This is a genomic window from Puia sp. (genome assembly GCF_036500295.1).
Classification (GTDB): domain Bacteria; phylum Bacteroidota; class Bacteroidia; order Chitinophagales; family Chitinophagaceae; genus Puia.
In genome coordinates, this window is sequence record NZ_DASYCH010000087.1 from 1 (window position 1) to 97012 (window position 97012).

73 protein-coding genes, 1 tRNA gene and 1 pseudogene are annotated in these 97012 nt (G+C 54.0%); 37 read left to right on the plus strand and 38 right to left on the minus strand.

Annotated elements, in window-relative coordinates; translation table 11 throughout:
* Positions 1-841: 841 nt before the first annotated feature.
* Together VGM48_RS16475 and dnaA are read right to left on the minus strand one after the other, a co-directional pair.
* A tRNA-Ser gene (locus VGM48_RS16475) sits at positions 842-932 on the minus strand.
* Positions 933-1252: 320 nt separating this feature from the next.
* Positions 1253-2686, minus strand: coding sequence for a chromosomal replication initiator protein DnaA (gene dnaA / locus VGM48_RS16480; protein ID WP_331581074.1), 1434 nt, complete (start codon positions 2684-2686; stop codon positions 1253-1255).
* 638 nt (positions 2687-3324) lie between these two features.
* On the opposite strand from dnaA, the gene VGM48_RS16485 reads away from it, so the two are divergent.
* The 3 genes from VGM48_RS16485 to VGM48_RS16495 all read left to right on the plus strand — a co-directional run bounded on the left by VGM48_RS16485 (position 3325) and on the right by VGM48_RS16495 (position 7255).
* Positions 3325-4872, plus strand: a complete 1548-nt coding sequence (locus tag VGM48_RS16485; RefSeq protein WP_331581076.1) for an NAD(P)/FAD-dependent oxidoreductase — start codon at positions 3325-3327, stop codon at positions 4870-4872.
* 104 nt (positions 4873-4976) lie between these two features.
* Positions 4977-5924, plus strand: a complete 948-nt coding sequence (locus VGM48_RS16490) for an ABC transporter ATP-binding protein (protein WP_331581078.1) — start codon at positions 4977-4979, stop codon at positions 5922-5924.
* Positions 5921-7255 carry an ABC transporter permease gene (locus tag VGM48_RS16495; RefSeq protein WP_331581080.1) on the plus strand — a complete coding sequence of 445 codons (1335 nt, stop codon included), beginning with the start codon at positions 5921-5923 and terminating at the stop codon, positions 7253-7255. The genes VGM48_RS16490 and VGM48_RS16495 overlap by 4 nt, the downstream gene beginning before the upstream one ends.
* Before the next feature lie 328 nt (positions 7256-7583).
* Here VGM48_RS16495 and VGM48_RS16500 read toward each other — a convergent pair whose 3' ends face one another.
* Positions 7584-7991 (minus strand): carboxypeptidase-like regulatory domain-containing protein, encoded by a 408-nt coding sequence (locus VGM48_RS16500; RefSeq protein ID WP_331581082.1) that lies wholly within the window; start codon positions 7989-7991, stop codon positions 7584-7586.
* Between the two features lie 140 nt (positions 7992-8131).
* Positions 8132-9130 (minus strand): sugar phosphate nucleotidyltransferase, encoded by a 999-nt coding sequence (locus tag VGM48_RS16505; protein ID WP_331581084.1) that lies wholly within the window; start codon positions 9128-9130, stop codon positions 8132-8134.
* Between the two features lie 86 nt (positions 9131-9216).
* Between VGM48_RS16505 and glyA the strand changes: the two genes are divergently transcribed.
* From glyA to VGM48_RS16535, 6 genes are all read left to right on the plus strand, one after another.
* Positions 9217-10494 (plus strand): serine hydroxymethyltransferase, encoded by a 1278-nt coding sequence (gene glyA, locus VGM48_RS16510; RefSeq protein WP_331581085.1) that lies wholly within the window; start codon positions 9217-9219, stop codon positions 10492-10494.
* Between the two features lie 3 nt (positions 10495-10497).
* Entirely contained in the window at positions 10498-10959 is a 462-nt protein-coding gene (locus VGM48_RS16515; protein ID WP_331581087.1) for a DUF4293 domain-containing protein, read from the plus strand.
* A 245-nt stretch (positions 10960-11204) separates the two neighbouring features.
* A complete protein-coding gene (locus tag VGM48_RS16520; RefSeq protein ID WP_331581089.1) occupies positions 11205-11834 on the plus strand; it encodes a TetR/AcrR family transcriptional regulator in 630 nt (209 codons plus the stop codon).
* A gap of 236 nt (positions 11835-12070) precedes the next feature.
* Complete coding sequence (locus tag VGM48_RS16525) at positions 12071-13225, plus strand: efflux RND transporter periplasmic adaptor subunit (RefSeq protein ID WP_331581091.1); 1155 nt, start codon at positions 12071-12073, stop codon at positions 13223-13225.
* Positions 13226-13293: 68 nt separating this feature from the next.
* Complete coding sequence (locus tag VGM48_RS16530; protein WP_331581093.1) at positions 13294-16467, plus strand: efflux RND transporter permease subunit; 3174 nt, start codon at positions 13294-13296, stop codon at positions 16465-16467.
* Between the two features lie 19 nt (positions 16468-16486).
* Positions 16487-17899: an efflux transporter outer membrane subunit gene (locus VGM48_RS16535; RefSeq protein ID WP_331581095.1), complete on the plus strand. Its 1413-nt coding sequence runs from the start codon at positions 16487-16489 to the stop codon at positions 17897-17899.
* A 63-nt stretch (positions 17900-17962) separates the two neighbouring features.
* Here the strand turns inward: VGM48_RS16535 and VGM48_RS16540 are convergent, their stop codons facing one another.
* Together VGM48_RS16540 and uvrA are read right to left on the minus strand one after the other, a co-directional pair.
* Positions 17963-19351 carry a hypothetical protein gene (locus tag VGM48_RS16540; RefSeq protein ID WP_331581097.1) on the minus strand — a complete coding sequence of 463 codons (1389 nt, stop codon included), beginning with the start codon at positions 19349-19351 and terminating at the stop codon, positions 17963-17965.
* Positions 19352-19385: 34 nt separating this feature from the next.
* Positions 19386-22238 (minus strand): excinuclease ABC subunit UvrA, encoded by a 2853-nt coding sequence (gene uvrA, locus VGM48_RS16545; RefSeq protein WP_414711254.1) that lies wholly within the window; start codon positions 22236-22238, stop codon positions 19386-19388.
* A 350-nt stretch (positions 22239-22588) separates the two neighbouring features.
* On the opposite strand from uvrA, the gene VGM48_RS16550 reads away from it, so the two are divergent.
* Positions 22589-23170, plus strand: coding sequence for an RNA polymerase sigma factor (locus VGM48_RS16550; protein WP_331581101.1), 582 nt, complete (start codon positions 22589-22591; stop codon positions 23168-23170).
* Positions 23171-23509: 339 nt separating this feature from the next.
* Here the strand turns inward: VGM48_RS16550 and VGM48_RS16555 are convergent, their stop codons facing one another.
* The 5 genes from VGM48_RS16555 to VGM48_RS16575 form a co-directional block, all read right to left on the minus strand.
* The gene (locus VGM48_RS16555) at positions 23510-25534 is read right to left on the minus strand and encodes a protein-disulfide reductase DsbD family protein (RefSeq protein WP_331581103.1); all 2025 of its coding nucleotides are present in this window, start codon (positions 25532-25534) and stop codon (positions 23510-23512) included.
* Positions 25535-25540: 6 nt separating this feature from the next.
* On the minus strand, positions 25541-25996 hold the full coding sequence (locus VGM48_RS16560; RefSeq protein WP_331581105.1) for a protein-disulfide reductase DsbD domain-containing protein: 456 nt from the start codon (positions 25994-25996) through the stop codon (positions 25541-25543).
* A gap of 39 nt (positions 25997-26035) precedes the next feature.
* The gene (gene purQ, locus VGM48_RS16565) at positions 26036-26743 is read right to left on the minus strand and encodes a phosphoribosylformylglycinamidine synthase subunit PurQ (RefSeq protein ID WP_331581107.1); all 708 of its coding nucleotides are present in this window, start codon (positions 26741-26743) and stop codon (positions 26036-26038) included.
* Positions 26744-26807: 64 nt separating this feature from the next.
* Positions 26808-27788 (minus strand): DUF6427 family protein, encoded by a 981-nt coding sequence (locus VGM48_RS16570; RefSeq protein WP_331581110.1) that lies wholly within the window; start codon positions 27786-27788, stop codon positions 26808-26810.
* Between the two features lie 42 nt (positions 27789-27830).
* Complete coding sequence (locus VGM48_RS16575; protein ID WP_331581112.1) at positions 27831-29357, minus strand: hypothetical protein; 1527 nt, start codon at positions 29355-29357, stop codon at positions 27831-27833.
* A gap of 150 nt (positions 29358-29507) precedes the next feature.
* On the opposite strand from VGM48_RS16575, the gene VGM48_RS16580 reads away from it, so the two are divergent.
* A complete protein-coding gene (locus VGM48_RS16580; RefSeq protein WP_331581114.1) occupies positions 29508-31469 on the plus strand; it encodes a KUP/HAK/KT family potassium transporter in 1962 nt (653 codons plus the stop codon).
* Between the two features lie 6 nt (positions 31470-31475).
* Positions 31476-32192, plus strand: coding sequence for an alpha/beta hydrolase (locus VGM48_RS16585; protein WP_331581116.1), 717 nt, complete (start codon positions 31476-31478; stop codon positions 32190-32192).
* Positions 32193-32196: 4 nt separating this feature from the next.
* Here the strand turns inward: VGM48_RS16585 and VGM48_RS16590 are convergent, their stop codons facing one another.
* The 3 genes from VGM48_RS16590 to VGM48_RS16600 all read right to left on the minus strand — a co-directional run bounded on the left by VGM48_RS16590 (position 32197) and on the right by VGM48_RS16600 (position 35221).
* A complete protein-coding gene (locus VGM48_RS16590) occupies positions 32197-33132 on the minus strand; it encodes a hydrogen peroxide-inducible genes activator (protein WP_331581118.1) in 936 nt (311 codons plus the stop codon).
* Positions 33133-33201: 69 nt separating this feature from the next.
* A complete protein-coding gene (locus tag VGM48_RS16595) occupies positions 33202-34119 on the minus strand; it encodes an LD-carboxypeptidase (protein WP_331581119.1) in 918 nt (305 codons plus the stop codon).
* Positions 34120-34129: 10 nt separating this feature from the next.
* Entirely contained in the window at positions 34130-35221 is a 1092-nt protein-coding gene (locus VGM48_RS16600) for an LD-carboxypeptidase (protein ID WP_331581121.1), read from the minus strand.
* Positions 35222-35286: 65 nt separating this feature from the next.
* On the opposite strand from VGM48_RS16600, the gene VGM48_RS16605 reads away from it, so the two are divergent.
* The 7 genes from VGM48_RS16605 to VGM48_RS16635 all read left to right on the plus strand — a co-directional run bounded on the left by VGM48_RS16605 (position 35287) and on the right by VGM48_RS16635 (position 43944).
* Positions 35287-36150: a hypothetical protein gene (locus VGM48_RS16605; RefSeq protein WP_331581123.1), complete on the plus strand. Its 864-nt coding sequence runs from the start codon at positions 35287-35289 to the stop codon at positions 36148-36150.
* 54 nt (positions 36151-36204) lie between these two features.
* Positions 36205-38367 (plus strand): methionine--tRNA ligase, encoded by a 2163-nt coding sequence (metG, locus tag VGM48_RS16610; protein ID WP_331581125.1) that lies wholly within the window; start codon positions 36205-36207, stop codon positions 38365-38367.
* A gap of 120 nt (positions 38368-38487) precedes the next feature.
* Positions 38488-38913, plus strand: a complete 426-nt coding sequence (locus VGM48_RS16615; RefSeq protein ID WP_331581127.1) for an OB-fold protein — start codon at positions 38488-38490, stop codon at positions 38911-38913.
* 161 nt (positions 38914-39074) lie between these two features.
* Entirely contained in the window at positions 39075-39713 is a 639-nt protein-coding gene (locus VGM48_RS16620; RefSeq protein ID WP_331581129.1) for a hypothetical protein, read from the plus strand.
* Positions 39714-39822: 109 nt separating this feature from the next.
* On the plus strand, positions 39823-42225 hold the full coding sequence (locus VGM48_RS16625) for a 3-hydroxyacyl-CoA dehydrogenase/enoyl-CoA hydratase family protein (protein WP_331581131.1): 2403 nt from the start codon (positions 39823-39825) through the stop codon (positions 42223-42225).
* Positions 42226-42241: 16 nt separating this feature from the next.
* Positions 42242-43282, plus strand: a complete 1041-nt coding sequence (locus tag VGM48_RS16630) for a TlpA disulfide reductase family protein (RefSeq protein ID WP_331581133.1) — start codon at positions 42242-42244, stop codon at positions 43280-43282.
* Between the two features lie 2 nt (positions 43283-43284).
* Entirely contained in the window at positions 43285-43944 is a 660-nt protein-coding gene (locus tag VGM48_RS16635; RefSeq protein ID WP_331581135.1) for a peptidase M10, read from the plus strand.
* Between the two features lie 2 nt (positions 43945-43946).
* Here the strand turns inward: VGM48_RS16635 and VGM48_RS16640 are convergent, their stop codons facing one another.
* The 15 genes from VGM48_RS16640 to mraZ form a co-directional block, all read right to left on the minus strand.
* Positions 43947-44867 carry a TIGR01777 family oxidoreductase gene (locus VGM48_RS16640; RefSeq protein ID WP_331581137.1) on the minus strand — a complete coding sequence of 307 codons (921 nt, stop codon included), beginning with the start codon at positions 44865-44867 and terminating at the stop codon, positions 43947-43949.
* A 2-nt stretch (positions 44868-44869) separates the two neighbouring features.
* The gene (locus VGM48_RS16645; protein WP_331581139.1) at positions 44870-46186 is read right to left on the minus strand and encodes a gluconate:H+ symporter; all 1317 of its coding nucleotides are present in this window, start codon (positions 46184-46186) and stop codon (positions 44870-44872) included.
* A gap of 93 nt (positions 46187-46279) precedes the next feature.
* On the minus strand, positions 46280-48229 hold the full coding sequence (gene ftsZ, locus VGM48_RS16650) for a cell division protein FtsZ (RefSeq protein WP_331581141.1): 1950 nt from the start codon (positions 48227-48229) through the stop codon (positions 46280-46282).
* Between the two features lie 49 nt (positions 48230-48278).
* Positions 48279-49661 (minus strand): cell division protein FtsA, encoded by a 1383-nt coding sequence (gene ftsA / locus VGM48_RS16655; protein WP_331581143.1) that lies wholly within the window; start codon positions 49659-49661, stop codon positions 48279-48281.
* A gap of 8 nt (positions 49662-49669) precedes the next feature.
* Entirely contained in the window at positions 49670-50737 is a 1068-nt protein-coding gene (locus VGM48_RS16660; RefSeq protein WP_331581145.1) for a hypothetical protein, read from the minus strand.
* Positions 50738-50873: 136 nt separating this feature from the next.
* Entirely contained in the window at positions 50874-52244 is a 1371-nt protein-coding gene (murC, locus tag VGM48_RS16665; protein WP_331581147.1) for a UDP-N-acetylmuramate--L-alanine ligase, read from the minus strand.
* The gene (gene murG / locus VGM48_RS16670; protein ID WP_331581149.1) at positions 52241-53335 is read right to left on the minus strand and encodes an undecaprenyldiphospho-muramoylpentapeptide beta-N-acetylglucosaminyltransferase; all 1095 of its coding nucleotides are present in this window, start codon (positions 53333-53335) and stop codon (positions 52241-52243) included. The genes murC and murG overlap by 4 nt, the downstream gene beginning before the upstream one ends.
* Positions 53332-54636: an FtsW/RodA/SpoVE family cell cycle protein gene (locus tag VGM48_RS16675; RefSeq protein WP_331581152.1), complete on the minus strand. Its 1305-nt coding sequence runs from the start codon at positions 54634-54636 to the stop codon at positions 53332-53334. The genes murG and VGM48_RS16675 overlap by 4 nt, the downstream gene beginning before the upstream one ends.
* Positions 54633-55973, minus strand: a complete 1341-nt coding sequence (gene murD, locus VGM48_RS16680) for a UDP-N-acetylmuramoyl-L-alanine--D-glutamate ligase (protein WP_331581154.1) — start codon at positions 55971-55973, stop codon at positions 54633-54635. The genes VGM48_RS16675 and murD overlap by 4 nt, the downstream gene beginning before the upstream one ends.
* Positions 55974-56108: 135 nt before the next feature.
* A complete protein-coding gene (gene mraY, locus VGM48_RS16685) occupies positions 56109-57389 on the minus strand; it encodes a phospho-N-acetylmuramoyl-pentapeptide-transferase (RefSeq protein WP_331581156.1) in 1281 nt (426 codons plus the stop codon).
* Between the two features lie 9 nt (positions 57390-57398).
* Entirely contained in the window at positions 57399-58865 is a 1467-nt protein-coding gene (locus VGM48_RS16690) for a UDP-N-acetylmuramoyl-L-alanyl-D-glutamate--2,6-diaminopimelate ligase (protein ID WP_331581158.1), read from the minus strand.
* A 7-nt stretch (positions 58866-58872) separates the two neighbouring features.
* Positions 58873-60882, minus strand: coding sequence for a penicillin-binding protein (locus tag VGM48_RS16695; RefSeq protein ID WP_331581160.1), 2010 nt, complete (start codon positions 60880-60882; stop codon positions 58873-58875).
* A 27-nt stretch (positions 60883-60909) separates the two neighbouring features.
* Positions 60910-61218, minus strand: coding sequence for an FtsL-like putative cell division protein (locus VGM48_RS16700; protein WP_331581162.1), 309 nt, complete (start codon positions 61216-61218; stop codon positions 60910-60912).
* A 53-nt stretch (positions 61219-61271) separates the two neighbouring features.
* Entirely contained in the window at positions 61272-62210 is a 939-nt protein-coding gene (rsmH, locus tag VGM48_RS16705; RefSeq protein ID WP_331581164.1) for a 16S rRNA (cytosine(1402)-N(4))-methyltransferase RsmH, read from the minus strand.
* The gene (gene mraZ, locus VGM48_RS16710; protein ID WP_331581166.1) at positions 62207-62668 is read right to left on the minus strand and encodes a division/cell wall cluster transcriptional repressor MraZ; all 462 of its coding nucleotides are present in this window, start codon (positions 62666-62668) and stop codon (positions 62207-62209) included. The genes rsmH and mraZ overlap by 4 nt, the downstream gene beginning before the upstream one ends.
* A gap of 277 nt (positions 62669-62945) precedes the next feature.
* Here mraZ and VGM48_RS16715 point away from each other — a divergent pair, with 277 nt between their 5' ends.
* The gene (locus VGM48_RS16715; RefSeq protein ID WP_331581168.1) at positions 62946-64172 is read left to right on the plus strand and encodes an S-adenosylmethionine:tRNA ribosyltransferase-isomerase; all 1227 of its coding nucleotides are present in this window, start codon (positions 62946-62948) and stop codon (positions 64170-64172) included.
* Here the strand turns inward: VGM48_RS16715 and VGM48_RS16720 are convergent.
* Complete coding sequence (locus VGM48_RS16720) at positions 64141-65463, minus strand: HAMP domain-containing sensor histidine kinase (RefSeq protein ID WP_331581170.1); 1323 nt, start codon at positions 65461-65463, stop codon at positions 64141-64143. The genes VGM48_RS16715 and VGM48_RS16720 overlap by 32 nt on opposite strands.
* A 268-nt stretch (positions 65464-65731) precedes the next feature.
* Between VGM48_RS16720 and VGM48_RS16725 the strand changes: the two genes are divergently transcribed.
* Complete coding sequence (locus VGM48_RS16725) at positions 65732-66286, plus strand: YqgE/AlgH family protein (protein ID WP_331581172.1); 555 nt, start codon at positions 65732-65734, stop codon at positions 66284-66286.
* Between the two features lie 71 nt (positions 66287-66357).
* Here VGM48_RS16725 and VGM48_RS16730 read toward each other — a convergent pair whose 3' ends face one another.
* The 4 genes from VGM48_RS16730 to atpD form a co-directional block, all read right to left on the minus strand.
* Entirely contained in the window at positions 66358-66993 is a 636-nt protein-coding gene (locus tag VGM48_RS16730; RefSeq protein WP_331581174.1) for an outer membrane beta-barrel protein, read from the minus strand.
* A gap of 17 nt (positions 66994-67010) precedes the next feature.
* Positions 67011-67649 carry a DUF4136 domain-containing protein gene (locus tag VGM48_RS16735; RefSeq protein WP_331581176.1) on the minus strand — a complete coding sequence of 213 codons (639 nt, stop codon included), beginning with the start codon at positions 67647-67649 and terminating at the stop codon, positions 67011-67013.
* Between the two features lie 117 nt (positions 67650-67766).
* On the minus strand, positions 67767-68033 hold the full coding sequence (gene atpC, locus VGM48_RS16740; RefSeq protein WP_331581178.1) for an ATP synthase F1 subunit epsilon: 267 nt from the start codon (positions 68031-68033) through the stop codon (positions 67767-67769).
* A gap of 28 nt (positions 68034-68061) precedes the next feature.
* On the minus strand, positions 68062-69561 hold the full coding sequence (gene atpD, locus VGM48_RS16745; RefSeq protein ID WP_331581180.1) for a F0F1 ATP synthase subunit beta: 1500 nt from the start codon (positions 69559-69561) through the stop codon (positions 68062-68064).
* Between the two features lie 80 nt (positions 69562-69641).
* Between atpD and VGM48_RS16750 the strand changes: the two genes are divergently transcribed.
* Complete coding sequence (locus VGM48_RS16750) at positions 69642-70811, plus strand: hypothetical protein (RefSeq protein WP_331581182.1); 1170 nt, start codon at positions 69642-69644, stop codon at positions 70809-70811.
* Here VGM48_RS16750 and VGM48_RS16755 read toward each other — a convergent pair.
* From VGM48_RS16755 to VGM48_RS16770, 4 genes are all read right to left on the minus strand, one after another.
* Positions 70783-73845, minus strand: coding sequence for an efflux RND transporter permease subunit (locus VGM48_RS16755; RefSeq protein WP_331581184.1), 3063 nt, complete (start codon positions 73843-73845; stop codon positions 70783-70785). The genes VGM48_RS16750 and VGM48_RS16755 overlap by 29 nt on opposite strands.
* Positions 73846-73855: 10 nt before the next feature.
* A complete protein-coding gene (locus tag VGM48_RS16760) occupies positions 73856-74917 on the minus strand; it encodes an efflux RND transporter periplasmic adaptor subunit (RefSeq protein WP_331581186.1) in 1062 nt (353 codons plus the stop codon).
* A 37-nt stretch (positions 74918-74954) separates the two neighbouring features.
* The gene (locus VGM48_RS16765) at positions 74955-76382 is read right to left on the minus strand and encodes a TolC family protein (RefSeq protein WP_331581188.1); all 1428 of its coding nucleotides are present in this window, start codon (positions 76380-76382) and stop codon (positions 74955-74957) included.
* A 104-nt stretch (positions 76383-76486) separates the two neighbouring features.
* Positions 76487-77128 carry a TetR/AcrR family transcriptional regulator gene (locus VGM48_RS16770; RefSeq protein ID WP_331581190.1) on the minus strand — a complete coding sequence of 214 codons (642 nt, stop codon included), beginning with the start codon at positions 77126-77128 and terminating at the stop codon, positions 76487-76489.
* A gap of 207 nt (positions 77129-77335) precedes the next feature.
* Between VGM48_RS16770 and VGM48_RS16775 the strand changes: the two genes are divergently transcribed.
* The 15 genes and pseudogenes from VGM48_RS16775 to VGM48_RS16845 form a co-directional block, all read left to right on the plus strand.
* Positions 77336-79150, plus strand: a complete 1815-nt coding sequence (locus VGM48_RS16775) for a DNA polymerase III subunit gamma/tau (protein ID WP_331581192.1) — start codon at positions 77336-77338, stop codon at positions 79148-79150.
* 45 nt (positions 79151-79195) lie between these two features.
* Positions 79196-82699 carry a polysaccharide deacetylase family protein gene (locus VGM48_RS16780; RefSeq protein ID WP_331581194.1) on the plus strand — a complete coding sequence of 1168 codons (3504 nt, stop codon included), beginning with the start codon at positions 79196-79198 and terminating at the stop codon, positions 82697-82699.
* Between the two features lie 72 nt (positions 82700-82771).
* Positions 82772-84442, plus strand: a complete 1671-nt coding sequence (locus tag VGM48_RS16785; protein WP_331581196.1) for a pyruvate dehydrogenase complex dihydrolipoamide acetyltransferase — start codon at positions 82772-82774, stop codon at positions 84440-84442.
* Positions 84443-84633: 191 nt separating this feature from the next.
* A complete protein-coding gene (locus tag VGM48_RS16790; RefSeq protein WP_331581198.1) occupies positions 84634-84855 on the plus strand; it encodes an HTH domain-containing protein in 222 nt (73 codons plus the stop codon).
* A gap of 612 nt (positions 84856-85467) precedes the next feature.
* On the plus strand, positions 85468-87213 hold the full coding sequence (locus tag VGM48_RS16795; RefSeq protein ID WP_331581200.1) for a DEAD/DEAH box helicase: 1746 nt from the start codon (positions 85468-85470) through the stop codon (positions 87211-87213).
* 22 nt (positions 87214-87235) lie between these two features.
* Entirely contained in the window at positions 87236-88045 is an 810-nt protein-coding gene (locus VGM48_RS16800) for a chitinase (RefSeq protein WP_331581202.1), read from the plus strand.
* A gap of 8 nt (positions 88046-88053) precedes the next feature.
* Positions 88054-89247 (plus strand): glycosyltransferase family 87 protein, encoded by a 1194-nt coding sequence (locus tag VGM48_RS16805; RefSeq protein ID WP_331581204.1) that lies wholly within the window; start codon positions 88054-88056, stop codon positions 89245-89247.
* A gap of 1 nt (position 89248) precedes the next feature.
* Complete coding sequence (locus tag VGM48_RS16810) at positions 89249-90118, plus strand: UbiA family prenyltransferase (protein WP_331581206.1); 870 nt, start codon at positions 89249-89251, stop codon at positions 90116-90118.
* 61 nt (positions 90119-90179) lie between these two features.
* Complete coding sequence (locus tag VGM48_RS16815) at positions 90180-91271, plus strand: type III polyketide synthase (protein ID WP_331581208.1); 1092 nt, start codon at positions 90180-90182, stop codon at positions 91269-91271.
* Between the two features lie 9 nt (positions 91272-91280).
* Complete coding sequence (locus tag VGM48_RS16820) at positions 91281-92000, plus strand: methyltransferase domain-containing protein (protein WP_331581210.1); 720 nt, start codon at positions 91281-91283, stop codon at positions 91998-92000.
* Positions 91993-93117 carry an NAD(P)/FAD-dependent oxidoreductase gene (locus tag VGM48_RS16825; RefSeq protein WP_331581212.1) on the plus strand — a complete coding sequence of 375 codons (1125 nt, stop codon included), beginning with the start codon at positions 91993-91995 and terminating at the stop codon, positions 93115-93117. The genes VGM48_RS16820 and VGM48_RS16825 overlap by 8 nt, the downstream gene beginning before the upstream one ends.
* Before the next feature lie 129 nt (positions 93118-93246).
* The gene (locus tag VGM48_RS16830; protein ID WP_331581214.1) at positions 93247-94683 is read left to right on the plus strand and encodes a hypothetical protein; all 1437 of its coding nucleotides are present in this window, start codon (positions 93247-93249) and stop codon (positions 94681-94683) included.
* 248 nt (positions 94684-94931) lie between these two features.
* Positions 94932-95447 (plus strand): transcriptional regulator, encoded by a 516-nt coding sequence (locus VGM48_RS16835; RefSeq protein WP_331581216.1) that lies wholly within the window; start codon positions 94932-94934, stop codon positions 95445-95447.
* An 80-nt stretch (positions 95448-95527) separates the two neighbouring features.
* Positions 95528-96493 carry a TIGR01777 family oxidoreductase gene (locus VGM48_RS16840; RefSeq protein WP_331581218.1) on the plus strand — a complete coding sequence of 322 codons (966 nt, stop codon included), beginning with the start codon at positions 95528-95530 and terminating at the stop codon, positions 96491-96493.
* 10 nt (positions 96494-96503) lie between these two features.
* Positions 96504-97012 (plus strand): annotated as a pseudogene (locus VGM48_RS16845) (hypothetical protein); the annotation flags it as partial.

Genomic DNA, 97012 nt, shown 5'->3' on the forward strand with positions numbered 1-97012 from the left:
CCTTATTACCTGCTTCAGGGCTTTTTGTACATTCCGATAATCGAGTATTTCTTCCAGCATACTACTAAAAAAAAAGGTTTACACCGGGCGTTGTCCTTATTGGTCGCATAACTCCGCTCAACTCCTCCCGCATGGCTTCCGCTTCCGGCGTCCGCTCAATCCGGAAGTTCTCTTACGTGGTTCCGTTGTTTCCGCTTCGCTACAGACTGCTTAATTACTTCGCCATGCTAACATTCGGCCCTTCGGTTTGTCTGTGAGGCTTCCGTCTTTACCCTTTGCTTCGGGAGACGGCTCGTTCCCTTCCTACTACGGCTTCGGCTGACTTCTGCCTTGAACGAGGATTCGTTCGCAGACCTCCCAGGGTAAGTGTATCCGCTTTCCGTTCATGTAGCCTCTGCATTTACGTAATTGCTTTCTGTACAGTATCGGACTTCTGTTTCTTATGCAACATTATCCATGCAATCCCGCCTTATATGCAGTTTCTGTTCGTAGGCTCGAACGTTTGCCGCCTGCTTCCTTCAGATTCGTGGTCCCCCACGACACCCTTGCTCTTGGCTAAAGCTCCCTACTGTAAAGCGCTTTCGGGACTTGCACCCTATAGCTGATACACATGCCTGGCGCACATAAAAAATGCCCCGGCAAAGCCGGGGCCATTGAATCGCTTGCGGAGAGGGAGGGATTGGCTTCGCCGATCCCTTTGTGGGGGGCTTAAGACTAATTCAATGCCCGTTCGCTTCGCTCACTTTCATTGTCATTTTTTGCGCTTTTGTTCGAGCCAAGCTCGACAACGCTCCAAAAATGACAATGCCCCGCCTTAGGGCGGGGCATTGAATTAGTCTTGCGGAGAGGGAGGGATTCGAACCCTCGATACAAGTTTAAGCTCGTATAACGGTTTAGCAAACCGGCCCTTTCGGCCACTCAGGCACCTCTCCATCATCCCTTTCACCATAAATAGTCCAAAAATCGAAAGGGGAGGCAAAAATAAAGATTAATTGCGGTTTTGCCCAAAATGCCCTCCGGTTTTTTTGTTGAGCCTTGACAGACAGCGAATGGCGGCGGATCGACCGACCCTGGCAACACGACAACCAAACCGGCTTGAAGTTCAGGCCAGGCGCCGCCGCGCGAACCAGTCGCGCCCCACTGCGCAGCCGCCTAAGCCCACCAGGCGCCGCCTGCCCCCAGCCATCCCCCAACAAAAAAACCCATCCCGCTAGGGGATGGGCATGTATCCTTGGGTCTATAAGCAAAATTTTTACATCGCGGCAAGCTGAACCTTCTGTTGTAATTCCATCACATTCTCCCGAAAGAGACTGTCCGTATCCATAAGATCCTTCACCGTCTGGCAGGAATGGATGACGGTAGTATGATCCCTGCCGCCAAAATGCTCGCCGATCGTCTTGAGAGAATTCTTCGTAAAAGCCTTGGCCAGGTACATAGTGATCTGCCTCGCCTGAACGATCTCTCGTTTGCGGGTTTTCTGCAGTAATTTATCATAGGAGACATCGAAATATTCACATACCATCCGCTGTATTGTTTCGATGGTAATCTCCTTGCTGCTAGTTTTCACGAAATTACGGAGCACCTTTTTTGCCAATTCCAGGTCGATTTCCCTCTTATTGAGCGAAGATTGTGCCAAAAGTGAGATCAATGCCCCCTCCAACTCGCGGACATTCGTGTTGATATTATAAGCAAGATACTTGACCACTTCCTTTGGCATCTCAAGCCCGTCATTCTTCATCTTCCGCTCCAGGATGTCGATCCGGACATCATAGTCGGGGATCTGAAGATCGGCACTGAGCCCCCAGCGAAAACGACTGAGCAGCCTTTCCTGCAGTCCGTCGAGATCCTTGGGCGGCTTATCGGAAGAAAGGATAAGCTGCTTCCCCGACTGATGAAGATGGTTGAAGATCGCAAAGAAAGCATCCTGGGATTTCTCGGCCCGGCTGAAGAATTGAACGTCGTCGATGATCAAAACATCCACCAGCTGATAGAAATGAATAAAGTCGTTGATGGCATTGTTGCGGCTGTGATCCACAAACTGGTTGATGAACTTCTCTGAGCTCACGTATAAAACCACCTTGTTTTGATGAAGCCGCTTTACCTCGTTGCCGATCGCCTGAGCCAGATGGGTCTTCCCCAGCCCAACCCCACCATAAATAACCAGGGGATTGAAGGAATTGGCGCCCGGCTTTTCCGCAACCGTCTTACCCGCCCGGCGTGCAACACGGTTGCAATCGCCCTCGACGAAAGAATCAAAGGTGTACACCGGGTTCAGCTGAGCATCGATCTGCATCTTCTTCAGCCCTGGGATCACAAAGGGATTCTTGACGGGATTGTTTATGATAAGCGGAAAATCCATTTCGTTGTTGGAAAAGGTTTTGTACCCATGAGCCGGAACGTCCATTGTCAAAGGCTTGTTCTGATGATTCCCGCTATCCACCATGATCCTGTACTCCAGCATCGCATCCTTTCCCAAGATCCGTCTCAGGGTCTTTGCTAATAAATTTACATAGTGCTCTTCGAGGTATTCGTAAAAGAACTGGCTGGGGACCTGTATCACCAGGACGTTGTTCTTTAATTCAACAGGCTTAATCGGCTCGAACCACGTTTTATAATGCTGCCACTCCACTATATCCTTGATTATCTCCAAGCAACTGTTCCAAACTTTGTCAAACGATTTTGCCATTATTCAGTAACCAATTTTTATGCCGATTTATGAATTGTAATTTCTAAACTGTTCTAAGGAACCGGATTCTAAAAAGTTGCGCAGGGCGGCGAATATCAAAACTTTTACTGAAATAAAAAATTTTTTATTCACTTGTTTTTTTTGCTTTGGATACAGTTTTGATAGTCGAAAAATTCAAGTCATTTTTTTTCTACAAAACTCATGTCCAGCTTGACTAAAACAATAACTGTGCAAAAGAATCTGACACCCCGTCGAGGCCTTTTTTATTCTTTTCGAAAACCGTTTCTTTTGGACTTATTCACATCGATGCGAGTTGGAGACGATTGCAAAGCAACCACCTCCGCGGGGCATAGAACGACAGTAGTAGTGGATCCAGGCGTAATGCGGCAGTTGACCCTGCCGGGATGTTTTAAACCTACTTTGTATGAAGAAGGAAGACGTGAGCTTCGATGTAAACGAACCTTTCTTCATATATGTAGAGTTTGTTGTGAGGTGATTGAAGATACAAATAATTTGATTGCATATTCCAATCCGGGATTTTTTTTTTCAAAGAATAGACCCCACATTTTTCGTATTAAAACGATTAGGATTATATCTCAAACAGGCAGAACTATTTATCTTATTTTTGAACCTGCAACATGCAGCAAACACTCCAACTCAAGTTACTGCCGGCGGAAGCGGCCGACGATACCACTCTCCGGGAATACATTGCCCGGGCTACCGCAAGACGGGGGGAAGAGATCAACGGTTATCAATTGATAAAGCGATCGATAGACGCCAGGGGCCGTCAGCCTCACATTCTCCTAACGGTGAAGGTATTTATCAATGAGCCTTTTCGGGAAGAAAGCTTTGAACCGATTGCTTTCCCCGATGTGTCAAAAGCCCATCGGCAGGTAGTGATTATCGGCGCCGGTCCGGCAGGTCTTTTCGCCGCATTGCGACTCATCGGGAATGGCATCCGGCCTATTCTCCTGGAGAGAGGAAAAGATGTTCGCGCCCGACGCCGTGATCTCGCCGCATTGAACAAAGATGGGGTCATCAACCCGGAAAGTAATTATTGTTTTGGCGAAGGCGGAGCCGGAACGTACAGCGATGGCAAATTGTACACCCGAAGCAACAAACGCGGGGATATCCGCAGAATCCTGCAACTGCTGGTCCAGTTTGGCGCAGACGCTTCGATAATGGTCGACGCGCATCCGCATATCGGCACCAACAAACTTCCACAGATTATTCAGGCGATGCGTCAACAGATCGTGGAATGCGGCGGCATTTTTCTTTTTGGGAAAAAAGTTGTAGATATTCTTCTACAGGATCAACGCATCCACCAGGTGCGAACGGCAGACGGCGACAGCTTCGATGGCGATGCCGTTATCCTGGCCACCGGCCACTCCGCAAGAGACATCTTCCACCTGCTGCATCAAAAACATATTCTCATAGAGGCCAAATCCTTTGCGCTTGGCGTACGCATCGAACATCCCCAGCAGTTGATCGACAATATCCAATACCGGACACCTTCACCTTTCCTTCCACCCGCCGCCTATAGCCTCGTGGAACAAGTCGACCACAAAGGCGTTTTCTCCTTTTGCATGTGTCCCGGCGGTATTATTGCACCGGCGGCAACCGCGGAGGGAGAAGTGGTGGTCAACGGCTGGTCGCCTTCCCGCCGCAACAATCCCTATGCTAACTCAGGCATCGTCGTAAGCGTCGGAGAGATGGACCTGGCGCCCTTCCACCGGTTCGGCCCACTGGCCGGTCTCGCCTTTCAACAAAGCGTGGAACAAAAAGCATACACGGCCGGTGGCGGCAAATTCGCGGCGCCCGCACAACGAATGGCCGATTTTGTTGCGCGCCGGGTCTCGGCCGATCTCCCCTCCTGCTCCTATCTGCCGGGACTCCATTCCGTGCCGTTGGAAAAAGTGCTGCCACCGACTATCTTTGAAGACCTTCGGGGCGGCTTCAAGGCGTTTGGGGATAAGATGAGAGGTTATTTCACCAATGAAGCCGTTATCGTAGCCACAGAGTCGCGAACCTCATCCCCGGTCCGTATCCCCCGCAATCCGGAAACCCTTTGTCATCCGCAAATCGAAAATTTCTTCCCTTGCGGCGAAGGAGCAGGTTATGCCGGCGGGATCGTCAGCGCCGCCATGGACGGGGAAAGAGTCGCCGATCGGGTGGCCGGCCTGTAACGGTCGCCAAAATGTAAAGGTCGTCAGCCCGTAAGAGTCGCCGGCCTGTAACAATCAAAGGTCATTTGCGACAAACCTCTCAAATAAGTAATAAATCTTCTATTATGAATATCCTGGAAGTAAACGACCTGCAAAAGACATTCGCGACGCAAACCGCCGTGGACAAGGTCAGTTTCCAGCTTGGCAAAGGCTCCATCTTCGGCCTGCTGGGACCGAACGGCGCCGGCAAGACGACGCTCATCCGGATGATCACCGGGATCTTCTATCCCGATTCCGGAAACATCCAGTTCGAAGGCCGGCCTTTCGATCCTATGAGCGATGTCCTGCGCATCGGCTATATGCCCGAAGAACGGGGACTCTATAAGAAGATGAAGATCGGCGAACAAGCCGTCTACCTCGCTCAACTAAAAGGTCTCAGCCGGAGCGATGCGCTCCAAAAGGCAAAGCAATGGTTTATCAAATTCGAGATGCAAAGCTGGTGGAACAAAAAGGTGGAAGATCTCAGCAAGGGCATGGGCCAAAAACTGCAATTCGTTACCACAGTGATGCATGATCCGCGACTGATCATCCTCGATGAACCCTTCAGCGGCCTCGACCCCGTCAACTCCAATCTTATAAAGGACGAGATCTACAATCTCGCGCGCAATGGCGCGACCATCATCTTCAGCACCCACCGCATGGAACAGGTGGAAGAGATCTGTGACCACATCATCCTGATGAATAAAGGAAAGAAAATTCTCGACGGCACCGTACACGGCGTGAAACAACAGTTCAAGGAAAACCTTTTCCGCATCGGCCTGGAACGGCTCGTCGCCGCCGATGCAAACGCCGCCACCGCGTCACCCGCCTTCTCCGTCGTAGGCCAGATGGACGGTCAGCTCGTGGTAAAGATCGCCGATGGCCACCGGCCCAATGACGTACTAAGCTATTTTATCCAAAAAGGCGAAAGCATCACCTCCTTTATGGAGATCCTGCCTTCCCTGAGTGATATCTTTATCCGGCTGGTCGAGGGCACCCCACTGGCCAGACAGTTTCAAAACATCAACTTATGAGTAAGATCTGGCTGATCACACGGCGGGAATACCTGACCCGCGTTCGTAACAGAACGTTCCTGCTTTCCACCTTTCTCTTTCCACTGGTGATCATTCTGTTCATCGCCGGGTCGGTGGCGATCTCCATGCAAACCCATTCCCGTAACCGGATCGCCGTGATAGATGCCAACGGGTATTTTAAGGACTATCTCAAAAGCGATAGCGCGCTCAGCTTCGATTTCTCTCCGGGGATCGACACGCTCAACTACGGCCAGAAGGGCTTTTCCGCCGTGCTGATCATCCCCCTCCTGCACGAAGGTCAAAAGACGGATTGCAGGTTGAAGTATAAGAAACAATTGGGACTGGCGGGCATGGATGACCTGGACCATCGGATCAGCAATGCCATCACCGACCGGCTTATTTTCGAAAAGACCGCCGTCAGCCGGGCCAAACTGGATAGCATCCGCAAAAATTCCGACCTGGCTAACATCAAATCCTATGAAGACAACGGCAAGCTGTCAAAAGCCTCCAACCAGGGACTTTCCTTCGGCATCGGTTATGTCAGCGGGATACTTATCTATATCCTCACCTTTGTATATGGAGCGATGGTGATGCGGGGTGTCATGGAAGAAAAAACCAACCGCATCGCGGAAGTGGTCATCAGCTCGGTAAAGCCCTTCCAACTGATGATGGGCAAGATCACCGGCATCGGAGCGGTAGGCCTGACCCAATTCCTGCTATGGGTCGTGCTGCTCGGCGGGTTAGCCCTCGTCGCACAGGGATTCATCCCCCATGATACAATGAAAGAAGTGCAACAGCTGCAACAAGCCGGGGCGATGACCAATGGCGCTTCCGTCGCCAGGGCGGGGGATGCCGCACAGAAGATCGCCCAATTCCAGAACACCCTCGACACCGCCAACTGGGCCTTCATCCTTTTTTGCTTTCTCTTTTACTTCATAGGCGGCTATCTCTTCTACTCCGCACTTTTCGCAGCCGTCGGCAGCGCCGTCAACGAAGACCCGCAGGAAGCCCAATCGCTGATGATGCCGATCACGCTTCCCGTCATCTTCTCCTTTTTCATTATGACTGCCGCCATCCAGGATCCTACCGGACCACTGGCCGTTTGGGCCAGCATCATCCCCTTCAGCAGTCCGATCGTTATGATGGCGCGGATCCCCTTTGGCGTCCCATCCACGGTCGAGTATTGGCAGCTGGGGCTTTCGATGCTGTTCCTCGTTCTCGGGTTCCTGGGAACCACCTGGCTGGCCGGTAAGATCTATCGAACGGGCATCCTCATGTACGGGAAAAAACCCACCTGGAAGACGATGTGGAAATGGGCATTCCGTAAGTAGGCAGACCACCTCTCCCCGGGGAGACGGACACGTTTTGCCCAAAGTTTGCCCAAAGGATGAATGGTAAAAAAAGACTGGGGTTCGGTGCAACATTCCGGCCCCTGCTGCGTACTTTTATACGAAAGGTGTCGTAAAGCGCCGGGCCCGGTAAAACCCGCCCGGATAGAAGGATGCGGAGCATCAACAATTGCTGGAAACCTATCGGTTTTCCGGCCCCAAAATTTCGGCAGGCATTATTATCAGATAGATTTTAAGCCTCATGTGTAGTAGAAAAACGGGACTGTTCTCAGTCCCGTTTCTTTATTCGTTCATATATGTCCGATGATCCTTAGCTGGCTTCAAGCATTCGAAGAATGGGGAATTCGCTTTTGCCCGACTCATATTGCATCTCCGCTGGAGTGAATTCGATGTTGACCGTTATCGGCGGGGCCTTTTCCTTTATCGAAATATTCGGTTTCCGGCAAGGCTGATAGCCCTTCTTATTAAACTCAACAGTAACCTGGGAGGCAGGAAGTTCCGGAAACCGGAAATAGCCATCCGCATCCGTGAGGACCGCTTTGAGATTATTCGTACCGGGGACAAAGGCGGAGACAGTAACGCCGGACAACGGCTTCTTGGTAATGGCATCCGTCACATAGCCATTCAGCACACCCTCCAATTTACCTGAATTGGCCTTCGCCATCAGCGACAGCGGAGCCAGCAGGAGGAGGAACAATAATTTTCGAGGGGTGCCCATATGTCAGTTTTGCGCAAGACCAATTTAGCTCAATTTTTGCAGTTGAGCAAATTCGCTTTCCGCGGTAAATGGGGATTTTTCCGGCCGGTCGCAACTCCCGATCTGTGGCCCGCTAAGTCTCCCGGGGATCCAATGTCCCCTCAGGACTCCCCCAGATCGATCTCGGTATTGTCCCCGATATTCAGACTGCGGGATTCGCCCTTTACCTCCGTATCACTGCCGATGAGGGAATGGGTCAGCACGATATCATACAGGTCGGCAAAAGAGCCGATGATAGAGTCTTTTAGGATGGAATAGTTCACCCGGGTCTTTTCCCCGATAGCCACATTGGGCCCCACGATGGAATTCCGGATATCGCAGCCCGGAGCGATGCTTACCGGCTGAATGATAATGGTATTCTCGAACTGGTGCTCCGGGGCGATCGTCCCCCCGAATTTCTTGAGCAGCTTGGCATTGGATTCCAGCAAGGTCTCCTTCTTGCCGCAGTCGAACCAGTTTTGCACTTTGAACGCCCGGAATTTGACGTTGTTCCGGATCATGCATTCGATCGCGTCGGTAAGATTGTATTCGCCATAACTCGTGACCTGATTGGCGATATTGGTTTCCAGACAATTGAAAAGCACTTCCGTCTCTTTTATCCGGTAAATGCCGACCAGGGCCATATTCGATTTGGGGATCTGCGGTTTCTCCACCACCCGGTCGATGCTGCCGTCGTCCTCCAGCTCGGCAACCCCGAAATTACGCGGGTCATCCACCCGCTTCACTCCCAGCAGGGAATGCGGCTGGCTCAGCACGTCTTTCACATCGTATTCGCAGATCGTGTCACCCAGCACGATAAATATCTCATCACCGCCGACGATGCCCCGGGTGAGCAAGACGGCATGCCCGATACCGTGACGTTCGTTCTGATAAACGAAATGCGCCGTCAGGTGGGGATACTTTTGCTTTACAAAATCCTGGATCTTTTCGCCGAGATATCCAATGATGAAGATGAATTCGGTGATTCCGGCTTCCATCAACTGGTCGACAATAATGGAGAGGATAGTCTTGCCAGCTAAAGGGATCAATGCCTTAGGTTGCGTATACGTATGCGGACGTAATTTAGTTCCAGCGCCTGCTACGGGAATGATCGCTTTCATGTCGTATGAGTGCCCGGACTGTGCTACTGTGTCCGGTTGCGCGTGTAAAATAGTGAAAATTATTCTTTTTGACTTATTTTTGCGCCATGCAAAACGATACCTTGGTCTTTGATCTCATCCGGAAAGAATTGGAACGTCAGCGTCATGGAATAGAATTGATCGCCTCCGAGAACTTCACTTCCCAGGCGGTGATGCAGGCCATGGGTACCGTACTCACCAATAAATATGCAGAAGGCTATCCCGGCCGCAGATATTATGGTGGCTGTGAGATCGTAGACCAGATAGAGCAGTTGGCGATCGATCGGCTGAAACAGATCTTCTCCTGTGAATATGCCAATGTTCAACCGCATAGCGGCGCCCAGGCAAATGCCGCACTGATGCTGGCCATCCTCCAACCCGGCGATACCATCCTGGGGCTCGATCTCAGCATGGGCGGACATCTGACACACGGCTCGCCCGTAAACTTCTCCGGCAAACTGTATCGCCCCGTCTTTTATGGGGTTCGCAAATCGGACGAAAAGGTCGACTATGAAATGATGGAGTCCGTGGCCAAAAAAGAAAAGCCAAAGTTGATCATCTGCGGCGCCAGCGCTTATAGCCGTGAGTGGGATTACGCCCGGATCAGAGCTATCGCCGACAGCATCGGCGCCTTTGTGATGTGCGATATGGCGCACCCCGCCGGGCTCATCGCAAAAGGACTGCTCAACAGCCCCTTCGACCATTGCCATTTCGTAACGTCGACTACCCATAAGACCCTCCGCGGCCCCCGCGGCGGTATCATCTTGATGAAAAAGGATTTCGAAAATCCATTTGGACTGAAGGATGTAAAAGGCAATATCCGCCCGATGAGCAATCTCATCGACATGGCCGTGTTCCCCGGTACCCAGGGTGGCCCCCTCGAGCATGTCATCGCAGCCAAAGCCATCGCCTTCGGTGAGATCCTGTCGGATGATTTCACCGTCTATGCCAAACAGATTATCGCCAATGCCCAGTCGATGGCCGGCGCCTTCCTCGCAAAAGGCTATCATATCGTCTCCGGCGGCACGGATAACCACCTGCTGCTGATCGACCTCAGGAACAAGAATATCAGCGGCAAGAAGGCGGAGATCGCGCTTGGTAAAGCGGAGATCACCGTCAATAAGAATATGGTCCCCTACGATGACAAGAGCGCCTTTATCACTTCGGGTATCCGGGTCGGTGTGCCGGCCATCACTACCCGCGGGATGAAAGAAACACATATGGCGACCGTGGTGGAGATGATCGACAAGGCAATTATCAACGCGGAAAAAGAAGAGGTGCTCACTTCGATGCGTGGGGACGTGAATGCGTTCATGAAACAATTCCCATTATACCCGGAACTTTAACCTATGCTGCAACGAAAACAAACGCTTTGGATGCTGCTGGCGCTTATCTGCGCCGCGCTGACTTTTAAATTCGCCTTCTACTTCGGAAATATGAAAGTAGGCCTCAACGGGATAGCCCCGCTGGAGGTGAAAGCCCTGCCGACCTTTGGCGCCGGTTCGGTCAGTGCCGGCTCGGGCAGCGTTCTGATCCTGATCGTCACGGTGATCCTCATAATTGGGACCCTTATCAATATCTTCAACTTCAAGGTGAGAAAGAAACAACTCTGGATCACCATCGGCCTTCTCTTCCTGTCCCTGCTCAATATCCTCCTCTACTGGTGGAAAAGCGGCGTTCCCCCGTTCGAATCCGGCAGCTATAGCCTCGGCGCGCTCCTGTCCCTGGCAATCCCGGTTTTGCTGTTCATGGCCGCCCGCGGGATCCGCAAAGACGAAAAGCTCGTTAAAAGCACCGACCGGCTACGGTGAGTTCGCCGTCAGCGCTCAACATCATCGGTCAGGTCACTCCAGGTCTGTTAATTATTGATTTTCAATATATTAAGTCGGAAATTCCGAGCTCCGTCAAGAGCTTGCATGCCACCTAACCCGCCCCCGAAGGGGTACGCGGACGCCATAAAACCATCCGGTCTCCCAAAAAAATATTTGGAAGGAATCAAAAAATCGTACTAATTTTACAGTGTTAAATAATTTACGCCAGTAAAACCCATCGGGAGGTGGGGACCCGAAAGGCGGGAATAAACCACATGGGGAGTAAGGAGAGAATTCATCGGTTAAAAGAGCAAACCCGGGTAAACATCCTGGATGCTGCACACGACATCGTAAAAGATGAAGGATGGCAGGCGCTAAGTATGCGCAAGATCGCGGACAAAATAGAATATACCGCCCCGATCATCTACGAATACTACGCCAATAAAGAAGCCATCCTGCTCGAACTGACAAAGAAAGGATTTATGCTGCTGTCCTGCAGAATGAACGAGGCTAAGAACAAACACGAAAAACTGGAAGATCAACTCGAAGCCATGTGGCTGGCGTACTGGAATTTTGCCTTCGCAGAAAAGGAATATTACCAGCTGATGTTCGGAGTGGAAATGAACTGTTGTATTATGGACGAACTACTCCCGCCGGGATCAACCCCCTATGATATCGCCGCCGGCCCCATCGCCGAACTGATGGGCATCGGCGATATCGAAGACGATCGGGTCTGTACCAAATATTATACGTACTGGTCGATCATCCACGGTCTGGTCTCTATCAATATCGTCCGCCAGGGCACCTCTGATGAAATAAACCGGCAGATCTTAAAAGATGCCATCACCGGCATCACCCGTAGCCTGAAGAACTAGCCCCTCTAAGGTAGCCGCTGAAACCGGCGCACAACTTGCCAGGCGCCGTGCCGAAACATTTTTACCCGCGATTGTCCCAAAAACGACGGTTCAACTGTCTTGTTGAAAGAAGCCCGTTCGTCATTGCTGTAGGAAACCAAAAATTTTTTTCTTTTTTATTTAACAGTGGTAGATATTATGAACAAAAGTCTTTTCCTAGCGTTTGATTTAACACCATTAAACAATTTAATAAGGTTATGAGAAAGTATCTAGTGTTTTCCGCAATTTTAATAGCCGCTGCCATATATATCAGCGGTTGTAACCAGGCCCAGGGTACACAGGCCACCCCCCCGCCACAGACATTACCAGTGCTCCCGATCAATACAGCTCCGGCCACCACCTACCTCACCTACTCGGCCACGGTAGAAGGCAAGACAAACGTTGAGATCCGCCCCCAGGTAAGCGGTTACCTCGAGAAGATCTATGTAGAAGAAGGTGCCCATGTCTCGGCAGGCCAGCCATTATTCAAGATCAACGACCGGCCCTACGACGCACAGGTTCACAACAGCCAGGCCAACATAGAAGCCGCAAAGGCCAATTTGGAAAAAGCAGCCATCGAAGTTCATCGCCTGCAGCCACTGGTAGACAACAAGGTTATCTCCGACGTTCAGCTGAAAGCCGCGCAAGCCGCTTATGATGCCGCAAAAGCACAGGTAAGCCAGGCCGAAGCCGAGAACAACAACGCCGGGATCAACCTGGGCTATACCTTACTGAAAGCTCCCGTAAGCGGGTACATCGGCCGCATTCCCTTCAAAACCGGCGCCCTCGTCGGTAAAGGCGAAGCCCAACCGCTGACCGTGCTCTCCGAAGTGAAAGAAGTATATGCTTATTTCTCGATGAGCGAAAGCGATTTCCTCCGATTTACCAATCTGTCGGCCGGAAAGACGGTCAACGATAAGATCAAAGGACTGCCGCCGGTAGAATTGGAACTGGCCGACAAGAGCATCTATGCGGCAAAAGGCCGGGTCGAACTCGTAGAAGGACAATTCGACAAGACCATGGGGACCATCAGCTTCAGAGCCATCTTCCCCAACGCCGAAGGATTGCTCCGCAGCGGCAGCACGGGTAAAGTGCGTATCCCGCAGGACAACCCGAACCTGATCCCCGTGCCCCAGACCGCCACCTTCGACCTGCAGGACAAAGTGTTCGTGTTTGCCGTAGGCGATAGCAACAAGGTAGTCAGCAGACCCCTGCATATCGTCGGAAAAACAACCAACTATTATCTGGTAGACCAGGGCATTCACACCGGTGACAAGATCGTGTTCGCCGGGATGGATCGCATCCAGGACGGCGTCGTCATCACCCCCCAGCTATTGTCGGCCGACAGTGTGCTCAAGGTAATGCCGCTTTAACGACAGCGTAACGGAATTGCCGCCCATAGGCCCATAGCCAGGATTAGAACTATAGAAATTCAAAATTTATGCTTAAGAAATTCATCGAGAGACCGGTGTTATCAACGGTCGTGTCCATCATATTGCTTTTACTGGGCGTATTATCCGTCTTCACGCTGCCCATCACTCTCTTCCCGGATATCGCGCCGCCATCGGTCCTGGTGCAGGCAAACTATCCCGGCGCCAACGCGGAGGTCGTCGCCCGCAGCGTGGCAACCCCGCTGGAGGAATCCATCAACGGGGTGGAGAACATGACCTATATGACCTCCAACTCCAGCAATGACGGGAGTATGTCCCTGACCGTTTATTTCAAACAGGGCACCAACCCGGACATAGCAGCGGTAAACGTCCAGAACCGCGTGGCCAAGGCTACAAGCCAGATCCCGCAGGAGGTCATCCAGGCAGGTATCTCCACGCAAAAACAGCAGAACAGTATCATCATGTTCATCGGGCTCTACTCCACGGATAGCGCCTATGACGAGACCTTTCTGCAAAACTATATCAAGATCAACCTGATCCCGAAACTTCAGCGTATCCCGGGTGTCGGTGACGCCCAGCCGTTCGGTACAAAGGATTATTCCATGCGGATCTGGCTCAAACCCGACCGGCTGGTAGCCTACAACCTTTCTCCGATGGAAGTGACCGCCGCGATCAAGGATCAAAGTCTGGAAGCGGCCCCGGGCCGTCTCGGCCAGAGCAGCAAGGAAGTGTTCGAATACGTGCTGAAGTACAAGGGCAAGCTGAACAAGAACGAAGACTACGAGAACATCATCATCAAGGCCAACAACGACGGAAGCGTCATCCGCCTGAAGGATGTGGCAAGGGTCGAGTTCGGCAGCTATACCTATTCCTCCAACAGCAAGCTGAATGGCCATCCTACCTCCGGGGTAGCCGTGTTCCAGGTAGCCGGTTCGAATGCCAACAGCATCCTGACGGAGGCCAAGAAGCTCGTGGACAGGTTCGATTCACAGTTGCCAAAGGGCCTGAAGACGACGATCATGTACAACTCCAAGGATTTCCTGGATGCCTCTATCGATCAGGTGATCCACACCCTCATCGAGGCATTTATCCTGGTGTTCATCGTCGTATTCCTCTTCCTCCAGGACTTCCGGTCGACCCTCATCCCGGCCATCGCCGTCCCCGTGGCCATCGTGGGTACCTTCTTCTTCCTGCAGCTGTTCGGGTTTACCATCAACCTGCTGACGCTGTTCGCCCTCGTGCTGGCCATCGGTATCGTGGTGGATGACGCCATCGTAGTGGTCGAAGCCGTGCACGCAAAGATGGAGAGCACCGGGATGGACGCAAGGCCCGCTACGGTGTCGGCTATGAGCGAGATCTCCGGCGCCATCGTCTCGATCACGCTGGTAATGGCCGCGGTGTTTATCCCCGTAGGGTTTATGCAGGGTCCGGCAGGTGTGTTCTACCGGCAGTTCGCCTTTACCCTCGCCATCGCGATCCTCATCTCCGCGGTCAACGCCCTGACACTGAGTCCGGCCCTGTCCGCGCTCTTTCTGAAGAACCCCCATAAAGAAGGTCATAAAAAAAGACTCGGTTCCCGTTTCTTCGCCGCCTTTAACGCAGGCTTCAAGGCGATGACCGATAAATATATCAATAGCCTCAAGTTCCTGTTCAAACGCCGGTGGATCGCAATCGCCGCACTGGTGATCCTGGCCGCTACCTCCTATGTAATGATGCAGAGTACGCCCAGCGGATTTATCCCTACGGAAGACCAGGGCTTCCTGCTCTACGCCGTGAATACCCCTCCCGGCAGCTCGCTGGATAAGACGCACAAGGCAATGGAAGAGATCGACAGCATCATCAAGAACGATCCCATCACCGACCGGCGGTACAATGTGGAAGGGCTGAACTTCATCTCCAACGCAAATGCCTCGCCCTATGGCGCCGGTTTCGTGCGGATGAAGCCGGAAGATCAGCGCGGACCTATAAAAGACATGGCCTCCATCACGGCGTCCATGACCGCCAAGATCGCCGCACAGGTAAAAGACGCCCACGCGTTCTTCTTCACCTTCCCCACGATCCAGGGTTTTGGTAACGTAGCCGGATTCGAGTTCATGCTGCAGGACCAGAACAACGGTTCGCTGGACAAGCTGGGCGGCACCGCCTGGCAGTTCATCGGCGCACTGATGCAAAGAAAGGAGATCGCCTATGCCTTCACCACCTTTGCCTCCGGTAATCCGCAATACCAGATGGTCGTCGATGACAACAAGGCCAAACAGCTGAACGTGTCTATCGCCGATCTCATGCAAACGATGCAGATCTATTACGGTAGCGCCTTTGTCAGCGATTTCAACCGCTTTGGGAAATATTACCGCGTAATGGCACAGGCCGATATCCCCTATCGTACGGACGAAGCTTCGCTAAACGGCATCTATGTAAAAAGCACCACGGGCCAGCTGGTTCCGGTAAACCAGCTGATCACGCTGAAACGAACCTACGGACCCGAAACGGTGACCCGGAACAACCTGTACAATGCCGTTACCATCAACGGCGTGCCCAAACCCGGCTACAGTACCGGTGACGCCATCAAGGCGATCGAGGAAACCGCCGCCAAGGCCCTGCCAAAAGGCTACGCGGTGGAGTATACCGGAATAACGCGGGAAGAAAAGGCCGCGGGCTCACAGATAATCTTCATCTTTATCCTGAGCCTCGTATTCGTATACTTCCTGCTCTCGGCCCAATATGAAAGTTATATCCTGCCCTTCGCCATAGTGTTATCGATCCCTGTCGGGGTCTTCGGAGTGTTCAGTTTCCTGAAGCTGTTCAACGTGGATAATAATATCTATGTCCAGGTGAGTCTGATCATGCTGATCGGCCTGTTGGCAAAAAACGCGATCCTGATCGTGGAATATGCGGTACAACGGCGCAGAGCGGGCATGGACCTGGTCGCCGCCGCCCTCGAAGCATCGAGACTCCGCCTCCGGCCGATCCTGATGACCTCCTTTGCCTTTATCGTGGGGCTGCTGCCCCTGATGCGGGCCCATGGGGCTTCGGCTCTCGGTAACCGGTCGATCGGTACGGGTGCCATCGGCGGGATGCTCACCGGGGTGATCCTCGGGGTATTCGTAGTGCCGGTATTGTTCATCATCTTCCAGTTCCTGCAGGAGAAATGGGTCGGCAAAAGAACGATCGATATTCAGCATGAGGCTGCAGCCAATGCCGCCCCCAACGCACTGCCTGCTTAATAATAAATAGAGAAATTTTATGACACAATTGATGATAAAAACAGCCGCCTTTGTCCTGCTCGCAGGACTGGGAGCCTGTAAAGTTTCGAAAGACATAGCAACCCCGGCGGCAGAGGTGCCGGGGCAATTCAGAACCGCAACGACGACGGATACCACCAGCATCGCCAACCTGCCCTGGAAGAGCTTTTTCGCCGACCCGGCCCTGCAACAGCTGATCGATAGCGCCATCGTCCGCAATTACGACATGCAGGTGGCCCTGAAGAATATCCAGTCCGCACAGCTGGTGCTGGGACAAAGCAAGCTGGGTTACTGGCCGGACGTTAATTTCAATGCAACCTACGGTCTCAACCGGGCTTCGGATAACAGCCTTAATGGCCAATTCTTCCCCCAGTTCCTGGGACATCCCTACCAGGAAGACTACAACGCCAACATCGGGCTTAGCTGGGAGTTACCCATCTGGGGAAAGATCAAGAGCCGGCAGTCGCTCGCATTGGCACAATACCTGCAAACGACGGAAGCCAGAAAGGCGCTGCAGACCAATCTCGTCGAAGGCGTCGCCAACGGCTACTATAATCTGCTGATGCTGGATGCGCAGCTGAACATTGCAAAGGCTAACCTGGCGTTAAACGATTCTACCCTCAGGATCATCCGGCTTCAGTATAACTCCGGGGACGTCACGGCGCTGGGTGTTCAACAGGCCGAAGCCCAGGAACAAACGGCAGCAGAACTGATCCCTCAGATGGAGCAAAGCATCCTGATCCAGGAGAATGCGCTTAGCATCCTCACAGGAACCCTTCCCGGCTCCATCGCCCGGAATAAGACCCTCGACGAGGTACCGGTGAGGGATAGCCTCTCCGCAGGAGTGCCAGCCCAGCTGGTCGGCCGCAGACCCGACGTCCGAAGCTCCGAACTGGCGCTGACCGCAGCCAATGCCAATGTCGGCATCACCAAGGCAAATCTTTACCCTTCGCTGACCATCACCGCCCAGGGCGGTCTCAACAGCTTCAGAGCCAGCGATTGGTTCAATATCCCGGGTTCGCTGTTCGGGATCGTCGCCGGCGGATTGACGCAGCCGGTCTTCCAGCGCAAACAATTAAAGACCCAGTATGAATTAGCCCGGGTCGACCGCGAAAAGACCGTGATCCAGTTTCGTCAGTCGGTGCTGGTAGCCGTTGGCGAAGTATCCGATGCACTGGCTAAGATCAACAAGCTGAAAGAACAGCAGGTCGTAGCCGCGCGAAGGGTAACAACGCTCCGCAGCGCGATCACCAACGCCAACAGCCTTTTCCGCAACGGAATGGCCAACTACCTCGAGGTGATCACCGCACAGAGCAACGTATTACAAAGTGAATTGGAATTGGCATCGATAAAGAAAGGACAATTGAGCGCAGAAGTGGAATTATACCGATCGCTGGGCGGTGGATGGAATTAAACGCGGATGGGCTCCGGCCCATTCAACAGACTGGCAGTTATTAAAAGAATGGAATTGTGTTTATCAGGGGGTTGGGCTAACGCCGGCCCCCTGTCTTTTTGCCCCAGCTTTTTTCGGCGACCGCACTCCAAAGATGCCCGGGATCGCGAGGAAGACGACAAACACGCTCCAATAGCTATACCGGAAATCGCGGTCGTGCTGATAGATCAGCAACTGGCTGAGAATAAAGAAGACGCCGGATAATTGGACGCAGGCATGAACCAGCCATGCCTTGTCACCGGGTTCCTTCCGGCATTTATAAAAGAAAAAGGCAAAGCCCGCGAGGTTGAAGAGCAGCCAGAGCCAGGGATCGAAAAGGATGGTGGGATAGAACCAGAGATACATATTGCTGATCCGTTCCTTCAATTTGGTAGGCTCCATCTTGACAGGCAGGGGGCCGTTCGGCTGGATCCAGAAAGCGGAGACGTTCCAGTATTCCATCGGCCCAAGACGCTTGCGGAGGTGGAGGTAATAGATAAAGCCGGTAAAGCGGTTTTGAAAATAGTCCCACGGATGATGGCGGATCGCCGACAGCCAGCTCCTGGTCACGCTGCTGTTGATAGAGTCGGTGGGATAGGGAAAGATGCGTTTCCCGTCCTCCGGCCAGTAGATCTCATCGAGATCGGCCGGAGTGTATCTTCTATATAAGGTATCCAGGTTAAAACCCGGGAAGTTGCGGATAGCCTCAGGAAAGTAATTCTCGCCGCTCATCTTTGAAATACCGGTAAGATCCAACAGCTTCAGCTTGTATTCGGGATAGGTATGCGCCGCCTTTTGAACCCGGTAGGTCATGAACTGGCTGCCCAGGAACAGGACGATACAGCCACCAAGGGTGATCAGCGCCTGTTTCCAGATGGCAAGACGGCTGCCGCCAAGAAAGAGGACACAGACATAGGCCAGCGGCAGGATGGCGATGAGCGTGTTGATCCGCACCCAAAGGCCATAGGCGAAGAAAAGCAATCCCAGGATCGTCAGCGTCCGCCGGCGGGTTTCACTGTTGGCCGCATATAAGAGAAAAAGCGCTGCTAGCCCCCAGGCCAGCACCATCAGCGAATCGCGCATCACATACTGCGGAATAAAACAGAAGAAAAGCGCCAGGCCCATCGTGAGCCAATAGATCGGGTTTTTCAGCCTCACCGTCCAAAGCAAAGCCGTGAAAAAGGTCCAGTACAACACCATCTGCGCGACAAAAAGGCTCATAAAACTGCCGGTCAGCAGCCAGAGCCGGCGCCAGGTGATGACCATGCCGGTCCCATACCAGTCATCATAACGCCCGCCCGTAACCTCATTAAACTGGTTCCATGAATCGATGCTATAGGCGCCGGGAAGAAAGATGGACAGTGTCCAAATAAATAAAATTCCTGATATGATCAGCCGGGCGTATTGGGTATTGGCATTGGCGTTGTTGGACAAAGGAGAAATTTTCCGGCAAGCTAAGAAAAAATGGTCAGCTTAGAAATCGGCCCGTATAGCTTTCCTTGACTTTCTTCAACCCTGCCGGGACTCCGGCGTATACCAGGTTGCCCCCGCCATCGCCCGCTTCGGGCCCCAGATCGATGACCCAGTCGGCCGATCGGATGACATCGGTGTTATGCTCGATGACCAGGATGGAATGCCCCTGTTCGATCAGCGCATTGAAGGAGGCCAGCAGCTTACGGATATCATGAAAATGCAAACCCGTGGTCGGTTCGTCGAAGATAAACAGGATATGCCCCTGCGCGCGGCCCTTGCCCAGAAAGGAAGCCAGCTTTACGCGCTGTGCCTCGCCGCCGGACAGCGTATCCGAGGACTGCCCCAGCTTGACATAACCGAGCCCCACATCACTGAGAGGCTTTATCTTTTGGTGGATATCCTTTTCATCCCTGAAGAATTCCAGGGCTTCGTCGACACTCATTTCCAGTACATCATAGATACTCTTTTCCCGGTAACGGACCTCGAGGACCTCGTCCTTGAACCGTTTGCCATGACAGACCTCACAGGTGAGATGCACGTCCGCCAGGAATTGCATCTCGACGATCTGTTCCCCTTCGCCTTTGCAGGTGTCGCAACGGCCGCCGTCAACATTAAAGGAAAAATGCTTCGGCTGGAAGCCCCGCATCTTGCTCAACGGCTGCCGCGAGTAAAGATCGCGGATCTCGTCATAGGCCTTTATATAGGTTACAGGATTGCTCCGGGATGATTTGCCGATCGGGTTCTGATCGACCATCTCCACCTGGGAAACGAGATCGATATCGCCCTTGATGGACTTATGCAATCCGACTTTTTCCCCCGGCTCCCCTTTTATCTTCTGGAGGGCGGGATAGAGTATCTGTTTTACCAGCGTGGTCTTGCCGCTGCCGCTGACGCCGCTGACTACCGTGAGAACCCCCAACGGGAACTCGACGGTCAGATCCTGCAGGTTATTCTGCCGGGCGCCTTCAAGGATCAGCGACCGGTTCCATTTGCGAACGGTGGCCGGCGGGGTGATGGCCAGCTCCCCCTTCAGGTATTTGCCGGTAAGACTGTCCTCATCCTTGATCAGGGCGGCATAGTCGCCGGCAGCCACCACCTCCCCACCCAGATGGGAAGCCAGCGGCCCCATGTCGATGATATAGTCGGCCTCCCGCATCATCATCTCGTCGTGTTCGACAACGACGACGGTATTACCCAGATCACGCAGCTCCTTTAATACCCGGATCAGCTTTTCGGTATCGCGGGAATGAAGCCCGATGGACGGCTCGTCGAGGATGTAAAGGGAATTGGTCAGGTTGCTGCCCAGGCTGCGCGTCAGCTGGATCCGCTGGCTCTCCCCGCCGCTGAGTGAGTTGGCCAGCCGGGCCATGGTCAGGTAATTCAGACCCACATCCATCAGCGTCCTTAACCGGTGATGGATCTCGATGAGGATACGTTTGGCAATCTGCTGTTCATGCACGCTTAGCTGCAACTGGTCGAACCACTCCACCAGGTATTTGACGGGCATCTCGCAGAGTTCGCCGATATGTTTATCGCCGACCTTGATATAAAGCGCTTCCTTCCGCAGCCGGTAGCCCTTACAATCGGGACACTCCGTCCGGCCGCGATACCGGGAGAGAAGAACACGGTACTGCACCTTATATAGATTGCGCTCCACCTCGGCGAAGAAGTCGTTGATCCCCTGTACATGCTCGTTGCCTTCCCAGAGCGCCTTATATTGCTGCTTGTTGAGATCGATAACCGGCTTATGAATCGGGAAATCGAACTTTTTTGCTCCTTTTATAAACTGGTCCTTCCACGACACCAGCTTCTCTCCTTTCCAGGGCGCCACCGCACCTTCATAGATACTCAACCGTTTATCGGGGATGACCAGATCGGCATCGATGCCCAGTACCTGGCTAAAACCCTCGCAGGTGGGACAGGCCCCAAACGGATTATTAAAGGAGAACAAATTCGGAACGGGTTCCTCGAAGTTGATCCCATCCAGTTCGAACCGGTTGGAAAAGTTCAGGGTCGCGGTTCCATTGACCTCGAGCTGCATCTCCCCCTCCCCTTCATAAAAGGCGGTGCCGACCGAGTCCGCCATCCGGTGGAGATCGTCTTCATCGAAGTCCTTGACCACCAGCCGGTCGACAAGAATGCGCGTAGCCGCCGGCAGTTTCGCCTTTAAGGCCTTGTCACTCAATTCGAGCAGATCCTCGATACGCAGGGTTTCCCCCAACCCGCCGGCGGCGGGTACATATAGCCGGGCGAAGCCCTTTTGAAGGAGGATATTCAACTCTTCCTTTTGCTCCCGGTTCTTGTGCTGACGAAAAGGCGTGAGCAGCAGGACCCTGTCGTTATGACCAAGGGCGGAAATGGCGCTTACCACGTCGGAGACATCGTCCTTCTTCACGATCCGTCCCGAAATGGGAGAATAGGTCTTGCCGGCGCGGGCGAACAACAAGCGGAGATAGTCATAGATCTCCGTCATACTCCCTACCGTGGAACGCGGCGTGCGGGTGACGACCTTCTGTTCGATGGCGATGGCCGGACACAGTCCTTTAATATAGTCCACATCCGGTTTATCCATCCGGGCCATGAACTGCCGGGCATAAGCGCTAAGACTCTCGGCATAACGGCGCTGGCCCTCAGCAAATAAAGTATCGATGGTGAGCGATGATTTCCCGGAACCGGAAACGCCCGTCACGACGACCAGCTTGTTCCGGGGAATGGAAACGTCTATATTCTTTAGATTATGAACCCTTGCTCCTTTTATAAAGATGGCGTCTGCGGGAGAGACGGCCGCTGTGGAAGGGATCAACTTTTCTTTTTTTGATTGTTTTACTTTACCCGATGTACTACCCATATAGGGATGCAATTTACCAAAAAAATTAGGAAGAGAGAGCAGGTAACTGTTTTATAAAAAGCAGATGCGAACGAAGACAAAATAGGTACTTACTTTACTGGTTCTTTGGGGATTGATAGCAATAAAAAACAAAAAAATTCCCAAAATGTTGTTTATTCCAAAAATTGTATATCTTTAAACCCTATTTAGTGCAAGCAATATTTTTGCACATTGGAGTTGAGAGTGTGAATATCACAATTAACAAAACAAAATAACCGCTCGCCTATCGACTGAGTACTTCTACACAGAAAAACCGAACCATCTTTAAAATCCAAAATATATCCTATCACCTTTAAAACCCGTAGAAGTTTATGACATTGCTACGCAAAAAAACTGATCACGAACTTATTCACCAATTCAGGGACGGCGATTTGTATGCACTTGAAGCACTCATCATCCGTCACAAGGATAAGTTGTACACTTCCATCCTTTTCCTCGTTAAAGACAAATACCTTGCCGAGGACATCTTCCAGGACGTTTTGATTAAAATTATTGACACCATCCGCGGTGGCCGCTACACGGAAGAAGGTAAATTCCTTCCCTGGGCGATGCGCATCGCACACAACCTCTGTGTTGACCATTTCAGGAAGGTAAAACGTACCCCCGCCATTAAGACCAGCGACGACCGTGACATTTTTGAAGTGATCCACTTCACCGAAGAGGGCGCAGACACCAAAATGATGAAGCGTCAGAGCCACGACCGGGTTCGGCAAATGCTCGACCTGCTCCCCGAGGACCAACGCGAAGTGATCATCCTGCGTCATTATGCAGATCTCAGCTTTAAAGAGATCGCAGCCCTGACGAACTGCAGCATCAACACGGCACTTGGCCGGATGCGCTATGGTCTGATCAATCTTCGTAAGATGATGACCGAAAAAAAGATCGCTTTGTAATGATTTTTACTCTGGAGAAGGATTTGAAAGATGGTAGTCCACTCGCAGGTACGAAGCAATACGAGGGACGAGTTTTTTAATAATCTTTAACTACTTTTGGGTACGGGGAACGGAAACAACCGCTAACTTCATTGTGTGAAAAGATGCTTTAAAAAATATTGAAAGGGTTCCTGTTCTGAACGAACAGGAACCTTTTTATTATAAGTTCTTGTCATTCTGGCCCTCCATCTGGTGTTAAGCACTTGCCCTTAGTCTTGCCGGAAGGCCGGGACAGAATGACGCCTAATTAAAGAAAAAGGCCGTCTCTTACCAGAGACGGCCTTTTCTATTGATGAAAGATCATTGTATCCGTTTGTAGGCGTCGAGCCCGCATTGCAGCCATTGGGCATAGGTCGCGACATTGTCCGTATAGCCCACCGGTTTGTTGAGAAGCTTTTCATCGGGGCTGATGACGACATATAAAGGCTGGGATGCATTCTTGAAATTCTCCGATTGCAGCGTGGCAAACTTATCCCCGATCGTCCGGATGGACTTCTTGCTGCCGTCACTGGTCGTGAAAACAAACTGCTGGTCATCGGGAAGCTGCTTACGGTCATCAACATACAGCGACACCAGGATATAATCCTTGCTGATCAGCTCTTTTACCCCCGGTTTCGGCCAGACGTTCTCTTCCATCTTCCGGCAGTTGACACAGGCCCAGCCCGTAAAATCGATAAGAATCGGCTTATGCTGTTCCCGGGCCAGCTGCAGGGCCTTGTTATAATCATTGACCACATTGGCCTGAACCTCCCCGGCATCCTGCGACTTGCCATACAGGCTGTAAGACAGGGGCGGCGGGAAACCGCTCACCAGCGAACGGTTGGCATAACGGGTATTGGTAAGGCCGGGAGCCAGATAGGCGATGAAGGCAAGGAAAAGAATGGCCGTGGTGATCCGCACCCCACCCAGTTTTTTAGGCGGCGGGTCGTGGTGGAATTTGATCACTCCCAACAGATAGAGAACCATAGCCAGCCCGATCAGGATCCAAAGAGCGAAAAAGGTTTCCCGTTTTAGCAGTCCCCAGTGGGCGACCAGGTCGGAGTTGGAAAGATATTTCAGCGCCAGGGCCAGCTCGACAAAGCCAAAGACGATCTTGATCGTGTTCATCCAGCTCCCCGATCTGGGCAGGGACTGCAGCCAGGAAGGGAAGAGCGCGAAAAGGGCAAAGGGCAGCCCCAGCGCAAAGCCAAAACCTGCGAGGACAACGGTCAACTGGATCGCCCCCCCGTTAGGCCCAAGCGAACTGACCACAAAACTGCCCAGAATAGGTCCGGTACAGGAGAAGGAGACGATCGCCAGCGTAAGCGCCATAAAGAAGATACCACCGACACTGCTGATGTCCGACTTGGCATCCACCGAATTGGAGAACCGGCTGGGCAGCGTGATCTCAAAGAGCCCGAAGAAGGAAAGGGCAAAAGCAATAAACACAGCCGCAAAGAACAGGTTCAGCCAGATATTGGTGGAGATGGTATTGAGAATATTGGCATTATTCCCCTGCAGAAAGTAAAAGGGAACACTGATCAGCAAATAGATCAGAAAAATAAAGAATCCGTAGAGAAAGGCGTTGGCGATGCCTTTGGAGCGCGAGGCCGAGCGCTTTGTAAAAAAGGAGACCGTCAGCGGGATCATCGGAAAGGTACAGGGCATGACCAGACCGACCAGGCCGCCAAGCAGCCCAAGGATAAAGATATTCAGCAGCCCCTTGGTATCCCCGCCGGTGCCGCCACAGGAGTTGACGGGGTTGGCCAGGTCGATGGAAGCCTTTTTCAGCTCCGTCGAAGCACTCGCCGATTCCTGCAGACCGCCCGCCTTGGCGACCAGTGCACCACCCGCCGCATGTCCATAACGGAAAGGAACCTCCAGCGGACCCAATACCGAATCCTTATAGATAGCCATAAACGTTATGACACCTTTCAGATCCTTTGTTTCGCCGGCCGCGGCATCCAGATGGATAAGCCATTTGGCGTCTCCGGTGAAGGACTTCGTAGTCGCATTGCTGAACAGCGGTTCTTTTTGATCTTTCGCCACCCCCTGTTCCTCGATACCAGTGATCGTCGTCCTGACCGAGCTGTCCAGCGCCACCCGGGAATTCGGCAGGCTGTCAGGCATGGTCGTCGAATAAAGACGCCAGCCGTCCAGAATATGGGCATGAAGGACAAGAACGGGTTTCCCGTCTGCACCGGGTTGCGTGCTGAAATCCCAGGTCACGGCAGGAGTCGCGGTATCCGTCTGGGCAAAGCCCCGTTGTGCCGTGAAAAGAAAAGCAAGAGCGAGGTAAAGCGCGATCCGTATCCGACTGCGCCCACCGGTGTAGAGATTTTGCATACTATACTACCCGCCGATATTAACTTTTATATCGACCGTCGAAGGCGGGAGGCATTCGTGATCGTTGCAAACCATAAATTCCACCTTTCCGGCAAGATTGGTCTTTACATTGCTCTTCAGCTTGACCACCTGCACAAATTCGACGGTTCTTTCATAATACCGGACATCATGGTTCCAGGCGGATTCGAATTTCTTGATCACCTGGCCCACTTCCTTTGTCTCCCCGCTGGGCTGGATCAGCGGACTCTTGGTAAACGTAAAACTCGTCGGGATGGGACCGTCCCCACCTACATTCTGCGCATACATATGATAGTTGCCGCCGATAGTGGCGATCATGTGCACCTCATAGGTCTTATCCCCTATTTTCCTGGAAGAATAGCTCCAGTTGACTTCCTTGCTGGATTGGGCCATGGCCAGACAGCAGGTGAGCACGGCCGCGGCGAAGAGTATTGTTTTTTTCATATCAGGCTATAAAGTTCCGCTTCCAAACGTTAAAGAAACTTAAATGTTGACCATACCGGCTTTCCGGGCTACAGACGGCTTTGCCACATCAATAAAAAGCGTCTTCAGGATCGCTTTTCCATCGATGTTCCCCAGGGCTTCGGAACAGGCGCGTTCGGGATGCGGCATCATTCCAAAGACATTCCGGGTCTTGTTGCAGATACCGGCGATATGCCGCAGCGAACCGTTGGGGTTGCCGCCGCCGATGACCCCGGACTCATCACTGTACCGGTAGATGACCTGACCGTTGGCTTCCAGCTCGTCGAGGGTCTTCTCGTCGGCATAATACCGGCCTTCGCCATGAGCGATGGGGACCTTCAGCGCCTTTCCATCGTCGCCGGCGCCGCGAAGCCAGACATTCTTCGAAATGAATTGCTGATTGGCATTGCGCAGCAGGGCTCCCGGCAGCAAATGGGATTCACAAAGAACCTGAAATCCATTGCAAACTCCCAGCACTTTCCCGCCTTCGTTGGCAAATTTGGTGACACTTTGCATAATAGGACTGAAACGCGCAATAGCCCCGCAGCGGAGATAGTCCCCATAAGAAAAACCGCCCGGCAAAACGATACAGTCGTCACTGGTGAACCCGGGCAGGCCGGTATCCTTGTGCCAAAGCATAACTACCTCTTGCCCAAGGTCATACCGCAGGGCATCCTGCATATCTCGATCACAATTGGAACCCGGGAAAACGACTACGCCAAATTTCATATTCGCCTGATTTATTTGCGCCGTAAAGGTACAAAATTTCGGGGGTATCAGCGAGCGGCGGTGCTCAGATAAAATAATTCATCGCCAGGATATACCCGACGATCAGCCAGTGCAGGATATTGGGGGCCAGCGTTTTCGACGGGAAATAAAACGCAGCGGCGTGAAAAGCCGCAAGCGGGACCGCCATGAGGATCCAGTTCTCATAGGAGGTGACCCGGCTGATCAGGATGATCACGATGGAGACCATGAGAAAAAGCAACAGCAGGCTCCAGCTTTTGCGAATCTGGATCAGGAATTTGCTCAGGTTCTTCTGCACAAAAATGCCGCCGACGATAAAGGGGATCACCAGCCAGACGATACCCAGCGTGATCCAGATGGTCGCGGGAAACGCCGGGACCGCAAATTTGATGGAAGGCACGATATCGGCCCATTTCCAGGAGCCCGTGAGATAGAGGATCAGAAAGAGAAAATAGTAGGGAAACGTAAAACCCAGCAAGCCGACAAACCATTCCCGGATACGGAATGGCCGCATGGTCAGCAAGGCCGAAAGCATCAGCAGCAGGAAGGCCACAGCGGGGATATAGAGCAGCGAAACGATGCCGATCCAAACCCCAATATTGAATATAGCCGTCCCCGGCCGGTGACTGTTATAGAGTTCCATCATCCGGTACCAGACCCAGATCATGACCATATTGATCAGCAACGGGGCGGAAAAATGCCCCCAGTCAGGCAAAAGCGACGTGATCAGGATATAGGACATGCCCGGCAGAAAATTGGGTTTTGGCAGGACCTTATGATGATTGGAGATGCGGTTGAGAAGGATGGCCTGGCTGACAAGAAGCAGGAAGGTAAGCACCGAATACCCGATAGGGATGGAATGGATCACGGAATCCAGACCACGCAGGATAACCCGGTAGAGATAGTTATCCGCCGGATGCAAAACCGGGACCACCGGGTGCACGAACAGCGGAAACTTCAATACCAGCGCATAAAATAACAGTATGAGGGCGTTTGCCGGGTTCTTTTGTCTGAAAATACCGATCATGGGGTTCCTGTGTCTTGTCTCCGGATGACGCGTCCGATCGCTTTAAAACTCAACTTTTGCAAAGCAAAGATAATTCCTATATAGACAAGGTATGATAGTTTCCCAGCTGCTCACCTGTTTACCATAGCGGGGCATGAACTCGTAGCCGCGGTCCAGGTTCTTAAGGGTCGGATAACGGGTGACCCTGCCCTCCGGTGAAATGCTCTCGTCGTTGAGGAGCTCGTTCCGGCGTTCGTAGATATTGAACAGGAAATGCAATTCCCCACCGGTATTGACCAGTTCATGAGAAATGCTGTTCTCCGTCTCGTCGTTGAACTGGCTTTTCGGAATAACGGCGCTCCATTGCAGACTGCCCGTCGCATCATAGGACAGCACCAGGATATTCTCCGCATGAAAACGGGTGGCGTAATTGCCGTAGTTCCGGCTCCAGGGGTTGTAATAGGGACTGTAGTAGTAGGGTGAATAGAACCCGCCGGGGCCAAAAGCAGGGTTGTACATATAGTCCCAACGATTGAACATATTTCCCCGGGAGGTGGTATAAAGCGATTCGGAGACCAGCAGATAGCCGCCGTCCCGTTTGGTGATAATATGCTTTATAAAGAAGTCGTTAAAGGCCATACGCAGATTGGCATCGGTGCTCTTGGCCTGGCCCCGGAGATCATCGGTGAAAACGGTCAGCTTCTCGTCCGCCTTGCTATCCGTAGCCTTGTCCCAGATGACCGCATAAAGCCCTTCGATATTGCCCCGGCGCTGTTTGTAATAAAACCCGGAAAGGATATAGCGCTTATTATTGTTATCGACCTTTATCTTTATTTCATCGAGGATGCGATCCCCCGAGCCGATATCCCTTACCGAGAAGCTGTCGGCGATTGGTCCCTTGGTAACGAGTGAAACCCGGGTAATATAGTCGTTGCTGCCGCTGCGCTGATACCGGCCAAAGATCAATTGCCCCTCGTTGTCGAGCTGGAAGTCGGTGAACAGATCGTTACGCTCCTCCATCGGCAGGAAGATGCGGTGGCGGTCGATCCGGTTCAGCTGGGCATCGAACAGAAAGGTCGTGAAAAGGAAACTGCGGGGGTTCTTGCTGTTGATCTTGAAGACCATGATCCGCTGCTTGTCATCGCTGACGACCGTGGTATAGATCTTATTGTTGGCGGCAAAACTGATCTGGGTCGTGTCCAGCTCTACCGGCTCCCCCATCTTCTGCCCCTGGGAATTCAACTTTACGGCCGTACAGTGGACGATGCCCTTCTTCTGGTATTCGTAGATCAGGTAGCAGAAATCCGCGTAGGCGACAAAGTCCACATTGATATACTTGTCCGGCATGAAGCTCAGGGGTACCCGCTGCTGCAAGTGCATTACACTATCGTATACACTGACAGCGCTGCTTGAACTATTATTCTTGAATACCAAGTAGTTACCATTCATCTTGCCGATAATCTCGAAATTGGTGCGGCGGCCGTCTTCCCGCTCGGGTTCGGAGTAAGTGATTTGTTGAACCTGGGCCTTCGCGCCCGCCCAGGCTAATAGGGTCAGTGTGAGAAGCAGCGATGACAGGATTCTGCTCATTGTTTTCACTCAGTTTTTTAGAAGTTGTAAGATAGGTAAAAGTTTGACTGTTATAACCTACGGTTTGTTTAAATATAGGGTTGCCGCGATAAGCCGAGGGTCTAAAATAAGGTTGTATGTTTCATGGTTTTCGCTATAACTTTGCCGACTGTGAGTAAACAGATCAATAAAGTCAGCTTTGCTAACCTTGTTATAGCATTGGGCATCATTTACGGCGACATCGGGACCTCCCCCCTCTACGTTCTAAACGCCATCATCCACGGAAGAATAATCGAAGAAAAGCTGATCCTGGGCGCGCTTTCCTGCATCATCTGGACCCTGACCCTGCAAACCACCGTAAAATACATCTGGCTCACTTTAAAGGCTGATAATAAAGGAGAAGGGGGCATTTTCTCCCTCTATGCCCTCGTCCGGCGTCAAAAACGCTGGCTCGTCTTCCCCGCCATGCTCGGGGGCGCCGCCTTACTGGCTGACGGCATGATCACCCCGCCGATCTCCGTGACCTCCGCCATCGAGGGTCTGCGCCAGATGGATGCCTTCCGGTATATCGACCAGTCCACGATCGTCTACCTGGTCATCGGCATCCTGGTGATCCTGTTCTTTCTCCAGCAGTTCGGGACGGAATCCATCGGCAAGCTCTTTGGCCCCATCATGTTCATCTGGTTCAGTATGCTGGCCGTATTGGGCAGTAACCACCTGCTCGACGACCTGGGTATCTTCCGGTCCCTGAGCCCCTATTATGCCATCCAGCTGCTCACCACCTATCCCAAGGGATTCTGGATCCTGGGGGCCGTTTTCCTCTGTACAACCGGAGCGGAAGCGCTCTATAGCGACCTCGGTCACTGCGGCCGGGGCAATATCCGCATCTCCTGGATCTATGTAAAGACCTGCCTGGTCCTTAACTATCTCGGGCAGGGCGCCTGGCTGATGGCGAAATACCAGGGCCGGGTGTTCGATACCAATCTCGGCAACCCTTTTTACAATATCATGCCCTCCTGGTTCGTCGTCCCGGGCATCATCATCGCCACCGCGGCTGCCATCATCGCCAGCCAGGCCCTTATCACCGGTTCTTTTACGCTGATCAGCGAAAGCATGCGGCTGAATCTCTGGCCAAAGCTGCGGATCAGCTATCCCACGGAAGAGCGCGGGCAGTCCTATATCCCGGCGATCAATTTCCTGCTGTTCCTGGGCTGTACAGGGGTCACCCTCTATTTCCGGAGCTCGTCGCATATGGATGCCGCGTACGGCCTGGCGATCACCCTTTGTATGCTGGCCACCTCCATCCTCTTCGCCAACTACCTGATCTCGCGACGGACGAATAGGCTGCTGATCTACCTCTATCTCACCGTATACCTGAGCATCGAACTCAGCTTCCTTTTCGCCAATCTCGAGAAATTCCCGCACGGCGGCTTTGTAGCCATTATCGTCGGCGGGGGGCTGTTTGCCGTCATGTTCGTCTGGTTCCGCGCCCGCAAGATCAAGAACAGATACGTGGAATTCGTGCGGATGGAACATTATATCCCCCAGATCCAGGAACTGAGCAATGACCGCACCGTCCCCAAGGCAGCGACCCACCTGGTCTATATGACAAGTGCCAACAATCCAAAAGAGATCGAACACAAGATCATCTACTCCATCCTCAATAAAAAACCAAAGCGCGCGGACATCTACTGGTTCGTGCATGTCGACACACTGGACGAACCGTATACGGCCGAATATTCCGTGGAACATATCATCCCCAACGATATCATCCGGGTAGAGTTCCGGCTCGGGTTCCGCATCGAACCAAAGATCAACCTGATGTTCCGGAAAGTCGTGGAAGACCTGGTCAACAACCGGGAAGTGAACATCACCAGCCGGTACGAATCGCTCGAACGGAATAATGTGGTCGGCGACTTCCAGTTTATCGTCATGGAAAAATACCTGAGCCAGGACAACGAACTGCCCTTCTTCGAACGGGTGGTCATGAAGCTCTACTTCTGGCTGAAGGAACTGAGCCTCTCCGAAGAAAGAGGCTTTGGACTCGACCCGTCTAACGTCACGATCGAAAAATTCCCGCTCATCGTCTCGCCGATCCCCAATTTCAACCTGAAACGGATCAGCGTGGAATAAAAAGCTATGAATAAAAAAAAGCTGTTTCGCTGGCTCAAGGTATTTATCCTTTTGTATTGCCTTGTCGGCATCGCCGTGTACTATGGCCAGGAGCGGCTGATCTTTCATCCCGTAAAGGCCCAACGCAACACCTGGTATAATTTTGACCAGCCGTCCACCGAGCTGAATCTCAACTACGACCAAAATACGAATCTGAATATCGTGGAGTTCCGGGCCACAGACCGGCCAAAAGATAGTCTCGCCAAAGGCGTTGTACTGTTTTTTCACGGAAATGCCGCAAACATCGCCGGCTGGGCTTCCAATGCCGGTGACTTTACCGCAAAGGGCTATGAGGTTTGGATGATGGATTATCCGGGCTATGGAAAAAGCACCGGAACCCTCGATGAGCAATCCTTGTATAAATACTCCCTGGTGTTTTATAAACTGGCGCGAAGCCGCTGGAAGCCGATGCAGATCATTCTCCAGGGAAAAGGGGTCGGGGCGGCCATTGCTGCGCAGCTGGCGTCCGTCCGGGATTGTCAGCGGCTGATCCTCGAAGATGCATCCTACAGCCAGGACGCGGCCTGGCGAAAATATCTTTTCCTCTATCCGCTCGGCTCACTGCTGCACTACCATTTTCCCACCTATCGATTCCTGCCCGACGTGACAGCGCCCGTGACGATGACCGGGTGCGATAGCCGGTTGAAACCGCTGTTAAAAGCCGGCGACACGTTCACGCCGTGACCGCTCAGATCGGAATGACATTGTTGTTCTTATTCTGCCTGATCTTCTCCGGAATAGACTCGACGATCTCCTGGTGAAGCGCCTGGACCAGCCGCTGTTTGACAAAATCCCGATGGATAACCAGACTCACCTCCCGCACCGGCGCCGGCCGCCGGAAGTGACGGATCAATTGCTTTTGCCTCGCAGTGAGGTCCATGGTGGCCAACTCAGGCAGGATCGTGATGCCGTCATTGAGTTCGACCATCCGGCGGAGTGTCTCCAGGCTGCCGGCCTCATAGTCGAAATGACTGCCTTCCTTACTGGCCTTCCGCAGCTCACAAAGCCGGACGATCTGACTGCGAAAACAATGGCCCTCCTCCAGCAGCCACAGCTTCGAAGGATCGATGTCCTGCGCAAGCATATAGGCTTTTTTATAGGCAGCGTTCTTACGCGAGACATAGACCAGCAATTCCTCATAGAAAAGCACCTGCTCACGGATGCCGTTCTCCTGCAGCGGGGTGACGAGGATGCCCACGTCGATCCGCCCCTCACGCAGCCGCGTGACCACCATCTCTGTGGTCAGTTCGTTGACGACGAGTTTTATCTGGGGATATTTCGTCGTGAAGCCCTGAATGAACAAAGGCAACAGATAGGGCGCAAGGGTGGGGATGATCCCGATTCGTAACTCCCCGGTGAGCACGCCTTTTTTCTCCTGCACGATCTCGCCGATCAATTGTTTCTCCCCCAGGATCTTGCGGGCCTGCCCGATGATCTCCCTGCCCGCTTCGGTGGGGATGACCGGCTGTTTGCTCCGGTCGAAGATCTTCAGCCCCAATTCCTCCTCCAGTTTCTGCACCTGCATGCTGAGGGTGGGTTGGGTGACAAAGCAATGGCCGGCGGCCGTAGCAAAATGCCGATAGGTGTCAACCGCGACGATATATTCCAATTGCACAAAAGTCATATAGAGGATTTCTATGCGAAGATAAAATTAATCGATGTTAACAATCTAAAAAAGGGACGGCCGGCTGAATCAAGCCGGTAGTTCCGCCAGGGTCGCTTCCCGCGATCCGACGCTCAGCGAATAGTCGACGCCTATTTTTACCGCCACATTCTCCTTTCCATGACTGACGGGGAAACCGAAGGCGACGGGGTAGGCTGCGTCCCCGATGACCTCGCGGACAATCTCTTCCACCGTCGCGCCGAAGGGCCGGGTCGTATCCTTCATCTCGGTGAAGCCGCCGACGAGAAGACCGGCCAGCTGTCCCAGCTTCCCGCCGCGCCGGAGCTGGCGCAGCATGCGATCGATATTGTAAAGGTATTCGCCGACGTCCTCGAGGAAGAGGATGGCGCCCCGGGTGTCAGGCTCCGAGTCACTGCCCATCAGATGCGCCAGCAGGGCGAGGTTTCCGCCGATAAGCCGGCCCGTGGCCGCGCCCTGCCGGTTGAAAGGATGCGCGGCAGCGTGATAGACCCCGCTCTCACCCGCAAGTGCCCGGCGCAGCGACTCCACACCGGGGCCGGTTGCGCCGCCATCGTTAAAGGCTCCCGCCATCGGGGCATGCAGGGTCGCCACCCCACAGCGGGTAAGGATATGCGTTTGCAGAACGGTGATATCGCTGAAGCCGATGATCCATTTGGGCGCGTTTCCAAATCGGGTAAGATCGAGACGGTCGATGATCCGGCTCAACCCGTAGCCGCCACGGCCGCAAAGAACGGCGTTTATTCCAGGGTCATCGAGCATCTGCTGGAGTTCGGCAAGCCGTGTATCATCGGTGCCGGAGAAATAATTCTCCGACATGCCGCCCAGCGTCTTTCCGACCCGCACGCGATAACCCCAGCTGACCAGGGTGTCGATACAGACCTGTGCCTTTTCCAGGGGCATATAACCTGCCGGGCATACGATGCCGATAGTATCGCCGGGACGGAGGAAGGGAGGGAGGATGGACATGTTGAAAAGATTATAAGGAGGGGGTCGCCGCAGCCGGGACGGAAGTATCCGTCAGGGTGACCGCTCCCTCCTGTACATCGAGCAAATGAGGGATTCCGTATTTCAAAGCGTAATTGTCTTTTTGATGACCGACAGGGAAGTCAAAACAAACCGGATAGCCGTAGCCTTTGACCCTGGCGGTGACGATATCGGTCACGGTTTGCCCAAACTCCTCGCCGGGATCGTCGGGTTTTACCTTGAATCCGCCGACGACAAGTCCCGCAAGCCTGTCCAGCTTACCGGTACGCTGCAGATGCCAGAACATGCGGTCGATGCTGTACAGATATTCCCCGGTATCCTCCACGAAAAGGATCTTTCCCGCCGTGTCGATATCCGACCGGGTGCCGGCAAGACTCTCAATCGTCTTCAGGTTTCCACCGATCAGCGCAGCCTCCGCGCGGCCGTTGCGGTTGCGCACGTTGGGGGGAACCTTATATTCCATCCTTTCACCACTGAGGGCCCGGCGGATCGAAAGGATACACTCCACCTGTATGGCCTCCGCCTTTGCCCAGTCATCCGGAAAGCTGTTGCACATTTTTGAATGGATGGAAGCCCAGTTGCCGTTGGTATGAAGATGACAGAGAAGAACGGTGACATCGCTGAAGCCGATGATCCATTTGGGCCGATTGGCAAGCGGCGAAAAATCAAGCCGGTCGATGATGTGAACGGCGCCATAGCCGCCGCGGGCGCAGAGGATGGCGCTTAGCTCGGGATCGTTTAACATTTGCTGAAAATCCGCGGCCCGCTCGTCGTCGGTTCCCCCAAAGACCCCGTCTTTTTTTCCGACGGTCTCGCCTACCTTGATCCGGAAACCCCAGGATTCGATCAGCTGAGTGGCGGGCAGGATCTCTTTGGCCGTGATGTCACCGGCCGGGCAGGTGATGCCGATGACGTCGCCGGGACGAAGATAGGGCGGGATGATCAGCGGTGTCGGAAGGGCGGCGCTGGAGGCTGCGGTATTCCGGGATACGGAAGGCACGGCATTGGGCGTTGCGGCCGCCGCCAGCACAGGTCCTGCGGCGCCGATCGTTAACAGGGAAGACAGAAAGTTTTTTCGGTTCATCTTTACAATTGAATTAATATTGTCGCACAGTTTGGGTCGAGCCTTAAAATTACTACTTTATACATATGCGTTCATTTTGGGTTATCCTGTTTGTGTTATCAGGATGGGGATTGGAGGTGCGGGCACAGGATCTAACCGGGCAATGGACGGGTACCGCCACCGGCAAATCGCCGGACAATAAACAAAAACTGGTCCTGTCAATTACGGAGGGCGATTCAGCCTTCGGGGGTGTGCTTCACTGGTACTCTCCGGAAACGCAAACGATCCGGCATATTATTGTTAGTGGACGTTTCTATGGCAAGGATTCGATCCTGACCATCCGCGAAGACAGTACGGTGAATATCGAAGAAGGCCGGGCCGGAGGCCCTCCGGGCGGTTTTTATATTCTTTTTTACCGGCGCACCGCCGGCCGGCGCGATCAGCTGCAAGGCCATTGGCGAGGAATGGGCGGATGGATGGGCACCTCCGACGACCTGACCATCCGGCTGGAAAAAAAGGCGCCGCCCTTTCTCCCCCTGCCGGTCCTAAAGCCGAAAAAGAAGGATTCCACCGGCCACAAACAGGTACAGGCTTTACTGGGACGCGAGTCCATAGTCGCGGCCAACATCCCCGTCCCGGCACAGGGGGTCGATACGATCCGCATCGAGCTTTATGATAATGGAGAGATCGACGGGGATTCGGTCAGCCTGTTCCTGAACGATCAACTGCTCTTGCAGCACCTGAAACTCACGGCACAGCCAAAAGTGCTGCTCGTGCCGGTGGATAAAAGCATTCCCGTCAACCGGCTGGTGCTTTTTGCCGAGAATCTCGGCCGCCTCCCACCCAATACCGCCCTCATGGAAGTGACCGTGCACGGAAAGACCTATACCCTCTTCCTTTCCACCGATTTTAAGAAGAACGCATCGGTGGAATTCCAGCTGCAGGAGTGACGCCCAAACCTGATTTTTTGCCGCGATATAGATCGCGTAAATTTGCAGCCAATTATGACGACTCAACCGAAAAGATACCTGATCACGGCGGCCCTTCCTTATGCCAACGGGTTAAAACATATAGGCCATCTGGCAGGCGCCTACCTGCCGGCGGACATCTATGTCCGATACCTGCGGGCACAGAAGCGCGATGTGGCCTTTATTTGCGGCAGCGACGAACACGGAACGGCCATCCCGATACAGGCGATGAAAGAAGGGACGACACCGCGGGCGATCATCGACAAATACCACCACCTGATCAAAGAGAATCTTGCCGACCTGGGCATTTCCTTCGACATCTATCACCGGACAAGCGACCCCCTCCACCACGAGACCGCACAGGAGTTCTTCACCTATCTGAACAGCCGCGGACAACTGATCGTACAGGAAAGCGAACAATATTATGACGAGGAGGCAAAAACGTTTCTTGCCGACAGGTTCATCGTTGGCACCTGCCCCGTGTGCGGCAACCCAAGAGCCTATGGCGATCAGTGCGAGAATTGCGGGACCACGCTTAGCCCGGAAATGCTGATCCATCCGCATAGCACCCTTAGCGGATCACAGCCGGTAAAAAAGAAGACCAGCCACTGGTATCTACCCCTGGACAAACATGAGGACTTCCTCCGCGAATGGATCCTGAAGGAACATAAGGATGACTGGCGGACCAGCGTAGTCGGCCAGTGCAAGAGCTGGATCGACGGCGGCCTGCAGCCCAGGGCCGTTACCCGCGACCTGGATTGGGGAGTTCCCGTGCCCCTGCCGGAAGCCGCGGGAAAGGTACTGTATGTCTGGTTCGACGCACCGATCGGCTATATCAGCGCCACCCGGCAATGGGCGATCGACACCGGCAAAGACTGGAAGCCGTACTGGTACGACCAGGAGACCAAACTGGTCCATTTCATCGGTAAGGACAACATCGTATTTCATTGCATCATATTCCCGATCATGCTGAAACTGCACGGGAATATCCTGCCGGACAATGTTCCCGCCAATGAGTTTATGAATCTCGAGGGTGATAAAATGAGCACCAGCCGCAACTGGAAGCTGGACTTGCAGGATTATATCGATGACTTCATAAAGAAGGAGAATGGTGGCACACAACTGGCCGACACACTCCGGTTCTATCTCACCAGCATCGCGCCGGAAACAAAGGACAGCGAATTCACCTGGAAGGGATTTCAGTTCGCCAACAACAGCGAACTGGTGAATAAATTCGGGAATTTCGTCAACCGGACCTTCGTGCTGATGCATAAGCTTTCCCATGGCAAGGTTCCGCCGCTGCACGCCGCCGTGATGGATGACACCGACCGGGAAATGCTTGCCGCCATCGGCGCCACAAAAACAAAGGTGGAAGAACTGCTGGAAGCCTACCGTTTCCGGGACGCCCAATTCGAAGTGATCATGCTCTCCGATCTCGCCAATAAATATATGCAGAAGAAGGAGCCGTGGATCGTAGCCCGGACATTGGAAACGACCCCGGACAACCAACAGTTGATCGACAACTGCCTGCACATCTGTTTACAGGTGACGGCCAACCTCGCCGTCCTGATCAATCCCTTCCTCCCTTTTACGGCGAAGAAGTTGCTTCATATGATGAAAGTGGTGGAGAAAATGCTGGACTGGGAAAATGCGGGAAAGCTCAACCTGCTTAGCGTCGGCTATAGCCTGCGGGCACCAGAACTCCTTTTCAGAAAGATCGAGGACGAAGAAGTGAAAGTGCAGATCGACAAGCTGCAGGCAGCGGGAGCAGCCAAAGCGGCCGCGGAGACGGCAGCCAAAGCCGGTGAGGCAGGTGCAAAACCGGAAAAGCCGGCAGAAAAAGCCGCCGTCCCCAAGTCGGCATCCGAGCCCAAACCTACCATCGTCTACGAGGATTTCGCAAAACTGGACCTTCGCGTAGGAACCATCGTCTACGCAGAAAAAGTGGAAAAAGCCGACAAACTCCTCAAGCTTGGAGTCGATATCGGTACCGAACAGCGGACCATCGTCTCGGGCATCGCAGCACACTTTAAACCCGAAGAGATCATCGGGCGGCAGGTGGTCGTCGTCGCGAACCTCGCGCCGAGAAAGATGCGGGGCATCGAAAGCAATGGGATGATCCTGATGGCCGAAGACGCAGGCCGGTTGTTCTTCGTCAACCCGGACGATAACATCGCGCCAGGGTCGGGAGTAAGCTAATTAGGCGCGGATATGCCCTGGAAGGTCCTAAATCCATCCCCGCAAGCCACGCCCCCATCCGCCGGAGACTAAATAAAATCCCGGGAAGCCGTTTTTTCGTATGTATTGATTATCAATCATATGGAACGGCGCACAAAATACGGTATCTCCCTCCTGGTATTCCTCATTGCAGGCCTGTCGATCTATGGTCTCCTCACCGGGCTGTATCGTAACAGCAAGACCCTCCTCAAAGCCGATGTGCATATTACGGCCCCTGGACTCGCCTCCGCCTTTGAAAGCAATGAACACTTCGCGGATAGCCTTTATCTGAATAAGGTGCTCTCCGTTACCGGCACGGTCAAACAAGTGGTCGGAGCCGGCACAGGCAGGACTATCGCCCGGCTTGACGGCGACGACGACACCAGGACGACGATCGATTGCCATCTGGATAGTCTTTACAACCTGGACACCCCACCACTTCACACAGGGGACAGCGTTACCATCCGGGGCACCTGCGCAGGCCGGTGGGCTAATGTCGTTCTCCTCCAATGCATTGTGGAAAAATAACAAATGTAGTACCGGAACTACCCCCGCGCTAAGTGCTAGCGACTATATTTTTGATTCGGAATACTTAAGGAAGACTATTCCCGTTACAATAGTGCTAACTTTCTTTGGCCGACGCCTCGCTTAAATTCAATATCAAACCTAACACATTCATTCATTGTGCTATGAAACAGACCCTTCAGTACAGGATCCTGCCGTATAACCGCTATAGCTCCTTCTATCAGGAACGAGAAAGTTTCTACCGGAGTTTTATCAACCAATATTATCTCGATTTTGCCCACCAGGTATTATCCCAGGATCATCAGGACCCTTATCTGACCAAGTCGCTCATCGCTCCCCACGATATCCAGTTTGGCGCAAATCCCCGCCGGGTCATCTGGAAGATCGGGATGCCCTCTTTCCAGGTAAAGGATATCAACGATTTTAAAGATCACAAGATCCTGTTCTACCGGACAAAACTGCTGCGCCAAAAAGTATTGATCCAGTTCCATTTCATCAACAACTTCTTCTACTATTCCCAGCTCTCCTTCCTTTCCTTTACGGAAAAGACAAATGACATCCTCTTCAATTCCATCAAATCGAAATACGAATGCCCCAACGCAATGGACAACCGGGAACGGCTGGTCATGACGGACATCTGCAATAACAAACTCATCATCGAAAAAGGCGTCTACCTCACCGTGAGCTATATTACCGGTGACACCTACCCGCAATCGCTCATGGAGCATCAGCTCAAACAGAAGCATGATATGGTGCACCGGGCCGACAACTACGAGATCGACAAACTCAGCAGGATACTCTAAGTTTTTTGCTATATCTATATGAGAATCATTGGACGCGAAATCCTGCGCGTCCAATGATTTTTTTTATTACCTTTCAGGTAAATAGTTGTTTAACTAACTAATTCATTATATGAACCGTATCATCAAAAAAGTGGCTGTATTGGGTAGCGGGGTCATGGGTTCACGCATCGCTTGTCATTTCGCCGGCATCGGGGTACAGACCCTCCTGCTGGATATCGTGCCAAAAGAACTGACCGCAGCGGAAACGGCAAAGAAGCTCACACTCGAACATCCGGCCGTCCGCAACCGGATCGCAAACGACGCCCTCGCAGCCGCCGTCAGATCCAACCCATCGCCGGTCTATACAAAGGAAGTGGCGTCACGGATAAAGACCGGCAACTTTACGGATAATATGAAGGACATCGCCGGATACGACTGGATCATGGAAGTCGTGGTCGAACGCCTGGACATCAAACAGCAGGTCTTTGCCGAAGTGGAAAAATACCGGAAGCCGGGCACGCTGATCACTTCCAACACCTCCGGCATCCCGATCCACCTGATGGCCGAAGGCCGGAGCGAGGATTTTAAAAAACATTTTTGCGGGTCGCATTTTTTCAACCCGCCCCGCTATCTGCGGCTGCTGGAGATCATCCCCACCCCGCACACGGATGAGGAAGTGACCCGGTTCTTACTGCACTACGGCGATCTCTACCTGGGTAAGACCACGGTATTGTGTAAGGATACCCCGGCCTTTATCGCCAACCGCGTGGGTGTCTACAGCGTGATGTCCGTGTTTCACCTGCTCGATCAATTGGAACTCACCATCGATCAGGTGGAAGCGCTGACGGGTCCGCTGATCGGCCGGCCAAAGTCCGCGACCTTCCGCACCTCGGACGTAGTGGGGATCGATACCCTCGTCAAGGTCGCAAAAGGCATCGCCGCCAACTGTCCCGGCGACGAACAGCGGAGTATCTTCGATATTCCTGTCTGGCTGGAGAAGGTAGTGGCCAACAATTGGCTGGGAGATAAGACGGGACAGGGTTTCTTTAAAAAGACAAAAGGCGCAGACGGGGAGCGGGAGATCCTGACCCTGAACCTGGCAACAATGGAATACGGCCCGCGGCAAAAACCCAAATTCGCTTCAGTCGAAGCGGCAAAAGCCGTTGACCATCTGCCCACCCGCCTTCGGATGCTGATGCAGGGGACGGACAAAGCCGGCGAGTTCTTCCGAAAATTCCACTATGGGCTTTTCTCCTATGTCAGCCATCGTATCCCCGAGATCTCGGACGAGCTATACCGGGTCGACGATGCGATGATGGCAGGGTTTGGCTGGGAGATCGGCGCCTTCGAAAGCTGGGACGTGCTGGGCGTAGAGGCCACGGTAAAGAAAATGAAGGAAGCCGGCTACCCGGTAGCAGCCTGGGTGGACGAGATGCTGGCGGCAGGTATGAAGACCTTCTACAAGGTAGACAACGGGAAACGCCTGTATTATGATAGTACCACCAGGCAATACTTGACCCTGCCCGGCGGCGAAGCCTTCCTCGTGATGAAGAACTTTGCCGGGCAGACGGTTTGGAAGAACAGCGCCTGCAACGTAGTTCACCTGGGCGACGACGTGCTGGGCCTGGAATGGAACACCAAGATGGGTACCATCGGTGGAGAAGTGCTGGAAGGCATCCAGCGGGGGATCGGTCTGGCGGAAGAAAGCTACAAGGGCCTCGTTATCGCGGGCGATGGCGCCAACTTCAGCGCAGGAGCGAATGTCGGGCTGATCTTCATGCTGGCGATCGACCAGGACTATGACGAACTGGACATGGCCATAAGACAGTTTCAGCAAACGATGATGCGGGTACGTTATTCCGCGGTGCCGGTAGCAGTGGCCCCGCATGGCCTGACACTGGGCGGCGCCTGCGAGATGAGCCTTCATGCCGATCGGGTCATCCCGGCGGCGGAGTCCTATATCGGTTTGGTGGAGTTGGGAGTGGGTCTGATCCCCGGCGGCGGCGGATCAAAAGAGTTTGCACTCCGGGCCGCCGACGAGATGCACGACGGCGAGCCGGAGACGATCACCCTGAAGAACCGGTTCTTCACCGTGGCTACGGCCAAAGTCTCCACCTCTGCCTACGAAGCCTTTGACCTGGGTTATCTGAAAAAGGACCGCGATATCGTCAGCATCAACCAGGGCAGAAGGATCTCGGAAGCAAAGAGCGCCGTCATCGAATTGTATAATGACGGCTACACGATGCCCGTCCCACGCAAGGATGTAAAGGTCCTGGGGCGTTCGGCCCTGGGTGCCCTATACTCCGGCATCCATTCGATGTGGCGCGGGCAATATGCCACCGATCACGATGTCGTCGTCGCCAAAAAGCTGGCCTTCGTCATGTGTGGCGGCGATCTCAGCGAGCCCGCAATGGTCTCCGAACAATATCTCCTCGACCTCGAAAGAGAAGCTTTTCTCAGTCTTTGCGGTGAAAAGAAAACACTCGAACGGATTCAAAGCGTACTAAAAGGCGGTAAGCCGGTACGGAATTAAATGTTATTTTTATAGCATGAATTGCCTCGCTATTGCCGGAGCGGGATTGCTTACCCTAAGCCTCGCCACCGGTTGTTTTGCAAAGGAACCACCCCCTGCCCCTTCCGACAGCAGCTATGCACTGTCGGGGACAATCGAGGGGCTGGACAAGGGTTGGGTCTATCTGACCCATATCGGTGCCACGTCAAGGATCGACTCCGCACAAGTTCAGAAAGGAAAGTTCTCCTTCTCGGGAGCCGTCGCCGCCCCGGAGCTTTGCGTCCTCGCCTTTAGCGGCCCCGGCGTCCAACGCCAGAACGGGCCTTATTTTTTCCTCGCCGGCGGCCATCTCACCCTCACCGGCCGGAAAGAAGCCTTCTCCACGGCCGTCATCAGCGGGAACCCGGTCCAGCAGGAATATCTTCAGTTCAGCGCCGCCGAAGCCGGGATCAAAGATGAAGGCCGGCAAAAACAACAGGCTAAGACCTTCGCCCGGCAACATCCGTCCTCTTACGTCTCTGCCTTTGCCTTACTCGAATATTTCTCCTATAACGTCGACGAAAAGGAACTGGACAGTCTCTATACCGGACTGGACATCCCCGTTCAAACCTCGTTCCTGGGACTGCAGGTAAAAGAGATCCTGCGGGGGGCGAAACTGACAGCCGTCGGTAATCCGGCCCCGGTCTTTACCCAGGATGATGTGGACGGCAGACCCGTGGCGCTTGCCTCCTTCAAAGGGGGTTACGTCCTGGTGGATTTCTGGGCATCCTGGTGCGGCCCCTGCCGCCAGGAAAATCCCAATATCGTAAAGGCTTTCCATCAGTACCATACAAAGGGATTTTCCATCGTGGGCGTCAGCCTCGACGAACAAAAGGAACGATGGGTGGCCGCGATAAAAAAAGATGGTCTCGCCTGGACCCAGGTATCCGACCTGAAGGGCTGGGACAACCAGGTCGCTGCCCTATATGGTATAAAAGGGATCCCGATGAATTTCCTGCTGGACAAGGATGGAAAAATAATTGCCAAAGGTCTTACCGGGGAGGCGCTGGAGAAGAAACTGGCGGAACTATTACCTTGAACATGGGCGAAGCGGAATTAAATACCTCTGCACACGAATTGGTGATCCGGTCGGTCCTTTACTTCTACGGAGGAGCCGCGGATCAGCCGCTGGCCATCCAGATCGCGGATGATATCAGCCTTGCATGGAACGCCGCAAAAGGTCAGGTAAAGATCCGGGGGGAACTATATGACGTCCGCTTCACCATCGAAGGACACTACCAACCCGATCTCAAGCCGGCTTCCGTATGGCACAATACAGACCCCCGGCTGAATTTCTTTCGCGTGGAAGAATTCTCCCTCCATGATATCTCTTCCGTGGACGGGCTGGGCTGCAACACAGGCTATTTCAAACTGGGTAATCTTCTCCATCACTCGACAACGGCGGCTCACGAATACGGCCATACGCTGGGCCTGGATCACCCCAAATATCTCGACATCCGGGGAAAGGGGCAGCCGGGGATCATGTACCCGCGCGGAACGCTCTGTGATCCGGAATTTCAATATGATCCTGCCGCACAGGCGGGTGGTCCGGGCGGAACGCTGAACCCGTTTAAACGCAAAGTGCTGGAAAGCGATATTGCCGGGCTCCGGCTGTCCCGGCTTTCATTTGACCAGCGCAGCCTGTCGATCCTGGGCGAATTCTCCTCGTTCTACCACCCAAAACACGAAGCGGTGAAATAGCCTCAGCGACGCACGGCCAGATCGGCCAGTGCATTCCCGATGGTGGGATAGATGAACTGAAATCCCGTCGACCGGACCTTTTTAGCACTGACGGTCGCACTCTTCAACACCTCGATACTCATCTCCCCAAGAACCAGCTTCAATACAAACGACGGAACATACACCGGCACGAAATACCGGCCCTTCAACCGCCGGGCCAGCGTGAGCGTTAGCGTCTTGTTGTCGACGGGCTGTGGCGCCACGCCGTTGAAGATGCCGCTGCGGTCAGGTTGTTCGATAGCGTCCACATAAAGCCGGCAGAGATCGTCGAGATGGATCCAGCTGACGACTTGTTTGCCGCTGCCCAGGATCGCGGCCGTACCCAGCCTGATCGGTTTGCGAAACTCCGCCAGCGCGCCACCCTGCCTCGCAAGCACGATCCCGGTCCGGATGATGACCAGTCTTTTCCCCAGGCCGGCGACCGGGCTGATGGCCTCTTCCCAGAGCCGGCAGGTCTCGCCAAGGAAAGTTTTATCCGGAGCAGCGGTCTCTTCGAATGGATCGGGATTGGGGATGACGGGGTCCGCCCCATACCAGCCGATAGCCGACGAGCTGATCACGGCCTGCACCTTGTTGGGAAGTTCGGCGAGCGCCTTTACCAGCAGTGCGCCCGACTTGGTCCGGCTTTCTTCTATTTCGTTCTTTCGTTTCTTACTCCATCGCTTGTCCGCGACACCCGCACCGGCAAGATGCACAATAAAGTCTGCCTGACGGACAGCCTCCGGGTCGATAACCCCCTTGCCGGGGTCCCATTGGAAAACATCCGGGTTGCCGGCTGAACCGCCGCGGGAGAGGATGAGCACCCGGTGGCCCTTTTCACGCAGCAGCGTTGTCAGTGCCGTTCCGATCAGGCCGGTGCCGCCGGTTATGAGAATAGTCGGCATGGTTAGTGAACGATTTGATTAAGCAATAATACCATCAATAATCCAACCACGGAAACCATCGTCTCCATGACGGTCCAGGTGGCGAAGGTCTGTCGGATAGTGAGGTTGAAATATTCCTTGAACAGCCAGAAGCCGCCATCGTTGACATGGGAAAAGGTCATGCTGCCCGCGCCCACCGCCAGCACCATCAGTTCGGGCTCGACGGAACTTTGCTGCAAGACCGGCAAAAGCGTGCCCACGGTGGTCAATGCCGCAACCGTGGAAGAACCGGTACAGATCCGGATCAGCGCCGCGATACTCCAGCCCAGAACCAGGGGCGGAATGGAAGAGTGTTCAAGGCTTTTTGCAATATACTGGTTCAATCCGCCTTCGCTCATCACCTGCATAAAAGCGCCGGCCCCGGCAATGATCAGCATAAAAGGGGCGACGCCCTTGAAGGCATCCTCCAGCGACCGCATCACCTCCCGCACAGGCCGGTGGCGCTTTATCCCTAACCAGTAGAGCGCCGCCAGTACCGAAAGCAGCATGGCGATATTCGGGTCCCCGATAAAGGCGATGACCTTCTGCAGCGGAGGGACGACAGGAATAAACCGGAAGACCGTCGTCGCCGTCAGCAGGATCAGCGGCAGCAGGGCCATCGCAAGGCTGATACCCAGGGATGGAAGCTCGCCGGGCTCGAGGAATTTCATCGTGAGCAGGGTAGGCGGGGTTGCCGGTTTGTATTTGCGCATCGTCCTGCCGAATACGATCCCGGCGAGAATGATCGTCGGCACGGCGACGATGAGTCCATAGAACAGGGTCTTGCCGATACCGGCGTGCAATTGCCCGGCGATGGCCGTGGGCGAGGGATGAGGCGGCAGGAAGCCGTGCGCGACGGATAGGGCGGCCAGCATGGGAATGCCAAGATACAGAAGCGGCAAACCGGTAACCGCGGCAACCGAAAAAATGAGGGGCAGCAAGACCATGAATCCCGCGGAATAGAACATGGGAATGCCGACGAGAAAACCCGAGAGCGCCATCGCCCATTGGATACGGCGAATACCCGAAATGCGTACAAGCGATTCCGTGATCTGTTGAGCGGCGCCGCTGTCCGCGATAAGCTTTCCCAGCATGGCGCCAAATCCAAGGATGATCACCAGCGAACCCATGATACTGCCGATGCCCTTCTGGATGGCGTCGGTGATGCGGTGAATGTCGAGCCCGGAAGCCAGGCCGATCGCGACGCTGACAACCACAAAGGAGATGAAGGTGTCCAGCCTGCACCAGGTGATGAGGAGGACAAGACAGACAATGCCGGCAAAGGAGAGAAGCAGTGGCATGTCGTTAAAGATAACAAAAAATCCCTCCGGAGAACCGGAGGGAATAAAACAACTAAAAACAAACTAATATGTACGGGTTATTAAATCCATCGATCAGTCTGGGCGTTTCCCGTCGAGGAAAGTATTGATCGTACTGATCTCCGTGTTGTTGTTCTCGTCGGTCTTTACCTCATAATTACTGTAAAAATTCTCGACGTTGGAGATCGTGTTGTAAAGCTCTAAATTACGGCGGATGTAGGCCGGCACGGTTTCAAACTCATTATTCGGATCGGCAGCATTGACGTTGAACGACAAGTTGCGCAACTTGTTGATCCTTTCGGCTGCCCGGCGTTTGAGATCATCCGTATCGTCCTGCGCTGCAGGCTCCTCTGCGGGTGAGTTCGGCACCGAAATCGAGTGAGTTTGATGGGCCCCAGGCTCATCCGCCGTCGGTTCCGCATCCCTGAATACCAATTGCATGTCGGGTGAAGTCTCTTCTTCCTTCGACGGATTCGCGACAGAGGTGTTCAGGGTCGGCTCCTTCGTGGGTGCGCTGTTGTGTTCCGGGTTGGATTGTTTGTCGTTCCAGGGTTCTTCTGCATAGATATTGGATGGCCTTGCAAGGTATCCTCCCGAAGCTGCAGACGCGGGAGAACTTTTTGAGGCGTTTGCCGCCTGGATCTTTGGTTGTGGAACCGGCTCGGGCTCGGTGGAAAGCACCCATTCGATCCGCGGGGACTTATCATCCGAACGGTTTGCCGGTTGTGGCTGGATAATGGCTACCAGCGGAGCCGCGGGCTTCTCCTCCTCTTTCATAAAGGGCGTCGCATCCGCATAGGTGGTCGGATCCACATAGGTGCTCGAACCCGCATAGATAGCCGAACCCGGGTAGTTGGCCGATAAAGGAACAGGAGCCATCTCCTGTTCTTTTACCGGGATAGGTTCTTTCATGTTCAGGGATTCCTTTGCAATTTCAACAGAGGGTAGAACAGGCCGTTTATCGGCGGCAGTTGCTTCAACGGGCGGATTGAGCGTCATTAAGATCTTTTCCTCTTTCTTGGGCGAAGCGGCTTCCGCATCCCGCACCGGGAACGGGTCCCGATGTTCGAAGCCGGTGGCGATCAGCGTAATGCCCAGACTGGAACCCAGCGTATTGTCATAGCCAAGACCCAGAATAACATCGGTATGCTCACCGGCACGGCCCAGCAGATGATTTTGGATGATATCCACCTCATCCATGGTAAATTCATTTTCTCCTTCAGCGGAATTGATATTGATCAATATCCATTTTGCTCCGCTGATATCGTTGTCATTGAGAAGCGGAGAGCTCAGGGCCTCTTCGATCGCCTTTTGCGCACGGCTGTCACCCTTGGCCGTCGCACTGCCCAGGATGGCTACACCGCCATTTCGCATCACCGTGCAGACATCGGCAAAGTCGACGTTTATCTGACCCGTACTATTGATCACATCCGTGATACACTTCGCTGCCGTCGCCAATACATTGTCCGCCTTGGCAAAGGCCTCCTTCATCTTCAGATTGCCAAACTGATGACGCAGCTTGTCGTTGCTGATCACCAGCAGCGTGTCGACATATTCCTTCATCACCCGGATACCCTCCTCCGCCTGCAACTGCCGTTTCTTCCCCTCATAGGAGAATGGGGTCGTAATGATCCCCACGGTAAGAATACCAAGATCCTTACAGATCTTGGAGATGATCGGCGCACCGCCCGTACCGGTACCCCCGCCCATGCCGGCGGTGATAAAGGCCATCTTCGTGTTTACTTCGAGGATGCTCTTGATCTCCTCAAGGCTTTCTTCACACGCTTGCCTGCCGATGTCCGGGTTGGCGCCCGCACCCAGCCCCTGGGTCAGATGTGGCCCCAGCTGGATCTTGTTGGGCACCCGGCTTTGTGCGATAGCCTGCGCATCGGTATTACAAATGATGAAATTCACGCCTTCAATGTTCTGGCTGAACATATGATTTACTGCATTGCTGCCACCGCCACCAACACCAATGACCTTGATGATAGATGACTTCTCCTTCGGTAGATCAAAATGGATCATAACAAAAAATTTAATAGATAAATAGGCTCACAGGGTACCGGATTCACATTTATAGGGTATGATCTTCTTCTTCTTTGAAAAGGTCGATAATGCCGTCCTTGAATTTTCCCCAGAAGTCCTTTACTCCTTTCCGGTTGCGAACGCGTTCCTGCTGCAGCTGCTCATCGGAAGGGAGCACCTGTTGCGCAACGGTTTGCATATCCGCCTTCTTGAGATTGTCGGGGACCTCCACCTTCTTGTATTCTTTCTCGAACTCCTTGCGGTTGTGCTCGTAGTCGCTGTATCCCTTCTGAATAAGGCCGATACAGGTCGAATAGGTAGGCTTGGCCAGCTCTTCGATATGACCCGCTGCCAGATGCTCCGTCGGATAACCGATGCGGGCGTTGAGACCCGTGATGTATTCCGTCAGCTGGATCAGATGTTTCAGCTGCGATCCCCCGCCGGTCAGGACGATACCGCCATTCAGCATGCGGTTGTCGAGTCCCACCTGCTTGAGATGGTAGGTCACGAAATCCATGATCTCGCTCATCCGCGCCTGGATGATATTGGCCAGGTTCTTCACACTGATCTCCTTTGCCGGCATCCCGCGAAGACCCGGGATGGTGATATACGCATTGGCCTTTGCTTCGTTGGACAACGCCGAGCCGAATTGCACCTTCATCTGCTCAGCCTGGGTCTTGAGGACACCCAGACCCGTCTTTATATCATTGGTGATATTCTCCCCGCCAAAAGGGATCACGGCCGTATGTTTCAATATCCCTTCGTAGAAAACGGCAAGATCGGTGGTCCCGCCGCCAATGTCGACGATGGCCACGCCGGCCTCCAGGTCTTCCTGGCCCATGACGGCAGCGGCCGACGCCAGCGGCTGCAGCACGAGGTCCTTCGTGTGCAGGTTGCTTTTTTCGACTGCGCGGTTGATGTTGCGGATGGCGTTCTTATCCCCCGTGATGATGTGGAAATTGGCGCCGACCTTTACCCCGCCATACCCGATAGGGTTGGGGATGTTCTGGAAATTGTCGACGGTGAACTCCTGCGGGATCACATCGATTATCTGGTCCCCGGCAGGGATATAGGTTTTATACTGGTCGGCGATCAGCTGATCGATCTCCCTGCGGGTGATCTCCTCATCCGTGTTCTGCCGGACGATATCGCCCCGGGTTTGCAGGCTCTTGATATGATGGCCCGCAATGCCGACATAGACCTCGCTGATCTCCAGGTTCGGATTGGAGGCATAACAGTTGTCCAACGCCATCTGGATGGCCTTTATCGTCTCATCGATATTCAAGACCTGGCCATGTTTGACCCCATTGGAGTTGGCCCTGCCAAATCCCAATATTTCTAATTTGCCGTACTCGTTCTTCCGACCTGCGATGGCAGCGATCTTGGTAGTTCCGATATCGAGTCCGACTATAATCGGTTGTTCCTGATTCATAGTTTAGTTTATTTGTTATTAGTTGTTTTTTTACGGTTTTTGGGGGGTGTCCCTTTTCTGGGCGCGGCGCCCGTTCTGGGGGCATTGCCTGTTCCGGGTGCGGCGACGGAACTGTCTGCCGCCTCGGATACGAGATCCAGCGTGTTCAGATTTTGTTCCGTCAGGTTATTGCTGGGTTCCAGTGGGCGGATATTCTGTTGACGAAGGGTATCGGGCTGCAATTGCTGTGCCGATCGGATCATCTGCCGGATATTGTTCATCCCCTGCACGGAATCATACCGGGCATGTTCAAGTCCTCGTCTGGTAGCAACGATCTGCCCCGAATAAGAAACGTCGATCCGGTCGTACTTCCCGGGATCGGTGCGGCAAAGCACCTGCCGGTAGAAGAGAGCAAGCCGGTGAAACTTTACTTCTATATCGCGGCCGTCGCCAAATCCGATGCGCTGACTTCCGACCTCGGGTTCCAGTTCGAAACCGTTACCCGGAAGAATGACGATCTGCGCGATCCGGGCCATCCAGAAGGTATCCTTGCGGATAAAATCGGTGAGCCGGAGAATGTCGCGCGTCAATGCGCTGTCGCTGCCACGCAATACGATCTTCGCACCGGGATATCCGGTAAAAACCGGCATCGCGGCAGGGAACTTGTCGGCCAGCGGCAACTGTACCCCACCGCTGTCGATATAACAGCTGCCCCCTTCCCGGGTAAATATCCGGGCCACAGGCTCCCGCTCAGTGACCTTTACCTGCAGGACCCCATTGTTGTCAAAGAACAGCTGGGCCTCTTTTATCCAGATGTTCTTCCCCAACGCCGATTCAAGCCGGCGAAGGTCAAAAGCATGGATGGGCTTATTCTGTCCGCTCGCCGCGCCCGCCGCGGTAAGGATATCGGCAATGCCCTTCCTGTCGACAAAATGTGACCCCGAGGGCGACGAGCCCGCGATTTGGATCTTGTACCCCTTACAGACATTGCTGTTTCGATATCGGATGGCCGCGACCAGCAATACCAATACGCCGGCCCCCGCCACACACCAGAAGGCGGCAGAGACAAGTTTCCTGATATTTAATTTTACGGCCATAATATATTCATGGACCTCCCGGTCTGTTTTAGCAGACCCGCGGTCCGTTTTGTTCCGCTGAGACCCGCCCAACGGCCCAGCGGACCGTCAGACGGGTACAACTAGTGTCCGGGTAGATAATCCCGTCCACAATGGGCTACACTTCCAGCAGCTGCCGGATGGGTTCGATCAACGTATCAATGTCGCCAGCACCGGCCGTGATCAGCAATTCGGCCCGATCAGGGTTCCCGGCCATTTTCTTTATCATTGCCAGCACCTCCTTCTTGTCGGCGATGGTCACCTTTGCTTTTTTCATCTTCCCCGCGATCAACTCACTCGTCACACCCGCGATAGGCAGCTCCCGGGCCGGATAGATCGGCAGCAGGATCACTTCATCGGCCATGTCCAGACTCTCCGCAAACCCATCCGCAAAGTCGCGCGTCCGGGTGAAAAGATGCGGCTGGAAGATGATGGTACAGTTCCTCTCCGGATATAGTTCCTTCGCCCCACCGATCAGCGCCCTCAGCTCCTCCGGGTGATGAGCATAATCATCGATATAGACCCGGTTGGGTTTTTTGACGATATACTCGAAACGCCGCTTCACCCCCCGAAAAGCCGCAACGGCCTCTACGATCTTGTCTCCCGAAATGCCCAATTGATGAGCCACCGCGATCGCCGCCACCACATTATCCACATTATGCCTTCCTCCCATGGACAGAACGACCTTATCGATACTCCAGTCACTGCTTTGCATCCGGAAGAGGTAATCGCCCTGGTCGATGCGGATCTCCGATGCAAAGAAATCCGCCCGGCTGTCCAACCCATAGGTCAGATGCCGGTCCCCTTTCAGCCCGGCCTCTTTCTCCAGCCCCTTCCTGCTCAACAGCAAACCGCCCGGCTTCAAACAACCGGAAAAGTCGATGAACGCCTTCTGCACTTCCTCCGCCGTTCCATAGATATCGAGGTGATCGGCATCCATGGCCGTGATCACGGCGATATCCGGGCTTAACCGGAGAAAGCTGCGGTCGTACTCGTCGGCTTCCACAACACAGACATTCCGTTCATCCGACCAGTAATTGCTGTTGTAATTAACCGCAATACCGCCCAGAAACGCGTTACACCCATATCCGCTATGCCGCAAAATATGCGCGATCATCGTCGTAATGGTCGTTTTTCCATGCGTGCCTGCTACACAGATATTAAAAGAACTACGGGTGATAAGCCCCAGCACCTCGCTTCGCTTCATCAGGACCTGGCCGTGTTGCTGGTAATACACCAGCTCTTTATGCCCCGCGGGTATCGCCGGGGTATAGACGACCAGGTCGGCATCCGTCGGTATCTGGTTCAGATCTTCTTCATAGTGTATCGCAATGCCTTCCTGCTCCAGCATCCGGGTAAGCGTGGTGGGTGTCTTGTCATACCCGCTCACCTCCTTACCATGGAATTTAAAATACCTCGCCAGCGCACTCATCCCTATCCCCCCGACCCCTATGAAATAGACTCTCCTTATCGCATTGAATTCCATCATCCGTTTATCGCTTTCAAGATCTCACCGGCAATGCGGTCACCCGCATCCGTGACGGCCATCCGGCCGATATTCGTTTTTAATAGTTCCTGCTTCTCTTTATCCTTTGCCAGTGCCAGCACGGTGTCGACCAGTTTATCCATCGCCTCGCCGTCCGTTACCAGCAGACCCGCATTCTTATCCACCAGGTTCCGGGCATTCACCGTCTGGTGATCTTCCGCCGCAAAAGGAAAGGGTACGAATACAACAGGTTTTTTGACGACACAGAGCTCGGCGATGGACATGGCTCCCGACCGCGAGACCACGATATCCGCGGCGGCAAAGGCATACTCCATCTGTGGGATGAAATCCCGCGTCCAGCAATCCTTTTTCCCCGCACAGAGGCTGGCAGCCTGCCCGGCAAAGGGTTTACCGGTCTGCCAGATCAGCTGAAGCCCATTCTTTTCGAGATCGTCCAGATGAGCCGCGACAGCCTCGTTGATCCCCTTCGCCCCTAGCGATCCCCCCGTGGACAAAATGGTGGGCTTCGCGGGGTCGAGCCCAAAGAACCGGACCCCCTCCTCCCTTGTCAGCTTGCTTTGCACGATGACGCTCCGCACGGGATTCCCCACGACACTGATCCGGTCGGCAGGAAAGAATTTCTCCATCCCGTCGCTGGCGACAAAGATGCGGGCGGCCTTCTTCCCCAATAAAATATTGCTCTTCCCCGCAAATGAGTTGCTCTCATGGATAAAGGTGGGTATTCCCTTGGCCTGCGCCGATCGCAGAACGGGAAAACTCGAATATCCCCCTACCCCGATAACCGCGTCCGGCATGAAGGCCCGGATGATGCCGCTAACCTGGAAAAAGCTTTTTATCAGCTTAAAAGGAAGACCGATATTTTTTATCAAAGAACTTCTGTTGAACCCGGCGATGGTGATCCCTTCGATCCTGTAGCCCGCCTGTGGGATCTTCTCCATCTCCATCTTCCCTTGCGCACCCACGAACAGCAACTCCACAGACGGGTCCTGCTGTTTTAAGGCTCCGGCAATAGCAACGGCCGGAAAGATATGGCCACCGGTGCCGCCGCCTGCTATGATGATCCTCTTGCTCATGCGGGTAGCGCCGCCTCCTCGCCGGATTCCTCCTCCTCGTCAGCGGAAGCTCGTCCCCTGCGTTCCGTCGCATCCTTCCCTTCCGCGGATTCCGCGTTTCGGGCCACACTCAGAATGATGCCGATGGCCAGACACGTGAACAGGAACGAACTGCCGCCCATGCTCACCAGCGGTAGGGTCACCCCGGTTACGGGAAACAGATTCACATTCACCGCCATATTGGCCAGCGCCTGGATTACCAGCGTAAAGCTCAGCCCCAGCGCGAGAAAAGCCCCGAAGGCAAAGGGACAACGCCGGAAAATGCGGATGCTTCGCAGCAGGAATACCAGGTAGATGAACACGATGAAAAACCCGCCCGCCAATCCATATTCCTCGATGATGATGGCATAGATGAAATCGGAATAGGGGTGCGGCAGAAAATTCCGCTGCTGGCTATTGCCGGGTCCCAGCCCCAGGAACCCTCCCTTGGCAATGGCGATCTTGGCTTGATTGGTCTGGTAATTGTTGTCGCTGTTATCCTCTTTACCGCCATAGACAAAGGTCTCTATCCGGCTGATCCAGGTGTCGACGCGCACGGTCAGGCGGCTATGTCCTTCGGTCTTCGGTTTCTCCGTCGTTCCTCCGTTTGCCTTATGCCGGATCACGGCCGCTCCGATAAGGATCGCTACCGGAATTGCCGCCACGCCGATGGTCAGCAGCAGGTGCTTTGCGCTGACCCTGCCGATAAACAGCAGCATCAGGCTGGTGGCGCCGATAAGCAGGGCCGTGGAGAGGTTGGCCGGGGCGATCAACAGACAGATGACCGCTACCGGGGTGATCACGGGCAGGAAGCCGGTACGGAAATCCTTGATGACATCCTGTTTCTTGCTCAACAGCCGGCTCAGATACATAAAAAGCGCCAGCTTGGCCAGATCGGAGGTCTGGAAGGTCATATTGATGATCGGCAGCCGGATCCAGCGACTACCCTCATTGAGCTTCACCCCAAAGAAAAGGGTGTAGAACAATAAGGGTATGGAAAGGACGAATAGGATCTTGGCCACCCGGGAATAAAGGGTATAGTTCACCTGGTGAGCGAAATAGATGATCATCACGCCGACCAGGATAAACGCGAATTGCTTGAAGAGGTAGATCTCGGTATTCCCCTTGTACATTTTGTAAGCGAGCAGCCCGGTACTGCTGTACACGACAAGGAGGGACACGACGGCAAGCAGGACCACCGCGGTCCAGATCACCTTGTCCCCCTTCGTCCGGGACCGGAGTCCGCTAAAGGGCGTTCGTTCTATCGTCGAAGATTGACTCATAGATCGCGGACAGCCTCCTTAAACTGTCTTCCCCTGTCTTCATAATTTTTAAAGAGATCGAAACTGGCGCAGGCAGGACTCAGCAGAACGACATCCCCCTTTGTCGCAAAGTGAAAGGCGGCTTTCACGGCTTCTTCCGCACTGGCCGTATTGACCATCAACGGAACGTCATGCTGGAAGGCCTCATGGATCTTGCGGTTGTCCACACCCATGCAAACGATGGCCTTCACCTTATCCTTGACCAGGTCGCGGATCAGCGAGTAATCGTTCCCCTTGTCCACCCCGCCGAGGATCAGGATCGTCGGCTTCTCCATACTCTCCAGCGCATACCAGGTGGAATTGACATTCGTCGCTTTGGAGTCATTGATAAACTCCACGCCTCTCACCGTGCTGACATACTCCATTCGGTGCTCCAGCGCCTCAAAACTCTGTATCGCCTCGCGGATCTTCTCTTTCCGGATACCGACGGTGGCGGATGCGATGCCTGCTGCCATGGTGTTATATTGATTGTGAATGCCTTTGAGGGCAAAATCATAGATACTCATTTGTAGCTTCTCACTACCGGCATTGATGTTCATTTGTCCGTTGCGTATAAATCCTCCTTTGTTGGTTTCCTGTTGCATACTGAATGGTAGTGGGTTAGAGTGAATTTTGAATTGAGCTAAGTTTTTTTTTATCACGGGGTCGTCTTCACAGTATATGAAATAGTCGCTCTCCGTCTGGTTCATCGTGATCCTGAACTTACTGGCGATATAGTTTTCGAATCGGTAGTCATAGCGGTCCAGATGGTCTTCCGTGATGTTGGTAAGGATGGCTACTTCGGGGCGGAATTGATGGATATCATCCAGCTGGAAGCTGCTGATCTCACACACATACCATTCTTTGGGGTCTTCCGCCACCTGCCGGGCAAAAGAATAACCGATATTCCCCACCAGCGCGCAATCCAACCCGCCATGCCGGCAGATATGATAGGTAAGCGCCGTCGTCGTACTCTTGCCGTTGCTGCCCGTGATCCCGATGACCCGGCCATTGCCGATATACCGCCAGGCCAGCTCGATCTCGCTGATGACAGGGATGCCCTTGCTCCGGATGGCCTTTACCATCGGGCTCTTATCGGGGATACCCGGGCTTTTCATCACCTCATCGGCTTCCAGGACCTTCTGCTCGGTATGACCGCCTTCCTCAAAAGGGATCTGGTGTTTCTGCAGGTCGTTTCGATAGACGTCCTTCAATGCGCCGCCGTCGGACAGAAATACCTCGTCCCCCTGCTTTTTTGCAAGGATCGCCGCGCCCACGCCGCTCTCACCACCACCGAGTATAACCGTCTTTTTCGACATAGCATTTTCCTCCCAAAAACGGATTAGGGGTTCTTCAAAAGCATAGGATCTACTGCACCACAATTCGGTTCGTCTCGAGGGTTTGGTTTTTCAGAATCTCATATCCGGCAGGCGGCTCAAGACCCGCCCGGGTTATTACCTGATCTTCAATGTTGCTATGGCAAACGCCACACATAAGATCGTCACGATCCAAAATCGCGTCACGATCTTGCTCTCATGGTAGCCCAGCTTTTGATAATGATGATGCAGGGGGCTCATGAGAAACACTCTTCTACCCTCACCGTATTTTTTCTTCGTATATCGGAAATAAGTCACTTGTATGATCACACTCAGGCTCTCCACCAGGAACACCCCGCAGAAGATGGGGATCAGCCACTCCTTCCGCACGATGATGGCCAGGGCCGCGATGATGCCGCCCAGCATGAGACTGCCTGTATCGCCCATAAAGACCTGTGCCGGATACGCATTGTACCAGAGAAAACCCACGCAGGCGCCGACCAGCGCCCCGATAAAGATGGAGAGTTCTCCCAGGTTCGGGATATACATGATATTGAGGTACTCCGCAAACCGGATATTGCCGCTGGCATAGGCAAAGATGCCCAGACAGGCGCCGATCACGGCGCTTACCCCCGTGGCAAGCCCATCCACCCCGTCCGTCAGGTTCGCACCGTTGGACACCGCCGTGATAATAAAGATCACAATGACCACATAAAGCACCCAGGTGAGCCCTCTTATCGCCTCGGGCAGCAGCTTGGAGTAGTTGAACTCATGGTTCTTTACAAAGGGGATCGTGGTGATCGGTTCCTTTGCAACGATGAAATATTTCTTTTCCTTGTCCAGCGTCACCGTCTTGATCTCACTCGTGTCGGCAGGAAGCTTCGTGCCCACATATTCCCGCCACACCCGGGTATTAGCGTTGAAATAGAGCGTACACCCCACAACGATGCCAAGCACCACCTGGCCAAGCACCTTGAACCAGCCCGCCAGCCCGTCCTTGTCCCCCTTTCGGTAGGGAACACCCGTTTCCCTGGCGATGCGTTTGGCGCGGAGCTTCAGGTAGTCATCGATAAATCCGATCAACCCGAGCCACACCGTGCTGAACAGCATCAGCCGGATATACGCTTTATGCAGATCGGCCAGGAGCAGGGTGGGGATCAGGATCGCCAGGATGATGATAAAACCGCCCATGGTAGGCGTCCCCTTCTTCTGCTGCTCGCCTGCCAGACCCAGGTCGCGCACCGTCTCACCGACCTGTTTCTTGACGAGATAACGGATCAGTCTCTTACCAAAGATCATGCTGACAACGAGCGATAACCCCACAGCCAGCAGCACCCGGGAGGTGATGAACTGGAAGAGGGCGCCGCCCGGCACCTTTATCCCATGTTGTCTGAACCATTCAAATAAAGTATACAGCATGTCAACCAGTTATTTGTCCAGCAGTTCGAAAAATTCCAATAAGATCTGTTTGTCGTCGAAGGGATGTTTCACCCCTTTTATTTCCTGATATTTCTCGTGACCCTTCCCCGCGATCAGCAGGATGTCCTCGGGCTGCGCGAGGCTCATTGCCGTGCGGATCGCCTCCTTCCGGTCGGTGATCGAGATATACTTCCGCTTTGCCGCCGTATTCAGACCCGCCTCGACATCCCGGATGATCTGCTCGGGGTCCTCGCTGCGCGGATTGTCGGAAGTGATGATGACCTTATCACTGTACTCAGCGGCGGCCGCACCCATGAGCGGACGTTTTGTCTTGTCGCGATCGCCGCCCGCGCCCATCACCGTGATGATCTTCTCATGCCCCTTTCTCAGCTTCTGGATCGTGGTCAGCACATTGATCAGCGCGTCGGGAGTATGGGCATAGTCCACGATGCCGATGATCTTCTCCTTTGGCGAGACGACATAGTCGAAGCGGCCCTCGGCGCCGCTGAGCTTGCTGAGGACGCGCAGGATCTCACTCTTCTCCTCGCCCAGACAACTGGCCGCCCCAAACACCGCCAGCAGATTGTAAGCATTGAACTCGCCGATAAGCCGGAAATGCACCTCCGTGTCGTTGATCGTCATGACAAGCCCGGTGAGGTTGTTCTCCAGGATGCGACCCTTGAACTCGGCCAGGGTCCTCAGACTATAGAAATATTTTTTTGCGCTTGTATTTTGCAGCATCACCGCACCCCGTTTGTCATCGGCATTCGAAATGGCAAAGGAGTCCGAAGGCAGGGAGTCGAAGAAGGACTTTTTCACCCGGATATATTCTTCGAAGGTCTTGTGATAATCGAGGTGGTCCTGGGTGATATTACTGAAGATCCCCCCGGCATACCGAAGTCCGGCGACCCGGTGCTGGTGAATGGCATGCGAACTGGTTTCCATAAAGACATGGGTACAGCCTTCATCCACCATTTGCTTCAGCAGGGCATTGAGATGCAGGGCATCGGGTGTCGTATGCGTGGCGGGTACGATACGTTCCCCGATCTGGTTCTGCACCGTGCTGAGAAGCCCGCATTTATGTCCCAGCGCGGAAAAGAGCTTATATAATAAGGTGGCGATGGTCGTTTTGCCGTTAGTTCCCGTAACCCCTACCAGCTTTATCTTCTCGGAAGGCTGACCGTAGAAGTTGTGGGCGATGATCCCGGCCGAAGCCGCGCTGTCCTCCACCTGGACATAGGTGACCCCGTCTTTTAATTCGGCGGGCAGTTCCTCGCAGACGATAGCGATGGCGCCGGCAGCGATAACGGCGGGTACGTACTGATGCCCGTCCGCATGAGTGCCTTTTACGGCAATAAACAGTGTACCCGGTCCGGCAAGCCGCGAATCCGTTTGCAGGTTGTCGATCGCCCGGTCACGGGGACCGACGATGCTCCGGATACTTACCTTATATACTATTTCCTGCAGGTTGCTCATTTATACATTAGTCCAGCTGAATGAATATGGTTTCCTTTTTTTGCAGAGGCCTCCCCGGCTCGATGCTTTGTGTCTGCACTTTTCCGCTTCCTCTTACCGCGACTTTCATGTCCATACGCTCCAGCACATACAGCGCATCCTTCAATCCCATACCTTTCACGTCCGGCACCAGTTGACGGTTCGCCGGCAGTTGCGGCGGCGTGACGGATGCAAACAGCTGATCGTGATTGACGGTCGTCGCCGAATCCGCATAGTTAAGCCCCTGCCCAACACTGGTGCTCATCAGGTGGTCGGCAACTTCCCGGAAAACGGGAGCCGCAACCGCCGCACCATAATATTTTTTGGCAAATGGCTTGTTCTTGATCACTACGATGCAGGTATATTTCGGCGCCGCAGCGGGGAAATAACCCACAAAAGTGGACTGATAGATATGATCCGCATATCCCCGGGATCTGTTGGCGACAAGCGCGGTGCCCGTCTTGCCCGCCACCTGGTAGAAGGCGTCTTTGAACACCTTGAAGCCCGTGCCTTCGGGATCCTGGCAAACGCCGTTCAGGCATTCCTTTAATTCACGAAGGGTCTCGTCACTGCAGATCTTCTCGACGATGGCCGTGGGTTTGTTCTCCTTTATCGTGATGCCGGACTCCTGTACGGCGCTGATAAGATAGGGCTTCACCATCCGGCCGTTGTTGGCGACGGCATTGTAAAGGGTAAGGGTCTGCAGCGGCGAAACAAGCACTTCATAACCAAACGCCATCCAGGGAAGCGCGGTCGCGCTCCAGGTCCGGGATTTGGGCGTGTTGATCACGGGGGTGGACTCACCGACAAGATCGATGCCGGTAGGCCGGTCGAGCTTAAGCTTCCGCAGGTGGTCGATGAATTGATAAGGATTACCGGTATAGTTGGCCACCGCCAGTTTAGCCATCCCGACATTCGAGCTAAGCTCGAAAGCCTCCTTTACCGGAACGACATATTTGCCATGCCGTTCGGCGTCGTATACCGTCCGGTTGGATATCTTCCAGGTTCCGCCTTCCAGGTTGACCGTATTGTTCAGGGTGATCTTCTTATCTTCCAGCAGCGACAGCAACGTCGCCAGCTTGAAGGTGGAGCCCGGCTCGGTAGCCCGGATGGCATAGTTCAGGTCTTCCCAATAGGTGCCGTCGGACTGACGCCCCAGGTTGGCGATGGCCTTGATCTTGCCGGTGGCAACTTCCATGATGATACAGGTGCCATGTTCCGCCTCGTTCTCGATAAGCTCTTTTTGCAGGGCGTTCTCGGCGATGTCCTGGATATTGACATCGATCGTCGTCACGATATCCTTACCGTTCTCCGCCTCGATCTCATAGCCTTCGACAGGGATATAAGCCCCGCCCGCAATATACCGGACAAGCCGGCGGCCGGTCTCGCCCTTGAGCAGGGTGTCATAGGTACGCTCCAGCCCGACATTCTGGGCATTCGCTCTTGCCAGGCCAATGGTACGATTGGCCAGCAAGCCGAACGGATTCAATCTTTTATTGTTCACTTCCGCGATAAAGCCGCTTTTGTTCCGGCCCTGGCGGACAAGAGGAAAGTCCCGGAGTTTTTGATATTTCTGAAAGGATACGTTCGATTGCAGCTCGTAATAGCGATCGACCGACCGGTACCCCTTTTGCAGCATCTTCTTGTACGCAGCCTTGGACTGATCCTCGAACAACGCCGCCAGACAGCCGGCAAGCGAGTCGACATTCTCAAAGAAACGTTTTCCATTCTTTTCACGAAGACCGTCGGCGCCAAAATCGATATAGATATTGAAGTAAGGGATCGAAGTGCTGAGCATGCTGCTGTCTTCGCTATAGATGGTCCCGCGCTCAGCATCCAGCTCGACAAATTTCTGGTGAAGGCTATCGCTTAGCCCCTTCCAGTACGCCCCCTGAACGCGTTGGATATATACGACCTTCCCCAGCACCACCAGCGATAGCGCCACGATGCCGAGAAAGCAGAGGTATACCCTCCATAATATGTCGCGTTTGACTTCCATTTATTCTAATTGTCCTTCGGACGGCCCTCATCGGGCATTGTTCACCGTATCAGTAAGAACGTAGGGCGGGTGTACCAGTTCCTTCAATCCGAAGGGTTCGACAGCCTTCGCCAGCTCACTCTGCTTGCTTCGGAACATCACTTCGCTTTTCAGCGTCTTATATTCGTATTGCAGCTCTTTTAACTCTTTGTTGGTCCGGGTAATTTCCCGGGAGATATTGTCGGCATAGTGGCCGTTATAGATATAGACAACCGCCAATGCGGCGAGGAAGAGGAAGAAACCGATATTCCTCACGATCCAGCGGTACCCAAGCAGGGATGGTTTCCATTTACTCATTTCAAATCCACATTTTTAGGTCCTTCAGTCGAACCGCTCTTCCGGCGGCTCTCTTATATGCGTTCAGCCGCCCGCAGCTTGGCGCTGCGGGATCTTGGGTTTTGGCGTAATTCAGTGTCGCCGGGAATCACCGGTTTTTTGGTAATTGCTTTTAATAGGGGAGGTGCCGTACTTTGTCCGAAGGGGTCAGATGGGTCCTCGTCTTCGAACGATCCTTTTTTAAAGAAGTTCTTGACGATCCTGTCTTCCAGGGAATGAAAGGTGATGATCGCTACACGTCCGCCTATAGAGAGGAGGCCGGGCACCTGTTGTAACATTTCTTTTAATGCTCCCAATTCATCGTTCACCTCGATGCGCAGAGCCTGAAATACCTGGGCAAAGTATTTATTGGGATTCCCTTTCACCACGCTGTTCAGCGCCGCCTTGAAGTTCGCAATGGTCTTCAGCGACAGAGTGCTGCGCACATGCACTATTGTCCGTGCCAGCGTTCGCGCATTGGTAACCTCGCCGTATTGCTCGAACAGCTTGTGAAGCCGCTGCTCGGACCACGTGTTCACGATGTCGAAGGCGGTGTTCGTCTGACGCTGATCCATCCGCATATCCATCTCGCCTTCAAAACGGAAGGAGAAGCCTCGCTGCCCTTCGTCAAACTGGTGGCTGCTCACCCCCAGATCGGCCAGGATCCCATCGACGGGGATCCCTTCATGCAAACGAAGAAAGCGACCCACATGACGGAAGTTGTGCGGCAGAAAAGTGATGCGGCGATCCTCCGGCAGATTACGCCGGGCGTCACTGTCCTGGTCAAAGGCGAAGAGCCTGCCCTTCGGCCCCAGTCTCTCCAGGATCCCGCGGGAATGACCGCCACCGCCAAAGGTCAGATCGGCATAGACACCGTCCGGCTTGATAGCAAGGGCGTCGAGCGTCTCTCCGAACAGAACCGGCAGGTGGTAGGAATACTGCCCCTGCCCGTCCTGGCTATTCTCCGTCGTCATGAAGAGAGCCCTCCCGGGTTCATCACCTGCTTTGCCAGGCTGCTGAACGCTTCCGGTGAAAAAGATTCAAAGAACTGTTGGTACTTACTTTTATCCCAGATTTCAATCTTGTCTACTGCTGCCGTCAACACAATGTCCTTCTCCAGCGCCGCATGTTCTTTCAGGTTTTGAGGGATCAACAACCGCCCGGCGGAATCCAGCTCGATCATCGTCGCCCCGTTCAGGAAATATCTCCTGAATTGCCGAACTTCGGGGTCAAAATCATTTAATTGGCTTACCCTGGCGAAGATGGGTTCCCAGCTTTTCATCGGATAAAGACTAAGGCATTTTTCAAATCCTCGATTGATGACAAACTGGGTGGGACCCTCTTCCGGCAGCTGCTTTTTGAAGCCGACCGGAAGCAGGAAGCGACCTTTTGAGTCTAAAGTAGCTTCGTATTCGCCCAGAAAACCAATCATTTATGAGGAGTTGAATCAATTTCTACTAAAACTAACACAAAATAACACATTTTCCCACTTTATTCGGGGAAATTGGAAAATTTAATTTTTCCACAATAGTGCATTGTAACTCTGTGTGTTGTCTTGGATGCACTTATCTCCGGCAAACATGATTTTTGGGCTTTTACGCCTGTGCGAAAGCTGTGAATTGCGGTGGATAAGCGGTGGAAAAGTTCGTTTTTGATGTCAATATCGTAGCTTCGCGCTTTAAAACCGGCGTCAGTTAGACGCTCGCTATATGCCACAACCACAGGACATTCCCATCGCGGATTATCGCTATCAACTCCCCGAAGACCGCATCGCCTTTCATCCCCTCACCGAACGCGACGCCAGCAAACTGCTGATCTATCGCCGCGGCGCCATCAGCGAAGACATCTACCGGAACATCGCAGCCTGGCTCCCCGCAGAAAGCCTTCTCATCTTCAACAATACCAGGGTCGTCGAGGCCCGGATCGAATTTCGCAAGCCCACGGGTGCACGGATCGAGATCTTCTGCCTCGAACCGCCGGCCGAATATGGCGGTATCGCCAATGCCCTGATGCAAACGGGCGAAGTAAAATGGAAATGCCTGATCGGCGGCGCCTCGAAATGGAAACCCGGCCAGATACTGCGCAAAGAAATGCCGGCTGGGCTTGTGCTCGAAGCCCGATACCTGGAACGGTCAGGGGATTCCTTCCTGATCGGATTGTCCTGGACACCCGCCACCCTGTCCTTTGGCGAATTGCTGCACCAGGCCGGCTTCATCCCTCTCCCACCCTATATTCACCGCGATGCGGAGGCAGCCGACAGCCGGCGCTATCAGACCATCTATGCACAGCATGACGGATCGGTAGCCGCGCCCACAGCCGGGCTCCACTTTACCGAAACGATCTTTCAGTCGCTGGCGGCAAAGAACATCGGCCATGGATTTGTAACCTTGCACGTCGGCGCCGGCACCTTCCTGCCGGTAAAGTCCGCGACCCTCGGCGGCCATCCGATGCACATCGAATTCATCGACGTGAGCCGCGAGTTCATTGTAAGGCTCCGTGAAACGTTGTTGACAGGCAAGCCGGTAATTGCTGTCGGCACCACCTCTGCGCGAACGCTTGAGACTCTATATTGGCTTGGACTGAGTGGCCCGGACCTGACCGTAGGGCAATGGGACGCCTATGCGGGCCACGACAAGAGTATCCCCGCGGTAAAGGCGCTTTCGATGCTGTTGGATAAGATGGAAAAAGCGGGCGTCCCGCGGTTGATGACAACCACGCAGCTGCTGATCACCCCCGGATATGATTGGAAGATCGTCCAGGGCCTGGTAACGAATTTTCACCAGCCGGAATCGACATTGTTGCTGCTGATCGCCTCGTTCGTCGGGGAAGATTGGCGGAAGATATACACCCATGCGCTGGAACACGGATTTCGCTTTCTCAGCTATGGCGATGGTTGCTTACTGCTCAACCATTCTTTAGCGGCCACTCCAGCGTAAAAACAGTTCCCCTGCCGACCGTACTATCCACTTTGATCCTGCCCTCATGCGCCTCGACGATCGTCTTGACATAGCTGAGGCCAAGGCCAAATCCCTTCACATTGTGCAGATTCCCGGTATGGGCCCGGTAGAATTTCTCGAAGATCCGGCGCTGGGTCTCCTTGCTCATCCCGATGCCGTTATCCTCGATGCGAATGACGAGGTTTTTGAGGGTGCTGTGCGTGGTGATGCGGATCAGGAGGTTGTCCTTTGAATATTTCACCGCATTATCGATGAGATTGGTAATGATGTTCATGAAATGAACCTCATCGGCAAGGACCAGGTCCTTTTTGGCATTGAGCTGCAGTTCAGAACGTCCACCCTTTCCCTCCAGCTGCAGCTGGATATTTTCCATCGCTTCCTGGATGCAGACGTGTGCATGCAGGGCGCGCAGGTTGAGCTGCTGCTCCTGCCGGTCAAGCAGGGAAGCCTGCAGGATAGTCTCCACCTGCTTGTTCATCCGCTTGTTCTCTTCCTTTATGATGCCCGTGAAATACTCCGACTTGGACCGGTCCTGCACCACCTTCTCATTGCGCAACGCGTCCACCGCAAGCGAGATCGTCGCCAGCGGGGTCTTGAATTCATGCGTCATGTTGTTGATGAAGTCGTTCTTTATCTCGCTCAACTTCTTTTGCCGGACCAGCGCATTCACGGTCACATAAAAGGCAGCGATGATAACGAGCGTGAAGAAGATGGCACCGGCGATCATGACCCGCATCTCGCCGAGGACCATCTTTCTGTAATCCGGTATGACGACGGCAAGGACCTCATCGGGGAGAATGCCGCTTATATCTGCATTTTCCGGCGCCAGCAGAGGCTCTATCGCAAGCTTGTTATTCACCGTATCCTCGATCTCCTGGATAAAGTTCTTCGACCGTAGTTCCACCGGACGAAAGTTCACATTGGATCCCCCGGGGTCGGAAGAGATCGCGAATTCAAAGCGGGTATTCTTCAGGCCGACACGGTCAAAGGCCTTGCGCATCTTATCGGTGATATCCTCCACCGTATACCGTTCGGCCACAGTAGGCACACGCATCAGCTCCATGGTAAAGGGATCCGAAGGATGCCAAAGGCCTGGCTTCAGTCTCAATACTTTACCTACATTGCTCCCACGCTGCGCCACCAGCTCCTGTGCGACATAATTGGTGGCGTCCCGCAATTTGTGCTTCAGCTCCTCCTGCTTATTCTCCAGCATCGTCAATATCCAGTTGATCTGGATATAAATAGTGCCGATCAGGGATAGGGAGATCAAAACAAAAATGATAGGGAAAATTTTTTTCAAACCCATACTTTTTGGTCCATCCGTAAAATTATTCAAAAGGGTGAGGCTGGCCCTGTTTACTCTTTTTGTAGAAGCCGATTTAACGAAGCTTTCACAAAGAAAGGGGATTTCAGGCTAAAAAGCGCTATATTAGTATAGGCTGCCGCCGCCTTCGGCGGCTTACAGCGGCCTCCCCCGTACCCTCCCGTAATATGCAATGATGCTTGCCAAATCCGCAGGATTTTTTAATTTAGACGATATGGAGAGCCCGGCACCAGGTATATTATTGATCGCTGATCCCTTTTTGAAAGATCCGAATTTCATGCGCACGGTCGTGTTTCTGTGTGAACACCAGGATGAGGGCAGCTTTGGTTTTGTCCTGAATAAGAATTACGAATACACCCTCGACGAACTGGTCAGCGGTCTGGATGATCTGAAGAAGATCCCGGTCTATCTCGGCGGCCCGGTTCAAATGGATACCATTCATTTCCTTCATCAATACCCGGAGAAGATAACCGGCGGATACGAGATCATCGATGGCGTGTTTTGGGGCGGCAACTTCGAAACGGCAATCGACCTGATCCGCGCGGGAGAGGTCGACATGACCAAGATCCGCTTCTATATCGGCTATTCCGGCTGGGGCAGCGGGCAACTCGCCGACGAACTAAAGGAGAAATCCTGGCTAACGGTACCCGCTAACCGGCCGCTGGTCTTTCACAAGAAGCCCTCGGAGATCTGGAAAGATGCCCTGCGCCATCTCGGCGGCGAATATGAGATAATGGTCAACTTCCCCATCGATCCCCAATTGAATTAAGGCCGTCCAACGCAGGTGTTAATGCTTCCCAACGCAGGGGGGCAGGCCGTCTAACGCCGGGGATCGATCGCCTAATGCAGCGGAACGCTGATCCCGGCATGCACGCCCCAATTGCTGAGGTTGTTGACCCCAAGCTCCTTGAATGGCGCATAGTTATAGCTGCCGCCGATGCGCAGGGCCGTAGAGCTGTAGTTGCTCAACGGAATAAGAATACCCGCTTCCCCCCTGACCGCTAATTTGGTATAACTGACGGGATTGTCGAATTCTCCAAGGTACTGGTCAAAGCTGATGAAGTTGACCCCCGCACCCGCTCCAACATAGGGTCGGATAAAACCCTTTTTCAACAGCGTATAGTCAACGGTCACCAACAGCGGCAACTGCTGGATGGAGTTGCTCACCACAGCAGAGATGTCCGAACCCGGTCCGTTGGAGTACACCTGACGCGGATATTTCTGATAATAGTCGTTATAGCCAAAGCTGAGCCCGATCCGCAGCTGATCCATTACCGGATAAGCCAGCCCCGCGGTAAACCCCTTGAAGGCCGGCTTGTCGGCCAGGGTCTTGAAATCGGCTCCCGCCGGGAAATTCACATTGTAATTAAAATTGAATTGCAAACTATGCTGTGCCATGGCTCCCGTGGCCGTGATCCCGGTCAGGGCCAGGACGATTGCTATCTTCCGAAACAGGGATATATGCATTGATCTCATGATACTCGGTTGAATCATTATTTTTTAAGATAGGCGGATTGCGAGAACATCGCCGCTACTTCAGCCGACGCATTGGAAGGATTAAAGACATCCTCCCCTCTCGCAAGTCCCGTCCAAAGACCGACCAGCTTATTGCCGTTCGCGGCCGCATTCTTCAGATCCAGCAAGTCGATCTCCAGGCCGCCGGAGTTCACCGTATAAGCCCCAACGGCATACGGATCATAATACCCGTATCCGGGGTAGCCCCAATAATAGGGATCATAGAAATCACCGTAGTAATCCCAATAATCGGCATAACTGAAGAGAACCGTCGACGACGACAACACACGCGAGATATTGATCGCGAGATCCGGGTTGGCCGATTTGCTGACCAGCTGATACCCACGCTGCGTCATCTGCTGCGTCATCGCATTGATGATATTGACATCATAGGCATCATAACTGTGACCCGCAAATTGATTGTCCTGGATTACGGCAACGCTGTCGGTAATGCTGAACGTAGCGTAAGCAGAGAAATTCGCGACCGTATCATAGTTGGTGATGTAGATGCGGCTTTCCTCGTTGGTCAGATTATTAAGAGGATCTTTCTTGCAGCTGCCCAGAAGGAGGTTCATTGCGGCTACTCCGGACAATAGCAAGGTTCTCAGTCTGTTCATAAAGCAACGTATTTGTTTACACCTATGCAAATCAAATGCCGCAACAATATAAAACCCCGGCAAAAGCCGGGGTTTAACTAACATTTCGTCTTCAAAAGGAATCGTACGATGCGCGGTTTACGATTTGCCTTCGACAGGTACTGCGCCTTCAACCAATACGGTTACCTTGTTATGGATCACTTCCACGAATCCGCTCTGGATCGTGAAAAATGCAAGGTGATTATTTTTATCTTTCAGAACTTTCACCTGACCTGAGCGCAGCGCGCTGACCAGCGGAGCATGACGATCCAGGACTTCGAAAAGCCCGTCCACTCCCGGCAGCTGCACGCCATAAACATCAGCGCTGAACAGTTTTTTCTCTGGAGTTAATATCTCTAAGTTCATCTTATGTGTGTTTTAAGCCGCCTGCATTTTACCCACGGGCCTGGGCGAGAAGTTTCTTGCCTTTTTCCATTGCATCGTCGATCGTCCCGACCAGGTTAAAGGCTGCTTCCGGATATTCATCCACTTCGCCGTCCATGATCATATTGAACCCACGGATGGTTTCTTCGATGGGGACGAGCACACCCTTCAGACCGGTAAACTGCTCAGCTACATGGAAGGGCTGGGACAGGAAGCGCTGTACCTTGCGCGCGCGGGCAACGGTCATCTTATCTTCATCACTCAGTTCATCCAGACCGAGGATGGCGATGATGTCCTGCAGTTCCTTATAGCGCTGGAGGATAAGCTTCACCCGGTCGGCGGTGTTGTAGTGCGCGTCGCCGACGATCTTCGGGGTCAGGATCCGGGAAGTGGAATCCAGGGGATCCACCGCCGGGTAAATACCAAGGTCGGCGATCTTCCGGCTCAATACCGTCGTCGCATCGAGGTGGGCAAAGGTCGTGGCGGGAGCCGGGTCGGTAAGGTCATCCGCAGGCACGTATACGGCCTGAACGGAAGTGATGGAACCATTCTTGGTGGACGTGATCCGTTCCTGCATCAGACCCATTTCGGTCGCCAGGGTAGGTTGGTACCCTACGGCCGAAGGCATCCGGCCCAGCAACGCCGATACTTCGGAGCCGGCTTGCGTAAACCGGAAGATGTTGTCGACAAAGAAGAGGATATCCCGGCCCTGGCCCTTGCCGTCGCCATCCCGATAGTACTCGGCAATCGTCAGACCGCTGAGCGCCACGCGTGCACGGGCGCCCGGAGGTTCGTTCATCTGACCGAAAACAAAGGTCGCTTTGGACTCTGCCAGCTCGTTCATGTTCACCTTGCTCAGATCCCAGCCGCCATGCTCCATACTATGTTTGAAATCGTCGCCATATTTCATGATACCGGCTTCGATCATTTCCCGCATCAGGTCATTCCCCTCACGGGTACGCTCCCCAACACCGGCAAATACGGACAACCCGGAATAGGCTTTTGCGATATTGTTGATCAGTTCCTGGATAAGTACGGTCTTCCCTACACCCGCACCGCCAAACAGACCGATCTTCCCACCCTTTGCATAGGGTTCGATAAGATCGATAACCTTGATCCCCGTGAACAGCACTTCGCTGCTGGTGCTCAGGTTCTCGAAGGCCGGAGGCTTGGCATGGATGGCACGGCCGTTGACCTTGGAGACCGCCGGCAGACCGTCGATAGGATCACCCGTAACGTTGAACAGCCGCCCCTTGATCCCTTCACCCGTAGGCATGGCGATAGCATGACCGGTATCGATCACCTCGAGGCCACGGACAAGCCCTTCCGTACCGTCCATTGCGATACACCGGACGCTGTCTTCCCCAAGATGCTGCTGAACTTCCAAAACGAGCGTTTCACCATTCGACTTTTTCAATTCCAGTGAGTTATAGATCTCAGGGAGTTTGCCTTCAAACTGCACATCGATTACTGCTCCGATGATTTGTTTGATCTTACCGTTACTTGCCATATACTGCTGGTTGTAATTTTGGCGCAAAGGTAAGGGGACGGGGGGAAAGTTAAAAATACTATATTTGTTGTTTTCCGAATATGCAACTGATAGAAGTTTCCCAACCTGACACGGCAAAAGATTTCATCCGGGTGAATGTGGAGCTTAACCGGAACGTACCGGGTTATATTCGCCCTATCGACAAGGAAATCAACGAAGTATTCGATAAGAACAGCAATAAGGCCTTTCGCCACGGCGAAATAACCCGCTGGATCCTCAAGGATGATGACGGCCGCCTCATCGGCCGGATCGCCGCCTTCATCAATAAGAAATACAAAAACAAAGGGGATGACGGGCCGGTAGGCGGCGTTGGCTTCTTTGATTGCATTGATAATCAAGAAGCTGCCGATATGCTGCTGGATGTGGCCCGCCATTGGCTGGTCCAGCGCGGCATGGAAGCAATGGACGGCCCTATCAATTTTGGCGAACGGGATAAATGGTGGGGCCTGCTGGTCGAAGGTTTTCGCGAACCCCTTTGGTCGATGAACTTCAACCCTCCTTATTATAAGGACCTGCTGGAAAACTACGGCTTCAAGCCCTACTTCCACCAGCTTTGTTTCGGGATGGACCCCGTAGCACCCCTAAGCCCAAAGATCAGACAGCGCCATGATGCCGTCGCGGCCGATCCGCTCTACAGCGCCCGAACCCTCGAAAAGAACAACCTCGAGAAATACGCTTCCGACTTCGTCGCGGTCTATAACGCCGCCTATGCCGGCCACGGAGGACTAAAAGAAATGAAAAAGGACCAGGCCCTCCAGCTCTTCAAAAAGATGAAGCCGCTCATCGACGAGGACATCGCCTGGTTCGCCTATTATGGCGACAAGCCTATCGCGCTTTTTCTCAACATCCCCGAACTGAATCAGTACTACAAACACTTCGACGGCAGGGTCGGCCTCCTGCAAAAACTGCATTTCCTCTGGCTAAAAAGCCGCGGCGCCTGCCGCCATTTCACCGGGATCATCTTCGCCCTGATCCCCGAATTCCAGGGAAAGGGTGTCGACGCCTATATCATCCAGGAACTGGCCGACCGGGTGCAGCCCGTAAAATTCTATACCCATTATGAAATGCAATGGATCGGCGATTTCAACCCCAAAATGATCAACGTAGCCAAGTCCCTCGGCGACAGCCATGTCAGCCGCAAACTGACAACCTATCGCTATCTGTTCGACCGCGGCAAAGAGTTCAAACGGCATCCGATGGTGGGGGCGTGATCTTCGGCGCCAGCAGCTTGTAAAGCACCGGCGTCACCACACGCGTAAGAACCGTCGAACTCAGCAACCCGCCGATGATCACGAGCGCCAGCGGCGAATACAGGGGATTGTTTTCGGCTACCAGCGGAACAAGCCCCCCGATCGCGGTAAGCGTAGTCAGGATGATCGGCACAAACCGGGTCTCCCCCGCCTCCTGGATAGCTTCGTCAAGCCCCATCCCCCCCTTTCGTAATTGATCGGTATAATCCACCAGCAGGATGGAATTCTTGACCTCGATACCGACGAGCGCGATAAGTCCGATCACGGCGACAAAGGAGAAGGTATTGCCGGTGGCCAGCAGCATCAGCACCGCACCGATGATACCCAGCGGCACCACGGACAGGACGATCAGCGTACCGCGAAAGGTCTTGAACTCGAGGATCAGGATACCCAGGATCCCAAAAACGGTGATCAGGATGATGGGCCCGAGCCCGCCGAAACTCTGCTCCTTGCTCTCGACCTCACCCGCAGCCTTGTAGCTCGCACCGGCAGGGAAACGCAGCGTGTCCAGATTCTTCAGGATACCTTCCGTCATCCGGGATGTATTATAACCGCTGCGCACAAAAGCGGTGACGGTCGTATAGCGATCCTTGTCATAGTGCTGGATGGTGGTGGGACTGCTCTGAAAGCCGATATCCGCAATATTGTTCAGCGGCACCGACGCACCGGCCGCCGAATTGACATAAATGGTATTCAGGGCATCCAGCGTTTGCCGCTGATCACGGGGCAGACAGACGTTGATGTTATAGTCATCCCCTTTTTCACCTTCCTTGCGGAATTTTCCGATATCCAGCCCCGCAACGGCAAGCCTCACGGTACGGTCTACCTCATTGACGGGAACCCCCAGGATACCCGCTTTCTCTTTGTTGACCCGAACCTTTATGTCGGTTTTCAGCGTCGTCAGGTCGTTATGGACATACATCGTTCCCTCGGTGTTTTTCAACACGTCCTCCACCCGAAAGGCAAGGCTGCGCAGCGTATCGAGATTCTCGCTGAAAAGCCGGATGGCGATTGGCGCCTCTATCGGCGGCCCCTGTTCGAAGTCTTTTACTTCGATCTTCGCGCCCGGATAATCCTTGAAACGCAGACGCAGGCTGTCGATCATCTGCCGTTTCCGAAAGGAAGGTGTTTCGTTGAGCTGGATGAACAGCTGTGCATAGTTGCTCACCTCGTTTTGCGGGATGACGTTGTAATAGATGCGGGGGTTCCCACGGCCGACATTGGTTGCATAGTTCTTCAGATCGGGCAGGTGCCGGATCTGGCCTTCGACCCAGCGCGCCACGGAATCCGTAGCCGGAAGGCTCGTACCCAGCGGCGTCGTGATATTGATCAGGAACATCGGTTTCTCCGACGAAGGAAAGACACTGAATCCCACCCGGGGAATGAGCGCCAGGCTTCCCGCGAAAATGCCAAAGGCGATCAGCAGCGTCACCACGGGCCGGGCAATAGCCAGATGAAGCAGGCGGCGGTAGCTGCCGTTGATAAACCGGCGCAGCCCGCGGAGAAAGAAATTACCTTCGGGATGTTCGTGCCCGCTGAGAATGCGGCTGGAAAGAAAAGGAACGATCGTCAAAGACACAAAAAGGGACGCCAGCACGGTAGCTACCACGGCGGCGGGCAGACTGCGGATAAAATCTCCGGGCGCCTCCGGCAGGAACATCAGCGGCAGAAAGGAGAACACAAGCGTCGCGGTGCAACCCAATACCGCAAGACCGATCTGCCGCGTGGCGGCAATAGCGGCGTCCTTCTTCGAATAACCCATTCGCAAATAGCGTTCGATATTCTCGACCACGACGATGCTGTCATCGACCAGCAACCCAAGCGCGACGACCATGCCGACGATGCTCAGCTGGTTGATGGTAAAATGGAAAAGATCGAGGATGAACAGACCGATCAGCAGGGAAAGCGGAATAGAGACCATGACGACGATCGACGCGCGGGGTCCCAGCGGCAAAAGCGTCAGCAACACCAGGAAAATGGCGATGGCGAAATCCCGGGCAAAATGGCCGAGCCTAGTATGAACGCTTTCTGCATTGTCAAAGCTTTTTTCAAAGGCGATTGCCGGCGGCAGTTCGCGCTTAAACTGTTCCAGCACCGGGTTCATCGCCTTCTCCACCGCGAAGATATTGGTGCCGGATTTACGGCTGGCGGTGACAAAGACGCCCCTTTTCCCATTCAGCCGCCCGATATAGTTTTGCTCCTCATAGTTAAAGGACACCTCGGCAAGGTCTCTGACATAGATGATCTTTCCACCCGTACTGCTGACTACCGTATTCCTGATCTCGTCGACACTCTTATAGTCGCCACTGGTCTTTACGTTGAATTTGCGGGTCCCCATCTCGACGCTGCCGGCGGGGATGTTGACGTTCTCCCGCTGGATCGCCTGTAACACGGCGTTCAAAGGAATATGATCTTGCGAAAGTTTCTCCAGGTTGAGCGACACCCGCACCTGCTGCTGCGGAAAGGCCCAATTGTCGACGTTCTTAAGGGTCTTTATCTTCTCCAGCCTTTCTTTTAGCTTCTTGCTCCATTCTTCCAGCTGGCTATAGGGAGCCGTCTCGCTCAGCAGGGCCACCTGCAGGATATTGACATCGGAAGGCGTGAAACGCTGGATGTTGGTGCTCAGGATATCCGCGGGGAGTTCGGGCCTCACGGCATCCAACTCCCGGATCACATCCTGATATTTCTTATCCGGATCCGTCTCGTACTTGAATTCTATCTGGATGACGGCCAGACCATCGTCGATGGACGAGCGGATGCGCTTGACATCATCCATTTCATTGAATCGTTTCTCGATGGGATTGACCACTAACTCTTCCATGTCCTTGGGACTGGTGCCGGGATAGATGATGATGGCCGAAAAGCTGGGCGCCTCGGTATCCGGATCTTCACCCCTTGGCATATTGAACAGGGAGCTGACGCCGATGAGCGCCAGCATCACAAACACGATAAGCGTGAATTGGTAGTTGCGAACCGAAAAGCTCGTAATGTTCATCACAGTGGATTTATTTGGTCAGAGAATCGGAGTTAGAGATCGGCCGCACTACCGCCTTTTCCGTGAGATAGCCGACCCCGTCGGTGATCACTTCCCGGACGTTCTCCAGTCCGCTGCCGATCGCGATCCTGTCCCCCTGCAGGAAGGCGACCCGGACAGGCAGTTTCTTCACCGTGCGCCGGTCGTCGTTGAGCGTGTATACGAATCCGGTATTCCCATCGCCTTCGGCGAGTGCGGCGGCGGGGATAAAAGCCAGGGACCGCTTGCCTGCCGGCTGTAATTGCAGCTTACAAAAGAGGCCGGGAGCCAGTTTATTACCCGCGGCGGAAAGGGTCACCTCCACGGCATAAGTGCCGCCGCTGGCATCCGCGCCTTCGGCAAGCTTGGTGATCTGGCCCGTAAAGGACTGGTCGGGATAGGCGTCGATGGTAATGACCGCTTTGTCGCCCTTGTGCAGCACCGCCCAGTCCTTGTCCGAGACTCCAAAGCGAACCACCCAGTCGTTTTGTGCGGTGCCGTTGAATACAAGTACCGCCGTCCCCGCGGAAGCATATTCCCCTTCGTTCAACAGCTTTTGAAGGATCGTACCGCTGCTGCCGGCGCGGATCTGCGCATATTGCTGGTTGAAACGGGCGATCCGCAGGCCTTCCGACGCGACCGTCGTCTGCGTATGGGTATTCTGCACCTGTTCCAGCGTGGCGACCGTATCCCGGTAGAGGTTGTTGGCCCGGGTCTCATCACGCTGCGCTTTTTCCAGGCTTTGAGTAGCTTGCTGCACCTGGGCATTTATTTCCGTCAGGTCGAGCGTGGCCAGCAGCTGACCCGCGACGACATGATCGCCTTCTTTCACAAAGATGCGCGAGATGATGCCGCCGATCTTGAAGGACAGCCGGGCCTCGGAATTGGAAGCGATAAGCCCCGAATATTGCAGGATCCTCCCGCCGGTGGCCGTAGTCACCGCTTGGAGCCTTACCGGGATGGGCTGATCCGCCGGCGGAGCGACGGCAGCCTTGTTCTCTCCGCACCGGACCAGGCCAAAAGAAAGGATCGCCGCCAGGAGAAGCAATTTCATATTCATAACGTAGTTGTTTAGACGAGTGGAAGAAAGTTTAGAATTTATAAGCGGCTGTCGCCCGTTCGAGATCGGCCGCACGGTTCAGCACCGCCAGGCGGCCAAGAGAATAGCGGATCTCCGCGCTTGTCATTTGGGTACGGGCGTCGATCAACTCCACCTGCAACGCCTGTCCTTCGTTGAATCGCCGTTCGGCCAGCCGGTAAGCCTCCCTCGCACTTCCCGATTCATCGGCCAGCGCCCTGAGGGCCTCCATCGCCGATCGGTAGTTGTTGAGCGCCGTCTGCTGTTCGAGTGTCAGCTGCTGGGTGAGTTGCCGGTACTGCTCACCGACCGCGTCGATGTCGATACGCGCCTGCTGGATCTTGTATTTGTTGTCGTTCGCCTTGAAGATCGTCCAGCTCAGGTTCACGCCGGCCAGTTGATAAAATTGGTCACCATTGAAATGAAAGCCAAACCCCTGGTAACCGATATCGTAAAAGGCATTCAGCCGGGGGATAAGGTAATTGCGATTCCATTTAAGATTGGATTGCAGGATCCGTTGATAGCTTCTGAGCCGGGTAAGCTCTTCCCGCCCCGTAATGGCACCAACAGCCGGGGCGCCGCCGTTGACAGCCGGGGCGACGCTGTTGGCAGCCACGGCAGCAACCTCGGCAGATCGGGCACCCTCGGCAGACCGGGCACCGTCGCCGGACGGGGCAGCGGTCAGCAGCGAGGGATCCGTCAGGATGGGACTGTCGAGCGGACGATTGAGCAGGAAGTTGAAATACGCGGTTGCATTGCGCCGGTCATTCTCCGCCTCGATCAGGGCGGACTCCACCTGGCTTACCTGGGCCTGGCTGCGCAGCACGATCTCGCGCGTGGCGATATGGTTCTCGACGAATTTTTCGCTGACACGGCGGTTCTCCTTCACCGATACAAGCGCCGCGGTGTAAATGTCGACGGCCTTGCCCGCCTGCAGGTACTGGTAATAAGCCTGACGGATACTGCGGACCAGATCGCGGCGATACACCTCGTACTCGGCCCGGCGGACGTTGACCGTCTCGCTGCTTACCTCTTTGTTGTGCAGCAGATCGGTGTTGAGGATGGGCAGACTGATCTCCACCTTGGTATCCTGAAAATCGTTTGGCAGGAACTGGATGGATTGGTTGGCTACCTGCGGAAATTTATTGCTGCCCGTGAGCTGGTTGAGGGTGGAGTAAACATTGTTGAGCAGATCGCCGATAGGTATCGCCTGGCTGCGCCCGCCATTAGCCACGGTATACTGCGAGCTAAAACCGGCCTGAGGATAAAAAAGCGACCTTGCCCGCCGGAGGTCGAGCCCGGCCCGCTGACAATCGAAGTTGCGCTGGTGAAGAGCAAGATTGCTGTCCAGGCCGATGCGGAGGTACGCGTCGAGAACAGACTGGGCCGACACCCGGGCCGCAATTGCCGTCAACAGCAGGAATAAGATTCGTTTTGGCATATTGTTCTGTTTATTACTTCTATAAATTAACTTAACAACGTTCTTTTAAGGTGCAAAAAAAACGCCCCTAAGGGCTGCCGTAACCGGACGCTGGGCCTGAATGTCTACCGGGGTTTCGATCTGTCGCCGACCTCGATGTTATTGATAAACCAGTTGAGGCTGGCTTTCATGGTGGGCAGGAGCATTTCCTTCTGCACGACGAACTTCTCCAGCCGTTCCCGTATCGCCAGCGACATCAGACCATGGACAAAGCTCCAGATCGAGAGGCTGACAAGCAACGGATCATCATCCTGGAGATAGCCCTTTTGCATGCATTCGACGACCGTTTCCTGCAGCACCGCGATCGCGCCGTCGCCCGACTTCCATTCCTCACAGCCCTCCTCGGCAAATTTCTGCATCGGCTCCGAGTCGATGAACATCAGGCTGTAATACTCGGGATTCTCGATGCCGAACTGAACATAGTTCTCCCCCATCTTATGGAGACGCACCAGGGGGTTGTGGATGGTGCCGAGATCTTTATTGAATTCCGCCATCTTTTGAAAACCGATATCATGAAGGGCGGCGAAGATCTCATCCTTGTCCTTGAAATACAGGTAGACCGTCGTCGGACTGTATTCGATCAGATCGGCGATCCCCCGCATCGTTACATTCCTGAACCCCTCTTCCATAAAGAGCTTCATGGACGCGTCAAGGATCAGTTTCCGGACCTCCAGCTTCTGCTTTTCTTTTCTCTCCTGAATTCCCATGTGCAAATATTAACGATACAAATTTACTTAACGTTGTTAATAATCCAAATTTTTCTTGGATTATTTTTTCCGAAGATAAGAAAATCACGCGCAGGGCCGGCAGGATCCCGCTCTCAGGGTTGCGCCTTCTCCGCCGGCTCAAATATGCCCGGGAAGTCGTACGTTTGCTAAAAGTCGCTGAAAGCACATAAAAGCAGCGGATGCTAAATGGATAAATTCATCGTTTCGGCCAGAAAATACAGACCCCAGGATTTTTCGACGGTAGTGGGGCAGGCGCATATCACAACCACCTTAAAAAACGCCATAAAGAACAAGCAGTTAGCCCATGCTTTCCTGTTCTGCGGTCCCCGCGGCGTCGGCAAGACCACCTGCGCCCGTATCCTGGCCAAGACGATCAATTGCGAGAACATCACCCCCGACGGCGAGGCCTGTAACCGGTGCCCCTCCTGCGTCTCTTTCAACGATGGCGCTTCGCTCAACATCCATGAGCTGGATGCCGCCAGCAATAACTCGGTGGACGATATCCGCACCCTGGTGGAACAGGTTCGATTCTCCCCCCAGGCCGGAAAATACAAGGTCTATATCATCGATGAGGTGCACATGCTCAGCACCTCGGCCTTCAATGCCTTTCTAAAGACTCTGGAAGAACCGCCGCCCTATGCCATTTTTATCCTGGCGACGACGGAAAAGCACAAGATATTACCCACCATCCTCTCCCGTTGTCAGATATTTGACTTCAAACGGATCACCCCGGCAGATACGGTCGATCATCTCCAGGATATCTGCAACAAGGAGGAGATCACCGCGGAAAAACCGGCCCTCCAGATGATCGCGCAGAAAAGCGAGGGCTGTATGCGGGACGCGCTCAGCATCCTGGACAAGATCGTCAGCTTCACCAACGGTCAACTGACCTACCAGAACACGCTGGAACACCTGAATATCCTCGACGCCGACTACTACTTCCGCATACTCGATGCCATGCAGCAACAGGATCTCTCGGCTGCGCTGCTGATCTTTGACTCCATCAACCGGAAAGGCTTCGAAGGCGACCTTGTACTCAACGGCCTGGCCGAATTCATCCGGAATCTGCTGGTGTGCAAAGACGAAAAGGTCGCGATGCTGCTGGAAGTGGTGGAAAGTTTCCGCGACCGGTATATCACCGTGGGCCGGGGAGCGGACGCTTCCTGGCTGGTCAGTGCGCTCAACGTATTGAACGAAGCAGAGATCAACTATAAATCCGCCCGCAACAAACGGCTGCATGTCGAACTGGCCCTGATCAAGCTTTGCTACCTGGCCCAGGCTTTGCAAATTACAGGCGGAGATCCCGCCGCAAAAAAAAAACAGCCTGACACCCTGAGACCGGTCTCCTTCCGGAATATCCCGGCGATGGAGTTGGTCCGCCAACCCGCGACAGAACGAACTGCCACAGCGACACCTACGGAACCCGGTCCGCAGGCCGGTGCAAAGCTCCTGGTAGAAAACGGCGCTTCGGAACCCCGTCCGCCCGTGCAGCCGGAACAGGAACCGCAGAAAAAAGCCATCCCCGGAACGGCGGCACCCGCGGCAACCTCGCTGGGATCGCTTTCGAGGATCCGGCAGCAGTTCAGCTCAAAACAGTCGACTGATAACTCAGTCAATATCCACCCACTGGAGCCCGTGGCCCTGCAAAAAGCCTGGCAGCAGTACGCGGATCAATTGCGGGAGAACAGAAATCCCGCCGTACAGTCGCTCGAATTGGCGACGCTCCGTATCACGGACAGTAATAACTTCGAGGTGATCACCAACAACAACCTCGAACAAAAATTCATCGAACAGGAAAAACGCAGCCTGTCCGACCACCTGCAAAGGCTGTTTTCCAACAAGGCGATATCCTTTATGGTGATCATCGGGGAACGGGCGGTTGTCGACGAAGAACCCGCCGAACGGCCGTTGAACAAACGGGAGCAGTTCATACAGATCGTCGAACAGTATCCCCTGGTAAAAGAGCTTAAAGATAGGTTAAAGCTGGAGCTGGACTACTGACAACTACCTGATTGGCGGGGATTTTGCCAATACTCTAAAATATCTATGACAGGCAACTCGACACCTCCTTCAACAACTCAGATCTTCCAAACGAATTCAACAGGCCGCTGGCAGCGCCTTAAATGGGGCGGCCGGATTCTCCTGTTATTCGCGGTCCTGGGTGTCGTCATCTTCTCCATCGCCGTTTCCCGGGACTACAAACCCGCCCTGCCGCGGATGAAGGAACAAAGCCAGCTGTACAAGAAAGTCCTCGACACCAACAAGAGCTTTTTATTCAAAAACCCCCTTATCGAGCAATACGGCGGGTTCCGAAAATACATCAACGAGAAGGTGCCCTACCGCGGCGGCGCATTTCCCGGCCAGTCCAAAAAGGATTCCGAACGGCTGGCCCAGCTGCGGCTGAGAAAAGCCGATACCAACTTCCGGTCGTTTACAAAATTTCCCGCCGGCATCCGGGCAGCATTTTATGTGGACTGGGATGCCCAGTCCTTCCTCTCCCTTCAGCAATATATCGACAAGATGAACCTGGTCGTCCCGGAATGGATCTTCATCGATCCCACCGCCGATACGATCTATACCGATATCGACGCCCGGGCCTGGGGAGTGATGAAAAAGTCGGGCGTGAAGATCCTGCCCATCCTTTCCAACAACTATAAAGAGCTGTTCCGTGGCGACGCGGTGCACCGGATCATCAATGACCCCGTCAAGAAACAACGGCTTATAAACGACCTGATCCGCATCCTCGAGAAGGATAATTTCGTTGGCGTGAACGTGGACTTCGAAGAACTGGAAGAGAAAAGCAATGAAAAGCTGGTGGAATTTCAAAAAGACCTGTTCGAACAGCTGCATGCCCGGCACCTGCTGGTAACCCAGGACGTTATCCCGTTTAACGAAGACTACAACGTCAAGCTCCTCTCGAAATACAACGACTACGTTTTCCTGATGGCGTATGACCAGTATTCGGACAATTCAGGTCCGGGACCCATCTCCCACCAGAAATGGATCGAAGGAGCGGTGGATGACGCGGTGAAATACATCCCCGAGAACAAACTGATCCTTTGTCTGGCGGCTTATGGTTACGACTGGCGCCTTGGCAAGGAGATGTCAAGCCGGACCGTGAGCTATCAGCAAGCCCTCTTCACGGCCAAAGACAACGATGCGAAGATCGACTTCGACAACGACTCCTACAATCTGCACTATGACTATGACGACGAGGACAATGTCCGGCACCAGGTGCAGTTCACGGATGCCGCAACCGCCTTCAATGCGCTGCGGTTTGCCACGGAATACGGGCTGGCGGGAACCTCGATCTGGCGGCTGGGTGATGAAGACCCGCGGATCTGGGATTTTTATGACCAGGACATGCAGAAATCAGCGGTGGCGCATTTTAATTTTTCGGCATTTAGCAAGGTCGATGCAATGGCCTATGCGGACTTCGTGGATTACGAGGGCAGCGGAGAAGTGCTGGACGTCATCGGAACGCCAACCAACGGCCGGATAACCCCGGAAGTGAATACGGGCGAGATGCTGATCAGTGAAGAAAGCTATGACAGCCTTCCTTCGCGGTTCGTTGCCCGTAAATACGGGACCACCGATTCCATGAAGCTCGTCCTCACCTTCGATGACGGCCCCGACCCCGACTATACCCCCAAGATACTTGATATCCTCAGCAAATACCATGTCCCCGCCACCTTCTTCATCGTGGGCATCAACGCCGAGAACAATATCCCCATCGTAAAGCGGGAGTTCAAGGAGGGACATGAGATCGGCAATCATACCTTCACGCATCCGAATATCGCCAAGGTCAGCACGCGACGGGCCATCCTCGAGATGGAATCGACCCGGCTGCTGATAGAATGTATCACAGGGCGAAGCACCATCATGTTCCGGGCGCCGTATAACGCGGATTTCGAGCCGGAGAAATGGGAAGAACTGATCCCCGTTGCCATCGCCCGCAAGAAAAATTACCTGGACATCGGGGAATCCATCGACCCGCTTGACTGGGAACCCGGCACACCGGCGGACAGCATCTACGAACGCGTGATCCGGCGCAAGAACGAGATGACCAGGTCGGGCCTCAGCGGCAATATCATCCTCCTGCACGATGCGGGCGGCGACGGCCGGGAGGCGACGGTGGAAGCACTGCCGCGCATCATCGAACATTTTCAAAAGCGGGGTTTCCATTTCACGACGGTGGCGGATATCCTCAGTAAGACAAAGGACGAGATGATGCCGCCCGTGCCAAGGGGAAGCGGTTATTATCTTTTACAGATCAACTATTACTTTGCGGAAATAGGGTACTGGGGAAGCCATATCCTGTTCTCCGCCTTCGTAGTGTTTATGATCCTGTCGGCAAGCCGGGTGGTGTTCATCGCCGTTATCGCTACAAAAGAACATTTCCGGGAAAAAAAATATGGGTTTCACCCGTTCTGGTTGCTGGACGGCAGGCGGGCGCCGCTGGTAAGCATCATCGTGCCGGCCTATAACGAGGAAGTGAATGCCGTCGGCTCGGTACAGAGTCTGTTGAATGGCGATTATCCCAATTTCGAGATCATCTTCGTCAATGACGGCAGCCAGGACCAGACCTTTCAGCGCGTAAGCGACGCCTTTGCAAACAATCCCAAGGTGAAGGTCTTTACAAAACCCAATGGCGGTAAGGCATCCGCACTCAACTTCGGCATCAGCCGGAGCGACGCGGAATTCGTCATCTGCATCGATGCCGACACAAAACTGCTGCCCAATGCCGTATCCCTGATGATGGAACATTTTGGCGAACGCAAGGGCATGCCGAGCCAGCATACTGGTCCGGTGGGCGCTGTCGCAGGAAATGTAAAAGTGGGTAACCAGGTGAATGTTCTGACCCGCTGGCAGGCCATCGAATATATCAGCAGTCAGAATTTCGACCGGCGGGCCTTTTCCTATCTCAACGCGATCACCGTGGTTCCCGGCGCGATCGGCGCCTTCCGCAAGAAGGCCATCGAAGAAGCCGGCGGCTTCACCCACGACACGCTGGCGGAGGATTGTGATCTGACCATGCGCATCCTTCGCTGCGGCTATGTCATCGAGAACGACAACCGGGCCGTCGCCATGACGGAGGCACCCGAAACCCTGAAACAATTCTTTAAACAAAGGTTCCGTTGGAGCTATGGCGTCATGCAGACATTCTGGAAGAACAGGGACGCACTGATGAACTGGAAATACCGGTGGCTGGGTTGGGTCGCACTCCCGAATATCCTGATTTTTCAGTATATCATTCCCTTCGTCATCCCCCTTGCCGACTTCTTTATGATCGTCGGATTACTGACGGGCAACGCCTCGAAGATCGCGGGCTACTATGTCGTGTTCATGCTGATCGATCTGGCGGTGGCCCTGCTGGCCTTTTCCTTCGAACGGGAAAAACTCATCCGCCTGTTCTGGCTGATCCCGCAACGGCTGATCTGGCGCTGGCTGACCTGGCTGGTGCTGTTCAGAGCCGTTCGCCGGGCGCTCAAAGGAGAGTTGCAACACTGGGGCGTGCTAAAACGCACAGGCAACGTAAAAGCGGTGTAGGCGGCAGCGAATTCCCAGCCGCGAATTCCTCATTTTGTCTTAATTTCACGGCTCCAAATAATTAAATTATTTATGGCTGAAGTTATTTTAATGCCCCGGTTGAGCGATACGATGACGGAAGGAGTCATCGCGGCATGGCATAAGAAAGTGGGCGATTCCGTCAAAAAAGGCGATCTGCTGGCGGAAGTGGAAACGGACAAGGCGACAATGGACCTGGAAAGTTACAAAGACGGCACCTTATTATATACCGGCACGGATAAAGGCGGCAAGATCCAGGTCAATGACCTCCTGGCGATCATCGGCGCACCCGGCGAAGATATTACCTCCCTGGTCAAGGGAGGCGCCGCCCCCGCGGCAGCCCCCTCCAGCGCTCCGTCGAAAGCCGCACAGCCGGCACCCGCGGCAGCGACCCAACCGGCACCCGCGCCAGCGACCCAGACAGCACCGGCCGGCGGCGGTATCGACCTCTCCAAACAGGAGGAAGTGATCCTGATGCCCCGCCTCAGCGATACCATGACCGAAGGGGTCATCGCCGATTGGCACAAAAAAGTTGGCGACCCGGTGAAGAAAGGAGATATCCTCGCCGATATCGAAACCGATAAAGCAACGATGGAACTGGAAAGCTATAAGGAAGGGAAACTGCTGTTCATCGGCGCTCAAAAAGGGGAAAAGATCGCCGTGAACGACCTTCTGGCCGTGATCGGAGATGAGAAAAAGGTCAATCTCGACCAGATCGTTTCCGCCGCTAAGAACAAAGGCGCCGCAGGCCCCGTCGCCGCAGCGGCACAACCGGCCGCACAGACCGCCACCACGGCAACGGCTGCCGAACCGGCCCATTCGGACCTTTCGGTCAGCGCCGACGGCCGGATAAAAGCCTCCCCGCTGGCAAAGAAACTGGCCGCGGAAAAAGGGATCGATATCTCCAAAGTAGCCGGCAGCGGCGACAATGGCCGGATCATCAAAAAAGACGTCGACAACTATACACCCTCCGCCACAGTCGCAACGGGTGGCGCTCAACCGGCAGCCGCCGGTAAGTCCGCTGCTCCGGCCGTTCAGGGTCAGGAAAGCTTCGAAGAAGTCCCCGTTTCGCAGATGCGGAAGGCTATTTCCAGAAGGCTGGCCGAAAGCAAATTCACCGCACCGCATTTCTATGTCACGATGTCCATCGACATGGACAGCGCCGTTTATGCCCGGACAAAACTCAATGAGTCATCACCGGTGAAGATATCCTTCAACGACCTCGTCCTGAAGGCGGTGGCCGTGGCCTTAAAGCAGCACCCGGCGGTCAACAGCAGCTGGCGGGGTGAAACGATCCGCATCAATCATCATGTCCATGTCGGCGTGGCCGTGGCCATCGACGATGGATTGATCGTTCCCGTGGTACGATTTGCCGACACCAAGAGCCTGTCGCAGATCGCCGGCGAAGTAAAAGACCTGGCAGGCCGCGCAAAAGCCAAAAAACTACAGCCCGTCGAATATGAAGGCAGCACCTTCACGATCTCTAATATGGGGATGTTCGGCGTGGAGGAATTCACGGCGATCATCAACGCCCCCAATGCCTGCATCCTCGCGGTCAGCGCGATCCAGCAGGTGCCGGTCGTCAAGAACGGCGCGATAGTGCCGGGCAACGTCATGAAGCTCACCCTCAGCTGCGACCACCGGGTAGTGGACGGGGCAACCGGCTCCGCGTTCCTCCTGACGGTAAAAAATCTTCTCGAGGAACCGCTGCGTATGATGATCTAGGAGAGTCCAATGACCGGCCTTGGGCCGGACTTAGATAATTTTCTATAAAAGCCGGTGAGTGTTAGCATTTACCGGCCTTTCTTTTTTGACCTTTCGGTATGCCTTATTCGGAGACTCCCTTATTTTTAGAAAGTGCAGGAAATGCACGATCGGTTAAATGCTTCTGAACGGTGGCGCAAAAAAAGCCATTTATGAAGCAATACCTTAGCCTGCTGGTCCGCCTGGATCAATTCATCCGCCAAAAAGGAACCGGTTCTCCTCCCGAATTCGCCCAAAAGATGGGCATCTCCGAACGCAGCCTGTATGAATACCTCAAAGTCCTGAAGGATCATGGAGCACCCATCCGGTTCTCCCGGCAGGACCATTCTTACTACTACGAGATCGATGGGCAATTTTATATCAGCTTCCTGTAATCGTCGGGAGTCGCCGCTCCCGCAATAGCCTCTGCCGCAGTCGTCATCCGGTAGCCGTCGTTCCTGCAATAGCCTCTGCCGCCATAAACAAAAGCCACCCCATAGACATGAGGCGGCCCTTTAAACCTTATTCTCTCGAGTCCTCTGTAGAAACAGACGGCTCTCAAGAACTGTGTCCTTGCTGTTCCAACCAAACTTTAACTGTTAGAAAAAATTTTTCAGGTACGGCAGGATTGAACACTCCTGTCGTTGTTTGCGAACGGCCAGCCTGCCCGACCTTTGTGACCTCCGGTTGATCCGGCCGTCTTTGAAGCCTTAACCTGGGTGGCTGTAGTGAGTGAACCGTTGCTGAAACAAATATAGTACAAAATCCAATTGCGGCCTAAAAAGACCACAATATTTTTTTCATAATCTTGCCTCCTCGACCCCAATATACCCTAAACCGCTGACTGTCAATAGCAACTGGTAAACTTGGTCATTCCCGGGGGATTCTCTACCTTTGCAACCGTTATAACTCCTTTCTAATCACTTTCGTGACAACCTTCTGTACATACTCCTGAAGGATATTGATGAGTAGATGGGCTTTTTTCAATCTTTTTAAATAGAATTATTTTGTCATTCCAACAACTCAATCTCATTGAGCCCTTGCTGCAAGCATTGAACGATGAGGGGTATTCGTCACCCACACCTATCCAACAACAGGCTATACCGATCATCCTTGAACGAAAAGATCTGCTGGGCTGCGCCCAAACGGGCACCGGAAAAACAGCAGCATTCGCCCTCCCCTTACTCCAACTGCTATGCGAAGACGCAGCAGGAGTCAACGAGAACACCCGCCCCGGAAACCCGCGGCCCATCAAAGCCCTGATCCTTACGCCTACCCGCGAACTCGCGATCCAGATAGACGAAAGCTTTGCCGCCTATGGCCGCCACACCGGCATCCGCCATACGGTTATATTCGGCGGCGTACCGCAACATCCGCAGGTACAAGCCCTCCAACGCGGCATTGACATCCTCGTCGCCACACCGGGCAGATTGCTCGATCTCTGCGACCAGAAGCTGCTTCACCTTCAGCATATCAAATACTTCGTTCTTGACGAAGCAGACCGTATGCTGGATATGGGCTTCATAAACGATGTCCGCAAGATCCTCACCCGCCTGCCCCAGAAAAAACATTCGCTGTTCTTCTCGGCCACAATGCCGCCGGAGATCCAAAAACTGGCCGGCTCCATCCTGGTCAACCCATCCAAAGTGGAAGTGACCCCGGTCTCCTCCACAGCCGAGACCATCCAGCAATCGATCTACTTCGTGGATAAAAAAGATAAACGCAGCCTCCTGCTGCATATCCTGAAGAGCAGCGCCATCCCCACCGCCCTCGTGTTTACCCGGACCAAACATGGTGCCGATAAGGTGGCACAGGGACTCACACGCGCAGGCATCCGCGCCGAGGCGATCCATGGCAACAAATCACAGAATGCAAGACAACGGGCGCTCGTGAATTTCAAGAACCGGCAGACCCGCATCCTGGTCGCCACCGACATCGCGGCAAGAGGCATCGACATCGACGACCTCACCCATGTCATCAACTTCGAACTGCCCAACGTTCCGGAAACCTATGTACATCGCATAGGCCGCACCGGTAGAGCCGGAGCCAGCGGAACAGCCCTTTCGTTCTGCGACGGAGAAGAAACAGAATTCCTGCGGGATATTCAAAAGCTGATCGCCCGCCAGATCCCCGTGGTGGAAGATCATCCGCACGTCATGCACGCCTCGCTGGCCACACATTCCCCCGTATCGGAAGAAGTGGTCGCCCGCGCAGAAGCCAACCGCAACGGCGGCGGCAACGGCAGAAATAACAACGGCGGGAACCGCAACAGGGATAACCAGCGCCGCAACGGCCGGCCGCAAAACGATCGGCAGCAGAGCCGGCCGCCAAGACGCGAAAATCAACCCGATCAACGGCGCGAACCGCAACAACGGCGTCCTGTCCTCCCTGAACAGCAGGGCAGGGAAGTTACCGAAGCCCCCGGCCTCCTCGAATTCGAAGCACAGCCCGAACAGCAGCGCGAACGCCAGCCCGAACAGCAGCGCGAACGCCAGCCCGAACAGCGGCGTGAAGGCCAGCCGGACCAACGGCGGCAACCACAGCCCGAACGTCGGCGTGAGCCCCAACCGGAACAGCGCCGCGAACGCCAGCCTGAGCAACGGCGGGATCAACGTCCCGAACCTCGCCGGGAACAACGCCCCGCATCCGAAACAAATAGAGAACCCGAAATAAAGAAAGAACCAAAGGCCCCATTAGGGGAAGATGGCCTTCCGTTCAAGGTCAACCAGAGCGCCGGCGACGAAAAATGGTAGATTTTGCCTAGTTTTGAGCGGCATGCTACTCCTCTTTTTTTGGTTGACGGCCTGGCTTTCCCCAGGATCGGTACCGTTGCCACACGGGACACAACCCGCCGATGTCGGGACTTTGTTGTCACGGCAACAGTATGAGCAGTTCTTTCCGCATCATAACCCTCTATATACATACGAGGCATTTATAAAAGCAGCGGCTTATTTCCCTTTATTCGCCGGAGAAGGTTCTCCCGAGGTGCGTAAGCGGGAATTAGCCGCTTTTTTTGCACACGCCGCACATGAGACCACCAATGGCGGCCCGGGAGCCGCCGGCGGTACCTATGCCTGGGGCCTTTTCTACACCGAAGAACTCGGCTGCAAGGATGGCCATTGCACCGTTTACAACACCGGCGGTACCAGTCCCTGGAAGCCGGCGCCCGGCAAATCCTACTACGGCCGGGGCCCGCTGCAACTAAGCTACGCCTATAACTATGGACAGGCCGGCGCCGATATGAACCTGCCGCTGCTCGCCCGTCCCGAACTGGTAACCCAGGACGGGGTCGTCGCCTTTCGCGCCGCACTTTGGTTTTGGATGAAAGCCCAACCGCCAAAACCATCCTGTCACGATGTGCTCACCGGCAAATGGCAACCGTCGTCCGAAGATACCCGCCAGGGCCGTAAACCCGGCTTTGGCATGACGATCAACATCATCAACGGCGGCATCGAATGCAAAAGCAAAGACCCGGAAGTGAAAGGGAACCGGGAAGACCGGATCGGCTTCTACCGGCACTTTGCCAAATTACTCGGGACAACGGCGGGATCGGACTGCGATTGCGCCGCCATGACCCCCTATTAAAAAAGTCTATGAGTCTAACCAAAACCGCCCTTCTTCGCACCTGGAAGTCCAAATGTCTTTCGATCGCCCTCTTTGCCCTTATCGGCATCTCCATCATCGCCGCTATCCAGGGGCTTACAGCCGGACCAAAAATCTATGAACCCGGCGGCAAACCCTATATCGACTACAATAATTTCCGCATTTTCAAATTCTCCTTCTACCATCTCATCCACAACCAGGATATCTACCGGCTCTTCCCCGAAGACCACTGGGATCTGTTCAAGTACAGCCCCGCCTTCGCACTCTGTTTCGGCATCCTGTCCTGGATGCCCGACCCCATCGGCCTGCTGTTATGGAATCTCATCAATTCCCTTTGCCTGTTCGCCGGCGTACGCCTGCTGCCGGGGCTGAATGACGAAAAGAAGAGTTTTATCCTCCTGTTCTGCCTGCTCGAAATGCTGCTGTCGGTGCAGAATACCCAAAGCAACGGACTCATGTCCGGTCTCATCGTTCTGGCCTTTGCCCTTGCCGAACGTCGTCAGTACATGCTGTCAACCCTTTGCATCGTTTTCTCGTTCTATATAAAACTTTACGGCGCAGTGGCGTTCATACTTTACCTTTTTTATCCCGGCAAGCTCCGGCTTTTCGGCTGGTCGCTTTTCTGGATGTTGTTCTTTGCGCTGATCCCACTGGTAGTCGTCAGCAGCAACCAGTTGCTGTTTCTGTATAACAGCTGGTTACACCTGCTGATCGACGACCGCTCGGCCTCCACCGGTGTTTCGGTAATGGGGATCATGGTCACCTGGTTTCATCTCCCGGGAGCTAAAACCGCCGTCACACTCGCAGGCGTCGTCCTGTTCCTGTTACCGTTGATCTATATCCGCCGGTATAAGGATATCTCGTTCCGCTTCCTCTTCCTCGCCTCGGCACTCATCTGGATGGTGATCTTCAACCACAAGGCCGAGTCCCCAACCTATATCATCGTCATGAGCGGTATCGGCATCTGGTATTGGTCGCAACAACCGACCGCGCTGAACCGGACCTTGCTGATCCTCGCTTTCCTGCTGATCACCATGTCCGTCTCCGATCTGGTGCCCGCACCGGTACGCAACGGTTTTATCCGCCCCTACGGGATAAAAGCGGTGATGGCGATCGTCATTTGGTTCAGGATCGTTTACGAGCAGCTTTTCCACCCGCGTAACCTCAATCCAACACCCGCATAACATGAAAAACGCCTCCTCCTCCCTGCAGCTGCTACGACTGCATTTTTCTTTCTTCCTGATGCCGGTGTATTGGTTTGCACTGAGTCAGGTAGTGGACAGGGACTGGGGCCGCGCAGCGCTGATCTTCGTGATCCTGCACGGGCTCGTTTACCCGGCAAGCAACGGGTACAACAGCTATATGGATCGCGATACCACCCCCATCGGTGGATTGGAACACCCCCTGCAACCTACCCGGCAGCTGTTCAGGGTAACCCTGGCGATGGATCTGGCCGCGCTGATCCTGGGCGGGTTCATCGGACGCTGGTTTATAGCGGGCCTCGCGGTCTATATCCTTGCCTCCCGCGCCTACAGCTATCGCGGCATCCGCCTGAAGAAATACCCCTTTATCGGCTGGCTGACGGTGATCACCTGTCAGGGCGCGCTGATCTTCCTGCTCGTCTTCCAGGGCAGCCATAAGCCCGGAGCGGTAGTGGATAGCCTTTCCGTCGCCCCGGCGATGCTGGCGGCCTCGCTCCTGCTGGGCGGCTTTTACCCCCTGACACAGATCTACCAGCACGAGGCAGACCGGCAGGATGGGGTGAAGACCCTGAGCATGGTCTTGGGCTATCGCGGCAGCTTTATCTTCACGGGCATCATCTATGGGATCGCGTTTTTCGTCCTGGCCTGGTATTTCCTGTTCACCCTGCAGATCAAAGAATTTTATGTTCTGGCAACCTGTATGCTCCCGGTGATCGTTTATTTTCTGACATGGGCCATCAAAGTTTGGCGGAACCCGGCGGCGGCAACTTTTGCCAACACTATGCGAATGAATCTACTGGCTTCGATTTGTACAAATGCTGGTTTTATCGCCGTCCTGGTGATGGGTTCCTGATAACCGGAGTGGTCTCATCTTTGCAGGTTGATCATGCGTATATAACATCAAGTACAATCGATTGAGTAAGATCATTTCCATCGGAACGGCAGTGCCTGCCTACAAACATCGGCAGGAAGACATCCTGCCTTTTATGCAAGGAATTTATGGATTGGAAAAAGAGGCCGGCCGAAAACTGAAGTTCCTTTATCATCAAAGCGGCATCCAAACCCGCTATTCCGTCATCCCCGATTATTCCCGGCCCATCCAGCAATGGCAATTCTATCCGCCTACGGAAAATCTGGAGCCTTTTCCATCCATCGAATTAAGGATGCGCTGGTACCAGGAACATGCGGCGCCTTTATCCCTGTCGGCTATCCGAAATTGTCTCGAAGGAGTGTCGGATACCCGCGAGATCACCCACCTGATAACGGTCAGCTGCACCGGCATGAGCGCCCCAGGCCTCGATCTCGAACTGATGGAAGCCCTGGGCCTGCCCTCCACGATCTTCCGCACATCCATCAATTTTATGGGTTGCTACGCGGCCATCCATGGCCTGAAGCTGGCGCACGCACTGGCTTCAACCGGCACGGGGATCCGCGTCCTGGTCGTTTGTACCGAACTATGCACATTGCATTTTCAGCAGGAACCGACGCTGGACAATATGTTGTCCAGCCTGCTCTTTGCCGACGGCTCGGCCGCCGCGCTGGTCACCTCGGATGACCATCCGCGAAAGGGCCTTCGGCTAAAACAATTTTATTCGGAGGTAATGCTCAAAGGCCAGCACGATATGAGCTGGGCCCTGTCTTCCACCGGCTTTCGCATGACCCTGAGCAACTATGTCACCGATATCATCCGGGCGGACTTCGCCTCCCTGGTCCGGCATGCCCTCGAAAAGATCGGCATCGAAGAACAGGCTGTCCATCACTGGTGCATCCATCCCGGTGGAAAGAAGATACTGGATGCCATCGATAAGAGTCTTACATTTACTCACGGTCATTTGGACCATAGCTATGCAGTCCTGGAGCAGTATGGCAACATGTCTTCTGCAACCCTTCTCTTCGTGCTGAAACGCATCCTGAACGACCCTGCCGACACGGGGTCCAACTGTATATTCGGGGCAGCCTTTGGCCCGGGACTCACCATGGAGACCTTCATTGCAGAATCGAACTAATTGATCAATATGCCCGGCAAACCCGATCTTTCGAAGCGCAGCTATGAAAAGGAATTGCTGGATGGCGAAGGGTTGCCCTTTCCGGCGATCGAAAGGAATATGCTCGAGCTCGATTTCATCAACACCTGGCTCGGAGGACACGCTATCTCCATCCAAGGTTTGGCTTCCTTCGCCCATGGCCGCCGGCGGCTACATATCTGCGAGATCGGCTGCGGCGGTGGTGATAACTTACGGGTCCTCGACCGTTGGTGCAAAAAGCGGGGCATCGATGTTCGTGTAACCGGCATCGACAGCAATCCACACTGTATCGAAATGGCGCGGCAACGTTGGAAAGGGGACAATGCCGATTGGATCCACTCGGACTACCGGGCCGTTTCATTTGGCGGCGAAAAACCGGATATCCTTTTTTCTTCCCTTTTCTGTCATCATTTCACCGATGAAGAACTGGTTCCGCAGCTCCGGTGGATGGACGATCAGGCCCGCGTGGGATGGTTTATAAACGACCTGCACCGGCACCCGCTCGCATTCCACTCGATCCGTATCCTGACCCGCTGGTTCTCGGCATCCTATCTCGTAAAGAACGATGCCCCGCTATCCGTCCTGCGTGGGTTTAACCGGCAGGAATGGAAGAGACTGCTGCAGCAGGCCGGCTCCGGAGCTTCGATAAAATGGAAATGGGCGTTTCGCTGGCTCGTCATCAGCGCCACAAGAGCAAACCAATATGCATGATGTCATTATAGCAGGAGGCGGCCTGGCGGGGCTTGGACTTTCGATCCAATTGGCCAGGGCCGGCTATCACGTAGCTCTTTTTGAGAAGGAGACCTATCCCTATCACAAGGTCTGCGGAGAATATATCAGCCTGGAAAGCTGGAATTTCCTGGAAGAACTCGGTTTACCCCTGAGCGACTGGAACCTACCCATCATCCGGACCCTGCTCATGTCGGCGCCCAACGGCCGGTTACTCGAACAGCAACTGCCGCTCGGCGGCTTCGGCATCAGCCGCTACCGGCTGGATTCAGCACTGGCAGACATCGCCAGGTCGGAAGGCGTGGAACTGCACGAGTCGACAAGAGTAACCGATATCGTTTTTCACCGCGATGTCTTCACCGTCAGCACAACCGCAGGGAATTTTTCGACCAGGGTCGCCTGCGGCACCTTTGGAAAACGAAGCAATCTGGATGTCCGCTGGAAACGAGCCTTCATCCGGAAGCGATCGACCCGGCTGAACAACTATATAGGTGTAAAATACCACGTCACCGCCAACCTGCCTGCCGACCAGATCGCGCTGCATCATTTCTCAAACGGCTACTGCGGCATCTCGAAGATAGAAGACAACCGGTATTGCCTTTGCTATATGACCACGGCCGCCAACCTCCAGGCCAGCGGCAATTCCATCGCGGAAATGGAAGCAACCATTCTCAGCCGGAATCCGTATCTCAATGACTTGTTCTCTTCAACGGTGCGACTCTATCAACAACCCGTAACCATTGCACAGATCAGCTTCGAAAAAAAGACCCAGGTGGAAGCTCATATCCTGCTGATCGGTGACGCAGCGGGAATGGTACCCCCCCTGTCCGGAAATGGGATGAGTATGGCCCTGCACGGTAGCAAGATCGCCTTCGCCTGTATCGACGATTTTCTCAAGGGCGAAATAGCCCGCTATCAGCTGGAACAGGAATGGACCGACCGGTGGAATCGGGAATTCGGGAAGCGGTTATGGATGGGGCGTTTCTTTCAACGTTGGTTTGGGACTGTGTCACGTACGAATCTTTTATTATATTCGCTGAAACCTTTCCCAAAATTGGTTTCCTTTTTGATTAGACAAACGCACGGTCAGCCGTTCTGACCCGATCCGGCCAGCGTCCAGTGCCGGATTACAGATCAATCTCCTGTTTAAAGCGTAAAACCGTAACCCTATATCCCACCGAAAAGACCGACCACAATCTTTTGACTGACAGCTAATTGAACTAATCGCATGAAATTCAGGGGGATACTTTTCTTCTTAATCTGTACGTTAAGCGTCGCCGCACAAGACTATCAGGCCATCAACGGATCGCCCTTTGCCGGCGCAATGGGCGCAGCCAACAACCCGGCTTCGATCCTGAGCACCCCCTACCCATGGGATCTTACCCTTTTCTCCGTTCAGGTAAAGAATACCACCAACGCCATCACTTTTTCGGATCTGTCTTATCTCCACCATGGAGATACCATTGGCTATAATTGGAAGGGCGGCCTGCTAAAGCGCTATGCCGCGTTCAACTTCAACATTCATCTCTTCAATGCCCGGATATCGCTTGGCCGGAACCAGGCCATTTCCTTCGGGGCTAACATCCGGGGGTACGGCGCCGCAAAAACGGGTCCGGCTAACTATAACGATTCGTTGCAGAACATGAACCAATTCTTCAACATCAACGAGAACACCACATACGAAGCGCAATTCGTTACCAGCAGCTGGCTCGAACTGTATGGCACGTATAGCCGCACGATCTGGGATGATGCCTATGGCCGCCTGAATGCCGGGATAACCCTCCATGCCCAACGGGGGCTCTCAGGGGCCTACGCCCAATTAGCCAATGGCACGGTCAAGCGGAACACCCTGGATACCCTGACCATCTATACCGTCGCGGCAGGCAGCGCGACATACGGGTACTCTTCCAACTACGACGCCATACACAGCAACCGGAGCGCCGGGTCCAACATCCATGACTTCGTCGCGCAATCCCGGGCAGGGGCCGCGTTCGACCTGGGTGTCGAATACCTCGTGAAATCGCAAAGCGTCCCCGTCTACGGCGACGCGGACGACTACTATGACTATGAGTGGAAGATCGGCGCCTCGCTGATGGACGTCGGCGCCAACATGTACCAGTACGGAACCGAAAGCAGGGCCGCCAGCAATCCCAAAAGCAATGTCTCCGATCTGGACCTCAACGAGAAATTCAATTTTGTCGGCAGCATGCACGATTTCAACGATAGCCTCGCCACGATCGTTAATTCGATCCGCCCGCTCAGAGGGCATTTCCTGATCTGGAACCCGGCAAGACTCATCCTCAACGTGGACCGACCCCTTCCCGAACACTTTGCGCTCAATACCGAGCTCACCCTAAACCTGGGCGGCAACAACAAAGGGCGCCGCCTGTTCACAAAGGAGATCACGCTTTTTGCCGTTACCCCCCGCTGGGAAACAAAGAACCTGGGCGGCTATCTGCCGGTTACCGTAACGACAAACGGCAAGGTGTGGGTCGGCGGCGCAGCCAAACTGGGGCCCCTCCTGTTCGGGGTCCACAACTGGGCCACCGTATTCTCCAAGACAAAGGCCCAGAATGGCGGCTTCTATCTCGCACTCGTCATCCGCCCGGGAAGTAAAGGGTTTAGATCCCGCGAACCCAAAGAATACACCTGCCCGAAATACTAGGCCCGTTCCGGCGTCATCCCCATTCCAGCTATCGCCCCCGCCGTCCGGCTATCCCGGCCGCAGCTACCTGTTCCGTCTAATCGAGCCTATCTTCCGTCGTAGCCCCCGCAATCGCCGTCCCCGGCCATCCCACCGATCCACCGTGTCCCCACCGCGGCTTTCCGTCCCCCGCCCGCCATGGCCACCGTCCCCCCCAAGAAAATCTTTCAGTAATTTTTGAAAGTTCGAAAAAATCCCTATTTTTGAGCATGCAACTCGCAGAAGCAAAAGCACAGTTCATCGCCGACTGGGGCAGATTTGGCACCAATTGGGGAATCAACCGAACCATGGCGCAGATCCATGCCCTCCTGCTGGTAAGCCCCGACCCCCTCAGCGCCGACGAAGTAATGGAAGGACTGGCCATCAGCCGCGGAAATGCAAATATGAACCTGCGCGAACTGATGGACTGGGGCCTGGTGCAAAAAGTCCTGATCCCCGGCGAACGAAAGGAATTCTTCTCCGCGGAAAAAGATATCTGGAAAGTCGCCCGGCAGATCATAAAAGAACGCAAAAAACGTGAACTGGATCAGATGATCCCCGTACTCAAAGAACTAAGCGAAGTGGAGGGCGACAAAAAAGACAAGGCCGTGAAAACCTTCACCGACACCATCAACAATATCCGCAAGTTCAGCGAACAGGCAGACAAAACCCTGGATACGATGATCAAGGCCGATGAGCACTGGTTTCTCGGCAGCCTGGTCAAGCTGTTCGCCGGAAAGAATTAAACCCGTTGAGAAAACAGCCGCCCTGCGGCTTTTATTAAGAACCATTATTTCAATATTTATCGAAAGTTCAAAAACAATGTATGAAAAATAAAAAGATTATCATCGCCGGCGGCACCGGCTTTATAGGTCAGGCACTGACGAGGCTTTGGGCCAAAGACAACCATGTCATTATTCTCAGCCGGCGTTCCGCGACCGCCATCCGCTCAGACAACAACCCCGACGGTCCTCTCCTCACCGCCAGGGATGGCTACAACATCACCTATTGGCATTGGGATGGCCGGACCGTCGCGAAACATTGGGCCGCCGACCTGGAAGGAGCGGACATCGTGATCAACCTGGCCGGCCGTAGCGTCAATTGCCGCTATACGGCCCACAACCGCCAGCAGATCTCCGACAGCCGGGCGGATGCCACCACTGCAATTGGGCAGGCGATCCGCGAAGCGACAGTTCCGCCAAAATTATGGATCAACGGCGGCTCGGCGACCATTTATCGTCACGCGGAAGACCGGCCGCAGGATGAATATACCGGTGAGATAGAGGATGATTTTTCAGTAAGGGTTTGCAAACGCTGGGAGAAGAGCTTTGAAGAACAACGCACACCCTTTACCCGCAAGATCGCCCTGCGCCTCGCGATCACGCTGGGACAAGGCGGTGTAATGCCCCGTTATCTCAACCTCGTAAAATATGGGCTGGGGGGTCCGCAGGGGAATGGCCGGCAGATGTACAGCTGGGTGCATATCGACGACGTCGCGCGCGCGATCGAATGGTTCTTCGATCACCCGGAACTGGAAGGCACATTCAATCTCTCATCCCCCTCACCCGTAACCAACCGCTTCTTTATGTCGACGGTCCGGCATCTTGCCGGGGTCCGTCACGGACTCCGCGCCCCGGCCCCGCTGCTGAAGCTGGGCGCCCTGCTCATCGGCACCGAGACGGAATTGCTGTTGAAAAGCCGTTGGGTGTTACCGGCAAAACTGTTGGAAACCGGTTTCCGGTTCCAGTACGAAAAGCTGGATAAAGCGATAAAAAGTATTATTCATAACTAATCTGTACACCATGAACCCCAACCTGAAACGCTGGCTTCTCCTCATCGGATTACCCCTGGTCTACGCCCTGGGAATGTGGCTGCTCTTCGACCTGAATCCATTCCAGCACGTCGCACAGGTCATGTCCGTTGGCTTTCTCTTCGGCGTACCTTTCGGCATCGGCTATCTGACCATTTTTTTCTCCCCAATTCACCTGGTGAAAAAAAGAGGCTACCGCGCGATGGCGCCCTGGCTGCCGATCATCGCCTTCCTTTTCGTTACGACCCTGCTGGGATTGGAAGGTTTCGCCTGCTGGATCATGATCATGCCGGTGTTCATGGTGTTCTCCACCATCGGCGGCCTCGTAGCAGCCCAACACAAACTCCGGCGCCGTGAAAAACAAGACCGGTTGCGCGTCAGCGTCGTCGTCCTGCTTCCATTGCTGCTCGTCCCGCTGGAACAACTGATACCCGATACGGCAACAAGATACCAGGCCGATACCCACATCGATATTCATGCGCCGGCAAAGATCATCTGGGA

What these genes read in the sequence shown, in the direction of transcription:
- VGM48_RS16585 (WP_331581116.1), top strand. Translation starts at nt 31,476, where the DNA reads ATGAATAAAAAAAAGCTGTTTCGCTGGCTCAAGGTATTTATCCTTTTG.
- VGM48_RS16620 (WP_331581129.1), top strand. Translation starts at nt 39,075, where the DNA reads ATGAAACAGACCCTTCAGTACAGGATCCTGCCGTATAACCGCTATAGC.
- VGM48_RS16530 (WP_331581093.1), top strand. Translation starts at nt 13,294, where the DNA reads ATGCTTAAGAAATTCATCGAGAGACCGGTGTTATCAACGGTCGTGTCC.
- VGM48_RS16630 (WP_331581133.1), top strand. Translation starts at nt 42,242, where the DNA reads ATGAATTGCCTCGCTATTGCCGGAGCGGGATTGCTTACCCTAAGCCTC.
- VGM48_RS16490 (WP_331581078.1), top strand. Translation starts at nt 4,977, where the DNA reads ATGAATATCCTGGAAGTAAACGACCTGCAAAAGACATTCGCGACGCAA.
- VGM48_RS16535 (WP_331581095.1), top strand. Translation starts at nt 16,487, where the DNA reads ATGACACAATTGATGATAAAAACAGCCGCCTTTGTCCTGCTCGCAGGA.
- atpD (WP_331581180.1), bottom strand. Translation starts at nt 69,561, where the DNA reads ATGGCAAGTAACGGTAAGATCAAACAAATCATCGGAGCAGTAATCGAT.
- VGM48_RS16820 (WP_331581210.1), top strand. Translation starts at nt 91,281, where the DNA reads ATGCCCGGCAAACCCGATCTTTCGAAGCGCAGCTATGAAAAGGAATTG.
- VGM48_RS16780 (WP_331581194.1), top strand. Translation starts at nt 79,196, where the DNA reads ATGACAGGCAACTCGACACCTCCTTCAACAACTCAGATCTTCCAAACG.
- VGM48_RS16725 (WP_331581172.1), top strand. Translation starts at nt 65,732, where the DNA reads ATGGAGAGCCCGGCACCAGGTATATTATTGATCGCTGATCCCTTTTTG.
- atpC (WP_331581178.1), bottom strand. Translation starts at nt 68,033, where the DNA reads ATGAACTTAGAGATATTAACTCCAGAGAAAAAACTGTTCAGCGCTGAT.
- metG (WP_331581125.1), top strand. Translation starts at nt 36,205, where the DNA reads ATGACGACTCAACCGAAAAGATACCTGATCACGGCGGCCCTTCCTTAT.
- VGM48_RS16750 (WP_331581182.1), top strand. Translation starts at nt 69,642, where the DNA reads ATGCAACTGATAGAAGTTTCCCAACCTGACACGGCAAAAGATTTCATC.
- VGM48_RS16830 (WP_331581214.1), top strand. Translation starts at nt 93,247, where the DNA reads ATGAAATTCAGGGGGATACTTTTCTTCTTAATCTGTACGTTAAGCGTC.
- murD (WP_331581154.1), bottom strand. Translation starts at nt 55,973, where the DNA reads ATGTCGAAAAAGACGGTTATACTCGGTGGTGGTGAGAGCGGCGTGGGC.
- VGM48_RS16560 (WP_331581105.1), bottom strand. Translation starts at nt 25,996, where the DNA reads ATGAAAAAAACAATACTCTTCGCCGCGGCCGTGCTCACCTGCTGTCTG.
- VGM48_RS16715 (WP_331581168.1), top strand. Translation starts at nt 62,946, where the DNA reads ATGCCACAACCACAGGACATTCCCATCGCGGATTATCGCTATCAACTC.
- VGM48_RS16790 (WP_331581198.1), top strand. Translation starts at nt 84,634, where the DNA reads ATGAAGCAATACCTTAGCCTGCTGGTCCGCCTGGATCAATTCATCCGC.
- VGM48_RS16570 (WP_331581110.1), bottom strand. Translation starts at nt 27,788, where the DNA reads ATGATCGGTATTTTCAGACAAAAGAACCCGGCAAACGCCCTCATACTG.
- VGM48_RS16495 (WP_331581080.1), top strand. Translation starts at nt 5,921, where the DNA reads ATGAGTAAGATCTGGCTGATCACACGGCGGGAATACCTGACCCGCGTT.
- murG (WP_331581149.1), bottom strand. Translation starts at nt 53,335, where the DNA reads ATGAGCAAGAGGATCATCATAGCAGGCGGCGGCACCGGTGGCCATATC.
- VGM48_RS16690 (WP_331581158.1), bottom strand. Translation starts at nt 58,865, where the DNA reads ATGAGCAACCTGCAGGAAATAGTATATAAGGTAAGTATCCGGAGCATC.
- VGM48_RS16640 (WP_331581137.1), bottom strand. Translation starts at nt 44,867, where the DNA reads ATGCCGACTATTCTCATAACCGGCGGCACCGGCCTGATCGGAACGGCA.
- VGM48_RS16800 (WP_331581202.1), top strand. Translation starts at nt 87,236, where the DNA reads ATGCTACTCCTCTTTTTTTGGTTGACGGCCTGGCTTTCCCCAGGATCG.
- VGM48_RS16765 (WP_331581188.1), bottom strand. Translation starts at nt 76,382, where the DNA reads ATGCCAAAACGAATCTTATTCCTGCTGTTGACGGCAATTGCGGCCCGG.
- VGM48_RS16770 (WP_331581190.1), bottom strand. Translation starts at nt 77,128, where the DNA reads ATGGGAATTCAGGAGAGAAAAGAAAAGCAGAAGCTGGAGGTCCGGAAA.
- VGM48_RS16615 (WP_331581127.1), top strand. Translation starts at nt 38,488, where the DNA reads ATGGAACGGCGCACAAAATACGGTATCTCCCTCCTGGTATTCCTCATT.
- rsmH (WP_331581164.1), bottom strand. Translation starts at nt 62,210, where the DNA reads ATGACGACGGAGAATAGCCAGGACGGGCAGGGGCAGTATTCCTACCAC.
- VGM48_RS16835 (WP_331581216.1), top strand. Translation starts at nt 94,932, where the DNA reads ATGCAACTCGCAGAAGCAAAAGCACAGTTCATCGCCGACTGGGGCAGA.
- VGM48_RS16485 (WP_331581076.1), top strand. Translation starts at nt 3,325, where the DNA reads ATGCAGCAAACACTCCAACTCAAGTTACTGCCGGCGGAAGCGGCCGAC.
- VGM48_RS16785 (WP_331581196.1), top strand. Translation starts at nt 82,772, where the DNA reads ATGGCTGAAGTTATTTTAATGCCCCGGTTGAGCGATACGATGACGGAA.
- mraZ (WP_331581166.1), bottom strand. Translation starts at nt 62,668, where the DNA reads ATGATTGGTTTTCTGGGCGAATACGAAGCTACTTTAGACTCAAAAGGT.
- ftsZ (WP_331581141.1), bottom strand. Translation starts at nt 48,229, where the DNA reads ATGATCCATTTTGATCTACCGAAGGAGAAGTCATCTATCATCAAGGTC.
- VGM48_RS16775 (WP_331581192.1), top strand. Translation starts at nt 77,336, where the DNA reads ATGGATAAATTCATCGTTTCGGCCAGAAAATACAGACCCCAGGATTTT.
- VGM48_RS16555 (WP_331581103.1), bottom strand. Translation starts at nt 25,534, where the DNA reads ATGCAAAATCTCTACACCGGTGGGCGCAGTCGGATACGGATCGCGCTT.
- VGM48_RS16840 (WP_331581218.1), top strand. Translation starts at nt 95,528, where the DNA reads ATGAAAAATAAAAAGATTATCATCGCCGGCGGCACCGGCTTTATAGGT.
- VGM48_RS16645 (WP_331581139.1), bottom strand. Translation starts at nt 46,186, where the DNA reads ATGCCACTGCTTCTCTCCTTTGCCGGCATTGTCTGTCTTGTCCTCCTC.
- VGM48_RS16755 (WP_331581184.1), bottom strand. Translation starts at nt 73,845, where the DNA reads ATGAACATTACGAGCTTTTCGGTTCGCAACTACCAATTCACGCTTATC.
- VGM48_RS16595 (WP_331581119.1), bottom strand. Translation starts at nt 34,119, where the DNA reads ATGTCCATCCTCCCTCCCTTCCTCCGTCCCGGCGATACTATCGGCATC.
- VGM48_RS16625 (WP_331581131.1), top strand. Translation starts at nt 39,823, where the DNA reads ATGAACCGTATCATCAAAAAAGTGGCTGTATTGGGTAGCGGGGTCATG.
- VGM48_RS16675 (WP_331581152.1), bottom strand. Translation starts at nt 54,636, where the DNA reads ATGAGTCAATCTTCGACGATAGAACGAACGCCCTTTAGCGGACTCCGG.
- murC (WP_331581147.1), bottom strand. Translation starts at nt 52,244, where the DNA reads ATGATGGAATTCAATGCGATAAGGAGAGTCTATTTCATAGGGGTCGGG.
- VGM48_RS16550 (WP_331581101.1), top strand. Translation starts at nt 22,589, where the DNA reads ATGACATTGCTACGCAAAAAAACTGATCACGAACTTATTCACCAATTC.
- VGM48_RS16695 (WP_331581160.1), bottom strand. Translation starts at nt 60,882, where the DNA reads ATGGAAGTCAAACGCGACATATTATGGAGGGTATACCTCTGCTTTCTC.
- VGM48_RS16825 (WP_331581212.1), top strand. Translation starts at nt 91,993, where the DNA reads ATGCATGATGTCATTATAGCAGGAGGCGGCCTGGCGGGGCTTGGACTT.
- VGM48_RS16505 (WP_331581084.1), bottom strand. Translation starts at nt 9,130, where the DNA reads ATGAAAGCGATCATTCCCGTAGCAGGCGCTGGAACTAAATTACGTCCG.
- VGM48_RS16810 (WP_331581206.1), top strand. Translation starts at nt 89,249, where the DNA reads ATGAAAAACGCCTCCTCCTCCCTGCAGCTGCTACGACTGCATTTTTCT.
- VGM48_RS16600 (WP_331581121.1), bottom strand. Translation starts at nt 35,221, where the DNA reads ATGAACCGAAAAAACTTTCTGTCTTCCCTGTTAACGATCGGCGCCGCA.
- VGM48_RS16635 (WP_331581135.1), top strand. Translation starts at nt 43,285, where the DNA reads ATGGGCGAAGCGGAATTAAATACCTCTGCACACGAATTGGTGATCCGG.
- glyA (WP_331581085.1), top strand. Translation starts at nt 9,217, where the DNA reads ATGCAAAACGATACCTTGGTCTTTGATCTCATCCGGAAAGAATTGGAA.
- VGM48_RS16735 (WP_331581176.1), bottom strand. Translation starts at nt 67,649, where the DNA reads ATGAACAGACTGAGAACCTTGCTATTGTCCGGAGTAGCCGCAATGAAC.
- VGM48_RS16805 (WP_331581204.1), top strand. Translation starts at nt 88,054, where the DNA reads ATGAGTCTAACCAAAACCGCCCTTCTTCGCACCTGGAAGTCCAAATGT.
- VGM48_RS16730 (WP_331581174.1), bottom strand. Translation starts at nt 66,993, where the DNA reads ATGAGATCAATGCATATATCCCTGTTTCGGAAGATAGCAATCGTCCTG.
- VGM48_RS16605 (WP_331581123.1), top strand. Translation starts at nt 35,287, where the DNA reads ATGCGTTCATTTTGGGTTATCCTGTTTGTGTTATCAGGATGGGGATTG.
- ftsA (WP_331581143.1), bottom strand. Translation starts at nt 49,661, where the DNA reads ATGAATCAGGAACAACCGATTATAGTCGGACTCGATATCGGAACTACC.
- VGM48_RS16515 (WP_331581087.1), top strand. Translation starts at nt 10,498, where the DNA reads ATGCTGCAACGAAAACAAACGCTTTGGATGCTGCTGGCGCTTATCTGC.
- VGM48_RS16525 (WP_331581091.1), top strand. Translation starts at nt 12,071, where the DNA reads ATGAGAAAGTATCTAGTGTTTTCCGCAATTTTAATAGCCGCTGCCATA.
- dnaA (WP_331581074.1), bottom strand. Translation starts at nt 2,686, where the DNA reads ATGGCAAAATCGTTTGACAAAGTTTGGAACAGTTGCTTGGAGATAATC.
- VGM48_RS16575 (WP_331581112.1), bottom strand. Translation starts at nt 29,357, where the DNA reads ATGAGCAGAATCCTGTCATCGCTGCTTCTCACACTGACCCTATTAGCC.
- VGM48_RS16700 (WP_331581162.1), bottom strand. Translation starts at nt 61,218, where the DNA reads ATGAGTAAATGGAAACCATCCCTGCTTGGGTACCGCTGGATCGTGAGG.
- purQ (WP_331581107.1), bottom strand. Translation starts at nt 26,743, where the DNA reads ATGAAATTTGGCGTAGTCGTTTTCCCGGGTTCCAATTGTGATCGAGAT.
- VGM48_RS16590 (WP_331581118.1), bottom strand. Translation starts at nt 33,132, where the DNA reads ATGACTTTTGTGCAATTGGAATATATCGTCGCGGTTGACACCTATCGG.
- VGM48_RS16760 (WP_331581186.1), bottom strand. Translation starts at nt 74,917, where the DNA reads ATGAAATTGCTTCTCCTGGCGGCGATCCTTTCTTTTGGCCTGGTCCGG.
- VGM48_RS16500 (WP_331581082.1), bottom strand. Translation starts at nt 7,991, where the DNA reads ATGGGCACCCCTCGAAAATTATTGTTCCTCCTCCTGCTGGCTCCGCTG.
- uvrA (WP_414711254.1), bottom strand. Translation starts at nt 22,238, where the DNA reads ATGGGTAGTACATCGGGTAAAGTAAAACAATCAAAAAAAGAAAAGTTG.
- mraY (WP_331581156.1), bottom strand. Translation starts at nt 57,389, where the DNA reads ATGCTGTATACTTTATTTGAATGGTTCAGACAACATGGGATAAAGGTG.
- VGM48_RS16660 (WP_331581145.1), bottom strand. Translation starts at nt 50,737, where the DNA reads ATGGCCGTAAAATTAAATATCAGGAAACTTGTCTCTGCCGCCTTCTGG.